Below are 115,343 nucleotides of genomic sequence, written 5' to 3'. Positions count from 1 at the left end.
GAAGTCCTGCCGGACGGTGGTCAGCGGCGGCCGGTAGTCGCCCGCGTCGGCCACATCGTCGAAGCCGACGACGCTGATGCGTCCGGGCACGTCCACCCCGCGCTCCCCCAGCCCGCGCAGAATCCCCAGCGCCATCTGGTCGTTCGCACAGAACACCGCCGTCGCTTCGTCGTCGATCTCGGCGGCCGCGCGGTATCCGGTGGTCGAGGTCCAGGCCCCACGAACCGGCTCGACGGCCTCCAAACCCGCAGCCACCAGGGCCGCCCGCCAACCGCGTTCCCGCTCGGCAGCGGCGAACGAGCCCGCCGGCCCCGCCAGATGCCGGATGCGCGAGTGGCCGAGGGAGATCAAATGCTCCGTCGCGATCCTGGCGCCCGCGGCATGATCGGTCTGGACGGTGCTGACCATGTCGATCGAGTCGATCATCGGCACGGTGTCGATCGTCTGCACGGTGTCGATCCCGCGCGTTTCACCCGACCCGGGCGCGGCGCCCGCGCGCGAGCCGTCCGCGGATGCGCCGCGGTGCCGCGCCGGAGCGTCGACGACCACGAGCCGGAGCCCCGCCGGCGGGGTGACCGCTCGGGCGAGCGGTGTCGCCTCGTTCAACACGATCGCCCCGTCCACGCCCTGGTCTTCGAGTCGCTCGAAGGCGCCCGCCACACCGTCCTCGACACCGGCACCCACGGTGACCACGACGAGCGCGAGCCCTCGGGCCGCGGCCGCGTCCGACACCGCCTGCAGCATCCGGGAGTTGCCGACCGTGGCGAGGGTCGACACGACGAGACCGATGGTCTGGCTCCGACCGGTGCGGAGCGTGCGCGCAGCGCGGTGGGGGCGGTAGCCGAGTTCCGACATCGCCGCTTCCACGCGCGAGCGTGTGGCGGGATCGACGCGAGGGCTGCCGTTGACGACACGCGAAACGGTCTGCCCGGACACCCCGGCGCGCGCCGCGACATCGGCCATGGAGACGCGGCGCCCCGCACCCGGCCACGCTGTCCGACCCACCACGTATCCCCTTCCGCCGCACGTCCTGCCACCACGCCACCGGGTCGATGCCCGGCCGGCGGCGGCACTATCTCAGGTGTGTTGACGCTAACACACCTTTGCAGGTACCGTGTTGACGTGAACACACCTGAGTTCTTCACCGCCGAGCTCTCCGGAGGCGTCGTCAAACGCGCCACGCGCCTCGCCGACGGACGCGACCTGATCTACTTCGACGACCCCGACACCACCCTCCCGACCGAACGCGCGATCGACGCCCGCACGCTGGATGCACGCCCCGCGACGGCCACGATGCGGCGCGACGTCCTCACCGGCGACTGGGTCTCGATCGCCGCGGCCCGTCAGAACCGCGCCTTCCTGCCGCCGGCCCACCTCGACCCGCTCGCGCCGCAGACGCCGACCAACCCGTCCGAGGTGCCCTCGCTCTACGACGTCGTGGTGTTCGAGAACAAGTCCCCCTCGTTCGGACCGGCCCTGGCCCGGGCCACCGACGACGCCCCCGCCGCCGACGATGCACCGCGGGATCTCGACGACCTCGACTCCCCCGGCCTCGGCCGTACCCGCACGTCGGTCGGCCGGTGCGAGGTCGTGTGTTTCAGCCCCGCGCACGAAGGGTCGTTCGGCACGCAGAGCCGCACCCGCGCCCGCACCGTCATCGAGGCGTGGGCCGATCGCACGGCGGCGTTGTCGGCGCTACCCGGCATCGCGCAGGTGTTCCCGTTCGAGAACCGCGGCGAAGAGATCGGGGTGACGCTGCGCCACCCGCACGGTCAGATCTACTCCTACCCCTACATCACGCCGCGCACGCAATCACTGCTGCGTTCGATCGCGCGCGAGGGCGATGACCTGTTCGCCCGCATCCTGGACTTCGAGGCCGCCGGCCCGCGCGTCGTGCTCGACGCCGAGCACTGGCTGGCGTATGTGCCCTTCGCCGCCCGGTGGCCGATCGAGCTGCACCTCGCTCCACGCCGGCACGTCGCCGACTTCACCGAGTTGACGGGTGCCGAGCGCGACGAACTCGCGACGGTCTACCTCCGCCTGCTGCGCGGTGTCGACGCACTCTACGACACCCCCACCCCGTACATCGCGGCGTGGCACCAAGCCCCTGTCGCCGTCGGCCGCGACAGCGTACGCCTGCACCTGCAGCTCACCTCGCCTCGTCGTGCCGCCGACAAGCTGAAGTACCTCGCGGGGTCCGAGGCCGCCATGGGCGCCTGGATCGGCGACATCCCGCCCGAGACCGCCGCCGACCGCCTCCGCGCGGCCGTCGCATCCATTCCGGAGGTGTCCCTGTGACCTCACCCACCCCCGCACCCGCCGCCCGCGGGGCGCGCGACCTGTTCGTGGAACTGACCGGCACGGAGCCTGCGGGCATGTGGTCGGCTCCGGGTCGGGTGAACCTGATCGGCGAGCACACCGACTACAACGACGGCTTCGTGTTGCCTTTCGCGATCCCGTTCCGCACGCACGTCGCCCTCGCCCCGCGCCGCGACGGCGTGCTGCGCGTGGTCTCGACCTTCGATCCGGTTCCGGTGGAGGTTCCCCTCGCCGAACTGGACGCTCTGTTCCCCGACCGCCGCGACGAGGTTCCGGAGTGGGCCCGGTACCCGCTGGGGGTCGCCTGGGCTCTGCTGGGCGCATCCGGAACCGCCGTGGCCGACGTCTCCGGGGCCGACCTGGCGTTCTCGTCGGATGTGCCGGTCGGCGCGGGGCTGTCGTCATCGGCCGCGATCGAGGGGGCGACCGCGAGCGCCCTCGCCGACACGTGGGGCCTCGGCCTGGATCGGGTCGCCCTCGCCCGGGCGGGCCGCACCGCCGAGAACGAGGCCGTCGGTGCGCCGACCGGGATCATGGACCAGATGGCCTCGATGCTCGGCGAGACCGACGCGGCCATCTTCCTGGACTGCCGCACCCTCGACACCGAGGTCGTGGATCTCGGCTTCGACGCCGCCGATCTCGCGCTGGTGGTCATGGACACCGGCGTGAAGCACTCGCATGCGACCGGTGGATACGGCGAGCGCCGCGCCGCCTGTGAGCGCGGCGCGGCGGCCATGGGTGTCGGCGCGCTGCGCGACGTGTCGGTCGATGATCTGCCGCGGCTTGCCGACCTGGTCGACGAGGTGACCTTCCGTCGCGTGCGACACATCGTGACCGAGAACCAGCGCGTGCTCGACACCGTCGCGGTGCTACGGGGCACCGGCCCCACGGCCATCGGCGACCTGCTCGTCGCCTCCCATGCCTCGATGCGCGACGACTTCGAGATCTCCGTCCCCGAGCTGGACACCGCAGTGGAGGCGGCTCTCGCCGCCGGGGCGATCGGGGCGCGCATGACCGGCGGTGGATTCGGCGGCGCGGCGATCGCCCTCGTCTCGCGCGATCAGGTCACGGCGGTCGCCGACGGGGTGCGTCGCGCGTTCGCGGGGCGCGGATTCGCCGAGCCGCACGTGTTCCCCGTCACCGCGGCCTCCGGCGCCGGCCGCGACGCCTGAGTCGGACGGCGAACCCGAGGCCCGGCGACGTTCGGGAGGACGGCACCGACCCGGACCGTCGACGCACACGGGGCGAAGGGTCAAGCCCTGGCGGTCGGGGCCGCAAATCCGTAGCGTCGCCACCGGGTCGGATCTGCCGACCCTCCCGGCCCACCGGGAGCGAACCGCGAAGGACGACCACGTGGCGCACATCACCGTCGGTACCGAAAACTCCGGCGACATCGAGCTCTTCTACACCGACCATGGGCCGCGCGACGGAACACCCGTCGTGCTCATCCACGGCTATCCGCTGAACGGCGAGTCGTGGGCACGCCAGCAGTACCCCCTGTTGGATGCCGGATACCGCGTCATCGCCTACGATCGGCGTGGTTTCGGCGCATCCACCAAGACCGCCTCCGGCGCCGACTACGACACCTACGCCGCCGACCTCCACGTCTTGATGGAGGAGCTGGACCTGCGGGATGCGATCCTGCTGGGGTTCTCGATGGGCACCGGCGAGATCGCCCGCTACGTGGGCCGGTACGGCTCCGGGCGCGTGGCGAAGGCGGGCTTCCTCGGCGGCATCCTGCCCTTCCTCCTGAAGACCGACGACAATCCCGACGGCGCCGGACCGCAGGGGTTCTTCGACGACCTCCACGCTCAGGTGCGTGATGACCGCTACGCGTTCATCCGCGGGTTCTTCGACGGCTTCTACAACCTCGAGGAGAACCTCGACCGACGCATCTCGCAGGATGCCGTCGACGCGAACGTGCAGGTCGCCGCGCTCGCGGGCAACGCCGCGATCGCCGACGCGACCCTCACCTGGCCGACCGACTTCCGCGACGACATCGCGCAGGTCTCCGCCAGCGGCATGCCCTGCCTCATCGTGCACGGGACCGCCGACGGCGTCGTGCCGATCGACGCCTCGGCCCGGCGCCTTCGCGCCCTGCTGCCGGCGGCGACCTACGTCGAACTCGACGGTGCGCCGCACGGCCTGCTGTGGACCCACGCCGAGCAGGTGAACGAGGCCCTCTCGGCGTTCCTCGCCGAGTGAGCGACCGGTCCGACCCCGCCGACCGACGGGGGTAGCCTGGGGTCGTCACCGACGCGGACGAGGAGAGCGGCGTGAGCGAGACCCCCCGACGTTTCCCGGCCTCGGTGTACCGCCTGGGCGATGAGCCGGACCCGCGCTTCAGCCTCGCCAACGAACGCACCTTCCTGGCGTGGGTGCGCACGGCGCTCGCCCTCATGGCGGCCGGTGTCGCCCTCGAAGCGTTGGAGCTTCCCGAGAACACCGGCTTCCGTCTGGCAGCCGCCCTGATCTTCGTGCTGCTCGGCCTGCTCGCCGCCGTGCATGCGTGGCTCAGTTGGGTGCGCACCGAGCGGGCCCTACGACGCAGCAGCGCGCTTCCGGCGCCGGCGACCGCGCTGGTCATCGTCGTCGGGGTCGTCGTCGCGGTCGGTCTCGTCCTGGTCGGGTTCGTGCTGGAGCTGCGGTGACCGACCGCCCGTTCGATCCGGGCCTCCAACCCGAACGCACCCTGCTGTCGTGGCGCCGAACGTGCCTGGCGTTGGCGGTGGCCAGCCTCGTTTCCGTCCGATTCGCCGCGGAGGTGCTCGGGCTGGCCGCGGTGGTCTTCGGTGTCGTCGGGATGGCCATGGCCACGGGCGCGTACGTCGCCGCCGGGCACCGGTATCGCCGTGCGCATCGTGCGTTGAGCACCGACGGCGAGCTGCCCACCGACGCGGCGGCGCTCCTGCTGCTGCTCGGCGCTCTGGTGACGGTGGGCGCGGCATGCGCGATCTATGTCGTGGGCATCGCCGCGTCCCGCCTGTGACGCTGATCTCGACATAGCTCGACGGAGTAAGGTACCCGGCCATGTCCCCCTTCTCCTCTGTTTCGCCCCGAGTCCGCGCACGCGGCGCGGTCCTCGCCGCCACCACGGTCGTGGTGGCCGGGATGCTCGCCGCCTGCACGGCGGAAGAACCCACCTCCGCATCGTCTTCCGTCACACCGGAGGCCGAGGTCTCCGCGACCCCCGGCACGACCACGACGACCGGCAGCGCGGCGCTCGGCCCGACCACCGGCGACTGTGACGCGACCGCATCGACCTTCCGCTCCGTCGTGTCCGCCAACCCCGACCTGCCGGACCCCTCGCTCGAGGCCACGTGCGAGGGGGAGTCGATCGTGGTGGTGACCAACTCGATCCCGGACTACGTGTACGTCGCCACGACACCCGGTGAGCCGAACGAGGTCGTCCAGACCTTCACCCTCCCCGCCTCCCCCGTCGAGGCGGCCGACCCCGATCCGGGCGACGTTCCGCGACTGGGGGCGATCGCGGTCGCCGTCGACGGCGTGCCGATCTACGGTCCGACCGAGGGCACCGGCGGCGACGTCCTGTCGCTCGAGGGCGCCCTCTCGGAGTGCGGAAGCCACAACGGACCGGTCGATTTCCACATGCACCTGTTCGGATGGGCTGAGGGGGTCGACTGCCTGTACTCGGCCGACGTCGTGACATCGGGCGAGGCCGTACTCGTGGGCTGGGCCGCGGACGGCTACCCGATCATGTCGGGCCTGGTGTGCGCCGACGACGCGTGCGAGGAGATGACACAGCTGACCAGCAGTTGGGAACTGACCGACGAGAGCGCCTTCGCGACCGACACGTGGGCCGCGCACAGCTACGTGGAAGGTTCCGGAGACCTCGACGAGTGCAATGGCCGCGTCGATGCGGACGGCCAGTACCGCTACTACACGACGGCGACGTTCCCGTACATGATCGGCTGCTATCACGGGGAGGTCGCGGAGGGCGCACTGCCCGGCGGAGGCGCTCCGTGACACGGGCGGGGAACGACAGCCGACGCCGGTTCCTGGCCACCTCCGCCCTCGGCGTGATCGGGCTGGGACTGGCCGCCTGTACCGGCGGGGCCGAGACCGACGACCCGGCCGTCGACGCGCCGACGGAGGCCGACATCGGCTTCTGCACGGACATGTCACTCCATCACGAGCAGGCGCTCGCGATGTGCCAGCGGGTGCTGGGCAGTGACACGGGCGGGTCGGTCCAGAACGCGGCGGCGGAGCTGCTGCAGAACCAGTCCTACGAACGGGGCACGATGCACGCGTGGCTCGCGGCCTGGGGGCGGAGCACGGCGCCGCCGACGGAGGTCATGGGGTGGATGGGCATGGCCATGCCCGCAGCGGACATGCCGGGGCTGGCGAGTGACGCGCAGATGCAGGAGCTGGCCGTCGCGGAGGGGACCGAGAAAGGGCGCCTGTTCCTCACGCTCATGCGCGCACATCACGTGGGTGGTGTGCACATGGCGGACGCGGCCGTCGAGATGGCGGGTCTGGAGGAGGTCCGTCGACTCGCCGCACGCATGTCAGCACAGCAGACGTATGAGATCTCCCTCTACGACACCCTGCTGTCTTCCACATACGCCTGAGACATCGGGTGCGACGCGTGCCCCCCGCCCGCCTCGCACCCGATGCCGGTCAGCCGGCGGAGCCGATGAGCTCCTCGACCTGCTCGTAGGTCACCGGAAGGCCGGGGAATCCGGCGAGACGACCGATCGGGAACGAGGCCATCATCTTCTGCATGCCCTCGTCGCTGGCCATGATCCCGGCACCGTCCCCCAGGAGGCCGGCGAGCGCCTGCTGCACGATGGGTCCGGCCACCGGGTGTGCCATGACCTCACCGACCGACGAGTTCATCGACAACGGGAGCACCAGCGGGTCGCCGGCGACGTCGACCGTCACGGTGGAGCGGATGTCACGGCTGGATGCGGCGACCTCGACCGTGTACGCACCCGACTCGACGATCCACTCGTCGACACGGACGTCCCAGTAGGCGAGGTCCTCGCGACGCACGGTCAGTTCGGCGGTGACGGTCTCTCCGGCCGCCACGGCGATCGAGGCGAACGCCTTCAACTCGCGAGGTGCGCGCTGGACGGCGGAGCCGGGCAGGGAGGTGTAGACCTGCACGACCTCCCGGCCGTCCCGGTCGCCGGTGTTGGTGATCGGGACGCCGACACGGATGTCACCGGACTCGGTGACGGATGCGGTCGCGGTGCCGTAGGAGAACGTCGTGTAGGACAGTCCGTGCCCGAACGGGTAGGCGACCTCGAGCTTCTTCGCGTCGTACCAGCGGTACCCGACGAGGACGCCTTCCCCGTAGCGCACGTGACCGAATTCGCCCGGGAACGTGCCGTAGGCGGAGTTGTCCTCGAGACGCACCGGGATCGTTTCGGTGAGCTTTCCCGAGGGGTTCACCGCGCCGTAGAGCACGTCCGCGGTCGCCGATCCGCCGGCCTGACCGAGCAGCCATCCTTCGACGATGGCGGGCACCTTCTCGGCGAACGGCAGCGCGACGACGCTTCCGTTGGAGAGCACGACGACGGTGTCGGGGTTGGCGGCGACGACCTCATCGAGCAGCGCCAGCTGTGCGGCGGGCAGGTCGATGTGCTCGCGGTCATACCCTTCCGATTCGTCGGCGGCGGGGAGGCCCAGGAAGACCACGGCCACCTCGGCGCTCCGGGCGGCCTCGACGGCCTCGGCCCGTAGCGCATCCACATCGCCCGAGCCGTCGAGGGTGAACCCGGCGGCGTAGGCGACGTCGCCGTCGGCGTACTCGCGGATCCCGTCCAACGCGCTGTCCAGGCGAGTGGGGTTGATGTTGCTCGACCCGGCGCCCTGGTAGCGGGGCGTCTCGGCGAAGGCGCCGATGACCGCGATCCGCGCGGAGGGTGCGAGCGGCAGGACACCGCCGTCGTTCTTCAGCAGCACGATCGCCCGCCCCGCAGCCTCACGGGCGAGGGCGTGGTGCGCCTCGACATCCAACGGGCCCTCTATCGCGGGACGCTGCTGCGCCTTGCGGACCAGATCCACCACCCGACCGGCGGCGATGTCGACGGCCGACTCGTCGAGGTCGCCCGCGCGCACCGCGTCGACGATCTGACGATCGGTGCGGCCGCCGCTGGAGGGCATCTCCAGGTCGAGGCCTGCCGGCAGTCCTTTCACGCGGTCGTTGACCGCGCCCCAATCCGAGACGACGACCCCGTCGTAGCCCCACTCCCCACGCAGCACATCCGTCAGCAACCACGGGTCCTCGCTGGCGTAGACGCCGTTGATGCGGTTGTAGGAGCACATCACCGTCCACGGCTGCGCGTCCTGCACGACCCGCTGGAATCCACGCAGATAGATCTCCCGCAGCGGACGCGGGTCGACGTCGGAGCTGGAGCGCATGCGATCCCACTCCTGGTTGTTGGCCGCGAAGTGCTTCAGCGACGAACCGACGCCCTTCGACTGGATGCCGCGCACGAGTCCGGCGCCGATCTCTCCCGAGACGATCGGGTCTTCGGAGACGTACTCGAAGTTGCGGCCGCACAGCGGCGAGCGCTTGATGTTGATGCCGGGTCCGAGGATGACGGCGACGTCTTCGATCGCCGACTCGACACCGAGTGCCTCGCCGACGCGTTCGGCCAGTTCGACATCCCACGACGAGCCGAGGCCGACCGCGGGAGGGAAGCACGTGGCGGGCACGCTGTCGGCGATGCCCAGGTGGTCGCTGGCGCCGGCCTGCTTGCGGAGGCCGTGCGGGCCGTCGGTCATCATGATCGACGGGATGCCGGCGTGGTCGACGGCCTTCGTGGTCCAGAAGTCTGCACCGCTGGTGAGTGCGGCCTTCTCTTCGAGGGAGAGGTCCGCGACGTTCTGCGGGTTCGGGTCGGTCATGGGAGGCCTTTCTCGGAAGCTCGACGGTGAGAGTGAGAAAACCATATGCCATTTGGTTTTGGGAAATCAAGCATTGTTCGGTTTACTTTCCTCATGGCACGAAGAGGTTCCTACGCCAAGGGCGTGGCCAAACGGGAAGAGATCCTCGAGCGTGCGCTCGACGTGATCGCCCGGGAGGGGTTCCGCCGCACCTCGGTCAAAGACCTCGCCGAGGCGGTGGGGCTGAGCCAAGCCGGCCTCCTCCACTACTTCGGCACCAAGGAACGCCTCTTCACCGAGATCCTCCGCAAGCGGGACGAACTCGACAACGCCGCGATCGTCCCCACACCCGACGCCGGGATGGATGCGGACGACCTGCGGGAACGCTGGGTCGGCGTCATCCGCCACAATCAACAAGTACCCGGGCTCGTCCACCTGTTCGCGGCGATGTCCGTCGACGCCGCCGACGCCGAACACCCCGCACACGAGTACTTCACCGAGCGGAACGCCCGCCTACGTGAGGCGCTCACCGACGTGATGCGCGACCGCCTCGACCCCCGCATCGACCCCGAGACCGCGAGCCGCCTGCTGCAGGCGGTCTCCGACGGACTGCAACTCCAGTGGATGCTCGAGCCCGACCTCGACATGGCGGCCACGACCACCGCCCTCCTCGACCTGATCGTCCCCCCGACGGAGGAGCCGACGTGAGCACCGATCCGACCGCAGACACGAAGACCGGTCGCGTACGCGGCCTGTGGCGCCACGTCGACGGCACACGCTCGGCGGCCTTCCTCGGCGTCCCCTACGCCGAGCCACCCGTCGGTGACCTCCGGTTCGCGGCTCCCGCGCCCCGTGAACCCTGGCCCGGCGAGCGCGACGCGACCGCGTTCGGTCCCACCCCGCAGCGCGTCGACGGCGGCGACACGCTCATCCCGGAACCTGCCGTCTCAGGCGAGGACACCCTCTCGGTGAACGTCTTCACCCCCGCACCGGACGACGCCCGACGTCCGGTCATCGTCTACATCCACGGCGGTGGGTACGTGTCGGGATCCCCCGCCAGCTCCTGGTACGACGGAGCGGCGTTCGCGCGCGACGGGGTCGTGACCGTGACGATGTCGTACCGACTCGGCTTCGACGGCTTCGGGCACGTTCCGGGCGCCCCGGCGAACCGCGGCGTGAGGGACTGGATCGCCGCCCTCGAGTGGGTCCGCGCGAACATCGCCGCGTTCGGCGGCGACCCCGACCGCGTGACGCTCGCGGGCCAGTCGGCCGGCGGCGGAGCTGTCCTGACCCTGTTGACCGTGCCGGCCGCGCGCGGCCTCTTCCACGCGGCGTGGGCGATGTCCCCGGCCGTGGCGGACGTCCCCGGCGAAACCTCCCGCACGCTCTCGGCGAAGATCGCCCAGCTCGCCGGGGTCCCCGCCACCCTCGACGGGTTCCACACCATCCCGCGCGAGGACCTCCCCGACCTCGAGCGTCGAGCCGCACTGCCGGAGACCGACTCCAAGCTCGAGATCGCGCGAGCGCTGATCGAGGACGCCCTGTCGTGGGGTCCGACCGTCGACGGCGAGCTGGTCACCCGGCCGGCCGTCGAGGCGATCGAGGACGGTGCCGGCGGGGATGTCCCGCTCGTGATCGGCTCCCTGGACGACGAGATGACCTTCATCACGGCGGACGCCCGTCGTGCGCTGCGCCTCGTGCCGCCCGGTCTGGCGCTGCGGCTGCTCGGCGTCGATCGCGACCGGCGTCGCCACTATCTCGCCGTCAACACCGAACAGCGCCGCAAGGGGACCGCCGCGGTCCTCGGCCGCTACCTCGGCGACGTCGTGTTCCGATCCCTCGTGGCGCGAGTGGCGCGGGCCCGCGAGGGCGCCGAGGCCCCGACATGGGTGTACCGGTTCGCGTGGGCGTCGCCGACCAAGGGGTGGGCGCTGCACTGCCTCGACGTACCGTTCTGGTTCGACGTCCTCGACGCGGAGCGCGTCGAGGTGGTCGCCGGCGCGACACCGCCCCGGTCGCTGGCCGCCGCGGTGCACGGCGGCGCCGCCGCGTTCGCGCGCACGGCCGACCCGGGTTGGCGACCGTGGTCGGAAGCGCCCGGGGCGACCCGTGTGTTCGGTGGGCCGCCCGCGAACCCCGAGGTGATCCCCGACGGCTACCGCTCCGTCGCCCCGCTCGTCTGACCCCGCGCCCGTCGACGACACAGGAGATCTTCGACACGCAGGGCGCCTCAGAACCACTCCGGCCCTGAGGCGCCGCGAATCTCCTGTGCCGTTCACACAGCGCACTGGGCCCGACCGCCCCCGCCCGGACCCGAGACGAGTCCGCGGATCGCCGCGACCACATCCTCCGAGCGCCACATGATGTCTTCCGCGATGGGTCGATACACCGCGAAACCGCGTGCCGCGGCGGCCTGATCGCGCCGACGGTCGCGGCGTTGGGCATCCCAATCCGAATGGAACTCCTCGCTGTCGCACTCGATGATCAGCCATCCTTCGACGAGGAAGTCCACCCGCCCCACGCCCACGATCTGCACCTGCACCTCGTATCGCAGCCCGAGCGAGCGCAGGATCAGCCGCACCAGGGTCTCCGGTCCCGACTCGGCCCGCGGGTCGATCAGAGGCAGCAGGACGGCGTATCGCCCGGCCAGCCCATGGAACAGGTCCGGCAGGTCATCGCGGCGCAGGTAGCCACGATGCAGCGCCGAGTCGATCGACGCGACCGCCGCCCGCGCGCCCTGACACCTCACCGCACACGCCACGGCATCGAGGGGCTCGACCGAGGTGGCGCCGGGGTGCGGGCTGCGGATCAGCCGTCCCCAGTGCCGCCGAACGGGTCGGGCGATCTCCGGCACGCGGGAGGCATGGTGCGGCAGATGCACGTCGAGGGTGGCCTGGTCCATCACGAACACGCCTGCTCGACGTAGCTCGGCGGTGCAGGTCAGAAGCCCCCCGAGGCTCACCGCATCGACGGTGTCGACCGGGGCTCCCTCTGGGAGGTACGCGTTTCGTCGCGGGCGGAGGAGTGTCCCCGCCGACACCGCACGCGCGAGGTCGCGGTCGGTGAAGCCTTCCGCTCGAAGCTCGCGGCGGCGGGCGAGAAGCGGTGCGGGTGCGGCACGTCTGGGCATGCCCCCACGGTGCCCAGCCGCCGGGGAGGACCGACCGAGAGTCAGCCACCCTGTGGACCGGCACGGCGATCTCGCCGCCGGGGAGGATGAGTCGCCACCCCTCCGCGTCCGCGTCCGCCTCGGTGAACACCACAGGAGAGTCGAGCGCACGACGCCCCGCTCGGCTCGGAACACGCCCGACCGACGCGGATCTCCTGTGTTGTTCACCGGTCGCGCGCACGCGACTGCTCGCGGCCGCCACCGCCAACGTGCGGTGAACACGACACGAGGAATCGGCCGAATCGCCGGCCGGGCTCGGCTCTCACGTCCCGACCACGCGGATCTCCTGTGTTGTTCACCGACCGCCGGCGCCATCGCGGGACGGGCCGGCGACGACGGACCGAGGGCGGGGTGCGCCCAAACGCGGGCGGGCCGGTGCCGTCAGGCGAGGGCGGGGATGACGTGGCGCTCGAAGAGATCCATGCCGGAGGTGTCGTACGCCGCCTCCGGGAAGTAGTGGATGGCGTAGCCGAGTCCGTGATCGGCGCGCTCGGCCAGCCGCTCGGTCACTTGCTCGACCGTCCCGAAGCCGGGCGACGAGCGGAAGTCCGCGTCCATCGCCGCCGCGCGTTCGTGGCCGATGTGGGGCGCGACCCGGTCGATCACCGCGGCCAACCGTTCGGCGGCCTCGGCCTCGGTCTCCCCGATGATCGTGTTGAAATTCGAGCTGCGGACGATCGTCGCGGCGTCACGGCCGATGTCGTCACAATGACCGCGGAGGACGGCGCTCTTGTGGTCGAACTCCTCGACGGTTCCGGTGAAGTTCGTGTAGGCGGCGTACTCCGCGGCGATGCGCAGCGTCACCTTCTCCCCACCTCCGGCGATCCACATCGGGATCCCGCCGTCCTGGATCGGGAGGGGGCGCACGATTGCCCCATCGACCTGGTAGTGCTTCCCGTCGAGAGTGGCCGAGCCGGTGGTCCAGGCCTGCCGCATGATGTCGACGCCCTCGCGGAGCATACCGAGACGGTCGCCGATACGGGGGAATCCGTAGCCGTACGCCTTCCACTCGTGCTCGTACCAGCCGCCGCCGATGCCCATCTCGGTCCGCCCTCCCGACACGTGGTCGACCGTCGCGGCCACCTTCGCGAGGTAGGCGGGGTTGCGGTACCCCATGCAGGTGCACATCTGGCCGAGGCGGATGCGGTCGGTCGCGGCGGCGAACGCCGACATGAGCGTCCACGCCTCATGCGTGGCTTCCTCGGTGGGTACCGGGACGGTGTGGAAGTGGTCGTAGACCCACAACGACTCCCACGGTCCACTGTCGGCCCGTTGGGCGAGGGCGCACATCACGCGCCACTGGTCGGCGGGTTCGATGTCGACGAGGTCGTGACGCCAACCCTGGGGGATGAAGGTTCCGAATCGCACCCGCTCAGCCTAGGGGGCGACCTCCGTCGGTGTCTCCCCCGGTGTGGGACCGCTCCCCCGGTTCACTTCGGCGTGCGGGATGCGTGCGGTCATGACGCTGACGGCGTCGGGGTTGGCATCGACGAGCACGGCGTCTCGGCCGAGCATCGAGGCGACGGCGCCCGTCGTGCCGCTGCCGGCGAACAGGTCGAGCACGCGGTCCCCGGGGCGACTGGAGGCCTGGACGATGCGGCGCAGGATCCCCTCGGGCTTCTGCGTCGGATAGCCGGTTTTCTCCCGCCCCGTCGTCGGGACGATCGTGTGCCACCACACGTCGGTGGGCAGCTTCCCCCGCGCCGCTTTCTCGGCCGTCACGAGGCCCGGTGCCATGTAGGGCTCGCGGTCGACGGCGGTCGAGTCGAACCAGTAGGTCGCGGGGTTCTTGACGTAGACGAGGATGGTGTCGTGCTTGGTGGGCCATCGCCGACGCGACTTGGCGCCGTAGTCGTAGGCCCAGATGAGTTCGTTGAGGAACCGGTCGCGGCCGAACAGTGCATCCATCAGCACCTTCGCGTAGTGGGCTTCGCGGTAGTCCAGGTGGAGGTAGAGGGTTCCGTCGTCGGCCAGGAGGCGCCAGGCCTCAAGCAGGCGCGGTTCGAGCCAGCCCCAGTAGTCGTCGAAGCGGTCGTCGTAGGCCCGCAGGTCGCCACGCAGCCGCTCGTACTCCCGCCCGTGGAAACCGCGCCGGATCACGGCGTCGGCCGGTCGCGTCCTCCGCCCGATCGGCACGTCGGAGGCGTGGTCGGGCCCGTTCCCACCGTCTCCGGCGCGGGGACGATAAGTCGCCGACGTCGGTGCCGCATCCGGGTCGGCCACGTGCCACACGGCCGTCTCGACGGCGCGGCGCTGGGCTCTACCGGTGTTGAACGGCGGGTCGAGGTAGATGAGGGTGAACGCGCCGGAGGCGAGCCCTCGCGCCACCTCGAGGTTGTCACCGTGATGGATGACGACCTCGCCCGGGGCGACGGATCCGTCGGTCACGGAACCCGATGCAGCCACGCGTCGGTGGCGAACTTCGACGCGACCAGGGCTTCGGCCTCGGTGTACTCCTCCTCGGTGATGGCGCCGGGTTCGGCGCCGTAGAGCGAGGTGAAGGTGGAGGTGAGACGCTCGAGGACCTCTGTGCGGGAGAGCCCGGTCTGCCTCCGCAACGGGTCGACGCGCTTGGCGGCCGAGACGGTGCCCTTGTCGCTGAGCTTCTCACGGCCGATGCGGAGCACGTCGGTGAGTACCTCGCCGTCCATGTCGTACGACAGCGTCGCGTGGTGCAGCACACCACCGTTGGCGAGACGCTTCTGCGCGGCACCACCGATCTTCCCCTGCGGCGAGGCGATGTCGTTCAGCGGCTGATAGGTGGCCTCGACCCCCATGCCGCGCAGCGCCTGCAACACCCAGTCGTCGAGGAACGCGTACGAGTCGGCGAAGGTCATCCCGGCCACGAGCGTCGCGGGGACGTAGAGGGAGTACGTGACGATCGCGTCGGCGCCCATGAGCATCGCGCCGCCGCCGGAGATCCGCCGGACGACGTCGTACCCGTGACGCGCCGCACCTTCGGGGTCGACCTCGTTGCGGTACGACTGGAAGGAGCCGATGATGACCGCTGACTGGTCCCACTCCCACAGGCGCAGGGTCGGCCGCCGGCGACCGTCACCGACGCGGGTGGTCAGCACCTCGTCGAGCGCCAGGTTCATATGGGGCGAGACCGGATGCTCGTGCACGATCTCCCAATCGAAGTCGCCCCACCCGGGGGCGGTGACCAGGGCGCGTCGCACCGCGGTGCCGACCGCTTCGGGGGTGAACCCGAGCAGTTGGGCACCGTCGGGGAGAGCGCCGCGGACCGCCGCGGCGATGCCGGTGACGTCGGTTTCGACGGGGAGACCGGTGACGGCGGCGTCGATGTCGTCGAGGGCCGTGTCGGGTTCGAGGAAAAAATCGCCCGCGAGGTGGAATCCGCTGATGTGGCCGTCGATGACGTCGAGGTCGACCACGACGAGCTTTCCGCCGGGCACTTTGTATTCACCGTGCACGGATGCCAGCCTACGCGTGCGGGGCGCCCGCCCAGCTTCTCGGGCCGTGGCCGTGCTACGGTCGATGTGCGGCTCCTGCCGCTGCGTCGACGATACGCTTTCCGGCCTCCCGTGCCGCGACTTCTTCTCGATCGGCGAACCGATGCGCGATCCCGCGCCGTCGCCCACCCCCGTGCCCCGCGTGTTCACGCGCGTGCCGCGCTGTCAGAAAGCACTCCCCCATGTCTTCCTTCCTCTCTCTCGGCGTCCCCGAGACCCTCGCCTCCTCTCTCGCCGAGCGCGGCGTGACCGAGCCGTTCCCGATCCAACGCGACACTCTTCCCGACGCTCTGGCCGGCCGTGATGTGCTCGGCCGTGGCCGTACCGGCAGTGGCAAGACGATCGCGTTCTCGCTGCCGATGGTCGCCCGCCTCTCGGGCGCCAACGCGGCCCGCCGCACCGGCGGCCACCCGCGCGGCCTGGTGCTGGCCCCCACCCGCGAGCTCGCCTCGCAGATCGCCGCGACGATCAAGCCCCTCGCCGATGCGACCGGCCTGAAGGTCACCACCGTGTTCGGCGGGGTCAGCCAGCGCCCGCAGGCCGATGCGATCCGCACCGGTGTCGACATCGTCGTGGCGTGCCCCGGCCGCCTCGAGGACCTCATGAAGCAGGGCATCGTCAAGCTCGACCGCATCGAGGTGACCGTTCTCGATGAGGCCGACCACATGGCCGACCTCGGGTTCCTGCCCGGTGTGACCCGGATCCTGAAGGCCACCCCTCAGGGCGGTCAGCGGATGCTCTTCTCGGCGACCCTCGACCGGGGCGTGGACACCCTGGTGTCCAAGTTCCTTCAGGACGAGGTGCGCCACTCGGTCGATGAGTCCTCGGTTCCCGAGGGCACGATGATCCACCGCGTGTTCGTGACGCCCGATGCCGAGGCCAAGACGGCGCTGGTGCGTCGCATCGCATCCGGTCACGGCCGCCGCATCCTGTTCACGCGCACCAAGCATCAGGCCAAGAAGCTGGCCAAGCAGCTGACGGCGGCCGGGATCCCCGCGGTCGACCTGCACGGCAACCTCTCCCAGAACGCCCGCGAGCGCAACCTCGCCGCATTCGGCGCGGCTCCGGAGGCCGGTGGCGTGCGCGTGCTGGTCGCCACCGATGTGGCCGCACGCGGTGTGCACGTCGACAACGTCGAGCTCGTCGTGCACGTGGACCCGCCCGTCGAGCACAAGTCATACCTGCACCGTTCGGGCCGCACCGCCCGTGCAGGCGCCGACGGCGTGGTCGTGACCATCGCCCTGGACGCGCAGCGCCGTGAGGTGAAGGACCTTCTTCGCAAGGCGCACATCGCGGCCGACCTGGAGTCGGTCGACGCCGCGCATCCCGCCGTGGCGGAGCTGGTCGGCGAGGCCGCACCGACGGTGAAGCCGGCACCCCCGGTCGCCTCGACCCGCCAGGGCGGGCAGAAGCGCCCGAGTGGCGGTCAGAAGACTCAGGGCGGTACGGCGCACGGCGGCACCGTGCACGGCCAGCGCCAGCGGGCCGGCGCCCAGGGCGCGGCAGCGGCGCACAACCCGTCGGAGGCCCCGGCGAACCGTCGTCGTCGCTCACGTCGCGGCGGTCGCGGTCGCTCCGGCGCCGCCCGTGGCGGCAGCGTCGCGAACTGACCGTCGGCGCGGCGCGCGTCAGACCCGGACGGGGAAGCGCGCGTCGAGCCAGGCCGACAGGTCGGCCCGCACGTCGGCCTGGGTGAGGTCGTTGAACACCTCGTGGCGGATGCCCGGGTAGACCTGTGTGGTGACGTCGCTGAACCCGGACCGGTGACGGTAGGCGTCGGCGAGTCGGTGCACACTGCGCGGGCCGCCGACGGTGTCTTCGCTCCCGACCAGCAGCAGCGTCGGCACGTCGCGTGCGAGCCCCCGCCGCGGACGCGACAGCACCTGCAGCGTGTTCCACGGTCCGAACAGCCGCAGCATCGGTGTCGAAGTCGTCAGGGGGTCGTCGAGGAAGTCGGCGCCGACCCGAGGGTCGGATGAGAGCCACTCCACGCCGGTCGCATCGGGGCCGTCCCACGGCTTGTTGAGGGGTCCGGAGTTGAGCGATCCCGGCCACGGCAGAGCGGACCCCGACAACACGAGTGCGTCGTAGGCGGTCGGATGCGCGTTGACGAGCTTCTGTGCGAGGAAGGACCCCCAGGAGTGGCCGAGGAGCACGAGCGGCAGACCGGGGTTCTCGTCGCGGATGATCTGGGTGAACCGCCACAGGGCGTCGACGGTGGCGCGGTGGCCGCCCGCGCCGAGGCGGCCGAGCTTCTCGGGGCCGCCGTGCTGGCGGATGCCGGTGCGTCCGTGTCCGCGGTGGTCGTCGGCGTAGACGGTGAAACCGTCGGCGGTCAGGGCGTCGATGAGGGCGGAGTATCGGCCGGCGTGTTCGCCGACGCCGTGCAGCAACTGCACCACTCCGCGGGCCTCGGTGCGGGAGGGGTGCACGTCGTAGACGATCGCGACCCCGTGTGCATCGATGAACTCGGGCATGTCCCGAGTCTACGGTCTGGGCCGGAGCCTGCAGATGCCGGTGTGGACGGTCGCTCCGACACCGGTCGTCCGTCCACGCAGACATTTACTTAGCAGAACTAATGAGCTACGCTAAGGGATCGCATGAGCTCCTCAGATTCCCCCACCGACGTCCCCGCGGAAGAGCTCGAACGCGACATCTCCGCCGCCGACTTCCGCATGGCCACCTTCCGACTCGCCCGACGCCTGCGCGCCGAGCGTGCGATCGACAGCATGAGCGACGGCCAATTCGCCGTCCTGGCGGCCCTGAAGGTCTTCGGCCCCCACACGCTCGGCGAGCTCGCCGAGCGTGAGCGGGTCACGGCCCCGTCGATGAACCGCACCGTCAACTGCCTCGAGGAACTCGGCTTCCTCAGCCGCACCGCGGACGAATCGGACCGCCGGAAGGTCAACATCGCCCTGACCGACGAGGGTCTCGCCGTCGTCGAGGAGACCGTCCGACGCCGCGACGCGTGGCTCGACGAAGGCCTCGCCGCGCTGACGGCCGACCAGCGCCGCACCCTCGCGGCCGCATCCGAGATCATGAAGGAGTTGGCCACCCGATGAGCATGTTCCGTTCCTTCTCGGTCTACAACTACCGCGTGTGGTTCATCGGCGCCCTGGTGTCGAACATCGGTCAGTGGATGCAGGCGACCGCCCTCAGCTGGGTCGTGCTGACCGTACTCACCGACAACGACGCCGGGGCGATGGGGATCACCATGGCGCTGCAGTTCGGGCCGCCACTGCTGCTGGTCGGGGTGACCGGATGGGTCGCCGACCGCTTCGACCGCCGCCACCTTCTGATGCTGACGCAGTCCGCCCTGATGCTGCTCGGCGCCACGATCGGCCTGTTGATCCTGCTCGGCGCGATGTCCCTGCCGCTCATGTACGGATTCGCCGTGGCGCTGGGCGTCATCGCCGCGTTCGACAACCCGGCCCGGCAGGCGTTCGTGTCCGACCTGGTCGCCAGGGAGAACGCGTCCAACGCGATCGCGCTGAACGCCGCTTCCTTCAACTCCGCCCGCATGATCGGCCCCGCCGTCGCCGGCGTGGTGATCGTCGCGGTCGGCACCGGCTGGGTCTTCGTGTTCAACGCGCTCACCTTCGTCGGGATGATCGCCGCGCTCGCGATCATCCGCCCCGCCGAGCTCGTGCCCCGCGCGAAGGCACAGGGAGCCGCACGCCTGGCCGACGGCTTCCGTTATGTGGCCCGACGCAGCGACCTCATCGTCACGTTCGTGATCGTCTTCCTCATCGGGGCGTTCGGGATGAACTTCCCCATCTACGCCTCGACCATGGCGATCGAATTCGGACGGGAGGCCGACGGATTCGGTTTCCTCAGCTCGATCCTCGCCGTCGGCTCGCTGACCGGCGCGTTGCTCGCCGCCCGGCGCGACCGCGCCCGGTTCCGGGTGATCCTCTTCGGGGTCGGACTGTTCGCGGTCTCCGCGGCGGCCGGCGCCTACATGCCCGCGTATTGGGCGTATGCGATCACCCTCATGTTCCTGGGGTTCGCGATGGTGACCATGCTCACCACCGCCAACGGCTACGTGCAGACCACCACCGAGCCCGCCCTCCGAGGACGCGTCCTCGCGCTGTACATGGCGGTCCTGATGGGTGGGATGCCCTTTGGAGCCCCGATCGTCGGGGCCGTGGTCGACACGTTCGGCCCCCGTGTCGGCATCCTGGTCGGTGCCGGAGCGGGCGTCGTGGCGTTCGCGATCGGCGCGACGTGGCTGTTGTCGTCGGGGCGCGTGCACCGGCACGAGCGGCGCCGCTTCCGGCTGACCATCGATGAGACCCTCCCGGTCACCGTCGTGCGCGCCACACCGGAGGAGTTCAGCGATCAGATCGCGCAGACCACGCCGATCCCGGTCGCCCCGGACTCCCGCCGAACCGGCCGCTCCGGCGCCGCCGAGCAGGACGCCGCCGATCGGGCGGCGCGTCGCGCCACGACGCCGCTGCGGGAACCGAGACGCGCCACCCCGCCGTCGCGGGATCCGCGGAGCGGTCGTCCGGTCAAGCGACCGGAACAGCCGCCGCGTCGTCCCGCGCGTCCGGGCTCGCCCCGGCCGGAGTGACCAATCGCCGCAGGAGGATCGTCACCACGCCGGCGACGGCGCATCCGGCGGCGATGATCGACAGCGTGCCGAACAGCCCGATCTCGGCCTGCAGTTGAGGGAAGAAGAAGGTCCCCACCGCCGCGCCGGCTTTTCCTGCGGCCGCCGCGAACCCGGCGCCCGCCCCGCGCACCTCGGCCGGGAAGACCGCCGTGGGCATCGCGAAGGTCGTCGAGTTCGGCCCGGCGTTCATGAACAGGTTGAAGGCGGCGAACGCGAGGAAGATGATCGCGAGTTGGATGGGCGACTGCTGCATCAGCTCGGTCGCGCCGAGCACGACCAGGGCGCCCGCCATCACGAAGAAGCCCACCGACTGCATGACCACCAGGCCGAGCTTGCGCACCAGGATGATCGCCGCGGCGAACCCGATGATGAGGAAGATGTCCAACACCGCGGCACCCTCGGTGGCGACGATGTCATCCGCGATGTACTGCGTGTTCGCGGTGGAACTGAGCGCCAGGGCGGCGAGGATGGTCGGTGTGAAGACGCCGACGCCGTAGGTGGCGATGTCCATGAGGAACCAGGGCACACCGGTGAGCACGGTCGCCCGCCGGTAGCGCTTCGAGAACAGCGTGGCCCGATTCGCGGTGGGCAGCTTGCCCGTCGAGGGGACCAGCACCGCGTGACCCTCGGACGGGGAGGTGTCGTGGATCTCGGACACCTTGACCGCGCGACCGGCGAACTTCGACAGCGCATCGGCGGCCTCGAGGTACTTGGCCTGCGACGCGAGCCAGATGGGACTCTCGGGCACTCCCCGCCGCATGATCACGATGATGAGGGCCGGAACCACACCGACCGCGAGCATCCACCGCCATGCCTCGGGATGCGGATCGAGCATCAGAACGGCCAACCCGACGAGGGCGCCGAGCAACTGACCGATCGCCTGAAAGCTGAACGCCCCGATGAGCAGGCGCGGGCGGAGCCGGTTCGGGGAGATCTCGGCGACGTAGCTCGCGGCGATCGGGTAGTCGGCGCCGATGCCGATCCCGAGCAGGAACCGGAAGGCGATGAGCCACCAGATGTCGGGAGCGAACGCCGACGCGAGCGCGAACACGACGAACATGCCGAGGTCGATCCGGAAGGCGAGCTTGCGGCCGATCCGGTCGGACAGCGGACCCATCACGGCGGCGCCGACGATCGCTCCGAGCACGGCCGCACTCGTGAGCAGCCCCGTCTCGAACGGCGTGATCCCCCAGTGCACCGCGATCAACGGCACCGCCACACCGATGATGAAGAAGTCGAAGCCGTCGAGCATGATGCCCATCGCCGACAGCCACCACACCCGCCGGTGCATCGGTCCGAACTTCAGTCCGTCCAGGAATCGGAGGGCGGTTTGATCACGCATGCCCCGCATCCTGCCGATGCGGGATGTCCGCACAGGGATACGGCACCTGAATGCCGCGTGAACGCTGAACGCGATCCGGTCGGATCAGGCCTCGACAGGACCCGCAGACGCCGTGGTCATGTGCACCGCGGAGCTGGCCCGCACCACGAGTTCGGGGCGGAACCGCACGGTGCGCTCCTCCGCAGCGCCGTCGATCTCGCGTAGCAGCAGATCCACGGCGCTGCGGCCGATGGCGGATGCGGGCTGGCGCACGGAACTGAGCGGCACGACCGTGGCCGAGGCGAAGTCGATGTCGTCGTACCCGACGAGCGCGATGTCTTCGGGCACGCGGATGTCGGACATCAGCGCGAAGGCCTGCAGAAGCCCGACGGCGAGGAGGTCGTTGGCGGCGAAGACGGCGTCGGGGCGCTTCTCCGCAGGCATCGCGACGATACGCTCGCCCGCCGCGCGACCTTGGAGAACGGTGAGGGTCGCGACCTCCATCGTCTGCAACACGGCACCCTCGACCTCGTCGACGGCCCGGCGCGCCCCGGCAAGGCGATCACTGACCTGCCGGATCGATGGCGACCCCCCGACGAAGGCCACTCGCCGACGGCCGTTCGCCAGCAGGTGGGCGACCGCGAGATGACCCCCCTCGACGTCGTCGACGGCGACCGAGGCCAGTCCCGAGTCGGGTGCTTCGCGGTCGACGAGGACCACCGGGATCCCCGCTGCGCGGAGACGCTCGAGCTTGGCGGTGTCGTCGCCGGTGGGCGTGATCAACACGCCGTTCACGCGCTGCTCGCGGAACAGCTCCAGGTAGGCGTCCTCACGGGCCGAAGCCTCGTCGGTGTTGCCGAGCAAGACCACCATGCCCGCTTCGGCGGCGCGATCCTCGACCCCGCGGGCGACCTCGGCGAAGAACGGGTTTGCCGCGTCGAGAACGACCAGACCGATGCTGCGGCTGCGGCCGGCGCGCAGCTGGCGGGCGGCGTCATTCCGCACGAAGCCGAGCGATTCGATCGCCGCAGTCACCCGTTGCGCGGTCGCCTCGCTCACCTTGTCGGGTCGGTTGAGCACGTTCGAGACGGTCCCCACGGAGACCCCCGCCGCCGCGGCGACCTCTTTGATGCTGACGCTCATCGCCCCTCGTATCCGCACAGACCGACCACAACCCCCACCGCCGGCGTGAGCACGCCCACTCGTCCCGCTCACGATACCTGCGGCGCACAGCGCCCCGCACGTGCGGCCGCCCCCTGCCCTCCCCGCCACCGCAGCGTGTCCCACTTTCTGTCCGAAAGCGCCCCGAACCCGACCGAATGTGGGACATGATCGCCGGCACTTGCGCGATGCGGCATCCTCGCCTATCGTTGAATCGATTCATAGACCACTCCTGAGGAGTCCACTCGATGACGAGCCACACCCCCGCGCGGTTCTGCTTCGAACTGCAGATCAAGCCGGAGCTGCTCGACGAGTACATCGCACGCCACACCCCCGTGTGGCCCGAGATGCTCGCCGAGATCGCCGCGGCCGGACGGCGCAACTACTCCCTCTTCCTCGCCGAGGGCGGACGCCTCGTCGGCTACTACGAGACCGACGACGACGTCGCCGCCCAGGCCTACCTCGCGCAAAGCGAGGTCGCGGCGCGTTGGGAGGCGGAGATGGGGAAGTTCTTCGTCGATCTCGCCGGCCGGCCGGATCAGGCCGCCACACCCCTGACCGAGATCTTCAACCTGCACGACCAGCTCGCCGCTGCCGGCGACGCTCCGACCGAAGAAGGCACCGCATCATGACGACGCTGACCGACGACATCCTCACCCAGCTCGAAGGCCAGGGGATCGAACTGCCCAGCTGGGCGTTCGGCAACTCCGGCACCCGGTTCCGCGTGTTCGGCACGCCGGGCACCCCGCGCGACCCGTACGAGAAGATCGCCGACGCGGCACAGGTCAACCGCTACACCGCGCTGGCCCCGTCGGTCGCCCTCCACATCCCGTGGGACAAGGTCGACTCCTACGACGACCTGCGCGCACACGCAGAGAACCTCGGCGTGAAGCTCGGCACCGTCAACTCCAACACGTTCCAGGACGAGGACTACAAGTTCGGCGCCCTCACCCACCACGACGACAGCATCCGGCAGAAGGCGATCGACCACCACTTCGAGTGCATCGACATCATGCACGCGACCGGATCGCGTGACCTGAAGATCTGGCTCGCCGAAGGATCGAACTACCCCGGCCAGAACGACATGCGCGCCCGTCAGGACCGCCTGAACGACTCGTTGCAGCAGATCTACGCGCGGCTCGGCGACGAGCAGCGCCTGGTACTGGAGTACAAGTTCTTCGAGCCGTCGTTCTACCACACCGATGTTCCGGACTGGGGGACCTCCTACGCGCAGGTGGCCTCGCTCGGCGAGAAGGCGATGGTCTGCCTCGACACGGGCCACCACGCACCGGGCACGAACATCGAGTTCATCGTGATGCAGCTGCTGCGCCTGGGCAAGCTCGGCTCGTTCGACTTCAACTCGCGCTTCTACGCCGACGACGACCTCATCGTGGGCGCCGCAGACCCCTTCCAGCTGTTCCGCATCCTGTTCGAAGTCATCCGCGGCGGTGGCCTGAACAACCCCGATGTGGCCTTCATGCTCGACCAGTGCCACAACATCGAGGACAAGATCCCCGGCCAGATGCGCTCGGTGCTCAACGTGCAGGAGATGACCGCACGTGCGCTGCTGGTCGACCGCGACGCCCTCGACGCGGCGCAGGCGGCGAACGATGTGCTCGCCGCCAACGCGGTGTTCATGGATGCCTTCTACACCGACGTCCGCCCTGCCCTCGCCGCCTGGCGCGAGTCGCGCGGACTGCCTGCCGACCCGATGGCCGCCTACGCCGCATCGGGGTACCAGCAGAAGATCGCCGGCGAGCGCGTCGGCGGAACCCAGGCCGGCTGGGGCGCCTGACCCGATCCCGGGACACCCCACCCCACTCCGCAGTCACGTTCTGCGGATCCGACAACCCCTTGACCCGCCATTGGTGACTGCGGAAGCGCAGTCAAACGATCCCTACGAAGGAAACGTCATGACGAACCCCGCCGCGGCCGACCTGATCGCCCGTTCCAACAGCCTGGGCTCCGACCCGAAGAACACGAACTACGCCGGGGGGAACACCTCGGCCAAGGGCACCGACATCGACCCGGTGACCGGAGAACCCGTCGAGTTGATGTGGGTGAAGGGCTCCGGCGGCGACCTGGGCACCCTGACGGAGAAGGGCCTCGCCGTACTGCGCCTGGATCGCATGCGATCGCTGGTGAACGTGTACCCCGGCATCGACCGCGAGGACGAGATGGTCGCCGCCTTCGACTACTGCCTGCACGGCAAGGGCGGGGCGGCCCCGTCCATCGACACGGCGATGCACGGCCTCGTCGACGCGGCGCACGTCGACCACCTCCACCCCGACTCCGGCATTGCGATCGCCACCGCCGCAGACGGCGAGAAGCTCACCACCGAGATCTTCGGCGACAAGGTCGTGTGGGTGCCGTGGCGTCGTCCCGGCTTCCAGCTGGGGCTCGACATCGCCGAGATCAAGGCGAAGAACCCCCAGGCCATCGGCTGCATCCTCGGCGGTCACGGCATCACCGCATGGGGAGACACCTCGGAGGAGTCCGAAAAGAACTCCCTGTGGATCATCGACACCGCCGCCGCGTACATCGCCGAGCACGGCTCGGACGCGCCGTTCGGGGCCGAGCGCGCAGGTTTCGGCGCGCTGCCCGAGGCCGAGCGCCGCGCGAAGGCCGCCGCCCTCGCGCCCACCATCCGCGGGATCGCCTCGCACGACAAGCCGATGGTCGGACACTTCACCGACGCCGAGGTCGTGTTGGAGTTCCTCGCATCCGAGAAGGCACCGGCGCTGGCCGAGCTCGGGACGAGCTGCCCCGACCACTTCCTGCGCACCAAGGTCAAGCCGATGATCCTCGACCTGCCCGCGGATGCGTCGGTCGACGACGCGATCGCCCGCCTGCGCGAGCTGCACGAGGCCTACCGGGCCGACTACACCGCGTACTACGACGCTCACGCCGACGAGAACAGCCCCGCGATCCGGGGCGCCGACCCGCTGATCGTGCTCGTCCCCGGTGTCGGGATGTTCTCTTTCGGGGCGAACAAGCAGACCGCACGCGTGGCGGGCGAGTTCTACATCAACGCCATCAACGTCATGCGCGGCGCCGAGGCCCTCTCGACCTACCGTCCGATCTCGGATGCGGAGAAGTTCCGCATCGAGTACTGGGCGCTCGAGGAGGCCAAGCTCCAGCGCATGCCCAAGCCCAAGTCCCACCAGGGGCGGGTCGCCTTCGTCACCGGCGCCGCGTCGGGCATCGGCAAGGCCATCGCCACACGCCTGGCCGCGGAGGGCGCGTGCGTGATCGTCGCCGACCTCGACCTCGAGAAGGCCCAGGCCGCCGCGGCGGAGCTCGGCGGCACCGACGTCGCGATCGGTGTGGCCGCAAACGTCGCCGACGGCGACGCCATCCAGGCGGCCTTCGATGAGGCCGTGCTCGCCTTCGGCGGCGTCGACCTCGTCGTCAACAACGCGGGTCTGTCGCTGTCGAAGCCGCTGCTGGAGACCTCCGAGAAGGACTGGGACCTGCAGCACGATGTCATGGCGAAGGGCTCTTTCCTCGTCTCCAAGGCCGCTGCCCAGATCCTCATCGACCAGAAGCTCGGTGGCGACATCATCTACATCTCGTCGAAGAACTCCGTCTTCGCCGGTCCGAACAACATCGCGTACTCGGCGACAAAGGCCGACCAGGCCCACCAGGTGCGCCTGCTCGCGGTCGAACTCGGCGAGCACGGCATCCGGGTGAACGGCATCAACCCCGACGGTGTCGTGCGCGGTTCGGGCATCTTCGCCTCCGGTTGGGGTGCGAACCGCGCCGCGACCTACGGCGTGGCGGAAGAGGACCTGGGCCAGTTCTACGCGAACCGCACCATCCTCAAGCGCGAGGTCGTGCCGGAGAACGTCGCGGACGCGGTGTTCGTGCTCACCGGCCCCGAGCTCTCCCGTACCACCGGGCTGCACATCCCGGTCGACTCCGGCGTCGCGGCCGCGTTCCTGCGATGACGACCCACCGCATCGCCGAGCCACCCCGTTGCCGCCGAACCGCTCCTGTTCCGGCGGCCGACACGGGGCCGGCTCGGCGGCAACCGGCGGGCTCGGTGGCACGGGGAGGGACGGCGTGACCGGCGGAGCGGTCGCCGCGGTCGACCTCGGCGCCACGAGCGGACGCGTCATGATCGGGCGGGTGGATGCTGCCGCGGGCACCCTCGCTCTCGAGCAGGTCGCGCGCTTCCCCAACGGCGGCGTGCGGCTGGCGTCGGGGCTGCATTGGGACCTCACCGCCTTGCACGCGCACGCGTTGCGCGGCCTCGCCGACGCGGTCCGCACCGAGCCCGACATCGCCAGCGTCGGGATCGATTCGTGGGCCGTCGACTACACGCTGCTGCGCGGCGATCGGATGCTGGGCGAGCCGTTCCACTACCGTGACGAACGCACCGAGCGCGGCGTCGAGGCAGTGCACGCAACGGTTCCCTTCATCGAGCTGTACCGGCGCAACGGCCTGCAGTTCCTGCCCTTCAACACGCTCTACCAGCTGGCGGCCGAAGGGGATGCGTTGGACCTGGCGGATGCGCTCCTGCTCGTCCCGGATGCCCTCGCGTTCCAGCTCACCGGCGCACGGGTCGCCGAGCGGACCAACGCCTCGACCACCGGCCTGGTGAGCGTCGCCGATGGCACGTGGGACACCGGGCTCATGGACACCCTCGGGTATGACCGCACCCTGTTCGGTGAACTCGTCGATCCCGGGGCGCCGCTCGGTGCGCTGCGACCCGCGATGGCACGTGAGGTCGGAGCGGCGCTCGAGGTCGTCGCGGTCGGTTCGCACGACACCGCGTCGGCGGTCGTGGCGGTGCCGATGACCGATCCGTCCACCGCGGCGTACATCTCGTGCGGGACGTGGGGACTGGTCGGGCTCGAGCTCGAGCACGCCGTCACCTCGGATGCCGCACGAGAGGCGAATTTCACGAACGAGGGCGGCGTCGACGGACGCGTGCGCTTCCTCCACAACGTCATGGGCCTGTGGTTGCTGAGCGAGTCCGTGCGCCAGTGGGAGCGCGAGACCGGTCAAGCCATCGATCTGCCGACGCTGCTGGCCGACGCGGGCGAGGTGCCCGCGTCGTCGGTTGCCGTCTTCGATGCGAACGACCCGCGGTTCATGGCGCCAGGCGACCTTCCCGCGCGGATCGCGGAGTGGTACCGCGAGCACGACCTGCCGGTGCCCTCGACCCGCGCGGCGTTCGCGCGCGCGATCGTGGAGAGCCTCGCCGAGGCCTTCGCCGACGCGGTCCGCGACGCTGCGCGCCTGGCCGGACGAGACCTCGAGACCATCCACATCGTGGGCGGCGGATCCCTCAACCGGCTGCTGTGCCAGCGCACCGCCGACCGCGCGGGGCTCCCCGTGCTCGCCGGGCCCGTCGAGGCGACCGCGATCGGCAACGTGCTGGTCCAGGCGCGCGCACAGGGCTGGTTCGGCGCGGATGCGTCCCTCGAACAGCTCCGCACCCTCGTGGCATCGGCGTACGCACCACGTCGTTTCACGCCGCAGCGCTGACACCGCATCCCCCAACGACGACCGGCGCGCTCCGACGAGGAGCGCGGCGGTCGGACTTTCGGGCCGAATAAAGGGACGCGGCCTGACCGTGTCCGGCGGCTCGGTCAGACGACGTGCTTGGCGCGCACCGCGCTTTCGAAGTCGACGACCGAGCCGCCGACCGCGTCCAGCTCTGCGGCGTCCATCAGCAGGGTCAGCCCGGCGGCGGATCGGCTGAACACCGCGGGGGCTCCGTGCGCAGCGACCGCTGCGGCGACGTCGGCGTCCAGCTCGTTGAGGTGGCGCAATTCGAACGGCGCACCGAGTCGCTCGACCATCGCATCCCATTCAGGCTTGCGACGCCACGTGTGGGTGATGTCGCACAGCGAACACTGGGCAGTCCCGAGCATGTGGCCGATGACATATCGCAACTCACCGATCGGCCCGCCGTCGGCCTTGTAGACGCCGACGAATCCGTGCACTGACTGGTTCATATCCCGATCATCACGCGGATTTCGACCGGTCGGGCGGGCCCCGGACCCACCGTCACCACCTCGTCACATGTGCCGGATGTCGGACGATCACGCGATTGTCGGACGATGCGGAGGAGATCCTCCGACATCGAGCGGATTCTCCGACGACCGGCGCGCCGCTCGGGAGCGCCGGAGGCGGTCAGGACTCACGGGTGATGGTCACCTTCACGTGCAGCTGGCTCTTGAACGGGCCGGCGTAGACGCCGCGCAGCGGAGGAACGTCGTTGTAGTCACGGCCGCGGCCGACGAGCACGTGACGGTCGCCGATCTCGATGTTGTTGGTGGGGTCGAAGCCCACCCAATCGTCGGCGTACCACTCCACCCATGCGTGCGACTCCCCCGTGACGGGCTCGCCGACGTCGGCATTCGGACGGGGATGCAGGTATCCCGACACGTACCGCGCCGGGATCCCCACCGACCGCAACGCCCCCAGGGTGATGTGGGCGATGTCCTGGCACACCCCCTTGCGGGCCTCCCAGGCCTCCCCGGCCGTCGACAGCACACTGGTGATGCCGCTCATGTACTCGACCGCGTCGCCGATGGCGACCGCGATCGCGTGGGCCGCCTCGCTCGGGTTCTCGTGCTGTTCGGCGATGCCCTTCGCGAGGGATGCGACCTCCGGATGCGGGGCGGTGCGCCGGGTCTGCGTGAGCTGCTCGACGGTCTCGATCGATCGGCTGGTCGCCCGCTCGAGGTCGCTCCACGTCATCTCGGGGTGCTCGATCGGGCGCTCGCGCACCTCGACCAATGAACGCGCGGTGATCGTCAGCGAGGCGTGCGCGGACAGCACGTCGAACGCCGCGACGCGTGTCCCGAAGTAGTCCACGTATTGGCTCACGGATGTCGACGGGTCGATGTCGAGGGAGGAACTGAGCACGAACTGGCTGTCGGTCGAGCCCGGCAGCATCCGCGCCTCGTTGTACGACGCCGAGACATCACCCGGGTAGGAGAACCCGGTCTCGTGTTCGATGCGGAGTCGCTTCATGACCGCCCCCGTCCGTGTCGCGGTGATCGTTGAGCAAGTCGGATCGTCATGACGTCTCTCCGATCCAGCTGGGCTCGGCGTGGGTCGGGAAGAAGCGTCCGCGGATCGCCTCCGACGCCTCGCGGGTGACCCGTTGCACGCGGTCCATGTGCAACGGGAGCTCGCTGATGATCTCGCCGATCGGGCTGTACTCGAGATCGTTGCGGATGCGCCCCAGTGCGCGGAGCACGGGGTTGGAGTGTCCGACGCGGTCGGCGCGCGGATCAATCGCGCTCATGCACTCCTCCGCCTGCTGGATCGAGAAGATGATCGAGCGGGGGAACAGCCGGTCCAGCAGGAGGAACTCCGCCGCGTTGCTCGCACTCGGCATGCCGCGGTACGTGCGCAGGTACGCCTCGTAGGCGCCACAGGAGCGCAGGATGGTGGTCCACGACGGTCCGGATGCCTCGGTCAGCGACCGCGTCGCGAGCATGCGGGCGGTCATGTCGGTGCGTTCGATGCTGCGCCCGAGAGTGAAGAACTGCCAGGCCTCGTCGCGGCTGGTCGACGAGTCGACGCTTCCCACGGCGAGTGAGGCGCGTTCGCGCACCCACTGGAAGAAGTCATGGGCCTTGTCGGTCTGCAGTCGGCGCGGCATGCGCGAGTTGGTCATGTTGAGGGTCTCCCACAGCTCACTGGAGACGATCTCGCGGGCGCGACGGGCGTTCTCCCGCGCCGCGCTGAGGGAGTAGGCCACCGACGCCGGGTTCATGCGGTCGATCGCGAGACGTTGGAGCACGTCGTCACGGCTGACCGGCGTCTTCGTGTCGGAGGGGAGCGAGCCCATCACGTTCAGAAGCGACCGGCAGGCGGTGTCCTCGTCGATCCACGGGTCTTCGAGCAACAGCTGCAGGTGGACCTCGAGGATGCGGGCCGTGCCGTCGCTGCGCTCGATGTACCGCCCGATCCAGAACAATGATTCGGCAATGCGACTCAGCATGAGTCGTCACCTCCGGTTCCTGAGTAGACGACACCGTCGTCGTATCGAAGGGCGGCAATGCGACTCAGCATGAGGCGTCCCCCTCGTCGTGCGTCTGCTGTTGCTGCTCCGCCTGCTCGGCGCGCGAGCGCGGGCGATCCTGCGGTGCCGTGTCGGGCTCCTCCTGGTCTTCGTAGACGATCGGGATGGACTGGGTGACCGCGGCCTGGTCGGCGACCAGGCCCGCCATCCCGCTCCCCTGCCCGTACTCCACGTGCGCGGGGGCGGATCCGCCGACCACCCACGTGTCTTTCGAGCCACCCCCCTGGCTGGAGTTGACGACGAGCTGACCTTCCGGGAGTGCGACGCGGGTGAGTCCGCCGGGGAGCACCCAGATGTCCTCCCCGTCGTTGACCGCGAAGGGCCGAAGGTCGGCGTGCCGGGGGCGCAGACCGTCTTCGACGAGTGTCGGGATGGTCGAGAGCATGACGACCGGCTGGGCGATCCAGCCGCGCGGGTCGGCCTGCAGGCGCTTGCGCAGTGCGTCGAGCTCGGACGGCGACGCATCGGGTCCGACCACCAGGCCCTTGCCACCGGACCCGTCGACGGGCTTGACCACGAGTTCGTCGAGGCGGTCGAGGACCTCCTCGAGGGCGTCGGGCTCTTCGAGTCGCCAGGTGTCGACGTTCTTGAGGATGGGCTCTTCGGCGAGGTAGTAGCGCACCAGGTCGGGGACGTAGGTGTAGAGCAGCTTGTCGTCGGCCACACCGTTGCCGACGGCGTTGGCGATGGTGACGTTGCCCAGACGCGCGGCGAGCATGACTCCGGGGGCGCCGAGCATCGAATCGGCGCGGAACTGCAGCGGGTCGAGGAAGTCGTCGTCGACGCGCCGGTAGATGACGTCGACGCGCTTGGGCCCGCGGGTGGTCCGCATGAAGACCTTGCCGCCCATGCACAGCAGGTCGCGCCCCTCGACCAACTCGACGCCCATGAGGCGGGCGAGCAGGGTGTGCTCGAAGTAAGCCGAGTTGTACACGCCGGGGGTGAGCACCACGACGTTGGGTTCCTCGACGCCGGGCGGGGCGGAGGCGCGCAGTGCCGCCAGCAGCTTGTTCGGATAGTCACCGACCGGGCGCACCCGCATCGACACGAACAGTTCGGGCAGGGTCTGGGCCATGACGCGACGGTTGGAGATGACGTAGCTGACCCCGGACGGGACCCGCACGTTGTCTTCCAGCACCCGCATCTCGCCGTGTTCGTCGCGGATGAGGTCGATCCCCGACACCTGGATGCGCACGCCGTTGGCCGAGTGGATCCCCGCGGCCTGTCGGTAGAAGTACTGCGAGGAGGCGATCAGCCCGGCCGGCAGCACCCCGTCGCGGACGCAGTGCTGGTGTCCGTAGGCGTCGTCGAGGAACGCTTCGAGAGCGCGAACGCGCTGCTTGATACCCGCCTCGGTCTTGGACCATTCGTCGTAGTCGATGACCCGGGGCACCGCATCCAACGGGAACGGTCGTTCCTCGCCGGCGAAGTCGAAGGTGACCCCCTGAGCGAGGTAGGAGGTGGCGAGCGACTCGGTGCGTCCGCGCAGTTCCTCCTGCGTCATCTGCGCGAGGGCGTTCTGCAGCTCGCGGTAGGCCTCACGCGACTGGGAGGGTGCCCCCGAGGCGGTGACATCACCGAACATCTCGTCGAACGCCGGTGCGCCGGAAGGCGTCCGCCGGGGTGTCTGGGTGGACCCGTACCCGTCGAAGAGATCTCCCATGGGTTCACACTAGCCCGCGCCGTGTTGCCGTGTTGTTTCCCGGACGGGGTTGACGCCGCGCCACCGAAGTCCATATCCGCGCACGCGCGCGCACGGCGGACGCCACCCGATTGTCACGGGTTCGTCACCCGTGACGGCCCGGGTGGGAACCGCGTCCGGACGTACTCTGAAGAGATGAACGACGCCGGCACGCCCCCTCGCATCGGATGGGCGGCCGCAGGCGCCGGTGTAGCCGCCGCGACAGCCGGCGCCGGGGCCGGTGAACTGACGGCGGCCCTCGCGGCGCCCTCGTCGAGCCCGTTCGCTGTGATCGGCGGCGCCCTGATCGACGCTGCCCCCACGTGGGCCAAAGACCTCATGATCGAGTGGTTCGACACCGCCGACAAGATCGCCCTCACGGTGCTCATCGCTCTCGTGCTGGCCGTCGTGGCGGCATGGGCGGGGTGGGCGGAACTGCGGCGACCACCCGCGGGCGCGGTGATCGCGGTGGCGTTCGGTGCGGTCGCCGCCATCACGGCACTCCTGCGCGAGACCGGTGATCCGCTGCCGTTCCTGCCGGGCATCGTCGCCGGCGCCGTCGCCGGCGGAGCCGTGCACTTCTTGGTCGGGATGCTGCGTCCGCGCCCGCCCCGCGCCGACGCCCAGGCCCCTGACCTGCCGAACCGCCGAGCCTTCTTCGCATGGACGGCCGTCGCAGCCGTCGGCGGTGCGCTGGCGGTCGCCGCGGGCAACGCCGCGCGCGCCGGTTCACGCGCGATCACCACGGTGCGCGACGCGTTGGTGCTCCCCTCCCCGACGACGACGGCACCTCCCGTGCCCGCTGGCGCCGAACTCGGCGTCGAGGGCCTCGCGCCGGTGATCACCCCCAACGCCGACTTCTACCGCATCGACACGGCCCTCATCGTCCCGACGATCGACCCGGTGGACTGGTCGTTGCGGATCCACGGCATGGTCGAAGAGGAGATCGTCCTCACGTGGGACGAGCTCTTGGCGCTGCCTCTCACGGAGACGACCGTGACGCTGTCGTGCGTGTCGAACGAGGTGGGTGGATCGCTGATCGGCAACGCACGCTGGCTGGGGTATCCGATCCGCGAGCTGCTGGCCCGGGCCCGCCCGACGTCGGACGCCGACATGGTGCTCTCCCGCTCCTCCGACGGCTTCACGGCGAGCTCACCGTTGGAGGCGCTCACCGACGACCGCGACGCGATCCTGGCGATCGGCATGAACGGCGAGCCATTGCCGCCCGAGCACGGCTTCCCGGTGCGGATGGTGGTGCCCGGCCTGTACGGCTACGTCTCGGCGACGAAGTGGGTCGTCGACCTGGAGGTCACCCGGTTCGACCAGGCGCGTGCCTACTGGACCGACCGCGGCTGGTCGGAGCGCGGACCGATCAAGCTGCAGTCACGCATCGACGTGCCGCGGCGCGGCCGGCAGCTGGCTGCCGGCGACACGATGATCGCCGGCATGGCATGGCAGCCGCACACCGGCGTCGAGGCCGTGGAGGTCCAGATCGACGACGGCGACTGGCAGGCGGCGAGCCTCGCCACCGCCATCTCCGATGACACGTGGGTGCAGTGGAGCCTGCCGTGGACCGCCGAGCCGGGAGATCACACGGTGCGCTGCCGTGCGATCAGCAACGACGGGCAGACCCAGACCTCCGACACGGCACCGCCGGCACCGGACGGGGCCACCGGCTGGCACGAGGTCCAGGTGTCGGTGGCCTAGTCCCACCGCACCGGGGGGTCAGCCGGCGAGGACGACCTTCAGCTGCTCGATCGCCCAGTCCAGCTCGGTCGCGCGGATCGTCAGCGGCGGGGCGATGCGGATGGTCGCGCCGTGGGTGTCCTTGACGAGCACGCCGCGGGCCAGCAGGCGCTCGGCGACCTCCCGGCCGGTCCCGACGCCCGGGTCGATGTCGACCCCGGCCCACAGACCGGCGACGCGCACCGCGGTCACACCGTTGCCGACGAGCTCCTGCAGCTTCTTCTCGAGGTGCTCACCGAGGGCCTTCCCCCGGGTCTGGAACTCTCCGGAGGCGAGCATCTCCACCACGCGCGCACCGACCGCGGCCGCCAGCGGGTTGCCGCCGAAGGTCGAACCGTGCTCGCCGGGCTTGATCACACCGAGCACATCACGGTCGGCGACGACCGCGGAGACCGGCAGGATGCCGCCGCCCAGCGCTTTGCCGAGCAAATAGACATCGGGCACGACGCCTTCCCGATCGCAGGCGAAGGTCTCCCCCACGCGTCCGAGGCCCGACTGGATCTCGTCCGCGATGAACAGCACGTTGTTCTCCGTGCAGATCTCCCGCACCCGACGGAGGAACCCCTCGGGCGGGATCACGACGCCGGCCTCGCCCTGGATCGGTTCGATCAGCACCGCGGCGGTGTTCTCATCGATCGCCTCGGCGATGGCCTCCGCGTCGCCGAACGGCACCTGGACGAAACCGGGCCCGTACGGCCCGAATGCGTCGTGTGCGTCGGGGTCGTCGCTGAAGCCGACGATGGTGGTGGTGCGGCCGTGGAAGTTGCCTCCCGCCACGATGATGCGCGCGGCCCCCGCGGGCACCCCTTTCACGCGATACGCCCAGGCGCGGGCGACCTTGATGCCGGTCTCCACGGCCTCGGCACCGGTGTTCATCGGGAGCACGAGGTCCTTGCCGCACAGCTTCGCCAGGCCCGCCGAGAACTCCACCAACTGGTCGTTGTGATACGCGCGACTGGTGAGGGTGAGGCGTTGCAGCTGCTCCTGCGCGACGGCCACGAGCGCGGGATGCAGGTGCCCGAAGTTCAACGCGGAGTATGCCGAGAGCAGGTCGAGGTACCGCTTGCCCTCGACGTCGGTGACCCACGCGCCTTCGCCGCGGGAGATGACCACCGGCAGCGGGTTGTAGTTGTGCGCGAGGTGCTCACCTTCGGCGCCGATGACGCGGATGGTGGCGGTGTCGAGGCTGGGCGAGGTGGCGGGGGTCATACCGACGTTTCCTTGGATCGCAGTTCGAGGGTGCAGCACTTGATGCCGCCGCCGCCGAGCAGCAGCTCGGACAGGTCGACGAGGATGGGGTTGTAGCCACGCTCGCGGAGCTGGGCCTCGAAGCCCTTCGCGCGCGGCGAGATGATGACGTTCCGGCCGTCGGAGGCCGAGTTCAGACCGAACACCGAGCCGTCCTCGTCGGAGACGCGGATCGCATCGGGGTACCGCTCGGCCAGGATCGCCCGGCTCGCCTCGTCGAACGCGCCCGGAAGGTAGGCGATGTTCGCGTGGTCCACACCACCGGGACCCTGCACCGGATCGAGCACGGCGATCGCCGTGTCGAGGTGGTAGAAGCGCGGGTCGATGAGAGTGAGTGAGATAACCTCACGGCCGAAGACCTCACCGACCTCGCGGTGGCTGTCCCCGGTCGAACGGAACCCGGTCCCGGCGAGGATCGTGTCCCCCACCAGCAGGAAGTCTCCCTCGCCCTCGTTGACTTCGCGCGGGTCGACGACGTCGAACCCTCGGTTCCCGAACCAGTCCATGAAGGCGGGACCTTCCGGCACGCGCTCCTGGAAGCGGAACTTCGCGCCGTAGGCGACGCCGTCGATGACGAACCCGCCGTTGGCGGTGTAGACCATGTCGGGAAGGCCCTCGATCGGGTCGATCAGCTCGACCTCGTGGCCCAGCTCGACATAGGTGTCGTACAGGGTCTGCCACTGGCGCACCGCCTTGGCGGTGTCGGTCGGTTTGGCCGGCTCCATCCACGGGTTGATGGTGTAGCTGACGGTGAAGTGCTCCGGGCGGCACATGAGGTACCGGCGGTGCTGTGCGATGCGCTCGGCCCCGGAGGTGTTCGACGGGCCTGTCGCGGTGTTGTGCATGGACATTCGCTCCTCAGTGAAGGGGGGCGGCGGACGCTGTCCAGAGGCCCGGCGGTCCTGTCCCCGCCGTGGATCGCACGAGGAGAAGCGGCGGCCCGGGCACGCCGGATTCCATTGTGGCACGACCTTCGAGCGCGCACCGGGGAAACCCGGGCGGAGCCCTTCGGCGCAGGCTGCGCCGCGGCCCGTGTCGGCGCCGCATGTCGGAGAATCGCGCCGATGTCGGCGGAACCGCGCGAATTCCTCCGACGTCGCGCCGATTCTCCGACGTCGGGGCGCTGCTTTCCCTGCCCGGGGCAGGTGAGCGTGCGCGTCAGGGGGAGGCGACGACCACCGTCTTGCCGACCGCATGCCCGGAGGCGAGGTGGGCCAGTGCCCGGTCGGCGTCGTCGATGGACACCGTCCGCTCGATGTGCGGCCGCAGGGTTCCCTCGGCGACGAGGGCGAGCATCCGCTCGATGACCTCCGGATGCGCTCCGGCGGCCAGCGGACGGAGCGGACGTCGCGCGCCGATCGAGCGGACGGCGGCTGCGAGGATGCGCGGGATCGGCCCGAGGAGCCGGCCACCTTCCCCGGAGACGAGAACCACGACCCCGCCGTCGCGGACGAGCGCGCGGAGCGCACTCAGCGATGCCGTCCCGGCGATGTCGAGCACGGCGTCGAAATCGCCGCCGACCTCGGCGGAGCCGGGCTGCACGCGTCGGTAGTCGAACGTGCGCGACGCGCCCCATCCTTCGACGACCGCCTGATTGCGCTCCCCGCACAGTGCCCACACCTCGGCACCGCGAGCGGCGGCGAGCATGACGGCGAACGATCCGACCCCGCCCGACGCGCCGATCACGAGGACCCGCCCGGGGCCGTCCGCGCCTGCCGCGTCCAGCGCGAGTGACGCCGTCACCGCGGCCACCGGCAGCGATGCCGCGTCGATCACCGACACCGCCTCGGGCCGCCGCACGAGACGCTCCGCCTTCGCCACGACGTAGTCGGCGAGGCCGCCCCCGTCGAGTTCACCGACCACCTCGTCGCCGACGGCGAGCGCGGCCACCCCGGGCCCGGTCGCGGCGACGGTGCCGGCCACGGCGATCCCCCGCACCGGCTGTTTCGGGCGCCGGATCCCGAACGCGAGCCGTACCAGCCACGGCTCGCCGCGCATGATGCGCACGTCACCGTTGTTGAGCGCCGTTGCTCTCACGCGCAACAGCACCTCCCCGGCGCCCGGTCGTGGTGTCCGAATCTGCTGTCGGGTGACCGCATCCACCTCGCCGTAGCCGCTCTGCGTCCACGCGGACATGGTCTCGGGTTCGTTCATGATTCCTCCGGGTAGTGGAAGGCGTCGTCGAGGCTGACCCCGAACACGCGGCAGATCTGGAAGGCGAGCTCGAGGCTCGGCGAGTACTTGCCCTGCTCGATGGCGAGCAGGGTCTGCCGGGTCACGCCCACACGGCGGGCCAGTTCGGCCTGGGTGAGGCCGGCCCTCTCTCGGAGGGGGCGGATGCTGTTGGTGACCTTCGTGGGCTTCACCATGCGGGCAGCCCCCTCCGGTAGGCGATCAGCCGCGCGACTCCACCGATGAAGGCCGAGAGGAAGAATCCGAAGAAGAGGGCATTGCCGATCCAGAAGGAGTCGGCCTCGAACATCGCCAGCACGAGCGCGACCAGCGCCCCGATCACCAGGAACGCGACGCCGACCCGATCTCCGAACGACTCGATCTCGCGGTCGCGCTGATCGGATCTGTGGGGCTCTTCGGGGTCGCGCCGGCCGGCCAGGATCCCCCACCCGACCGAGAGGGCGATGCTGACCGCGATCGCCCCGACGATGGTCCACGCCATCGGCCAGGCCCAGGCGATCTCCGCGACCGGCACTCTCCCCAGCTGCGGGGCGACGAGGATCACGTAGACCACCACGCCGACGAGACTCGCGATGAGCTGCGCCCAGGTGATGCGTTCGGCGTACGCCATGGGGGACCCCCGGATGATGTCTAGAATGTTTGACATCTCGAGCGTGCCCCACCTCGCGACCAATGTCAAGAATTCTTTACACTCGAGGCTCGACGGCACGCGGTGGATCCACCCCGGGCAGGCGTCTTCGAGACGCGTCGTGGTCGGAGATCCGTGCGCATGTCGGACGCTCCGCACCGATTCCTCCGACATCGGGCGGATCGTCCGACGTCGGGATGCCCGGAGCCGAGTGACCGGGTGGGCGGAGATTGACGGCGGAGGGGCGTGGCGGGAGCTCAGAGACCGAGGGCGATGAGGTAGTCGTTGGTGAAGCGCCGGTCGGGATCGAGTCGGTCGCGCAGCGCCGTGAAGTCGTCCCAACGCGGGTAGCGCCGCGCCAGAGTCGCGGAGTCCATCGCGAACAGCTTGCCCCAGTGCGGGCGCGCCGACTCCGGTAGCGCTTGTTCGATGCGCGGCAGAAGGGCGCCGACGGCATCCGTGTCGAGTATCCACGTGAAGTGCAGCGCCACGGTGTCGCGTCCGTACGCGGGACTCATCCACAGGTCGTCCGCGGCCATGGTGCGCACTTCGCACACCTGCAGCGCCGGCGCGAGCTGCGGCGCCAGCCCCCGCAACGCCTCGATGGCCTCACGCGCATCCGCCCGGGCGACGAGGTACTCGCTCTGCAGCTCGTCGCCTGCCGACGGGGTGAACTCCAACCGGAAGTGGGGCAGCCGCGCGTACCACGGACCCTGTTCGCCGCCCTGCACCGTGCACGGGGTCGGATCGATCCCCGGCAGCGGATGCCGCGGCCCATCGGCGGGAACCGCCCCCAGCGCGCGCAGGACGTCGTGGTCGGCCCGCCCGGGTCGCGCCTTGACCCATACCTGCCCGATCGTGTCGGCATCCTGCCACGTCGTGAACATGCTCACACTGTCTCCGGCGCCGGTCACCGCGTCGAAGCGGGCGAGCACGTCGTCCCACCGTGCGCCCTCGTACACGGTCTGCGCGACCTGGTAGGTCGGCTCGACCTCGAGCGTGAGGTGGGTCACGACACCCAGCGCGCCCAGTCCCACCACGGCACCGGCGAAGTCGTCGTCACCCCGTCGCAGCACGAGCGCCTCCCCGGAGGCGGTGACGAGCTCGACGGCCGCGACCTGCGTCCCCAGGGCGCCGATGCGATCACCCGATCCGTGCGTACCGGTCTGGACGGCACCGGCGACCGAGATGTGCGGCAGGGAGGCGAGGTTCGCGAGGGCGAGTCCGGCCGCATCCAGCGCCGGAACCAGCTCGCCGTGGCGCCACCCGGCAGGCACCCGGACCAGGCCCGCCGCCGCATCCACCTCGACCTCGCCCGGCATGGCGGCGAGCGAGACGAGGACTCCGTCGGTGTCGGCGATGCCGGTGAACGAGTGGCGGCTGCCGAGCACCCGCACGCGCGGTTCGCGGGCGAGGATCGCGGCGAGCTCCTCGACCGACGCGGGCCGCAGGATCTCCCGGGCCCGATAGGTGACGTTGCCGGCCCAGTTGCGCTCGCTCATGCCCTCATTCCAGCACGCCCCGCCGTCTGGCCGCGCGGGTTTCGAAACCGCCCACCGTCGGAGAATGAGGCCGATGTCGGAAGATGCAGGGCTGATCCTCCGACATCGCGGCGATTCTCCGACATCGACGTTCGGATGCGGTGTGCGCCGAGGCGGCCCCGACGACTCAGATGACCGCTTCCGACCACGGATCGGGGTTGCCGAACCGATGGGCGGTGATGGTGATGGACTGCTCGTGCAGGAACGGCAGCAGCTCAATCCGACCGGCGGTGGTGACCTCGGAGTCGTAGACGGCCAGATCAGGGTCGCCGCCGACGCCCTCGGCGAGCGCGCGATGCAACGGCGGCAGCGAGTCACGTGTCCCGACCAGACGGGCACGGGACGGCCGATCCGCCAGCGTCATCCGCTGCACCCACTCCGGGTCGGACTCGACGAACACCGTGACGCCGTGCTCGTCGAGCGTCCGCCGCACCGCCGCCGGCAGCCCCACCGGGGCGCTGACGGTGATCCTCGCCCCCGAGCGGATGCCCGCGACGATCACGCGCAACAACGCCTGCCATGTGGCATCGCCCGCCGCGCGCACGGCCACGTCGACCGGTCGGTACCGGAACAGGTTCCGCTCGACGCCCAGGCCCGACACGTCGCGCACCTGACCGAACTCGCGACTCCATGCGACCGCGTCGGACAACGCCCCCCGGCGCAACCAATCGAACGCGTCGTACGACAGCGACGGCTGCGCCGACTCGATGACAGCCGTGATGCGGGAGTCGAGGCCCTTCAGGTGCAGGGTCTGCGACCCGGCACCACCCGGGGTCGGCCGCCACGAACCGAGACCGACCAGGTAGTTCGGGCCGCCCGCCTTCGTGCCCGGCCCGACCGATGACCGCTTCCACCCCCCGAACGGCTGCCGTTGCACAATGGCGCCGGTGATGCCGCGATTGACGTAGAGGTTTCCGGCCTGCACGCTCTCCAGCCACACCGCCAGGTCGTCGGGACTCTGCGTGTACAGGCCCGCGGTGAGACCGTAGGCGACGGCGTTCTGCAGCTCGATGGCCTCCCCGAGAGAGGAGGCGTGCATGATGCCGAGCATCGGCCCGAAGAACTCCTCGAGGTGCACGCGCGAGCCCGGCTGCACGCCCACCCGCACGCCGGGCGTCCACAGGCGACCGGCGTACGCCGGCCCGGCGTCCAGGAGGGTGGGTTCGACCAGCCACTGCTCGCCGTCGTCGAGCGTGGTCAACGCCCATTCGAGCTTGCCCGAGGGTGGTTCCACGAGCGGCCCCACCTCTGCCAGCGGATCGGTCGGGGGCGCGACCCGCAACGAACGCACCGCGTCGACCAGCTGACGGGCGAATCGCTGCGAACGCCCCACCGGGCCGACGAGGATCGCCAGCGACGCCGCGGAGCACTTCTGCCCGGCGTGTCCGAAGGCGCTCTTGACGAGGTCGGATGCGGCCAGGTCGAGATCGGCGGAGGGCATGACGACCATGGCGTTCTTGCCACTCGTCTCCGCCAGCAGGGGAAGGTCGGCCCGCCAGGACCGGAACAGCGCCGCGGTGTCCCACGAACCGGTGAGGATGACGCGATCCACATCGGGATGCGCGATGAGCCGACGGCCGAGCGCGCCCTCATCGATGTCGACGTATGCGAGCACGTCGCGGGGGACGCCGGCCGACCACAGCGCCTCGGCGACCACGGCCGCGCAGCGACGGGCCTGCGGCGCCGGCTTGAACACGACCCCCGATCCGGCCGCCAGCGACGCCAACACCCCGCCGGCGGGGATGGCGACGGGGAAATTCCACGGCGGTGCGACGACGGTGAGGCTGGAGGGAAGGAACAGGGCCCCGCTGACCCGGTCGAGTTCGCGGGCGTTCGCGGCGTAGTACGCGGCGAAATCGACCGCCTCGCTCACCTCGACGTCGGCTTCGGCGAACACCTTGCCCGTCTCGGATGCGGCCACCTCGATGAGCTCGCCCCGTCGCGCCTCGAGCGCGCGGGCGGCCGCCTGCAGCACGGCCGCCCGTTCGGCCGCCGGGCGCGCACCCCACGCACGTGCCGCATCCCGCACCCGCCGCACGATGCCCTCGAGCTCGTCGGCGTCGTCCACGCGGGATGCCGTGACCGTCTCGCTCCCCGCCGACGACCCGGCCACACGGGCGAGGATCTGCGCCGACCAGGACCGGTTCGCCGCCAGCGCGGGGTCAGAGTCGGCCGCGTTGGAGAAGCCGGGCGCCCCGACCGCGGGGGCCAGGGTGCGGCGCTCCCGGTCGGAGAACACGGCGGTGTCGACGAAGGACTCGCCACCGAATCGCACCGCGTCGCCGAACGACGCGAACGGCGCGGCCCCCTGGTCACCCTCCTCGCCCGAGGACCGGGCGATGCCCAGTACGGCCTGCGTGAGGCCGGATTCGGCATCCGCGGGTGGGTCGTCCGGTTCCGGCTCACGCAGCACGGCGGGCGTTTCGACGCGCGTCCCCGACGCGGGCTCCGCGGTGCCGGGTTCGACGGTACGGTCCTGGCGGCGGTTCGGCCCGAGCGGCAGCGTCGGGTCGGCGGATCGCTCGACCGAAGCGAGGAAGCGGTCGCGCTCCCGGGCGAACAGCTCGGGGTCGTCCGCGATCTCGAAGGCGGCGGACAGGAAGTTCTCGCTCGACGCGTTCTCCTCCAGCCGGCGTACGAGATAGCTGATCGCGACGTCGAACTCGTCCGGCCGCACCACCGGCACGTACAACAGCACATGTCCGACGTCCCGCGCGACCGCCGCGACCTGGCCCTGCGCCATCCCCAGGAGCATCTCCATCTCCAGGTCGTCGGCGACGCCGCGCTCGCCGGCGAGCAGCCACGCGTACGCGATGTGGAAGAGGTTGTGGCCGGCGACGCCCAGGCGCACCGCGGCGGTGTTCTCGGGGCGCAACGCGTGGTCGAGGCAGCGCACGTAGTTCGCATCGGAGTCGACCTTGACGTCGTAGGTCGCCGTCTCCCACCCGTGGATGACCGCATCGACACGTTCCATCGCCAGGTTCGCGCCCTTGACCAGCCGGACCTTGATGCGCGCCCCGCCCTCGGCGACGCGGCGCCGTGCCCATGCCGTGAGTTGCTGCAGCGCCGGCAGCGCATCGGGCAAGTAGGCCTGCAGCACGATGCCCGCTTCGAGGTCCTTCAGTCGAGGATCTTCGAGGATGCGGGTGAAGACCGCGATCGTCAGGTCGAGATCCCGGTACTCCTCCATATCGAGGTTGATGAAGGTGTCCGGCTGCGCGGACGCACCCTCCGACGACCGGGCCGATGCGGCATCCAGGTACAGCGGAAGGAGACGGTCGACGACCGTGTCGACGACCTCGTCGAAAGCCCACATGGAGATGTGGCTGGCGATCGCGGACACCTTCACCGAGACGTAGTCCACGTCGGGACGCCGGATAAGGTCGTGGATGCCGTCGAGGCGCCGCTTGGCCTCCCCCTCCCCGAGCACCGCTTCCCCCAGCAGGTTCAGGTTCAACCGCGCACCGGACTCCCGCAGACGCGCGATCGCCGGCCCGAGCTTGTCGGGGCGCGCATCGACCACGAGGTGCCCCACCATCTCGCGCAGCACACGGCGCGCGATCGGCACGACGGGGGTGGGAAGCACCGGGGCGACCGCACCGCCCACCCGAACGGCGCCGCGCAAGTACCAGGGCAGGAACTCGGGCACCAGTGGCGCGATGCGATGTAAGCGCGACGCCGCCGCGCCGAGGCTCTCGGGACGCATCACCCCATCGACGAACCCCATCGTGAAGGGCAGCCCGTTGGCGTCTTTGAGGACACCCGCGAGACGCTCCGCGGCGGGGTCGACGTCGGCCTGCGCGGATTCCCGGGTCCAGCGCTCGGCCAGCGCGACGGCACGGTCAGCGAGACGGTCTGACGACGCTCGTGACGTCGCGTGTGAAGGCTGGGACATACGCGAAGCCTACGTCCGCGCGCGCCCGCAGCCGAGGACCGATTCGGGCGGTTCAGGCCCAGATGCTCGGGGCTTCGCGACGGGTGGAGGGAAGCGCGGAGGCCGAGGCCCAGTCGTGCACCCACTCCTCCACATCCGGGATGCCCTCGGGCCGACCGACGGCGCCGAACAGTTCCTCGTGCGGAAGGGTGCCGCCGCTGCGTTTGAGCATGCGGGCCCGGATGATCGCCCGGGCGTAGATCTCCCCGTCGACCACCGCCCGATGCTCCAGGTAGACGGCGCGGTCGTCGTGACCGATGAGGCGCGACTCGACCTCGAAGCGCTGCCACAGGTTCAGCGACTTGCGGAAGGTCACCGTCTCGGAGGAGACCACCGCGTACCACCCGTGTCGCCGCATCGCGCCGAGGAGGCCGGTGCGGGTCAACAGGTCCCACCGCCCGAGGTCGAACAGCGACAGATACCGACCGTTGTTCATGTGCTGGAGGATGTCGATGTCCGTCGGCAGCGTCGTCAGCCGGATCCGCCCGACCTCGGTGGGCGGCATCGTCCCCTCACGTCTCAGCCGGCGTCGCGCGAGCAGGATCGTCAGCAGGGTGCGCCACCACACATTCACGAGCGCGATCGTAGCGATTCACGACAGAAGGCGCGATTCGGTTGTGCGGGACTCACAATCGAATCGCGTCTCCCGCCCCCGTTCTCCGCCCCGTCGCTCCGCGTTCACCCGCGGATTTCCGGCCCGAACCGGCCGCGCGTAGAGTCCTGACATGGAACCCGAACTGCAGACCGACATCGTCGTCCGTCCAGTCCGCGACGTGGACGCCGTCGACCTCGGCCGTGTGCACGCAACCTGTTGGCACGAGACGTACGACCACCTCATCAGCAAGGCCGCGCTCGAGAAGGTGTCGCCGCGTCGCCTCGCCGAACTGTGGACCCACTGGGCCGTACAGGGTGAGGACTTCAGGATGTTCGCGGCGCTCGTCGACGGTCAGATCGTCGGCTTCGCCGGTTCCGGGCCCGCCCGCGACAAGGATCCGGTGCGCAACCGCGAGCTGTACTTCATCTACCTGCTCGACGCGTGGCACGGCACCGGCATCGGGCAGAAGCTCTTCGACGCCGTCGTGCCCGCCGACGAGCCGCTGTACCTGTGGGTCGCCGAAGACAACCCGCGCGCCCACCGCTTCTACACCCGAAACGGTTTCTCGCTCGATGGCGCCACCCACACCGAGCCCTTCCTGGGCGAGACGCTGACCGAAGTGCGCTTCGTCCGCTGACCCGTGCTGCAGGTCTGGGCCCTCGAGGGCATCCCGGAGGTCTCACCCGGTGACGACCTCGTCGCTCTGATCGGGGACGCCGTCGACCGCGGTGAGCCCCTCGTCGACGGCGACATCGTGGTGGTGACCTCGAAGATCGTCTCGAAAGCCGAAGGACGCCTCCTCCGCTCCGACGACCGGGAAGAGGCCATCACCGCGCAGACGGTCCGTCTGGTCGCGTCGCGCACGAGCCCGGCGGGGCACGTCACCCGCATCGTGGAGAACCCGCTCGGAATCGTCGCCGCCGCCGCCGGCGTGGACGCCTCCAACACCCCCGACGGCACGGTGCTCCTCCTTCCGGAGGACCCGGATGCCTCCGCACGTTCGATCGCGGCCGGACTGCGCGAGCGCACCGGCGCACACGTCGGTGTGCTGATCACCGACACGCTCGGCCGCGCGTGGCGGGAAGGCCAGATCGACCAGGCGATCGGGGCGGCCGGGGTCCACGTGTTCGAAGACCTGCGCGGTCAGACCGACGCCGAGGGTCGCCCCCTCGTGGTGACGCAGCCGTGCGTGGCCGACGAGATCGCCGCCGCCGCCGACCTCGTCAAGGGCAAGTCGTCCCGGATGCCGGTGGCCGTCGCACGCGGGCGGGCAGACCTCGTCGGTGCGCTCGACCTTCCCGGCGCGCGCTCGATCGTGCGCCCTGCCGAGCGGGACATGTTCCGGCGGGGCGCCGACGAGGCCTACGCCGACGGCTACGCCGCCGGCCGCATCGCGCCGCACTGACCCGCCCGCCCCTCCGCGACCGGGGTCTGCCGCCGCGGGATCAGGCGCCGGGGGTCAGGCGGAGGTCGCCCGCGGAGACGTCGCCGGTGATGCGGTGGGGTGAGTCGGGGGATGTCTGCAGGCGATTGGTCACATCGCCGGCCGACACGTCGATGTCGACGGCGTACACCTCGTCCGGCACGACCAGGCGCAGGGCTCCGGCGCTGACCGAGACCTCGACGTCGTCGGGCGCCTCACCACCGAGCCGGGCGACGATTTCGCCGGCGCTGACGTCGAAGTGGGCGTCCGCCACGTCGGTCACGTCCGCGTCGACCGTACCGGCGCTCACGTCGACCACGAGGCTGTCGGCGCTGCCACCGAGATCGATCTCGCCCGCGCTGACCGACAGGTCGACCGCCCCCCAGGCCGCGTCGGCCAGGATGCGCCCGGCGGACAGGTCGAGGTTCACATCCATCCCGACCCGCTCGAGCCGTTCGGGAAGGAGCAGGACGGCGGTGCCGTTGCCGCCGAACATCCACGAGATGCCGAAGAACTCCACGGGGGTGGCGACGGTGAGCCGGTCTCCGTCGCGGACGAGTCGCCATTGGTCCGCTGCCGCGCCCTGCGAGACCTCCAGGCGCGCTTCGTCGACGTCGGTGAACTCGACCCGCAGTTCGGCGGCCGTGATGTCGACGTCGAGGGTACGCACCCCCACGGCGCCGGCGGTGTGCGTGGCGTCGTCGAGCATCGCGGTTCCGACGGCGCGGAAGGACGTGGCCGCCAGTGCGCCGAGGAGGACCACCGCGCCGAACGCGATCGTGAGGATCGCGATGACGGTCGATGATCCGCGCGTGCGCGACCCGGGCGGCGGTCCCGTCGGTGGGGCGGGCGGCTGCGGCGGTGTGAGCGTGTCGGTCATGACGGATCTCCTGTCTGGGTGGCGCCGGTGGCGGGGCCGCCGTGCTCGAGGTGGGCGAGCACGGCCAGGACACGGCGGTTGCCCGACTCGTCCTGTTCGAGGTCGAGCTTCTGGAACACGGCGGTGATGTGCTTTTCGACGCTGCCCTCGCTCACGAACAGCGTCTTGGCGATCGCGTGGTTCGACTTCCCCTCCGCGATCAACGCGAGCACGCTGGCCTCACGGTCGGTCAGCCGGCTCATCCGCGCGTCGAGTGCGCGACGGGACAACAACTGTGCGACGACCTCGGGGTCGAGGATGGTGTCGCCGGCACCGATCCGCTCGACGCTCTCGACGAACTCGCCCACGTCGGCGACGCGGTCCTTGAGGAGGTAGCCGAGCGCGCCCCCCTTCCCCGCGATGAGGTCGCTGGCGTACCGCTCCTCGACGTACTGCGAGAGCACGAGCACGGGCAGGCGGGGGTCGGCGGCGCGGAGGCGGAGCGCGGCGCGGATGCCCTCGTCGGTGCGGGTCGGAGGAAGCCGGACATCCAGGATGCACAGATCCGGCGAGGTCGTCGCGACCGTGTCGTCGATGCCGGTCGCGTCGGGGAGCGCGGCGACCACCTCGTGGCCGGCGTCGGCCAGCAGCCGCACCAGCCCTTCGCGCAGGAGGGCGGAGTCCTCACAGATCAGGATGCGCATGGCACCGTCACCTCCACGGTCGTCGGTCCCCCGACGGGGCTGTCGAGGCGGAAGGTGCCTCCGACCCCCAGCACGCGGTTGGCGATGCCGTCGAGGCCGCCGCCGGCGATCGTGCGTGCCCCACCCACACCGTTGTCTTCGACGCGGGCCCACAGGGTGCCCTCTTCGCGCATCCGCACCAGCACCCGCGCCTCGGTGCCGCGGGAGTGCTTGGCGGCGTTGGTGAGCGACTCGGCGATCACGAAGTAGACCGCGGCTTCCGCGTCGGGACCGCAGCGGCCGGGTGTGCGGACGTCGAGGGTCACGGGCACGGGCGAGCGCGCCGCGAGCGCGGACAGTGCGGCGTCGAGTCCGCGATCGTCGAGTACGGAGGTGTGGATGCCGCGGGCGAGCTGGCGCAGTTCCGTGATCGCCGCCTTCGTCGAGGTGTGCGCTTCGGCGATGAGCGCCTTCGCGGCCTGCGGGTCGTCCTCGACCTTCTGCTGGGCAAGGCCCAGCGTCATCCCGACCGAGACCAGACGCGGCTGGACACCGTCGTGGAGGTCGCGTTCGATGCGCGTGCGCTCCACCTCGGCCGACCGGACCGCGCCCGCACGCTGCTCTTGCGACAGGCGGGCTTCGTGGGCGAGCTGCGCATCCCGTGACGGCACGAGGATGGCGCGGCCGAGCACACCGTGCAGGATCGCGATCCCGACGAGCGCGGCCGACGCGGCGAGCGCCCCGACGATGCCGACCGGCACCGCCACGGCGGCCCCGACCTCGAGGCCGATCCCGAACAGACGCACCGAGCCTGCGGAGTAGAGCGGGGCGAAGGCCCCGGCGATTCCGGTGATGACGGCGGTCAGCAACGGGATGACGAGGAGGCCGAGCACGGTCGATACGGCGATGCTGGCGATGCCGCGCCACACGATGGGGTCGGTGAACTGGGCCCACACCATCCGCAGGAACCCGCCGAAGCCAGGCCGGGCCGAACGTCGCACCCGCACCGGGGGGAGCTCGAGGCCGTAGAGTCCGTCGACGCGGGCGTACTCGAGCCACGCGGTGGCGTACATGGCGTAGACGAGCACGTACAGGACCAGTAGCCCGATACCGATGATGGGCACCAGAGCGAGTCCGACGCCGAGCAGGGTGAACAGCACGGTGAACACGGCAGGGCCGATCACGCCGAGGGCGGCCAGTTGCGCCAGCGACCCGGCGATCATCGCCGGGGAGGCCGGTCGGCGTCCGGGTGGGGAGTCGGGAGTGGTCATGTCGACAACGGTACGACCGGGCGGCGTGCCACCGCGCCGGTGAGATCCGGAGAACCGGACGGGGGTTATCCCCCGGTCAGCGGCCCGACACCGAGCCGAACAACCGTGCGATCGGGGCGAGCACGAGCGGGCGCGCCGCGACCCAGGCGCCGGCGATCACCACGAGCGATACGACGAAGATCCAGAACCCCGCCCAGTTGTCCGCGTACGCGTTCGGGTCGACCGACCCCTGCGCGGCGTACATGTGGTTGAGGTTGCGCAGGGCCCCCGTGGAGAACACCAACACGACGTGGACGAAGATGAACAGCACGAAGTAGAGCATGACCGGGAAGTGCACGGCACGCGCCCACTCGACCGGATAGGCCTTGTTGAGGGCCTTGTTGTTCTTCGGCCACACCCCCGACATCCGCACGCCCGTGAGGATCGCGAGAGGTGCGGCGAGGAAGACCGTGGCGAAGTAGGCCAGCTGCTGCAAGCTGTTGTAGTTGACCCAACCGTTCTCGGTGGGCCAGTCCAGCGTGAGGTACTGGATGCCCGCCGACAGGGCGTTCGGGAAGACCTCCCACGAGGTCGGAACGATCCGCATCCACTGTCCGGTGACCCATAGCAGGACCACGAACACGAGTCCGTTGACGATCCACAGGATGTCGAGGGACTGGTGGAACCACAGGTTCAGACTGATCTTGCGCTTGCGGTCGGTGCGTGGCGCCCAGAACGCCGTCGGGCGCTTTTCGGTGCGCACCCGAAACCCGGTACGGATGATCAACACCATGAGGAAGACGTTGAAGAAGTGCTGCCATCCGAGCCACGCGGGAAGCCCGACCGGTGCCCCCTCGGGCAGGTGGTACTCGCCGGGGAAGGCGGTGAGGAACGCCTGCATCGGTTCGGTGCTGGCGAACCAGCGCATCGCCAGCACGAGCATGGCGGCGCCGTAGAGGATGCCGATACCCCCGACGACGACCGCGCCGGCCCATTGCGCGCGGGTGAAGGGACCGATCCTGCGCGGTTCGACGGCGGCGGCGGGGGTGGTGCGGGGCGCGCGCCCCGGCCACACGGTGCGTGTGAACGGGAGCGGCCGGCTCAGATCGACACGCGCCGCCACGGCGTCCGCCGGGGCCGGGGCCGGCGCAGCGGGTGGGTCTCCGGGTGTCGGTGTGGCACCGGCCGCGGCGGGGGCTGTCTGTGCGGTCGGCGACGCGGACGCGGGGAGGTCGGGGGCGGTGAGCGATACCGGGGGCTCGGTCGTGACCGCACGTGCCGGCACGACGTCGGCCGGAGGCCACGGGTCGCCGCCCCTGGTGCGGGGCAGTCCGCGCCGCACCGTGATCTCGGCGGCACGCGAGCCGGGTGAGGGCGCCGCGGGGGCGGATCCCGTCGAGGGTGTTCGCGTCGCGGCGGGAGCCGACGCGGAGGTGCCCGAGGGGGTACCGCTCGTGACGGGAATCGCGGGCGGGGCCGTCGGCGCGACCGGTTCCGCCGCCGTGATCAGGGGCGCGGAGGCTGTCGCGCCCGTCGATCCCGCAACCGAGGCGGAGGCGGGCGGCCACGGCTCGCCGCCGTGGACCCGCGGCAGCCCGCGGCGCATCGTCGCCGAGCCGCTGGGCGGAGGGACCGACGTCGCGGCGGGGGCCGTGGTGGCAGCGGTGTCGATCGGAGGTGTCGCGCCGACGGCGGCCGGCACATCGGCGGAGGACGCCGATGTGGGCGGGGCAGGTGTCGTCACCGCATCCGCCGATCCATCCGCTCCGGCGGCAGACGGCCCGACGGACGCGACCGATCCCGCGGATGCGACCGGTGCGGCGGACGCGACCGATCCTGCCGAACCCGCGGATGCAACCGGTGCAGCGGACGCGGGAGGCCACGCGTCGCCGCCCTTCACGCGCGGCAGGCCGCGGCGCAGTGCCGGCACCACACCGGACCCCCCACTCCGCTCCGCAGTCACCTTCGACGCATCCACCCCCGAAACACCCACAACACCCGACTGCGGAGCCGAGGTGGCGGGGTCGGCGGGACCGGATTCGGGCTCCACCATCGAAGGCAGCGCGGTGCCGACGGGGGGCCAGGCCTCACCCCGCGGGTGGCGCGGGAGGCCCCGTCGCAGGGTGCGCGGGAAGGTCGCCATCGCGCTACTTCTTCTTGGCCTCGAGCGCCGCGATCAGCTGTGGCACGACGGTGAACAGGTCACCCACCACACCGAAGTCGGCGATGTCGAAGATCGGCGCGTCGCCGTCCTTGTTGATCGCGATGATCGTCTTGGCGGTCTGCATGCCGGCCTTGTGCTGGATCGCACCCGAGATACCCAATGCGACATACAGCTGCGGCGACACCGAGACGCCGGTCTGGCCGACCTGGAACGAAGCGGGCACGTAGCCGGCATCGACGGCCGCGCGGGATGCCCCCACCGCGGCGCCGAGGGCATCGGCGAGGTGCTCGACGAGCTCGAACTTCTCCTCCGATCCCAGCCCGCGGCCTCCCGAGACGACCTTCGCCGCGCCGCGCAGCTCGGGCCGTGACGACGACACCTCGGCCTCCGCGACCGCGCCGACGTGTGCCGCCTTGCGTCCCGACGGGGTCACCTCGAGCGTCTCGACCACGGGGTCGGAGATCGCCTCGGCGCGGGCGTCGATGGATCCCTGGCGCACCGTGATGATCGGCGCACCCCACGTCACCGATGCCTCGACGTTGTACGCACCGCCGTACACGGAGTGCTGCGCGACCACGCCCAGCTCGTCGCGCGAGACACCGACCGCGTCGACGCACAGACCCGACCGGCGCCGGGCCGCCAGACGCCCGGCGGCTTCACGCCCCTCGATCGAGTGCGCGAGAAGCACCGCATCGGGCTCGACGCGGTCGATGGCAGCGGACAGCGCGTCGACCACCGGCACCGTGAGCCCGTCACCGGCGGGGGCGACCAGCACGGTTCCCGCGCCGAGCGCCGCCGCGTCGTGCGCCAGCTTCTCCTCGCCGACGACCAGCGCGACCGGGGTACCCACCTGTGACGCCGCACCGATCAGCCCGGCGGCGGACTTCGTCAACTCGCCCGAGGGTGTCACCTCGAGGAGCACCAGCACCGCATCCTCCGCGTACTCAGCCATGTCGCTCCTATGCCAGTCGGTTCTCGATGAGGAAGTCGGCGAGCTTCTCGCCGGCATCCCCCTCGTCGACGATCTTCACGCCCGCCTCGCGCGGCGGCTTCTCGCTGACGCCGATCATGATCGACCGCGACCACTCGGGGTCGAGTGGGTCGATGCCGAGGTCATCGAGCGACAGTTTCTCGAACGGCTTCTTCTTGGCCGCCATGATGCCCTTGAAGTTGGCCATGCGGGCGTCGGGGAGCGCCTCGGTGACCGAGATGACCGCGGGGAGGGGAGCGGACAGCTCCATGGTGCCGGCGTCACTGGCGCGCGCACCGGACACGTCCCCGTCACCGATCTTCACGCTCGTGAGCGCCGTGGCGGCGGGCACGTCGAGCAATTCGGCGATCATCGCCGGAAGCACGCCGCCGGTACCGTCGGTCGAGAGGTTCCCGGTGATGGCGAGGTCGAACCCGATGCGCTGGAGGGCCGCGGCGAGCACCTGTGCGGTGAGGCCGAGGTCGGCACCGACGAGGCCTTCATCGACGATCTGCACGGCCGACGCGGCGCCCATCGCCAACCCTCGCCGCAGCGACGTCGTCGCCGCTTCGGGTGCCATCGACAGCAGCACGACCTCGACGTCGCCCGCCGCGTCGGCGTGCGACAGCGCCGCCTCGAGCGCCCGCTCCCCGATCTCGTCGAGGACGCGGTCGCCGACGTCGCGCTGCGCCAGGCCGGTCTCGAGATCGAGTGTGCGGTCTCCGTAGGTATCCGGGACTTCCTTGACCAGGACGACGATCTTCATCAGGGTGCGCTCCTTCGACGTGTCGATTCTAAGCGTGTGCGGGGGTGGGGTAGGCCCGCTGGGCTACCGTGGTGGAGACGACCCGGAGGTGGAGGATGGCCCGACAGCGCCCCCTGCCGATCGACCCGCTCGCGGAGGCCAAACGCCAGTGGGTGACCCACGGCTGGACGGATGCCGCAGCCGGCATGTCCGTGGTCACCTCGGTGATCCGTGCGCAGCAGATCCTCATGGCGCGCATCGATGCGGCACTCAAACCGTTCGGGCTGTCGTTCGCGCGCTACGAGATGCTGCGCCTGCTCGCGTTCACGCGCGAGGGACGGATGCCGATGGCCAGCGCCATCGCGCGTCTGCAGGTGCACCCGACCAGCGTCACCAACACCGTGGACCGTCTGGTCCGCGCGGGCCTCGCCGCGCGCGAACCGCATCCGGCCGATCGGCGGGCGGCGATGCTGGTGATCACCGACGCGGGCAGAGACCTGGTGGAGCGGGCCACCGGCGCGTTGAACTCGGAGGTCTTCGAGGACGTCGGGCTCGACGACGGCGACGCCGAGGCGCTGGCGAGCATCATCGCGCGGATGCGCAAGGACGCCGGTGACTTCACCGACCCGCGCCCGGTTCCCGACCCGCTCTGACGCGACGCGCATCCATACCCTGCACTGCGTCCGAGACCGGGGCGCACGCGCGCAGGTCTCGGACGCGCGCCCGGGTTTCGCAGGCACCGGGCAGGAGTGCGCGGATGCGGGGGACGCCATCAGCGGTGGGTGAAGTGCGGCGGGCGCTTCTCGCGGAAGGCGGCCATGCCCTCCTTCTGATCTTCGGTGTCGAACAGCGCCGCGAAGGCCTGCTTCTCATACCGCAGCCCCTCTGCCAACGACGACTCCTGGGCGGCGGCGAGGGCGGCTTTGGCCGCGTACAGCGACGGCAGCGACTTCCCGGCGATCGTGGACGCCGTCTTGTCCGCCTCGTCGAGCAGGTCCGCGGCCGGGACCACGCGCGAGACCAGACCGGCGCGTTCGGCCTCGGCGGCGTCCATCATGCGTCCGGTCAGGATCAGCTCGGCGGCCTTGTACGGTCCGACGGCCCGCAACAACCGCTGCGTTCCCCCCATCCCCGGGATCACCCCGAGGTTGATCTCGGGCTGTCCGAACCTCGCCGTGTCGGCGGCGAGGATGACATCGCACATCATCGCGAGCTCGCATCCGCCACCGAGGGCGTACCCCGACACGGCCGCGACGACCGGCGTGCGCACCGCCGCGAATCGGGCCCACGCACCGAAGTGGTCATCCATCGTCATCTCGAGGCCGGACTTGTCGGCCATCTCCTTGATGTCCGCGCCGGCGGCGAACGCCTTCTCCGACCCGGTCAGCACGATCGCACCGATGCGCTCGTCCGCGTCGAACCGCGTGGCCGCATCGACGACCTCGCGCATCACGGTGGTGTTCAGCGCGTTGAGTGCGTCGGGCCGGTGAAGGGTGATCCAGCCGACGCGGCCCCGGGTCTCGGAACGGATGGTCTCGTAGTCGATCATGCGGGGCGGCTCCTGACGTCGTCGGACTGGGCACGGACGCTATCGATGATGCCGGAGAAGTCCCTCCGGGCCCCACCCCCCTCGACGAACTCGCGGTACACCGAACGCGCGAGCATCCCCATCCGCGCATCCACCCCGGTCAACGCGACGGCCTTCTCGGCCAACCCCAGGTCCTTGTCCATGAGGGCGCCGGCGAATCCCGGCGTGAAGTCCCGATTGGCGGGGCTGGTGGGCACCGGCCCGGGCACGGGGCAGTTGGTCGTCAGCGCCCAGCACTGGCCCGACGCATGCGAGGCCACATCGAACAGCGCCTGATGGGACAGCCCCAGCCGCTCTCCCAGCACGAACGCCTCCGCGACGACGATCTGCGACGCGGCGAGGATCATGTTGTTGCACACCTTCGCGGCCTGCCCGAGACCGGCACCGCCGCAGTGGACCACCCGCGCGCCCATCACCTCCAACAGGGGCCGGGCCGCCTCGACGTCGCCGTCCGCCCCGCCGACCATGAACGCCAGCGAGGCGTTCTCAGCGCCGACCACTCCTCCCGAGACGGGCGCGTCCACACTGCGATGCCCCGCCGCCTCGGCGAGCGCATGCGCCGCGCGGGCCTCGTCGACGGCGATGGTCGAGCTGTCGATGAACAGGGCGCCCTCCGGCGCGGCGGCCAGAAGACCGGGGCGGTCGGATGTGCCGCGGTAGGCGTCGATGACCTGGTGGCCCGCGGCGAACATCGTGATGACGGCCTCGACGTCGGCGACCGCGGCCGTCGCCGCCTCGGCGATCGTGAGTCCCGCCGCTCGGGCACCCTCCCGCGCGGCCTCGAACACGTCGAAGCCGACCACATCGTGCCCGGCTTCGGCGAGGTTGCGGGCCATGGGCAGCCCCATGTGGCCGAGGCCGAGGAACGCGACCTTCATCGCGCCGTCCCCAACAGCTCGCGTCCGATGATGACCCGCATGATCTCGTTCGTCCCCTCGAGGATCTGGTGCACCCTGAGATCGCGCACGATCTTCTCGATGCCGTAGTCGTGCAGATACCCGTAGCCCCCGTGCAACTGCAACGCGTCGTTGGCGACGCGGAAGCCCGCGTCGGTGGCGAAACGTTTGGCCATCGCGCACTGCATCGCCGCATCATCGGATCCCTCGTCGAGGGCCGCCGCGGCGTCACGCACCATCGCACGCGCAGCACGCAGATCGGTGGCCATGTCGGCGAGCGCGAACACCACCGCCTGCTTCTCGGCGAGCGGCTCTCCGAACGTGAATCGCTCGTGGACGTAGCGGGTCGCGCGCTCCAGCGCAGAGCGGGCCCCGCCCAGGGAACACGCGGCGATGTTGATGCGGCCGCCGTTGAGCGCCGACATGGCGATCCGGAATCCGTTCCCCTCGCCGCCGAGCACGGCCGAGGTGGGCACGCGCACTTCGTCGAGGATGACCTGGGCGGTCGGCTGCGCGTTCCACCCCATCTTCTTCTCGGGGCTGCCGTACGACATCCCGGCCGCGTCTGCGGGAACCAGGAAGGCGGTGATCCCTCGGGCGCCCGGCTCGCCCGTGCGCGCCATCACGACGTAGACGGATGCGACTCCACCGCCGGAGATGAACTGCTTCACACCGGTGAGCACGTACCCGTCGTCCGTGCGGATCGCGCTGGTGGTGATCGCGGCGGCGTCCGACCCGGCGCCGGGTTCGGTGAGGCAGTATCCGCCGAGCTGCGCCATGGTCGTCAGGCCCGGGAGCCACTGCGCACGCTGCGGCGACGAACCGTACGCGTCGATCATCCACGCGACCATGTTGTGGATCGTGATGTACGCCGCGACGGCCGGGTCGGCCGCGGCGAGCTCCTCGAAGATCAGCACGGCGTCCGAGCGCGACAGCGCGGAGCCGCCGACGTCCTCGTGCACGTACACACCACCGAGCCCGAGGTCGCCGGCACGACGGAGCACATCACGCGGGAAGTGGCCCGCCGCATCCCACTCCAGGGCGCGGGGTGCCATTTCCGCGGTGGCGAAGTCCCGGACGGCGTCGACGATGGCCGCGCGTTCCTCGACAGTGCTCATCGACATGGGATCTCCTTCGATCGCGTCAGATCCGATCATGCGCACGGTGGTGCGCATGTCATCTTGATCATTTTAGATGGACGTCCATGTAATTTCCAGGTCTTCCGATGTCCGGGCCCGTACCCCCACCGCCCCGTGCGGGGTGTTCGCCTGCCGTTCACGCTGCGGCAACCCCGCCCCAATAGACCGGATGGGTATCCCACCACACCACCGACACCCGTCAGGACGGTCATGCCTTCAGCCACATTCAGACGCGCGGTCGCGGTCGCCACAACGGCAGCTGCGACGTGTGCGCTCGCCTTCGTTCCGATCACGGCGGCCGGCGCCGCGGTGGTCCCCTCCCCCGTGACGTACTCCGCCGAGGACGCCTCGCTCGCGCTCACGCCGCTGGGTAGCTTCGAGACCGGCGTGTTCGACGAGTCCGCCGCAGAGATCGTCGCCACCCACGGTGACCGGCTCTTCGTCGTCAACGCGCAGGCCGGCAGCGTCAGCGTGCTCGACTGGTCGGACCCGACCGCGATGACCGAGCTGTTCGCGATCGCCTCGACCGGCACGGCGAACTCCGTCGCCGTCCGCGAAGACGGCCTCGGCGTCATCGCCTTCGAGGCCGAAGACAAGACCGCGGCGGGATCGCTGGTGTTCTTCGACGCCGACGCCGCGGATGAGGCCTCCGCCGTCCTCGGCTCGGTGGCCGTCGGCGCCCTCCCCGACATGGTGGCGATCTCGGCGGACGGCATGTACGCCGTGGTGGCCAACGAAGGCGAGCCGGCTGACGACTACACGAGCGACCCCGAGGGATCGATCGGCGTCGTGACCCTGCCGTCGACGAAGACCGCGCCCGCGCAGGGCGACGTGCGCACCGCCGACTTCCGCGCCTACGAGGCCGACGGCGGCAAGACCCTCCCCGAGGACGTGCGGGTCTTCGGCCCGACCCCCGAATCCGACCTGCCGGTCTCGCGCAACCTCGAGCCGGAGTACATCGCCATCGACGGGGACGTCGCGTACGCAGCCCTGCAGGAGAACAACGCCATCGCCGTGGTCGACCTCGCCTCGGCGACGGTGCAGGACATCTGGGCGCTCGGTTTCAAGGACCACTCCGTCGCGGGCAACGGCCTCGACGCGAGCGACCGCGACCCCGAGGACGCCTCGACGGTCAACATCGACACCTACGCGGGCCTGTTCGGCATGTACCAGCCCGACGGCATGGACATCTTCGCCGCGAACGGCAGCTCCTACCTCGTGACGGCCAACGAGGGTGACGCGCGCGAGTGGGGTGACTACGTCGAGCCGGAACGCGTGAAGGACCTCGACGTCTGCGCCGATTCCCCCGCCGCGGCGCTCACCGAAGACGAAGACCTCGGCCGCCTCGAGGTGACCACCGAGCTCGGCTTCGACGAGGAGGGCGACTGCTACAGCGCGCTCTACGCCCACGGCGCTCGCTCGTTCTCGATCTGGTCGACCGACGGCACCCAGGTGTTCGACTCGGGTGACGACTTCGAGCAGATCACCGCCGCCGCCGCGCCGGGCTCGTTCAACTTCAGCAACGACGACAACGACGCCGGCGACTTCGACAGCCGCAGCGACGCGAAGGGCCCCGAGCCCGAGGGCGTCGTGATCGGCGAGGTCGGGGACCGCACCTACGCCTTCATCGGCCTCGAGCGGGTCGGTGGCGTGATGGTCTACGACATCACCACTCCGGCCGCCGCCGAGTTCGTGACCTACGTCAACAACCGCGACGTCTCGGCCGACGCCGAGTCGTCCGCCGCGGGCGACCTCGGGCCCGAGGGCCTCGCCTTCGTCGCCGCGGCGGACTCCCCCACCGGTGAGCCGGCGCTGATCGTCGGCAACGAGGTCTCCGGCACCACCACGGTGTTCGGGATCACCGACCTCCTCGCCCCCGAAACCACCGAGATCCAGGTCCTCACGATCAACGACTTCCACGGTCGACTCGAGGGCGACTCCTACGGCGTCGCCGGCGCAGCCGTGATCGGCGGAGCGGTCGCCGACTTCGAGGCGGCGAACCCGAACACGCTGTTCGTCTCGGCCGGTGACAACATCGGCGGGTCGACCTTCACGTCGGCGTCGCAGGACGACCTGCCCTCCATCGACGCACTGGTCGCAGCGGGCCTGGACCTGGGTTCGGTGGGCAACCACGAGTTCGACAAGGGCTTCGACTTCCTGCTCGACACGGCGACCCCGCGCTTCGGCGAGGGCGACGCGGCCGTGGGCGCGAAGTACAGCCTGGGGGCGAACGTGTACGAGAAGGGAACCGAGAATCCGGTGCTCGAGGAGTACTCCATCGAGGAGGTCGACGGCGTACGTGTCGCCTTCATCGGCACGGTCACCCCGGACACCGCGGTGATGGTCTCTCCCGACGGGATCGCCGACATCGAGTTCGGTGACCAGCTGGTCGCGGCCAACCGGGTCGCGGCGGAGCTCACCGCCGGTGACCTCGCGGATGTCATCATCCTTCTCACCCACGACGGTGCGGCCACCGACTCGTGCGAGTCGCTCATCTCCGACGACACCGACTACTCGAAGCTCGTCGCAGGAGCCTCGGACGACATCGACGCGATCGCGTCGGGTCACACCCACCAGGAGTACGCGTGCATGCTCCCCACCCCCGGTGGCGGGGAGCGTCCGGTCATCCAGGCGCTGGAGTACGGCAAGGCACTGGGTCTGCTGGAGATCTCCGTGAATGCCGAGACGCAGGAGCTGGTCTCGATCGAGGGTTCGGTGGTACCGCTGACCGACGGTGGCACGCCGCTCTACCCGGCCGACCCGACCGTCGCGGCGATCGTCGCAGACGCCGTCGAGCAGGCGGAGATCGAAGGGTCGGTGGAGATCGGATCGATCACCGCCGACATCCTCCGCGGCGGCACCCCGCCCGGAGACGACCGTGGCGTCGAGTCGAGCATGGGGAACACCCTCGCCGACATGTACCTGTGGGCCGCCTCCAACGACGACTACACCGGTACCCCGGCGCAGATCGGCATGATCAACCCCGGAGGCCTGCGCGCCGACCTGCTCTACGGCACCGACGGCACCGTCACCTACCGTGACATCGCCAACGTGCAGCCCTTCGCCAACACCATCGTGACCATCGAACTCACCGGTGCGCAGCTGAAGGCGATCCTCGAAGAGCAGTGGCAGCCCGAGGGCTCCTCGCGTCCGAAGCTCCACATGGGTATCTCGGAGGGCTTCACCTACGAGTACGACCCGGACGCCGCGGCCGGCTCCCACATCGTGTCGATGACCCTCAACGGCAGTGCCGTCGAAGACACCGACACCGTCGTGGTCGCCACCAACTCGTTCCTCGCCGCCGGTGGCGACAACTTCACCACCTTCACCGAGGGCGCCGACCGCACCGACACCGGCTGGGTCGACCTCGCCGCCTCCGTGGCGTACTTCGAAGAGGCCAGCCCGATCGAACCCGCACCCCTGGGTCGCGCGGTCATCGTCGACGACACCGTCGAGCCGACGCCGACTCCCACCCCGACCGACGGTGCGGACGAGGGCACCGACTGGGTCGAGTGGAACATCGGATCGGGCACGGTCGAGCAGGGCGGCACCCTCACGGTGGAGCTGAGCGGGCTGACCGCCGGCCAGATGGTCGACGCGACGCTCTACAGCGATCCGATCGTGATCGAGGGCATCCCCGCGGCGAACACCGCCGGGGAGATCACCTTCACCGTCGCCATCCCCGCCGACCTCGAGACCGGGGCCCACACCTTGGTCCTCGCCTCCGACGGATACGACGACGTGGAGATCCCCGTCACCGTGGTCGCCGAGGGCTCCCTCGCGGCAACCGGCGCCGAGACCCCGTGGGGTCTGGCTTTGACCGCGGCGTTCCTCATCGTGATCGGCGGCACCCTCGCCATCACGCGCCGCCGCACCACCACCGCATAACCGACCGACGCGTCCGCGTCACGGCCCCGGCCCCCCTGTGGGGACCGGGGCCGTCCCCGTCCCGGCGCTCCCCCACCACCTCTCCCCTGCGAGCCACCTCAACCCGGCCCCGGGGCCCGGCCCGTTCAGCACGTCCCACAAAATGTCGGCAAGGGCCTCTGTCGCCGCAGAAATGGGGACACGGCACCGGTGCGGGGCGGGACGGCCGCCTGTGGGGCGGGATGGGTCAGAGGCGTTCGAGGATCGTGGCGTTGGCCAATCCGCCGCCCTCGCACATGGTCTGAAGTCCGTACCGGCCGCCACGTTGCTCGAGCGCGTCGACGAGGGTCGCCATCAGGCGGGTTCCCGATGCCCCGACCGCGTGCCCGAGGGCGATGGCCCCTCCCCACGGGTTGAGGGCCTCCGGGTCGACATCGAACTCCCGCTGCCACGCCAACGGCACCGAGGCGAACGCCTCGTTCACCTCGAACACGTCGATGTCGCTGATCGAGAGTCCACTGCGGTCGAGGATGCGCCGTGTCGCCGGTATGGGACCGGTCAGCATGAGCAGGGGGTCGTCGCCGACGACGGCGAAGGAGTGGAAGCGCGCCCGCGGCGTGAGCCCCAGTGCGGACGCGGTCTCCTCGGCCATGATGAGCGTCGCCGAGGCCGCATCCGTCAGCGGCGAGGAGGACCCGGCGGTGATGCGCCACTCCAGCTGCGGGAAGCGCGCCGCGAGCGCATCGGTGCGGAACACCGGCGACAGCCCCGCGAGCGCGTCCACCGTGGTGCCTTCACGCACGGTCTCGTCAAACGCGACCGCGTCGGAACCGCCCGCGTAGATCGGCGTCACCTGACGGTCGAACCATCCGTGCCGCCACGCAGCTGCGGCCCGACGGTGCGACTCGGCCGCGTAGGCGTCGAGCTCCCCGCGCGCGAGGCCCCACCGATCGGCGATCAGCTCGGCCGAGACCCCCTGGTTGACCAGGCCGTCCGGGTACCGATGCCGGATCCCCTCCGGCACGCTCCCGCCCGCGCCGCTCGACCCGAGTGGCACACGACTCATCGACTCGACACCGCCGGCGATCACGATGTCGTAGGCCCCCGCGATCACGCCCTGCGCGGCGAAGTGCGCGGCCTGCTGGCTCGACCCGCACTGCCGGTCCACCGTCGTGGCGGGGACCTTCTCGTCGAACCCGGCGGCGAGGACGGCGTGGCGCGCGATGTTCATCGCCTGGTCGCCGACCTGGCTGACACATCCGAGGATGACGTCGTCGACCTGGGCGGAGTCCAGCCCGTTGCGTTCGAGCAACGTGGTGAGCACGGCGGCGGCGAGGTCGGCGGGATGGAGTCCGCTCAGCGCCCCACCGGGCTTGCCCCGGCCCGAGGGGGTGCGGACGGCGTCGACGATGACGGCGGATCGCATGCCGCGATCCTCTCACGCACCGACACCGTCCGACAGGTGACCTTCACCAGCGACCGCGGGATGCGGCGGCACCGGCGGCCGCCGGCCGGTCAGCCCGCCGCTTCCTCCGGTCGTTCCGACACATCGATCGCCGCAGTGTCGGGGACGTACCCCTCGACGTGCCGCTCGTCGGGCCCGCTGTAGGCGGACAGCGGACGGATGAGGGCGTTGGCCGCCTGCTGCTCCATGATGTGCGCGGTCCACCCGGTCACGCGCGAGGCGACGAACAGCGGCGTGAAGGTGACGGTGTCGAATCCCAGCAGGTCGTATGCCGGACCCGACGGGTAGTCGAGATTCGGGTAGATGCCCTTCCGGCTGACGAATTCGGCCTCGAGCGCATCGTAGAGCGCCGCCACGTCCGGGCGGTCGTAGTGCGCGACGAGCGTGTCGAGGGCGGCCTTCATCGTCGGCACACGCGAGTCGCCGCGCTTGTAGACCCGGTGGCCGAAGCCCATGATCTTGCGCTTGCGGGCCAAGGCGTCGTCGAGCCACGACGAGACGTTCTCGGCGTCGCCGATCTCGTGGAACACGTGCAGCACGGCCTCGTTGGCGCCGCCGTGCAGCGGCCCCTTCAACGCACCGATCGCACCGGTGACCGCGGAGTACAGGTCGCTCAGGGTCGACGCGATCACGCGGGACGTGAAGGTGGATGCGTTGAACGAGTGCTCGGCGTAGAGGATCATCGAGCGGTTGAACGCGTCGACGACGACCTCGTCCGGCACCTCGCCGAAGGTCATCCACAGGAAGTTCGCCGCATAGTCGAGGTCGTCGCGCGGGGCGATCAGCCCTTCGCCGCGGCGGCGTCGCTGTCCGTAGGCGACGATGGCCGGCAGCACGGCGAACAGCCGGATGCTCCGGGCGAGGTTCTCTTCGGCACTGCCGGAGGCATCCATCACCGACCCGGACCCGGCGAGGTCCTGGGCGCCGATGACGCTGACCGCGGTGCGGACCTCGTCCATCGGGTGCGCGTCGAGCGGGACGAGGTCGATCGCGGCGCGCACCTCGTCGGTCAGGGCCCGGTGGGCGCGTTCGGTGGCTCGCAGTGCGGCGAGCTGCTCGGGGGTCGGGAGTTCCCCGTTCCACAGCAGGTACGCGACGGCCTCGAACGGCTGGGTGGCGGCCAGCTCCTGCACCGGGTAGCCGCGGTACAGGAGGCTGTTGGTCTCGGGGTTCACCTTGGAGACGGCGGTCTCGTCGGCGATGACCCCGACGAGTCCCTTGCGGATGTCGGTCACGGTCACTCCTTCGTGTCGTTGCGGCGGGACGTGTCCCGATTCATGTCGCCAAGCCCGCCCGGCGCGACCGGAATCGGGACATCGTGCGGGTCAGCGGGAGATGTGGAAATTGAACACGTCCTGGTCGAAGTGGTTGTACCCCTCATAGTCGATCAGGTCGTACAGGTCGGCGCGGTGTTGCATGCGCTCCAGGTGCGAGGTCAGGTGCCCCTCGTCGACCAGCGTATCGAGGGCGTCGGATGCCGCGCCCATGGCCATCCGCAACAGAGACACCGGCCAGATGACCATGTTCACCCCGACGGATGCGAGCTGGTCGACCGAGAACAGGTCGGACTTTCCGAACTCGGTCATGTTGGCCAGGATCGGCACGTCGACGGCCTCGCGCATCGCCGCGAACTCCTCGAGGGAGCGCATGGCCTCGGGGAAGATGGCGTCGGCACCGGCGTCGACGAGCGCGCGGGCGCGGTCGGTCGCCGCATCCATGCCCTCGACGGCGCGGATGTCGGTGCGCGCCATGATGAGGAAGTTCTCGTCGCGGCGGGCGTCGACGGCGGCGCGGATGCGCTTGACCGCCGTATCGGCGTCGACGACGCCCTTGCCGTCGAGATGGCCACACCGCTTGGGATTGATCTGGTCTTCGATATGCGTGCCGGAAAGGCCCGCGTCTTCGAGGGTCTGGATGGTGCGGGCGACGTTCATCGGCTCCCCGAACCCGGTGTCGGCGTCGATGATCGCGGGCAGCTCGGTCATCCGGGCGATCTGGGCGCCGCGGGCGGCGACCTCGGTGAGGGTCGTCAATCCGATGTCGGGGAGCCCCAGATCGGCGGAGAGGACGGCGCCGGAGATGTAGACGCCGTCGAAACCCTTCCGTTCGATCAGTCGCGCACTCAGCGGGTTGAAGGCCCCCGGGAAGCGGAGCAGTCCGCCCGAGGCGAGTCGTTCCCGGAACAGGCGACGCTTCTCGTGCGCCGGCGTCCGTGCGTACAGCATCAGAAGATGCCCTTGGGGGCGGGGGCCGACGCGAGCACGCCGAGCTTGGCGACGATCGAGAGTTGCCGCACCTCGTCGGCGGTGAGCTCGGGCAGACGCTGCACCAGCTCGAGGAACCGCTCGATCTCGGCCGCCGCCAGCACCGGCTCAGCGAGGAGCCGGAACTTGGCGATGTAGTCCTCACGGGCGAAGGGGCGCGCACCCAGCGGGTGGGCGTCGGCGACGGCGATCTCGTCTTCGACGGTCGACCCGTCGGCGAGGGTGATGACCACGCGACCGCCGAAGGCCTTCTCGGCGGGGTCGATCGAGTGGTAGCGGCGCGTCCACTCGTCGTCCTCGGCGGTGGTGATCTTGTGCCACAGGGCGACGGTGTCGGCGCGCCCGGCACGCTCCGGCGTGTAGGAGTCGACGTGGTGCCATCCGCCGTCTTGGAGGGCGACGGCGAAGATGTACGGGATCGAGTGGTCCAGTGTCTCGCGGGATGCGGTGGGGTCGTACTTCTGCGGGTCGTTCGCCCCCGACCCGATCACGTAGTGCGTGTGGTGCGAGGTGTGCAGGACGATCGACTCGATGTTCGCCGGGTCGGTCAGTGCGGGGTTCTCGCCGTGGAGTTTCCGGGCGAGGTCGATCCACGCCTGCGCCTGATACTCGGCCGAGTGCTCCTTCGTGTACGACTCGAGGATGGCGCGCTTGGGTTCACCCTGCTCGGGCAAGGGCACGTCGTACGACGCGTCGGGACCGTCCAGCATCCACGCGATCACCCCGTCCTCGCCCTCGTAGATGGGCGAGGGCGAGGTCTCCCCGCGCATGGCCCGATCGACGGCCTCGACGGCCATCTTCCCGGCGAAGGCCGGGGCGTGTGCCTTCCACGTCGAGATCTCGCCCTTGCGCGACTGCCGCGTCGCGGTGGTGGTGTGCAACGCCTGCCCGACGGCCTGGTAAATGGTCTCCGGGTCGAGGTCGAGGAGGGTGCCGATGCCGGCCGCGGCGGACGGGCCGAGGTGGGCGACGTGGTCGATCTTGTGCTTGTGCAGGCAGATCGCCTTAACCAGGTCGATCTGGATCTCGTATCCGGTCGCAAGGCCCCGCACGAGCGCGGCACCGTCGGCACCGACGTGCTGGGCGACGGCGAGGATCGGGGGGATGTTGTCACCGGGGTGCGAGTAGTCCGCCGCGAGGAAGGTGTCGTGGTAATCCAGCTCCCGCACGGCGACGCCGTTGGCCCACGCCGCCCACTCCGGGCTCGTGCGCCGCTCGAGGGCGCATCCGAACACGGTCGCCCCCGCACCGCTGATCGATACGGCGTGGTCGAGCGCCTGCTGCCGTGCCGCCGAAACGGGGCGGCGGGTCAGCGATGCGGCCGCCACGGCGGCGTTGTCGATGAGGCGGTTGACGATCATGTCGCGGGTCTCGTCGTCGACCTCGACGGGGTCTGCGGCGACCTGGGCGATGTGCCACGCGAGCTGCCCTTCGCGCGCGAGGTTCTCTTCGCTGCGGTGGACACGGGTGTGGTGGAAGACGCTCATGGAACGAGCCTTTCAGATACGTCGGTGGGAAGGGAGCCGAGGATGCCCTCGAGAGCATTGTGCAGGTGCACGTGCGTCGCGTGGGCGGCGAGGTCGGGATCGTGCCGCGCGATCGCGTCGGCGATGAGGCGATGTTCGTGGACGGACTCTTCGAGCCGATGTGGTCGCTCGCGGGCCATGCGCCGCACGCGCACGAGATGCGTACGCACGGTGCTCAGCGCCGATACGAGGTAGTCGTTGTCGACGGCGTCGTCGATCGCGGCGTCGAAGTCGGCGATGAGCCTCGCGTAGGTCTCGCGCCCGGCCGGGGCGTCGAGGTGGACGTCGCCGAGCGCCGAGGCGATCGCGGAGAACGTGGCTTCGGACCCGCGGACCGCGGCGAGGCGCGCGGCGGTCTCCTCCAGGGCGCGGCGCAGTTCGAACAGTTCACGGATGTCGCCGGCGTCGATCTCACTGACGACCGTCAACCGCGGGGATTGCTGCACGACCAGTCCGGCCGCGGCGAGGCGCCCGAGGGCTTCTCGCAGCGGGGTGCGGCTCACGCCCAGGCGCGCGGCCTGCTCGGCTTCGGCGAGCACCGCCCCCGGAGGGAGGTGTCCGCGCTGGATCTCGTCGAGAAGGGTCGCGTACGCGCGGTCGCTGGCCCGCATCCGATCACCTCCCCGAAACCCCTGTCATGTATACACTCATCGGATATTCGGGGTCAATCGTCACCCCGAGAGGCCTGAAGGTATACCGATTCACAAATTCATGAAAAGGGCGTAGCTTCAAGCCATGGACACCGTCGTTCGCACCCGCGACCTGCACAAGCACTACGGTGCGGTGCACGCCCTCGACGGCCTCGACCTCACCGTCGACGCCGGCCAGATCCATGGCTTCCTCGGCCCGAACGGGGCCGGGAAATCCACCGCCATCCGCATCCTCCTCGGCCTGGCGCGCAGCACCCGCGGGGAGGCGAGCGTGCTCGGTATGGACCCCTGGAACGACGCGGTGGCGGCCCATCGGCGCATCGCCTCGGTCCCCGGCGACGTCAGCGTGTGGCCGAACCTCTCCGGCGGCGAGGCCATCGACTTCCTCGCCCGCCTCCGCGGTGCCGACACCGCATCCGCCGCCTACCGAGACGAACGTGCCCGGCTGCTGGACGTCTTCGGCTTCGACCCTCGCAAGAAGGGCCGCGCCTACTCGAAGGGTAACCGACAGAAAGTGGCCCTGATCGCCGCTTTCGCCGTGCCGGCCGACCTCTACGTGCTCGACGAACCGACCAGTGGACTCGATCCGCTCATGGAGGTCGTGTTCCAACACGAGCTCCGCCGCGTCCGCGACGCCGGCGCGACCGTTCTGCTCTCCAGCCACATCCTCTCCGAAGTCGAGCAGGTGTGCGATCGGGTGAGCATCATCCGCGCCGGACGCATCGTGGAGTCCGGGACACTGACAAACCTGCGCCACCTGACGCGCACCGAGGTGTCCTTCGCGGTGAACGACCACGACGCACCGCCGACCCTCCCCGGGGTGCACGACCTGGAGGTCACCGACGGCCGCGCGCATTTCACCGTGGACAGCGATCAGGTCGCCGGGATCCTTCCCGCCCTGGCCGCACACGATGTCGAAGGCCTGCGCGTCGCTCCCCCCTCGCTCGAAGAGCTCTTCCTCCGCCACTACGGCGAGGACCTCTCGGCAGACGCAGTCACCCGCGACGGGACCGACGCACCCCCCACGCGTCGCGCGGCGCGGAGGGTCGGGAGGCGGTCGTGATCACCCTGCTCATCCAGCGGATGCGGCGCGATACGCGCCAGCTCGTCCTGTGGATCGGCGGAACCGCCCTGCTGGCGGCGATGGGCAACATCGCGGTGGCCGACACCTTCGGCACCGAGGAGGCGCGGGCCGGACTCCTGGTCGCCGCGATCGGGAACCCCGTCATCCTGCTGTTCCGCGGGCTGCCGTCGGGCGCGGACCAAGACCAGGTGGTCGTGTTCCTCATCCTTCCGGTCCTCATGTTCCTCGCCGCCCTGATGAGCACCTTCCTCGCCGTGCGGCACACGCGCGCGGAGGAGGAGCAGGGACGGTCCGAACTCGTGTCGGCGACCCCGGCATCGCGCACCGCACCGCTGACGGCGACGATCCTCCACGGCTTGTTGGCCGACCTCGTCCTCGCCCTGCTGGTGTCGCTCGCGTTCCTCGCGTCCGGCCTCGGCACCGACGGATCGTTCCTCGCCGGGTTCGCCGTCGGCGGCGTCGGCGTCGCCTTCCTCGGCGTCGGACTGGTCGCCGGCCAGATCATGCGCACCTCTCGCGGCGCGAACGCGCTGGCGGTGTGGACGGTCACCGCCCTGTTCCTCGTGTGCGGACTCGGCAACGCGCTGGGCACACCGAGCGACGACCTGCAGCGAATGGAGAGCTCGTGGCTGACCTGGTTGTCACCGTTCGGGTGGGCCGAGAACACCCGCGCGTTCGACGAGAACACGTGGTGGCTCCTGTTGCCGCTGTTCGGGCTCGGCCTCGTCCTGGCCGGCACCGCCGTCGCCCTGCAGTCGGTGCGCGATCTGGGTGAGGGCTTCGTCGCCACCCGAGGTGGACGATCCACCGCCGGCCGGCTGCTCTCCTCGCCGACGGGCCTGGTGTGGCGACTCACCCGGGGAGGCGTGCTCGGCTGGAGCATCGGGGGCCTCCTGCTCGGGATCCTCGCGACCTCCCTGAGCGGTGTCATCGACGAATTCACCCAGGACAACGAGGCGATCCGGGACATGATCGCCCAGATGTCGGGCGGGGCCGACACCGCCTCGGCGACCGTGGCGGTGTTCTTCTCGATGCTCGGGATCCTCGCCGCCTGCTGCGCGGTGCAGATCGCGTGTCATGCGCGGCAGGAGGAGGCACACGGCACCGCCGAGCCGGTGCTGTCGACACCGGTCGCGCGCGTGCGCTGGCTGGCCGACTACGTCGTCGTGGCCGCCGTCGGCATCCTTCTGGTCGTCGCGGGCGCCGTCGTCGGCGGGGTGATCGGGATCGTCGCGCAGGGCGATGACACCGACCTGCTCATCGACGTGCTCGTCATGGGCGCCGGTCAAGCCGCCGCAGCCGCCGTCTTCCTCGCCGCCACCGCGGTCGTGTTCGTCCTTGCGCCGCGGTTGACGATCCCGCTGGCCTGGACTCTCGTGATGCTCGGGCTCATCTTCGGACTGTTCGGGCCGCTGTTCGGCTTCCCCGAGTGGGTGGTCGACCTCTCGCCGATCGCGCAGGCGCCGACTGTCTCGGCCGGCGAGGTCGACCTGCGTGGCCTGTGGGGGCTGCTCACGGTGACCGTCGTCGGCATCGGCACCGCACTCACGCTCATGCGTCGACGCGAAGTGGTGGCGACCAGTTGACCGGCGCGGCACCGAGGGACGACAGGGGACCCCACCATCCCGGGGCCGGACCCGCTGAACAGGCCGCGGCGCTGCTGACCGCATCGGGCATGCCGCGCATGCAGTCGCGCGTGCTCATGGCCCTCGTCGGGTCGCCCGACGAGGGCTACACCGCCGCCGACCTCGCCGATCGCCTCGGCGTCTCCGCCGCCGCCGTGTCGGGGGCGGTGCGTGCACTGCAGGCCATGCGACTCATCCAGCGCCTGTCACGCCCGGGCGACAGGCGCGATCGATACGACCTGGCCGACGACATGTGGAGCGGGGTGATCACGGCCAACGTCCCCGTCTACGCCCAGCTCGGCACCCTCATGCACCGCATCGCCGACGAGAACGACCGTGCACCACGATCCGCGGCACGCGCACGCGAGAGCGCGGACTTCCTGACCTTCCTCGCCGACCGGATGCCGCAGCTGGCCGCCGAGTGGGCGGCCAGCCGGCACACCGGCGCGTGAGACCCTAGCCGCCCGCCTCGCGCAGTCGTTCGGAGAGGGCATCCAACGCAGGCCGCTGGCCCTTCACGAGCTTCTCCCGCGCCTCCGCGATCGTCACCCACGCGGCCCGATCGACTTCGGGGAAGCGCGCGGAGCGACCCGACCGGGGCGGCCACTCCATCTCGAACTCACCGAAACCATCCGTGGGCGGGGTGAACACCGCGCCGTCGGCCACGAACACCGTCACCCGTTTGCCGGACGAGTACGGGAAGGTGCCCAGCTCCGCCACCGGCGCCTCCGGCGGCTCGACACCGAGTTCCTCGCGGAACTCACGGAACGCCGCGTCGCACGCGCGTTCGTTCTCCGGGTCGTACTCGCCCTTCGGGATGCTCCACGCCGCGGCGTCCTTCGACGCCCAGAACGGACCGCCCATGTGAGCGATCATCACCTCCACCTCGGGGGCGGCGCCGTCGACGGGTGGATGACGGAGGCGGTACAGGAGGATCCCGGCGCTGTGCACCGTCATCGTCCTGCACCGCCTCCGGTGTCGAATCCGCTCAGACCAGGCGCTGCTTCGGCGAGGTCTCGTACGTGATCTCGGCGTCGTCCTCGACGACGCCGTTGAGCGCCTCATCGATGGCCGACATCACACTCTCGTCGAGGGTGACGCCGGAGGCCTTCACGTTGTCGGCGATCTGCTCCGGGCGCGATGCTCCGACCAGGGCTGCCGCGACATTGTCGTTCTGCAGCACCCAGGCGATCGAGAGCTGCCCCATCGTCAGCCCGAGATCATCGGCGATCGGCTTGAGCTTCTGCACCGCCGTGAGCGTCTCGTCGTTCAAGAAGCGCTTGATGAAGGTCGCACCGCTCTTCTCGTCGGTCGCGCGCGAGCCGGCGGGCACCGGCTGCCCGGGCAGGTACTTGCCGGTGAGCACCCCCTGCGCCATCGGAGACCAAACGATCTGCGAGATACCGAGAGCCCGCGAGGTCGGCACGACCTTGCCCTCGATCACACGCCACAGCGCCGAGTACTGCGGCTGGTTGGAGATCAACTGGATGCCGAGCTCCTTCGCCAGCGCGTGCCCTTCGCGCAGTTGTTCGGCGGTCCACTCGGAGACGCCGATGTACAGCGCCTTGCCCTGGCGGACGACATCGGCGAAAGCCTGGAAGGTCTCTTCGATCGGCGTCTCGTAATCGAAGCGGTGCGCCTGGTAGAGGTCGACGTAGTCGGTGCCGAGACGCTCGAGCGACGCGTCGATCGATTCGAAGATGTGCTTGCGGCTCAGACCGGTGTCGTTGGGTCCCTTCGGGCCGGTCGGGAAATAGACCTTGGTGAAGATCTCGAGCGACGCGCGGCGCTGACCCTTGATCGCCTCCCCGAGCACACTCTCGGCGGCACCGTTGGCGTAGACGTCCGCGGTGTCGAAGGTGGTGATGCCGGCATCGAGCGCGGCGTGGACGGTCTTCACGGCGGCGTCGTTCTCGACCTGCGAACCGTGCGTGACCCAGTTGCCGTAGGTGATCTCGGAGACCTTGAGGCCGCTGTTGCCCAGGTAGCGATAGTTGACCATGGCCTCCACGCTACCGGCGGGAGGCGACACCACGCCGGGGCTCTTCGCCACCGGCGTAAACGTCAGTCCCGCCGACGCAGGGCGCGACGCAGGCTCCGCACGATCAGCAGCAGTCCGCCGAGTCCGACGGCGCTGCCGAGGAAGGGGAAGGCCCCGACGTTGCCGGTGAGCATCGGTCCGTCCCCGGACACGGTCAGGCTGATCCCGGTCGCCAGCAGCGCCACCCCGACGACGGTGACGAGGAAGCGGTTCAGCTGCTCCTCCAGCCACCCCCGTTCCCCCGCGCCCTCGAAGGAGCGCAGCCGCACGGAGAACGTCCCGTCTTCGAGGGACCGGGTGACGTTCTCGAAGCGACGCGGCAACCTTCGCAGCTCCTCCCCCGCGAGCATGAGGTGCGCCTGCGCGCCGAGCGCCGCGTTCCTGGGGTCGAAGGTCGCCCGCGCGAAATGGGGTGCCCGCTCGAGGGCGTGCCCGACCATGTCGTAGTCCGGCACAAGGCGTCGCAATGTCCCCTCCAGGGACGACAGCGTGCGCAGCACGAGCAGCAGCGACGGCGGGATCGACAGGCGGTACCGACGCAGCACATCCACCAGGGCTCGGAAGATGTTCTCGTCGACCTGCGCGTTCTGCATGCGGGTGAGGATCACCCCGATGTCGTGCTGCAAGGCGACCTGATCGACCGTGCCGGTCTCGGGCGCGCACATGAGCAGCACGACGTTCGTCGCGGCCACGTCGTCGTCGGCAGACAGGGCGAGCAGCAGCGGGATGAGCATGCGCCGCAGACTCCGCTCGCTGACCCCGACCGCGCCGAAATCGATGAGCGCGACCGTGCCGTCATCCTGCAGGATCAGGTTCCCCGGGTGCAGGTCGGCATGGAAGACGCCGCGCACCGCGATCTGCTCGAACACCGACTCGAGCACGCCGTCGGCCAGGCGTCGCGCGTCGGCCGGGTCGAGCGCATCCGTGGCGATCCGGCTGAACGGGGTGCCGGTGATCCGCTGCTGCACAATCATGCGGCTCGTGCACCACCGGTCGTACAGCACCGGCACGGCGAGCGTCATCGAGGACGAGCGCGCGATCGCCCCGCGCAGCATCTCGGTGTTGGCCGCCTCGACCCGGTAGTCGAGCTCGTCGCTGAGCGCCCGCGAGAACTCCGCCGCGAGCGCGACGGCCCCGTAATCGCGCGCCCAGTCGGTGCGCGCCTCAGCCGTGCGCGCCAGCCGCTCGAGGATGTCGAGATCGGTCGTGACCTGCGCGCGAGCACGGGGGCGCTGAATCTTCACGACCACCTCGTCACCCGGAACGTCGCCGTCCCCGCGCAGCCGCGCCGTGTGCACCTGTGCGACCGAGGCCGCCGCCAACGGCTGCGGATCGATCGAGGCGAACACCTCGTCGATCGGACGGCCAAGCTCCGCGGTGATCGCCGCCTCGGCTTCCGCCCACGGGATCGGGGTGGAATCCATCTGCAGCGTCGACAGCGCATCCACGAGGTCGCGCGGCAGCACGTCCTCGCGGGAGGAGAGCACCTGGCCGAGCTTGACGAACGTGACTCCGGCCTCGTTCAATGCGGCGACGAGGGCCGACGCGAGTTCGTCGTCGCCGCCGTGGCGGTTCTGGAACGCGCCCAACCCGTGGCGCGACGCGATCGCGAGGATCTGGGCGTATCGCCTGGCCCGGTCGCGGCGTCGGAACGCGTCCCGGATCGCCGTCACCGGATTCGTCACCCGGTGGGACGGCCACAGGAACTCCAGCGTCACGATCACCACCACGACGATCGCGAACATCCACCCGAGGACCAGCCCGAGGAACGCCAGTGCGATCGGACCGCTCACGGTGACGTGGTCGTCGAGGTCGAGCACGTCCGTCTCGCGCATCGCCCACGTCGCCAAGGGGATGCACGCCAGGAAGACCACCAGCGCGGTGATGGATGCGCGGATCCAGCCGACCTGTCCGTCGAGCAGGCGACGGCTCACCCACGCGGCCGCGACCGTGAAGATCAGAGTGATCAGGATGAACGCGACCCAGGCCCACATAGGGCCAGTGTGTCAGCCGGCGGCGGCGGCCGCTTGGTCCTCTTCTGTCGCGACCAGCTGCCCACACGCCCCGTCGATCTCCTTGCCGCGCGTATCCCGCAGAGTCGTCGGGATGCCGGCGGCGTTGAGCCGTCGCACGAATTCCGCCTGGACGGGCTTCTCCGACGAGGTCCACACCGACCCTGGTGTCGGGTTCAGAGGGATGGGGTTCACGTGCACCCAGCCCCGCCCCCGGGCGTTGAGCTTCTCCGCGAGAAGGTCAGCGCGCCACGCGTGGTCGTTCATGTCTTTGATGAGGGCGTACTCGATCGAGACGCGGCGCCCGGTCGCGTCGAAGTACGCGCGGGCCGCATCGAGAGCCTCGTCGACCTTCCAGCGGGAGTTCACCGGGATCAGCTCGTCGCGCAGCTGGTCGTCCGGCGCGTGCAGCGACAGGGCGAAGGTCACCGGGATCTCCTCCGCGGCGAGCTTCTTGATCGCCGGCACCAGACCCACTGTCGACACCGTGATGCCGCGCGCGCTCATGCCCAGACCGTGCTTCTGATCGGTCATCACCCGGACCGACTGCATGAGTCGGGCGTAGTTGGCCAAGGGCTCACCCATCCCCATGAAGACGATGTTGGTGACACGTTCGTCGGGGTGCTCCGGCTCACCGAGCTCGCCGGCGCGGATCAGGGCGTTCGCCCGCACGACCTGGTCGATGATCTCGGCCGCCGACATGTTGCGGGTCAGGCCCGCCTGGCCGGTCGCGCAGAAGGGGCAGTTCATGCCGCATCCGGCCTGGCTCGACACACACAGGGTGATGCGTCCTGGATAGCGCATCAGCACCGACTCGACCAGGGCGCCGTCGTGCAGCTTCCACAGGAACTTGATCGTGTCGCCGCGGTCGGTCTTCAGACGCCGCACCTCGGTCAGCAGCGGCGGGAGCATGCCGGCGACGAACTCCGCCCGGGTCGCCGCCGGAAGGTCGGTCATCCGCTCCGGATCGGCGGTGTAGTGCGTGAAGTAGTGCTTCTCGAGCTGTGCGGCACGGAAGGCCGGCATCCCCAGCTCCTTCACCTTCTCGACGCGCTGTTCAGCGGTCATGTCGGCCAGGTGCACCGGCGGTTTGCCACGCTTCGGGCTGGCGAACTGCAGCATCGGACGCCCTTCGGAGTCCTTTTTCTGCGACCACCCCTCGGTCCTGGGGCGCACCTGGCGCACGGCGGAGGCGTCGGGCGGCGTCGTGGATCGCACGGGGGGCTGTTCGGGCATGTTTCGAGGGTAGGGGACGCACCTGCACGCCGTCTGTCCGCCCCACTCCCGCGTCCCCCGGCGCGCGCCGCGCGGCTCCCGGCTCCCGGCTCCCGGCTCAGCCGGCTCCCGGCTCCCGGCTCCCGGCTGCCGGCTCCCGGCTCCCGGCTCAGCCGTCAAGAACACAGGAGAATCGACGCCCGAAGCCGTGCTCGGCACCGATACCTGGCCACACACACCCGAGTCTCCTGTGTTTTTGACCGCGAACCGCACCGGGGGATCCGCGGACCGCGCCCCGGAGAGGGGATGGTGGATCGACCTTCCCCCTCGCCGCAACCACGACCCCTGCGTGAACAACACAGGAGATCCCGCGGCCGGGACCGTGTCGGCGGGCCGTATCGACCCCGGTCGGTGCCAGACCTCCTGTGTTGTTCACGGCGACCGCCCTCGGCGGGCCGGATAGGGTCGAAGGCGGCCCCGACATGGGCCGGACGGGAGCACCATGACCACGCGGCGGATCGCGTTCCTCGACGTCGACGGCACCATCCTCCTCCACGGGAGCATCGTGGCCGAGTCGACCATCGACGCGGTGAGGACGGCGCGCCAGGCGGGACACCTGGTGTTCCTGGCGACCGGACGTTCGGCGGCAGATATCCACCCGACCGTTCGCGGAATCGGCTTCGACGGGGCGATCACCAATGGCGGCGCCTACGCCGTGGTCGGCGAGACGACGGTCGTCGCCGACCCGATGCCCCGCGCCGCGGTCGACGAACTGACGGCCCTGTTCGACAGTCACCGTATGCATTACGTCCTGCAGGCCGACGCCGGGTTGTTCGCTCCCGAGCCGGTGCGGGTGCGGCTGGCCGAGGTCACGCGCCGGGTGCGTGCGATGAACCCGCAGGCTGCGGCCGCGGCGGACGACGACACCGCCGACCGCATCCGCGACATCGCCCTGGCCGACCGGGATGCGATCGCCAAGGCCGTCTTCCTCAGCGAGGCGCACGACAGCGTCGAGCGCCTGCGCCGCGACCTCGGCGACCGCTACCACGTGATCCCCGGCAGCATCCCGATGCCGGGCTCGAACGGCGAGATCGGGATGCCCGGTGTCACCAAGGGCGCGGCGATCCGGTCCGTCCTCGACCACGTCGGGATGCACACCGACACGGCGCTCGGCGTGGGCGACAGCTGGAACGACGTGGAGATGTTCGAGGTGTGCGGCACGGGCGTCGCGATGGGCAATGCGCCCGACGCGTTGAAGGCCCTCGCCGACGACGTCACCACGAGCGTCTCCGCCGACGGAGTCGCCAACGCCTTCCGCCGCCACGGCCTCATCTGAGCCGGCCGTGCGCCATCGCGTGGGCACCTCTCGTCGCGCTCCACGGGTACGCGTCGATAAACGCGATACACCTCGAGAAACCACGCACTGCGGTGTTTCTCGGGCGATTCGGCGTGTGTCACCCCTGCTCAGCCGCGAACGCAACCCCCAGGCGTGCCGCGGGGCGAACCCGTAGCGTCGGGGCCGTGATCGACGTGCGAGAGATCCGGCGTTCGGATGCCGGCGAAGTCCTGACGCTGCAGCGCGCGGCCTTCGTGCAGGAGGCCCTGATCTACGGCGACCCCGACATGCCTCCGCTCACCCAGACCCTCGACGAGCTCGAGCACGAGCTCGTCGAGAATCTGGGATGCGTCGCCGTCGACGGGTTGCGGATCGTCGGGGCTGCCCGTGCGCGACTCGACGGCGAACTGCTGCTCATCGGGCGCATCTCGATCGCCCCCGACCAGCAGGGCAACGGCGTAGGGACGGCCCTGTTGTCCGCGGTCGAGCGACGCGGCCGTGACGCCGGCGCCGCCGAAGCGGAATTGTTCACCGGGTCGCTCAGCGAGGCGAACCTCCGGCTGTACGAACGCGAGGGATACCGCGAGACGCAGCGCGTCGACGACGGCGGGGGCATCGCGCAGGTCTTCCTCCGCAAGCCGCTGGTCTGACCACCCTGCCCGCCCGCGGCGCCAACGCGGACAAGACAGCGGGCCGAGGCACGGGTCAGAGGAAGATGTCGGGGAAGAGCCGGTCGTCGGGGGTGCCGGGCGTCGCGGCGTAGCCGGAGAGGTCGGTGACCCCCGCTTCGGTCAGCACGTCCTCGACGATGAGCGTGTTCCCCGTGTACTCCCGCGCTGGTTTGCACAGCACCTCGTAGGCGGCGTCGGCGTAGATCTCGGGGGTGCGGCTGACCTTCATCATGCGATCGCCGCCGAGGGCGAACTGCACCGCCGCGGTCGCGATCGTCGTCGCGGGCCACAGCGTGTTGGCGGCCACACCATCGTCGGCGAACTCCGCGGCCATCCCGAGGGTGGCCATCGTCATCCCGAATTTCGCCATCGAGTACCCCGTGTGGGCGCCGAGCCACCGCGGGGTGGTGTTCAGCGGCGGCGACAGCGACAGGATGTGCGGGTTGACGGCCTCCTTCAGCATGGGAAGCGCGGCACGCGAGAGCATGAAGGTGCCGCGCACGTTGACGTCCTGCATGAGGTCGTACTTCTTCGCCGACAGGTCGAGCGATCCGGACAGGTCGATGACACTGGCGTTGTTGACGACGATGTCGATGCCGCCGAATTCGCCCTGCGTCTTCAACACCGCTTCGGTGATGTCGTCGTCGTTGCGCACGTCGCCGACCAGCGGCAGTGCCTTTCCGCCGGCGGCTTCGATCTGCTCGGCAGCGGTGTGGACGGTGCCTTCGAGCTTGGGATGCGGGGTGTCGGTCTTGGCGAGCAGGGCGACGTTGGCCCCGTCGCGCGCGGCGCGGATCGCGATGGCGAGCCCGATGCCGCGGCTGCCGCCGGACATCAGGATGGTCTTTCCGGAAAGCGGCGCGTCGGTCATCGTGCGGTCCCTTCGTTGGTGGGGCGGGCGGACGAGCGGGCGGATGCCGCGAACGCGGCCACCCGGGTCTTCGATTCGTCGGTGGCGAAGGCCGCCCCGATCGTGCGGGCTTCGTCGTCGAGGTTGGCGGCGAGGTCGCGTTCGGCGCCGACCCGGACGAGACGCGCGGCCTGCCCGAAGGCGGCGGTCGCGCCCGCCATCCAGAACCGGGCGATCTCGGCGGCACGATCGGCGAGCGCGTCGGGGGCGACGACCTCGGCGACGAGGCCCCACTCGAGAGCGGTCGCGGCGTCGATCGCGCGATCCTGCAGGAGGAGCTGCAGCGCGCGGCGCTGGCCGATCGCCGCCGGGAGCAGGGTGGAGACGCCGAGGTCGGGGGTGAGCCCGATGTTGGCGTACTTGCTGACGAAGCTCGCCTTCTCGCTCGCGACGACGTAGTCGGCGGTGAGCATGAGGCCGATGCCGCCGCCGGCGACCGCGCCCTGCACGGCCGCCACGATCGGCTTGGCGCTGTGCGCGAGGGTGCGGATGCCGTCGTGGATGACGTGGGCGGTCTCGGTGACCTGATCGCCGGTGGCGCCGGAGGTGGCCATCATGATGACGTCGCCGCCGGCGCAGAAGGCCGGGCCGGCGGCATCGAGGATGATCGCTTCGACGGCCGGATCGTCGGTCACCTGGTGGGCGAGATCGCGCCAGCGGGTGCCCATGTCGAAGTCCATCGCATTCAGTCGCGTCGGACGGTTGAAGGTCAGCCGGGCCACGCCCTGCTCGACCGTGGCGAGGATCGATTCGCTCATCGTTCTCCTTCTGTGGATGTTGCGGACCGGCCGGACAGGTCAGCGGGGAGCCATGCGGATCGCCCCGTCGAGACGGATGGTCTCGCCGTTGAGGTAGCCGTTGTCGATGATCGACATCACCATCGCGGCGTACTCGTCGGGTCGGCCGAGACGCTGCGGGTACGGCACCTGCTGGCCGAGGGAGTCCTGCGCGGCCTGCGGGAGTCCGGCGAGCATGGGCGTCTCCATGATGCCGGGAGCGATGGTGCACACACGGATGCCGTATCGCGCGAGCTCGCGGGCGATGGGAAGGGTCATGGCGTGCACACCGCCCTTGCTCGCGGCGTAGGCGGGCTGGCCGATCTGCCCGTCGAAGGCGGCGACGCTCGCGGTGTTCACGATGACGCCGCGGTCACCCGTGGCGGTGGCCTCGGTGCGGGCGATGGCCGCCGACGCCTGGGCGATGACGTTGTACGTGCCGATGAGGTTGATGCGGATTATGCGCTCGAACGCCTCCAGCGGCGTCGGAGCGCCGTCGCGGTCGAGGACCTTCGCGGGCGGGGCGATGCCGGCGCAGTTGACCACCACGCGAAGCGGCGCGGTGGCGGAGGCGGTGGTGACGGCGGCGGCGACCTGCTCGGGGTCGGTGACGTCGGCGGGGGCGAATGCCGCGCCGAGGTCTGCGGCGACGTCGGCGCCGGGGGACGAGGGCAGGTCGACGATCGTGACGGAGGCCCCCGCGGCGGCGAGACGCTTCGCCGTGGCCAGGCCCAGTCCGCTCGCACCGCCGGTGACGAGGGCGGAGGCGTGCGTGAGCTCCATCGGTTCTCCTTCGAACGGATACCGGCGGCGGGTGCCGACGGCGACATCGAGTCCCAGCCTAGGTGAGACGCAGTCTCACCGACGTGCGGACACCCCCAGGCTAGCCCTCACGCCCCGCCCCCGCATCCATCCCACCCGACCCCGCCCCCCCCCGTCCCGCCGCGCGCCAGGCAGCGCCCGGCGGCGCTCAATCCCGAGAAACCCCTTTCGCCGCGAGACTCCGCGCAATGCGGGGTTTCTCGCGCGGAAAGTGGTTTCTCGGCGAGCGAGGCCGCGGATGGGCGCGACCGGGTCAGGCGGGTCAGGCGGGGCCGAGGATGGGGTTGAACGCGCCGACGGCGATCGACACCGCGAGGGCCGTCGCGCTGATCGCGACGCCGGCCACGACCAACAGCACGTCTTCGATTCCGAAGCGGGACTCGCGGGCCCACGTGCGCGGGCCGGGCGCGCCGAACGCACGCGCCTCCATGGCGGTCGCGAGCGACGAGCCGCGGCGGATCGACAGCACGAAGAGCGCGAACGCCATTCCGGACGCCCGACGGATGCGCCCGGTATCGGCGACCCCGCGGGCGCGACGCGCAAGTGCGAGGGCACGCCAATCGTCGGCGAGGAGACCGAGCATCCGCATTCCCGCGAGTGCCCCGAGCACGAAACGGGCGGGAAGGTGCACGATCTGCGCGAGGCCGTCGGCGAGGTCGGTGGGGTCGACGGTGACGAAGAGGACCACGGCGGGCAGGCCGATCGCGAGGACGCGAAGGAAGGTCGCGAGCGCGAGCATGAGCGACCCCTCGCTCACGCGGACGAACAACCACTCGACGTAGATCTCCCCCGACGTCGCCCCGTACAGCGCGATGGTCACGGCGGATGCGGGCGCGGCGATCCACAGCGGCAGGGTGCGCAGCCAGAACTGGCGAGGCGAGAGCCCTGCCGCCAGCAGCAGCGGCAACTCCAGCAGCAGGGCGACCAGCGCGGAGACGGGGTCGATGGTGACCACGAGGGGCAGGGCGATGGCAAGGGCCGCGCCGAGCTTGGCTACGGGGTTCAGGCGCGCGACCACGCCGCGACCGGCTTCGGGGCTCACGCCGGCACCTGCCCCACGGCGAAGCGGCGAGCGTGAAGGGCTTCGAGGACGGCGGCGTCGTGGGTGACGGCGACGACGGCAAGGGGCGGGTCGTCGCCGTCACCGTCGCGCAGGCGCGCGATGATCGCGACGAGCTCGGCCCACGTGCGCGCATCCTGCCCGAACGTCGGTTCGTCGAGCACGAGTACGCGCGGCCTCGTCGCCAGGGCTGCGGCGACGGTCAACCGCCGTTTCTCGCCGCCCGAGAGCGTGTACGGGTTCGCGGCCGCGAGCGGCGCGAGACGGAGCCGCTCGAGCAGCTCGTCGACGCGGGCGGCGATGCGGTCGGCGGGCAGGCCGAGCGCGCGCGGCCCGACCTCGAGTTCATCGCGGACCGTGCGCGCGAGGAGCTGGTGCTCGGGATCCTGCAGCACGGCACCGATGCGGGTGAGCAGCGCACGGGAGGACCACGTCACCGGATGCGGCGTGGGCCCATCGCGCCGACGTCGGGGCGACGCGCCGACGGCGAGCGCCGGTGCCGCCTCGACCACCCCGGACTCGGCGGACAGGAGCCCCGCGAGAGTGAGCCCGAGAGTGGACTTCCCCGCACCGTTGGGGCCGACGACCCCGAGCACCTCGCCGGCGCGCACGTCGAGGTCCACCGGACCGGCGACGGGGGTTCCCGGCACGCGCGCGACGACCAGCTCACGCGCCCGGAGGAGCACGTCACCCGGGGGCGCCGTCGGCGGCGGCGGGTACGCCGGCGGCAGTCCCGGAACCCACACGCCGGCGGCGGCGAGCTCTCGCGCACGCCGCGCCACGGCATCCTCGCCCCTCACCGCCGCCTCACGCACCGCGCCGCCCGCCGACACATCGAGTGCGCGACCTTCCGTCGGGCGCACGTCCTCCCGCGCACCGGGACCGGTGCGATCGACGAACTCCTGTGCACTCGACGAACCGGCGGCGCCGACACCGAGGATGTCTCGGGGCGTGCCGTCGGCGACCACTCCCCCGCCCGGGGCGAGCACGATCACGCGGTCGACCAGGGGCAGCCACACGTCGATGCGGTGTTCGATGACCACGAGGGTCGCTCCGGTGGCGTCGAGGGCGCGCCCCACCGCGTCACGCACCTCGGCGACACCGGCCGGGTCGAGGTTCGCGGTGGGTTCGTCCAGGAGCAGCACCTCGGGCCGCATCGCGACCGCTCCGGCGAGGGCAAGACGCTGCTTCTGCCCGCCCGACAGCGCCCCGGTGGCGCGGTCGAGCGGCACGTCGAGCCCGACCGCGTCGAGTGCGTGCCGCACCCGGGGCCAGATCTCCTCGCGTGGCACCCCGAGGTTCTCGCACCCGAAGGCGACGTCGTCTCCGACGCGGGCGAGCACCGTCTGACTGTCGGGATCCTGGAGGACCAGGCCGGATGCGCCGCGCGCCGCCGCAGCGAGGTCACCCGCCACACGCAGCTCGCCCTCCTGCTCCCCTTCGTCGGCGCCGCCGAGGACCCCGGCGATGCCCTGCAGCAGCGTGGACTTCCCCGATCCGGAGGCGCCGAGCAGCAGCACCCGCTCACCGGGGTCGATGCGGAACGTCGTCTCGCGCACGGCCCACGCGTGGCGGGTGGCGTAGCGCCATCCCCACCCGCGCGCCTCGACGGCGGGTGTCGCGGATGCCGCCGCCACTACACGCGTCGGGTGACGTCGCGTCCCGCGGCGAAACGGTTGAGCGCACCCGTCGCGGCAAGACCGCGCATGATCAGCCAGCCCCCGAGGCCGGCGATCACGACACCCGAGACGGTGGTGGAGGTGATGTAGACGGTGGTGAACAGCACGTCGGCGCCGGGGTACCACAGGATGCGGTCGTTGATGCCGCACGCCAGCCCCGCGCCGGCGCCCGCGAGCATCGCGACCGGAAGGCGCCACACGGCGTAGGCGAAGATGAGGAAAACCACTTCGGCGCCGAGGCCCTGCACGAGGCCCGACACGATCGTGAGCGGTCCCCATGCGTTGCCGACGAGCGCGGAGATGACGGCGGCGACGGTCTCGGTGTAGAGCGCGGCGCCGGGTTTGCGGATGATGAGTCCGCCCAGCACACCGGCGATCAGCCAGGGTCCGGCCAGCAGCCCCTGCACCCCGGGCAGCAGCGGGGTGAGGATCGACGACGGGCCTTCGTAGGCGACGTTCCAGACGAGGAAGATCCCGGCGCAGGCGACGGCGATGACGCTGGCGACGACGATGTCGACGATGCGCCAGCGGAACCGGCTCGAGGCCGGGCCCGTCGCGGTGGAATCGGATGTGGACGTACGCGTGGATGCGTGCATTGGTACTCCCTCCCTGCGCCGGCATGATCCGGATCAGGTTCGGCGGTCGAAGCGCGTTTCGCTCCCTCTCAGCCCGACTCGTCGGACTCCCGCGGTGTGTGCCGATGAGTATATCGCGGCGGCGACGCGATAGTTTGGCCTGGTGACAGTGGAGGATGCGCCGCCCACGACCCGCCGAGCGTTGCGGGCGCGCCCCCACTCGTCCGTCCCGACCGGTGGCGACACCGCGTCCGCGGAGACCGCGGATTTCCATCTCCCGGCACGCGACGACGATGCGGCGCTGACGCCCATTTCGGTCGCCGCGCAGGCGCTCGACGCGTCGGGGGCACCGATGCCGGGCGACGCGCCAGACTCGTCGGAGCCCGCGCCCGATGCCGAACCTGCGCGTGAGCCCGCACACGCGCCCGCATCAGAACCGCCGCCGGAGCCCGCATCGGAGGCGGAACCTGCGGACATCGCCCCCGCATCCCCGACCACTGCAGCCCTCGCCTGGGTCGACACGGCCGCGCTCGCGCGGACGTCGGCGCCGACCGACCTGTCCACCGCGACCACCTCGTACACCTCGGTGGGTGCCGATCTGCTCACCGAGCGTCCGCGTCGGAGCCTGTGGCGCCCGAGCGTCGTGTGGCCGTCGCTGGTCGCCGCGGTCGTTGCCGGCGCGTACGCCGCGACGACGCTGCTGTGGCCTCTGCACGCGGTCGCGCCCACCGTGACCCCCGTCACGGTCGATCCCATCCCGTCGGCGACCGTCGAGATGGCCTGGCCTGAGCCGGGGTCGTCGGCCGTTTCGGTCGCGGGGATCCCGACGACCCTCGCTTCGGCGGATGCGGTGGTGCCGATGGCGAGCATCACGAAGGTCGTCACCGCGCTCGTCGTGTTGGACCGGATGCCACTTGCGGCCGGAGAGCAGGGGCCCGAGTACTACTTCACCGCCGCCGACAGCGCGGAGTACTGGGAGTACCGCTACCGCGACGAGTCGGCGCTGGACGTGCCGGTGGGAGGGTCGCTGACCGAGTACCAGATGCTCGAGGGCATGCTGATCGGCTCGGCCAACAACTACGCCGACCGCCTGGCCAGCCGCATCTGGCCCTCCGACGCCCTGTTCGCCGACGCGGCCGACACGTGGCTGTCGCAGCACGGGCTCACCGGGATCACGGTCGTCGAGCCGACCGGTATCGATCCGGGCAACACCGCCGACGCGGCCTCCCTGCTCGCGCTGGCCTCGCGCGCGCTGGCCGATCCGATCATCGCCGAGATCGTGGCGAAGACATCCGTCGAGCTCCCCGGAGCGGGGCTTGTCGAGAACACGAATTCGCTGCTGGCCGACGACGGGGTCGTCGGGGTCAAGACCGGCACGCTCGACGGCAGCTGGAACCTGCTTTCGGCGAAAGACGTCATGATCGGCGACACCACGGTGCGCCTGTACGGCTCGGTACTCGGCGAGTCCGACGCCGACGGACGCGACGACGCCTCTCGGTCGCTGTACGAACAGGCCACCGCGGCGCTGCAGCCGGAGCCCTCGGTGACGGCCGGGACCGTCGCCGGGACGGTCTCGACGCTGTGGGGGTCGGATGTCGACATCGTCGTGTCCGACGATGCGTCGGTGATCCTGTGGGACGGCGGCACGGCGACCGTCGACGCCTCGTACGACCTCGACGACGCACGCGACGCGGGAGAGGTCGTCGGCGACATGTCGGTCTCCGGCCCGCTCGACGCCGCGACGGTGACGCTTGAGCTCGCCGACGACATCGAAGATCCGAGCGCGTGGTGGCGGCTCACTCATCCGCTCGACCTCTTCGGGCTCAACGGCTGAGTCCGGCGCGGGGCGCGGAACCGATCAGGCGAAGCGGACGGCGGCCTGGAGGCGGGTGCGGACCTCGAACACCTCGGTGCCGCCGAGCGGCCGTGTGCCGGTGACCCCGCGCCGCAGCACGGTCGACAGGGCCGAGCGTGCGACGACGGCGGTCGGGATCCCGCGCACCTTGCCGATCTCCTGGATGGCGTGTTCGACGTCGTCGTCGGGGAGGACGACGATCGCCCCACCGAACTTCACGCGCGCGGCGCGTCCGACCGCACGAAGCGCGGCGACGTGGGTTGCGATCGGACCGCCGTCGACGTCGGCGACCTCACCGCGCTTGATGCGCACCGGCCTGCCGAAGTCTTCGGACAGGATGCCGTAGAGCCCGCTCGGGCCGAGCACGATGTGGTCGAGCTTCGCGCGGCCGGCATCGATGTCGTGCCAGGCCGTGTAGCCCATCCCGAGCTCGGAGACGATCACGGCGGTGGCCTCTTCGGCGAGGGCGTCGGCGAGCAGCCGGCGCACCTCGTGCGGCGCCGAGCGCACCAGGTGCGGTGCGTACGGGTCGGGGATCTCCACGCCGCGGCCGACCCATTCGCGGATGAGCTCGAGGTACTTCTCCCGTCGCCAACCGCCGGGTTGACCGTGGCTGCGGGCGCGGGGGCGGGTGTCTGGGCGCGCCGACGGGCGCGGCGGGGCGGGTGTGCTCCAGGCCGGCTTCTCCGGCTCGGGCTCGGGGGCCGATGCGCCCTTTGCGGAGCTGGAGGCCGCAGCCTCTCCGAATCCGTGGCGCCGGTCGTAGGAGGCACGGGCTTCGACGGTGCCGACCGACTCCCACGCCCGCTGCACCTGCACGAACACGGCGGCGTCACCACCGACATCCGGGTGCGATTGCCGCAGCTTCAGGCGGTAGGCCTTGCGCAGCGTCTCGGTGTCGGCGGTGGGATCGACGCCGAGCAGATCGTAGGCGGACGCGGACAGCGGACTGTCGAACACGGCGCCTCCCGGACCTCCCGTCGCGGGCGCGGCGGTGAGGAAACCAGGCTACTGAGAATTCTTTTGCCCGATTCTCAGGTTCGCTCGCGGCTCACCCGATGCGCACCGGGGTCAGCCGTGTCGATGGATGAGAACCGGGCACGGTGCGTGGTGCGCGCAGTAGCTGGCGACCGAGCCGAGGTGCATCCCGCCCATGACCCCGTACCGGTGGCTGCCCACCACCAGCATCTCGGCATGTTCGGCGGCTTGCACGAGCGCCGGCCCGGGATACCACTCGACGATCCGCACGACGGTGTGGACGTCATCGGCGCCGGTCAGTGCCTCGGCCATCGCCGGTTCAAGTCGCTCGCGCACCTGCCGGAAGTAGTCTTCGTCGACCTTCGTCGGCGACACGAGTTCGCTCCACGGCACCTCCCACGCACCGATGACCTCCACGCGCGCTCCGATCCGTCGCGCATGATCGATCGCCCACGTCACGGCCGCGACGCTCGCCCGCGATCCGTCGACGCCGACGACGATGAACGGCTCCCGATCGCCGCTCGACGACTCCGACTTCTCACTCATGCCCGCAGGCTACGCATCCCTCCGCCGTCGCACCAGGGGCTCGGTCGTTCGTCGCTCACTCGTCGGCGAGGACCTCGAAGCGCCGTGCATAGGCGGCGGCATCGCGCGAAGACAGCGCGAGCAAAATGAGCACGTCGGTGGCGACGGCGAGGAGACTCGTATCGAAGGTGACCTCCTGGCCACCGGACCACCAGCTCGCGAAAGAGGCACAGATCGTCAGCGACGAAAAGGTCATGACCGTCACGCGCGGCCAGTTGCGTCCGCGGATGACGAGGAACGCGAGAAGGAACTCGGCGAGCACGAGGATGCCGCCACCGATCGCGAACACCAGGAGCGCGTCGAGGCGGTCGTCGTGCAGCTCGTCGCCGACCATCCAGATCACGTCGTCGGCGGTGTCGGTGAACCAGACCAGCGAGACCTCGACGATGAAGAGCGCGCCGGCGAGTGCGCTGAGTATGACCAGCAAGCCCCCGGCGAGCGTGCTCAAGGGTCGTTTCATGTTCGGGTCGAAGCCCGGCCGGCGCAGGAGGCTGGCGGGCGGCTCGTACGCGTGGCGCTTCGGCACGCCCCGCGGCTCCCGTGGGGTGGTCATGCGGTGACCTCACCGTCTCGCGCGGATGAGCGGTCGGGTGGCATCGCGCGCACGTCGACGATCGGGAGATCCCCGTCGGTGCGGATGCTGTCACCGCCGCCGTTGCGCGCGTGGTATCCGGTGGAGAAGTCCTCTATGACCTCGACCTGCACGCGCGGGTCGGCCTCGACGGTGGCGACGATGTGATCGCGTTCGATGTCGGTGTCGGCGTCGATCTTGTGGGTGACCTGGAGGGTGAACAGCGACAGTCCCACCGAGGTGTCGAAAGTTCCCGCGGCGAGCCAGTCCACACGTCGCCCGCCCGGGAGCAGCCATCCGTCGGGGCACTTCCAGAACCGCACGTGGTGACGTTGGCCGGGGTTGCCGTCGACCTCCTGCTGATAGGCGAAGTCCTGCTGGCGGCCGAACAGGAACAGGGGGCTGACCGGGGCATGCTCGTAGCTGCGACGCGTGATGGTGGAGGTGATGATGCGCCATGACGACGCGAGCGTGACGTCGTCGGCGCGTGTCCATCCCCCGGCTTGCAGCGCCGCCTCGATCTGGTCGCCCTCACCCATGAAGGCGAGGTTCACGGGGTCGCCGAGCAACCCGTCGCTCGTGCGGGCGCGTCCGATGAAGTACTCGGGCACGTAGACGGTGGTGAGGATGCGATGCAACCGCGGCAGCACGAGGTAGGCCAGCAGCACCCAGAACGTCAGCACACCGAGGATGCCCCACCATCCGAGGGTGAACGATTCGGTGAAGCTCAGGTAGGCGAGCCAGATCGCCGCGAGTCCGGCGAAGGTGAAGAAGAACCAGTCGACGGCGATGCCCAGCGACCACCGTCGACGGTGCCGGATGATGGGTCGACGTGCCACAGCGTCATCCCCAGAGCGGCACGGCGGGGGCGAAGGAGAACGCCTGATCGACAAGGTCGGGGGCGAGGCCCTCGAGGGTGTCCGGCTGCCAGCGCGGGGAGCGATCTTTGTCGACGAGCTGGGCACGGATGCCCTCGGCGAGGTCGGGCTGGGTGGTCGCGAACCACTGCGCGAGTCGATACTCCTGCTCAAGGGCGTCGCGCAGGCTGAGGCCGCGGGCGCGGCGGACCGCGTCGAGCGTGACGGTCAACGCCGTCGGGGAGAGCTCGTCGAGCGTGTCCGCGGTGGCGTGCGCCTCCGGGACGTCGCCGGCACGCAGGCGATCGACGATCTCGGAGACGGTGGGGGCGGCGAACGCGTCGTCGATCCAGCCGCGGGCGCGTTCCAACGGGGAGTCATCGGGAGTGTCGTCGAACAGCAAGACGATCTCCGACGGAGAGCCGGGGTCGGCGCGGGTCTCGAGCGCCTCGGCGAGCGCGGGGAGGTGCGCGGTGGGCACGAGGTGGTCGGCGAATCCGGCGTAGAGCGCGTCGGCGGCGGTCATCGATGCCCCGGTGAGCGCGAGGTACTCTCCGAGGCGGCCGGGTGCTCGGGCGAGCAGCAGGCTTCCGCCGACGTCGGGGGTGAATCCGATGCGCGTCTCGGGCATCGCCAGGCGTGAACGCTCGGTGACGATGCGGATGCGGGCGTGACCGGCCAGTCCGATTCCGCCTCCCATGGTGATCCCGTCGGCGAGCGCGACGATCGGCACCGGATACTCCGCGATGGCGGCGTTGAGGGCGTACTCGGCGCGGAAGAATTCGCCGGTGGCTTCGGGGTGACCGGCGATGATCTGCTCGCGGAGCCCTCGCACGTCGCCGCCCGCGCACATGCCGCGGTCACCGGCACCGTCGAGCAGCACCGTGTCGACGTGGGGTGATCCGCGCCAGGCGTCCAGCGCGGCGGTGAGGTGGTGCACCATATCGAGGGTCAGCGCGTTGATCGCGCGCGGACGGTTCAGAGTGAGATGCCCGAGCGCACCGCGCAGGCGCACGAGGACGTCGGCGTCGTCGACCGAGGCGGTGTTTTCGCTCACGCCCTCACGCTATCGCGCGCATCCGCGGGCCACACCGGTCAGCCGATGCGGACGCCTCTCCGGCTACGCCGTGGCGTCGTCGGCGCCGGTGGCGGTCGGTATCGCGCCGGTGGCGGCGAGGGTGACCACATCCTCCGGCTCGTCATCGGCGTCGAGGCGGAGCGCCTGGACGAGTTCGATGCCGTGCCGTGTGGTGAGCACGAGGCGCTGGAAGTCGGGGTGCCCGTCGAGGTCGATGACGACGCCCGCACGGCGCCGTCGCACGATCGCGAAGTCTTTCGCCCCGGCCGATTCCCATGTGCCCATCGCGACGATGCCGCGCACGTACGTGCCGGGGTGCGCGACGCCGCGCAGCCAGTGCCACGGGTCTTCCGTGAGCTGCACCTTGGCGATCGTCGAACGCTCGACGCGGATGTTCTCCTTGCGGAAGGCCAGCGCTCGCTCGGCACCCGACAGCGCGACCTCGAGGTGCGCCGAATCGAGCAGGAGCGTGACCATGCCTCTAGTCTGCCAGCGGCCCGCGACCCTTCCCGACCGTTTTGCTTACGGACAGGCAACGATCATCGAGCAGAACGCGACGCGCGCCCGTCCGCGAGCACCAGGTCGGGCCGGACGCACCTGCCGAGGGCCGAGCGCCGCGAGCCCGACAAAGCTCGCGGGTGGCGCGACCTGTGTACAGAGGGCTCGCCGCGGGATAGGTTGCCGACATGTCGCGCACCTCGAACTCCTCGCGCGCAGTCCGCGTCGTCGCAGCGTCCGGGTTCCTGGCGGTCATCCTGTACGCCATCTTCGCCGCGTTGCAGATCTTCTTCGTCAACCCGCGCGCCGCTGTGCCCGGCGCGAGCCTCGACGACATCTACGCGACCATGGCACGGGCCGGAGAGTCGTTCGTCGCCGGCTTCCCCCTGGCGATTCTTGCCACCGGCGTCGCGCTAGCTCTCTTGCTGCTCGTTCTCATCAGGAGAAATCCCGGCACTCCTCCCTGGATCGCGGCGGCGGGCTACCTGGTGATGATCGCGTTCGGCGCACCGGCTCTGTTCATCGCATCCTTTGTGCCGAGTATGTCTCTCGCCGACACGTACGGCATCTCCGGGGGCGACCACTCCGGGTGGTCGGGCGCCCTGTACCTCGTCAGCGCGTGCTCCTTCATCACCTGCGCCATCCTGACCCTCCTCGCGGTGCGCCGGCCGGCCCCGCAGCCCGCCTGATCCGCGGTCGCCCCTTCACGGCCGCCCGGACGGGGACGTGCGTAGGGTGCTGGCTATGGAGCAGATCCCACCCGCCCGCCGCGTGATCCGGCTGTTCCCCGACTACTCCCGCACCTACCCTCTGTGGGAGACGTCCACCCCGACGTGGGACGTCGGATACACGACCACGCCCGAGACGTACGGACTGTCGCGAGAACTCGGCGAAGACCTCGCGGGTTGGCAAGCGTTCTTCGAAACTCACTGCAACCCTTTCGAAGGCTGGGAGACCGGAGAGAATTGGCAACGGTGGCTTCGCAACGGGGAAGGGCTCACTCAGCGACTTCGCGCCGAAGTCGATCATTTCGCGGACGTCGAACCTGAATTCGGCCCGCATCGCCGATAGGGACGCACGTTCCCTCAGCGCCGAACGGAGATCTACGCCTTGACCCGAATGCCCGAGCCGTCGTCGTGTCGCTCGCCCGGGCTGACGAGTGACGATGACCCCGTTGACTACTCCGCCGCGAAGAGCTGCGGCGGTCCTCCTTCTCGCTGGCACGCTCGCCGTCAGCGCGGGGTGCGCACCGGCAGCGGTCGACTCCGAGCTGTGGCGGCAACTCGACGCGCAGGAGAACGTCGTGTATGGCGCTCTCGCCGAACCGCACCCGCCGGGGACATTCGACGCCGAATCGCTCCTCGACGCGCTCCGCGGTTCAACGCACTACTGGGACGAGTCCTCCGACCCGACCTTCATCGACCCGGCGACTCCCGTGACCGTGATCTACAACGAGTCCGAGCACCAGGACAGGTTCGGCGATCCGGTACTTGATATCGATGTCTTCGTCACATCGGGTCACAACCCGGATGGCGCAGCGAACTCGGGCGCCTGGTTGGACTCGACACCCTCCTCCATTCACACCTGCTACCGACTGTCGATCAGCCTCGTCGCCGGCCAGGTGTGGAACATCAACCGCACCAGCGACTTCTTCGACGAACAGCTCAGCTGTCCGAGAGAGCTCGTCGATGCCGCTGGCGAGCACACCGAGTACCGAGAGCCACGGGAATTCGACGGGTAGGTTCCCCTTACCGTTGCGTGACAGCAAGCGGCGGTGCGCCGCCTGCTGCCGAACCTCTCTCATATATCGAATATTTATCCTATTGTCATCTCGTATGTCTGCACTATGCCTTCCTGTCTGTCGTATATCTGTTCTATACTGGATGCAGCGGCAACCCGGGGGTGGGCATGGCAATCGAAGAGCAGGGCGAGGCGGAGATGCTCCGCACGCGCGAGCTGATCGCAGAGATCGCGGCGTTCGATGCGGCCGAAGCGCGCATCCAAGCCGAACGCGCCCGCTTGTATGCCGAGGCATACGACCTCACCCAGCGACAGACCGATCGGCTGCGCGATGCCTCTACTCGGGAACGTGAGATGCCACTGCGGGCAATGGCGGCCGAAATCGCCGTCGCGAAGCGCGTCAGCGACCGCACCATGCAGACCCATTTGTTCGAGGCGCACCGCACCGTCACGGAATTCGCGGCGACGTGGGAGGCATGGCATGCGGGCCGAGTGTCCCGTGCACACGTGAAGGTCATCGTCGACACCGGCACGGAACTCACCGGGCGAGAGGCCCGCGAGAGCTACGAGCACGACGTCCTCGCCTACGCAGAGACGACGTCCCCGTCACGCGTGAGGTCGTACGCGGAACAGGTCGCCGAGAAGCTCAACCCGAAGAGCGTGCAGGAACGTCACGACGACGCACTGCTCGACCGGAGAGTATGGGTGGAAGACCTGCGTGACGGGATGTCAATGCTCGGCGCGATCGGACCGAGCGTCGAAGTCCACGGAGTTTACGACCGACTCACCCGACAGGGGAAGGCGATCAGGGCCGCCGACCGTACCGCGCGACGCGAAGCCGCCGAGCAAGAGTCACGCTCTGATGCGCCGACAGCGGAGGGCACCTCACCGACCGATGCAGTCGGAGGTGGTGCCGATACAGATGCGCCGGGGTGGTTCGACGATCGATCGATGGATCACATCCGAACCGACCTCCTCCTGGACATGATGCTCACCGCCTCACCGTCCGTCGACCCGACAGGGATAGCGGGCGGACTCGGAGCGATTCGCGCGCACGTGCAGGTGACGGTCCCCGCCACCACACTCGCCGGCACGACGTTCGGTGGCGCACAGCTGAACGGTAAGTGCGCCGTGGATCCGGATACGGCGAAGATCCTCGCCGGGAACGCCCCCGGGTTCGACCGGGTCTTCCTCGACCCGATCAGCAGCGCGGTCCTCGCAGTCGACCGACGCTTCCCCTCGGCGGCGCAACGACGCTACCTGGTCGCCCGAGACATCCGATGCCGATTCCCGGGATGCCGCAGACCCGCGCTGGACTGCGACGCAGACCACCGCGAAGACTGGGCCGACGGCGGCGCGACCGATATCGACAACATCGGCGCGTTCTGCAAGAGACACCACACTCTCAAACACGCCGCCGGCTGGACCGTGATCCAACTACCGGGCGGACGACTGCACTTCACCGCGCCCTCCGGGCTGGAGTACACCGACGATCCACCACCACGAGTCATGTTCACACCCGATCCAGACGACGGATCGCGCGAAGCCGACCTTTCCGAAGCGGGTGTCACCGCGGCACCCTTCTGAGCAACCGCCGTTCATGGTCGCCACAACAACGACGCTCGATATCGCGCGGTCGACGACAGTCCATCAACCCGGCACCCATGCGCGGTGCGAGACTGGGGAGGTGACCCTGCTCGAACCCGCCCGTGCCGCCGGCCCGGCGAAGGCGCCCGCGGTACGGGACGCCATCGCCCGCGCCGAAGCCGGGGCCGACCTCTCCGTCGACGAGGTCGTGGCGCTGCTCACCGCCGGCGACGACCTCGACACCGTACTGGCGACGGCAGGGCAGATTCGGGACGAAGGTCTCGCCTCGGCCGGCCGAGGCGGGGTCATCACCTACTCACGCAAAGTGTTCGTGCCGCTCACCACCCTGTGCCGCGACCGTTGCCACTACTGCATCTTCGTCGATACCCCGGGTCAGCTCCTCAAGAAGCGCAAGCCGGTGTTCATGAGCGACGAGCAGGTGCTCGCCATCGTCCGGCAGGGCGCCGCGCTCGGCTGCAAAGAAGCCCTCCTCACCCTCGGCGACCGCCCCGAAGAGCGCTGGCCCGAAGCGCGCGCGTGGCTCGACGAACGCGGGTTCGCATCCACCCTCGACTACGTCGCCCACATCGCGCGTCTCATCACCGCCGAGACCGGCATGCTCGCTCACCTGAACCCCGGCGTGATGAGCGCGGAAGAACTCCACGCGCTGCGCCCGACCGCGCCATCCATGGGCATGATGCTCGAAACGACCTCGCGCCGACTGTACGAGGAGCCGGGGCAGGTGCACTACGGCTCTCCCGACAAAGACCCCGACGTGCGCCTGAAGGTGATCGAGGATGCCGGGCGCGCCCGGATCCCGTTCACCACCGGCATCCTCGTCGGCATCGGCGAGACCGTGCAGGACCGCGCCGAATCGCTCGTCGCGCTCCGAGACGCGCATGCCCGACACGGGCACGTGCAGGAAGTGATCGTGCAGAACTTCCGCGCCAAACCGCGCACGGCCATGCAGGGCGCACCCGACGCCGACCTGCTCGAGTACGTCGCCGCCGTCGCGACCGCACGTCTCGTGTTGGGGCCGCGGATGCGGGTGCAGGTCCCGCCGAACCTCTCCGATCCGGCCGAGTTCGCCCTGCTGGTGCGGGCCGGCGCCGACGACTGGGGCGGCGTGTCTCCGCTGACGGCCGACCACGTCAACCCGGAACGCCCGTGGCCGCACCTCGACGACCTCGCGGCCGCGACCGCGGATCTCGGTTTCGAGCTGCGCGAGCGGCTCACGGCGCATCCGGAGTTCATCGCCGACCCCGCCCGGTGGCTCGACCCCGCGATGCACGCCCCCGTGACCGCGGTCGCCGACCCGGCCACCGGCCTCGCCTCACCCGGATCCCCCCGACCCCACTCGAGACGGGGTGGACCCGGCACACCACGCGGCCGCGACATCGACCGACGGATCGCGCGCGCGACAGGGGACGCGGAGTCGCTTGACGACGGCGAATGGGAGGAGCTCCTCCGGGCGACCGGCCGCGACCTCGACGCGCTCGCCGCCGCCGCAGACGACATCCGGCGATACACCGTCGGTGAAGCCGTCAGCCTGGTCGTCAACCGCAACCTGACCTCGAGCGGGTTCCGGACGACCCCCGACGCCTCCGACCCGACGCAGTTCGGCATCGACGATGTCGCCGCGATCGCCGATGACGCCTGGCAGCTCGGCGCGACCGAGCTGTGCGTGCAGGGGATGCTCCCGCCCGGGGTCTCCCCCGAGGCATACCTCGACATCGCCCGGGCGGTGAAGAGCGCGCAGCCCGACCTGCACCTGCACGCCTTCCGGCCGCAAGACGTCTGGGACCTCGCCGACCGTGGTGGACTCGGCCTTGACGGCGCTCTCGCCGCGATGAAGGAGGCCGGCGTCGACACCGTGCCCGGCACCGGAGTGAAGGTGCTGAGCGAACGGGTCCGCGACGAGATCGCCCCGACCGACCTCGAGATCGACCGCTGGGTGGAGGGCATCACCGCCGCCCACCGTGCCGGGTTCTCCTCAACCTCGGTGCTCTTCTACGGCCACGTCGAGACCGCCGGCGAACGCGTCACGCACCTGCGGCGACTGCGGGAGATCCAGGCCGTCACCGGTGGGTTCCGCGAGTTCGTCCCCATCCCTCTCCCCGGTCCACGCGGCGGCGTGCCGCTCGTGCCGGGCCGCTCCCCTCTCGACGAGCACCGCGCGATGGTCGCCGTGTCGCGCCTGATGCTGTCGGGGGCGATCTCGCACGTCCAGATCCCCTGGACGCGCGTCGGACGGGACATGGCGGCGGCCCTCCTGCAATCCGGCGGCGACGACCTCGGCGGGACTCTGCTCGACGGACGGGTCAAGCCCGAAGCCGGCATCGAGCAGGGGCTCGAACTGCCGGTACCGGAGGCCGCAGCCCTCGTCGGACGCCTCTTCCGGCCGTTCCGGCAGCGCACCACCGACTACCGCGAACCGCCTGCGAACCGGAAGACCCCGATTCGATGACCACGCGGGTCGAGGTCGCGATCATCGGCGCCGGGTTCGCCGGGATCGGAATGGCCCTCGCCCTCCAGCGGGACGGCCGGGACTCGTTCGTGCTGCTCGAGCGCGGCGGCAGCGTCGGCGGCACATGGCGCGACAACACCTACCCCGGAGTCGCCTGCGACGTACCCTCGCACCTGTACGGGTTCGCCGAGCATCCGCACCCCGACTGGTCTGGCGTGTACGCACCCGGAGCGGAGATTCACCGCTACCTCGTCGACGTCGCCGACCGCACCGGTGTCAGCGCCCGGACACGTCTGCACACCGCGATGACCGGCGCCGTGTGGCAGCCCGAGACCGCGACCTGGCGGGTGGCCACCGGAGACGGTGACACCGTCATCGCCGACGCGCTGGCCCTCGCGTGCGGACGACTCACCGAACCACTCATCCCAGAGATCACCGGCCTCGAAACCTTCCCCGGCCCCCTGTTCCACTCCGCGCGATGGGATCACACGGTCGACGTCGCCGGGCGCCGCATCGGCGTCGTCGGAACCGGCGCGAGCGCGGTACAGCTCGTGCCGGAGTTGGTGCGCCGCGGCGCCCACGTGACACTCTTCCAACGCACCCCGGCCTGGATCGTCCCCCGCGGTGAACGCGAATACAGCGCAGCGGAGCGGCGACGGTTCGCCCGGCATCCGGAGGCCCTCGCCGACCTGCGCGCGGACCTCTACACCGAGGGGGAGGAGCGGTTCGCGTCTCGGTCGGGCGACGCGGTGGCCGCCGACACAGCGCGACAGGCAGCCCTCGACCACCTCCACTCCCAGGTCACCGACCCCGCACTGCAGGCAGCGCTCACCCCCGACTACGCGTTCGGGTGCAAGCGCGTCCTGCTGTCGGACGCGTTCTATCCGGCCGTCGCATCCGACGCGGTCACCCTCGTCACCGCCGCCCTCCAAGCCGTCGACGGCGGAACCCTCACCGCCGCCGACGGCTCACGACACCATGCGGACGCGCTCGTGCTCGCGACCGGATTCGCCTCCGCCCGGCAGCCCTACGCCGACCTCGTGGTCGGCGAGGACCGCACGCTCGCCGACCACTGGAGCGCCGGGATGACCTCCTACGCCTCGACCGTCGTCGCCGGGTTCCCGAACCTCTTCGTCCTCAACGGACCGAACGCCTCCCTCGGACACAACTCGTCGGTGCTCATGCTCGAGGCGCAGGCCGCGTACGCGGTGCGCACCCTCGCCCGACGCGATCGATACGCCGGCGTGCTGCGGGTCGACCCCGCCGCCGAAGCCGCATACACCGCCGAGATCGACCGCGCCGCCGCATCCACCCCGTGGATCGCCGGCGGCTGCCGCAACTGGTACGTCGACCCCCGATCCGGGCGCCTGACCCTGCTGTGGCCCGGAACCGTCGACGCCTTCCGCGAACGTCTCGCCCGCGCCGACGGTTCGGAGTTCCTCAACCCCGCATCGGCCTCGGCGACAACCGCATCGACCCCGCACTCACGCCCGTCCCCAGGAGGAGCCTCATGACCTTTCCGCTGCGCTTCGGCTACAAGGCCTCGTCCGAGCAGTTCGGGCCGACCGAACTCGTCGAATTCGGCGTGCTCGCCGAGGAGATGGGGTTCGACTCCGTCTTCCTCTCCGACCACTTCCAGCCGTGGATGCATGACGGCGGCCACGCGCCCGCCGCCCTCCCCTGGCTCGGCGCGCTCGGGGCCCGCACCCAGCGGGTTCTGATCGGAACCTCCGTCCTCACCCCGACCTTCCGCTACCACCCGGCCGTCATCGCCCAGGCCTTCGCCACTCTCGGCGTGATGTTCCCCGACCGCGTCGTGCTCGGCGTCGGCACCGGTGAAGCCCTCAACGAGGTCACCCTCGGCCTCGAATGGCCCGACGCTCCCGAGCGATTCCAGCGCCTCAAAGAGGCCATCCTCATGATCCAGGAGCTCTGGGCCGACGAGCGGGTCACCTACGAGGGCACCTACTACTCCGTCAGAGACGCCACCATCTACGACCGTCCCTCCGCAGAGCACCCCGTGCCGATCTACATCGGCGCAGCCGGCCCCGCCGCCACCCGACTGGCCGGACGCATCGCCGACGGCTTCATCACCACCAGCGGCAAGAACCGCGAGCTGTACACCGACACCCTCATGCCGGCTCTGGCGGACGGGCTCGGCAAAGCCGGGCGCGCCTCCGACGCGATCGACACCCTCATGGAGGTGAAGGTGTCGTACCACCCCGACCACGACACCGCCCTCGAGAAAACCCGGTTCTGGGCGCCGCTTGCCCTCACGCCGGAGGAGAAGCGCGACATCCACGACCCGATCGAGATGCAACGCCGCGCGGCCGAGCTGCCGATCGAGCGCGCGGCCTCCCGCTTCATCGTCTCGACCGACCCCGACGAGCACGTCGAGCGGATTTCGGAGTACATCGAACTGGGCTTCCGCCACCTCGTCTTCCACGACCCCGGTCACGACCAGGCCGAGTTCCTGCGCATGTACGGGGCGGAGATCCTCCCGCGGCTGCGCGCGAAGTACGGCTCGTGACCGGTCTCGTGACAGTTCCGTCGCACGGACGTGCGCGAACTCGGGCTGCCTGCACCCCGTCGACGGGCAAGAGGCCACATGACTCCCGCACAACCTGAGTTGGTGCACGGCCTCGGGGATGACCCGGCGCCGCGGCAGCGGTGGCGCGTCGTCATTCCGGTCAAACCCGCGCGCCGGGGAAAGTCGCGGCTCGCGTCCGGGGCGTCCCGCGAGACGCTCGCACGCGCGATCGCGCTGGACACCATCGCGGCGACGGTGGCATGCCCGGCGGTCGCGCAGGTGTTCGTGGTCACCGACGACCCCGGACTGCCGCTCGCGGCGGCCGACATCCCGGGACTGCGTTTCGTGGCCGAAGAGGAGCCGCGCGGACTCGACGCGGCGATCGGCCTCGGAACGGCGGCCGCTGGGACGAACGCGCCGCGCGCCGCACTCCTCGGCGACCTCCCCGCCCTGCGCCCCGACGACCTCGCCGCCGCCCTCGATGCCGCCGCCGCGCATCCACGCGCCGTCGTCGCCGACGCCGAGGGCACCGGGTCGACGCTCGTGACCGCGGCCGCCGGCCATGACTGGAGCTGCGCCTTCGGCGACGGATCATTCGCACGTCATCTCGCACTCGGGTGCGTCGCCCTCGAGATCCCCCGCACCTCGACGGTGCGCCGCGACGTCGACACCCCCGAGCAACTCGCCGAAGCGGTCCATCTCGGTCTCGGGATCCGCACCTCCGAAGCGCTATCCGCCGATTCGCAAACGGGGTCGCGCACGACGCCACACCGCACCGACTCAGGCTGATCCGGCCATCGGCCGCGGAGCCCTAGAAGAGCAGATAGACGGCGCCGATGATCGTGAAGACGATCACCAGACGCTCGAAGAGGCGCTGGTCGAGGCGATTCGCCCACCAGCGGCCGAGCAGCGCGCCGATCACCACGAGCGGCACCAGGATCGCATCGATCAAAAGACCGGCCGGGGTGATGATGCCCAGTCCGATCGAGAACGGCAGCTTCGTGATGTTCACGAGGAAGAAGAACCAGGCCGCGGTTCCGAGGAACTCCTTCACCGCGAACCGTGAGGCCAGGAAATACATCGACATCACCGGTCCCGCGGCGTTGGCCACCATCGTCGTGAAGCCCCCGAGCGTGCCGTAACCGGCCGCGGCCACACGATGAGAACCGGCCCCGGCGACGGCAGGCGCGAACCGGCGTCGGAGCAGGGTGAACGCCACCACAGCGAGGAGGATGACGCCGATGACACGGCTGACCCACTCGTCGTCGGCGAACGCGAGGAACACCGCGCCGAGCAGGAGTCCGACCAGCACCGCCGGCGCGAGCCGCAGGAGCGCCTTCCAGTTCGCGTCACGCCGATAGGCGACGATCGCGAACAGATCGGCCACGATCAGGAGAAGCAGCAGCGTCCCGGTGGACTCGCGGGCGGGGAGCACCGCGGCGAAGATCGCGACCGACAGGGTGTTCACCCCGGGGATCGCGGTCTTGGAGACACCGACGACGAAGGCCGAGAACGCGAGGAGGAGCCACGCCCAGACGGCGAGGTCGGGGACCGTCACACGCGTGCCTGTGCGAGTGCGGCCTCGACGATGTCCGCCGACCGGGTCGGGTCGGTCATCCAGAGCGGCCGCGCGTGCGCGGTCAGTCCGATGGCTTCGACCGTCTCGATCGCGTCGACGTCCTCCTCGGCGACCAGCCAGGCGTCCAACACCCCCTCGTCCCGACGGCTGCCGTAGAGCCCGGCGACGCCGACGGCCGAGGTCTCGACCCCGATCGCGCCGAGACACACGTCGGCCATGCCGCGCACGACCCGCCCGCCGATGATGGGAGACACGCCCACGACGGGGGCCGACGTCTGCCGCAGGGCCGAGCGGATGCCCGGAACAGCCAGGATCGGGCCGATCGACACGACGGGGTTCGACGGGGCGATCAGCACCGCGTCGGCCTCGGCGATCGCCTCGGCGACACCGGGAGCGGGCGCGGCAGCCTCGATCCCGGGGTTGTCGAAGGCCAGCGGCGGCAACGTCGCACGGTGGCGCGTCCACCACTCCTGGAAGTGCATCGACCGCGGTCCCCGGTCGGGGTCATCGACGGTCACGACCGTGTCGACCTCGGCGTCGGTCATCGGCAGGAGTCGTGCGCCGAGATCCCACCGGGTCGCCATCCTTTCCAGCACACCGGTGGGGGTCGCCCCTTCCCGGAGCCAGCCGGTTCGAGCCAGGTGGGTACCCAGGTCGAGGTCGCCGAGGGTGAACCAGGGCCACCCGACGCCCCAGGCCTGCAGTTCGGCGTTGACCCGCTCGGAGTCGTCCTGTCGGCCCCACCCCCGCGCGGTGTCGTTGACGCCGGCGAGCGCGTAGGTGATCGAATCGACGTCCGGCTGGAGGCGCACCCCCGACAGCCACAGGTCGTCGCCGGTGTTGACGACGACGGTGAGGTGGTCGGTGGATGCGGCGATGCCACGTCGACGTAGCGCTTCACGCGCTCCGAGGACGAACTTCGAACCGCCGACACCCCCGGCGAGCACCACGATGCGCGGCGTCACGCCGCTTCCGGAACCGCCCACGCTCAGGGCGCGTACTCGTCGGCCGGGTTCGGGATCGGGAACCGCGAGACGGCGTCGAGCAACGCCTCCACCGATTGCACCTCGGCGATCACGTCGACCAGCAGGCCGGCGCGCTTGGCGTCTTTCGCCGTGCGGGGTCCGATCGCCGCGATGATCGTCGTGTCGGGGATGACCTCGAACTGCTCCCGGACCTGATCGGCGACCGATCCGCTCGTGATCAGGATCGCGTTGATGCGGCCGGAGCGGACGTCTTCGACGACCTTCTCGGACGCCGGAACACCCACGGTGCGGTAGGCGACGACGCTGCGCACGTGGTGGCCGGCTTCGACGAGCATGCGGGTGAGCACCGGCTTGGCGATCTCGCTTCGCAGCGTGAGCACCTGCCGCGGTTCGGGCTCGGCGGCGATCATCTGCTCGGCCATACCCGCGGCGGAGTTGTCGCGTTCGGGTACGAGATCGACTTTGTAGCCGACCGCGTTCAGCGCCGCCGCGGTGGTCTCGCCGACGGCGGCGATCTTCGTGGTCGCGGGGATCTTCGCACGGTACGCGTAGAGCACGTCGACCGTTGTCGCGCTGGTGACCGTCAGCCAGTCGAAAGCCCCGTCGGCGAGGTCGGCGAGGGACTGCTCAAGGGTGGCCTGGTCTGTCGAGGGGGCGAAGTTGATCAGCGGCGCGATGACCGGTGTACCGCCGCTGCGGCGGATGGTGGCGGCGACGCCGTCACCCCACGGTCCTCCGCGGGGCACGAGCAGCCGCCATCCTGTGAGGGGCTTGGGCTGCGGTGAAGTGTGGTTCATTCGGGGGCTCTCGTCGATGCACGAGTCGGCCGCCCGGGCGTTCGAGCAGCCGACGGGCGGAACGAATCCGGGTTTCGGGCTCGCGCCGTCGGCAGCAATCGCACCATTGCACTGCCTGTCCAGAGCATACCCCGCTGAATGAATGCCGGGAACGGGGTCGCCGACTGATGCCACACCGTGACCTTCGCCGTTCCGGTGAGGGAACGGTTCACTCGGGCGGTGTCGCCGTCAGCGCGTGTACAGCCGGACCAGGCCCCACACGCCGATACCGATCGCGACCGCGCCGGCGACGACGAGCGTCGCCGCTGCGGCGGGGTTGCGCTGGCTGAAGGCGCGTGCGTCGGTGATCGTGCGGTCGGTGGCCACCGCGACTCGGCGCGGCACGTTCGCCTTCTCTTCGATCGCCAGGAGCGCGGCTTTCAATTCGGCGCGGGCACTCTCGACGGGGTCGTCGATGCCGAGCGGGACGGCGGTGCGGGGCAGCGGAGCGTTAGAGCTCATCGCGGACTTCCTTCACATCCTGGGCGATGGACTGGACGGGGTTCTGGCGCTTGACCAGGCGGCGGAAGCGGAGCACGCCGAGGAGGGCGAGGATAATCGCGATCAGCAGCATCGCGAAGAACACCACGAGCGCCGACAGCCACACCGGCCACCACGACGACAGTCCGGCGATGGCCCACGCGCCGAGGGCGGGGACCGACCAGAACAGCACGAACAGGGCCGCGACCATCCACAGCGCACCCCAGCCGCCGTCCTTCGCGGTGCGGGCGAGCCAGGTCTTGGCGGCGTCGACCTCGGCGATCACGAGCGCGCGGACGAGCTCGGGGATCTCACCTACCAGGGTCAGGAGGCTGTCGTCCGCACGGTCGCGGAATCCACGGGGTGTCGACATCTCAGGCACCGCTGCCGGAATCGACCGTCACCTCGCCGTCGTCGACGGCGTCCTTCACGGCCTTGGCGGAGGTCTTGGCGGCCTTCTGCAGGTCGCCCTCGGACTCCTCACCCGTCTTCAGCGCGGCGTCGAGTCGCTCGCCGGGGGTGCCCTTGGTGGTGGCGGCCTTGGTGACCTTCACCGCGGTGTCCCACACCGTGCTGGGAAGGGCCGCGGCGCTGGACTTCGCGAAGTCCTTCACCTTGTCGACCTGCTTCTGCACCGGGGCGGTGTTCCAGAGGTTGTCGGCCTGGGTCTTGATCTGCTCGTAGCGCTCACGGCCGGCGCGCGTGCCGAGGACGTAGCCCACGCTCAGTCCGATGACGAGTCCTACCTTGCCCCTCATGGGGTCTCCTCACGATCGTTGGAGATGCTGGTCGCTTCCAGGGTAGCGATGTATGCCCGCGTCGGCATCCCGGGCTTGACATCCGCGGACTCACCCCCTTCAGGCGGGTGTGTCTCCGTCCACCACATCCGCGATGGTCTCGAACAGCGCGGACCGCCGCACGCGGTCGGTTTCACGTCGCGCGTCCGGCACGACCTGGGCGAGCCCCGTGCCGGCTAGCCACGCCCCGACGACCGCGAGCCCGGGAACGGCGGAGACGGCGCGACGCACGGACGCGACCTCGGCCGCACGCCCGAGGGCCGAACCCGGCTGTGCCTGGGCGTAGCGCTCCCGCACCGCACCACGCAGGCTGTCGGCGGGCAACGGCGTGCCGAGCATCGCCGAAGCCTCCTTCAGCGCGAGCGCGGCGGCCCCCGTCTCGTCGAGACCCTCGGTGGCGGGGGGCTCGCCCTGCGCACCGAACGACACCCGCACGACGTGGCGACCTTCGGCGGCTCGGGCCACCCACGGCCACTTCGCCGTCGAGTGGGTGAGCGCCTTGGCGGTGTACGAACCGGGCACGGTCAACGTGCCACTGCCCCGCGGGGCCGAATCCAGCTCCCGCGCGTCGAGGACCATGGTGACCACCTCGACGACCGGGGCGGGCCCCGGCTCGCGCGCGAGATCGGGCACCGTGTCGGCGAGCAGTGCCCGGGTGGTGTCCTCCGGTGTCGCCATGATCAGCAGGTCGGCCTCGAACACCGCGTCCCGCGGCTCCGCTTCCGGGTCGGCCAGCGTCGCCGTCACGTTCCAGGCCTCGGCGTCGCGGGCGACGGCGGTGACGTGCGCACCGGCGGCCACCGTCGCATCCAGGTCGACGAGGCGTGCCACAAGCGCGTCGACCAGGGTCGACATCCCTCCTACCAGGCCCTCGACCGCCGCGCCCGGTTTGACCTGCGGCCCGCCACGCAGTTGCGTCACCGCACCGGTGAGCGAACCGGTGCGGGTGAGCGCGGCGTTCAGCCCCGGGGCCGCGACATCCGCGTCGATCTCGTCGGGCCGGGCCGAGTACACACCCGTCGTGACCGGGGAGACGAGCCTGTCGAGCACCTTCTGCCCCAGTCGCGTGCGCACGAGGCGGCCGAGGCTGTGCTCATGGCCGATGGTCAGCGGCGGACGCAGCCTGTCGAGGTAGGCACGCCACGCCCCGCCCCACCCGATGATGCGTCGCACATCCGGCGCCCACGGGTTCGCAGGGATTCCGAGCACTCCCCCGGCGGGAAGCGGCGCGGCGCCCACCCCCGGGATGCCCACGAGCCATGCGCCCCCCGCGTTCGGTGACGTCACCCGATCCTGCAGACCGAGCTCGTCGATGAGTGCGCGCACCGCGCCTCCGCGGGTGGCGTAACTCTCCGCCCCCGTGTCGAGTCGGATGCCGGCGACCTCCGCGGTGCGGATGGCGCCGCCGGGACGCTCCGCCCCCTCGAGCACCGTCACCTGCATCCCGACCTTCGCGCACTCCAGCGCGGCCACGAGGCCGGCGACACCGCCACCGACCACCACCACGCGGGTCTCGTGCGCGTGGGAAACCAGCTCGTCGAACTCCTGGGTCACCCCTCCATCCTCCCCGACCCGGGCGGCCGTGCGCATCGCGAGAGGCCACCGATGGCGAACTCTGACGCCGCACACCCGCGTCCGCGCACCCACGACGAGAGGATCAGGCAAATATCGGACACGATTCGGCACGTTCTCGAGGATCGGGCGAGTCGGAAGAGATCCTCGGCACCGCCGTGGGGGCGCGGCGCGATCAGGTGCTGCTCGCGACCAAGCTCTACAACACGACGACCACCGGCCCGAACGATCTCGGCACCAGCCGCCTCGCGATCATGCGGGAGGCGGAGGCCAGCCTGCGGCGTCTCGGCACCGACTGGATCGACCTCTACCAAGTCCACAACTTCGAAGGTCCGCTACATCGGGCTGTCGAACTTCGCCGCCTGGCAGATCGCGAAGGCAGACGGCCTCGCTCGATTCCTGGGCACCGAACGGTTCTGCTCCGCCCAGTCCTCCTACTCTCTCGTCGGGCGCGAGCTGGAGCGCGAGATCATCCCGGCCGTGCGCGACCTGGGTCTCGGCACCCTCATCTACAGCCCACTCGCGGGCGGATTCCTGAGCGGCAAGCACACCCGCGAGGAAGACGGCACCGGTCGTCGGACGACTTTCAACTACCCGCCGGTCGACGAAGAGCAGGGTTTCGAGGTGCTCGATGTCTCGGCACGCCTCGCCGAGGAGAAGGACGCATCCATCGCGCAGATCGCGCTGGTGTGGCTGCTCCACAAGCCTGGAGCGACCAGCGTCATCCTCGGCGCACGCAAGGACGAACAGCTCGTCGACAACCTCCGTGCGGCCGACATCACCCTCACCGACGATGACGTGGCGCAGCTGGATGCGGTCAGCGCCGTGAAGCCGGAGTACCCCGGATACCTGCGGACATCGGCCCGCGGGGAGACCATGTTCGGTCGCCGCAACCGCTGAACGGCGCCCGACCGACAGCCGCGCGAGGGCCGACACTGTCAGACTGAGTCCATGGACCTTCGCATCACGGGCGACGAGGCAGCCGATCGGCTGCTCTCGGACGACCCCCTGGCTCTTCTCATCGGGATGCTGCTCGACCAGCAGGTGGCGATGGAGGTCGCGTTCGCCGGTCCAGCGAAGATCCGCGACCGCGTCGGGACGATCGATGCGCGCGCCCTCGCCGCCTACGATCCCGACGCGTTCGCCGCTGCGTTCTCGCAAGCCCCGGCCGTGCACCGCTTCCCCGGCTCGATGGCCGGTCGTGTGCAGGCGCTGTGTCAGACGGTGACGGACATGTGGGGTGGAGATGCCGCCGCCATCTGGACCCAGGGGGATCCCGACGGTGCCACCGTCCTCAATCGCCTCACGTCGCTGCCGGGATTCGGCGAGCAGAAGTCGAAGATCTTCCTCGCCCTGCTCGGCAAGCAGTACGGATACGACGGCGCCGGCTGGCGGGAGGCCGCGGGTGCCTACGGCGACGAAGGCGCGTACCGCAGCGTCGCCGACATCACCTCGCCGGAGTCGCTGACGAAGGTGCGCGAGTACAAGCGCGCCATGAAGGCGGAGGCGAAGAAGTGAAGAGGACCGACGGAAGCGTCGCGTCGTTCATCGCGGAGGTCATCCCCGCGAAGCGGCAGCGCGACGCGCACGCCCTGGTGGACATGATGCGTGAGATCAGCGGTCGCGAACCCGCCCTGTGGGGCACGATCGTCGGGTTCGGCAGGTGCCACTACCGCTACCCCACCGGCAACGAAGGCGATATGCCCGTGTTGGCGTTCGCGCCACGCAAGACCGCGTCGACGATCTACCTCGACTCGATCGAGGCGCACGGGCAGGCGTTGGCAGAGCTCGGTCCCCACTCGAGTGGTGTCGGATGCCTGTACATCAAAGACCTCGAGCAGGTCGACGAGGCGGTGCTCCGCGGCATTCTGGAGCGCACTCTCGCCTACGTCGAAGGTGGCGGCGGCGAGTACGCCCGCATCACCGTCATCGACTGAGCCCCGCTCCCACCAGTGGGGGCGGATGCGGGGCCGGAGGCGGTGGTCAGGCCCCGCGGAGACGCTCGCCGAGGTAGGCGTCGAGCTGGTCGAGCGCGACCCGCTCCTGCGCCATCGTGTCGCGGTCACGCACGGTCACGGCACGGTCGTCGAGCGAGTCGAAGTCGACCGTGACGCACAACGGTGTGCCGATCTCGTCCTGACGGCGGTAGCGGCGACCGATCGCACCGGCGTCGTCGAAGTCGGTGTTCCACCCGTGGGCGCGCACCCGATCGGCGACCTCGCGCGCCAACGGCGACAGCTTCTCGTTGCGCGACAACGGCAACACGGCCACCTTCACGGGGGCCAGACGCGGATCCAGACCGAGGACCGTGCGCGTGTCGGTGCCACCCTTCGCATTCGGTGCCTCCTCCTCGCGATACGCGTCGACGAGGAACGCCATCATGGCGCGCGTGAGGCCGAACGACGGTTCGATGACGTACGGGATGTACTTCTCCCCCGAGGCCTGGTCGAAGAAGGTCAGGCTCTGCCCGGATGCCTCGGTGTGGCTCTTCAGGTCGTAGTCGGTGCGGTTGGCGATACCCATCAGCTCGCCCCACTCCTTGCCCGGGAAGCCGAATCGGTACTCGACGTCGATCGTGCCGGCCGAGTAGTGCGCACGGTCGTCTTCGGGGACGTCGAAGCGCCGCATGTTGTCGGCGTCCACGCCGAGATCGATGAACCAGTTCCAGCACGCCTCGACCCAGTGGTCGAACCACTCCCCGGCCTTGTCCGGGGCGGTGAAGAACTCGATCTCCATCTGCTCGAACTCGCGCGTGCGGAAGATGAAGTTCCCCGGGGTGATCTCATTGCGGAACGCCTTGCCCACCTGGCCGATCCCGAACGGCGGCTTCTTCCGGCTCGCGGTGAGCACGTTGGAGAAGTTCACGAAGATGCCCTGCGCCGTCTCGGGACGCAGGAAGTGCAAGCCCGATTCGTCGTCGACGACGCCGAGATACGACTTGACCAGTCCCGAGAACGCCTTCGGCTCCGTGTAGCGCCCCTTCGTCCCGCAGTTGGGGCAGGGCACGTCGGCCAGACCGTTCTCGGCGGCACGCCCCTTCCGTGCCTCGAAGTCCTCGATGAGGTTGTCGGCGCGGAACCGCTTGTGGCACTGCAAGCACTCCACCAGCGGGTCGGTGAAGGTCGCGACGTGCCCGGAGGCTTCCCACACCCGCTTGGGGAGGATGATCGAGGAGTCCAGCCCCACCATGTCGCCGCGACCACGGACGAAGGTCTGCCACCACTGGCGGCGGATGTTCTCCTTCAGCTCGGTGCCGAGAGGACCGTAGTCCCACGCCGACCGCGACCCGCCGTAGATCTCGCCCGCTTGGAAGACGAACCCGCGATGACGGGCGAGGGCGATGACTTTGTCGAGACGGGACTGCTCGGCCACGGTGGCTCCAATGGTCGTTCTGAGGCGGGGGTGCGCAGATCGCGCGAGACCGGCGACGCCGGCATCCCCCGATTCTAATGAGCGGATGGCCGGCGCATCGCCGGATCAGCCTTCGCCGGGCGCGTAGCGACCGAGCACCACGTCGACAAGCCGCTCGGCCTCCCCCTCCTGGTCGGCGTCCGAGCGCACCACGATCCGGAGCACGATCGCACCGATCAGCAGCTCGACGATCGACCCCACCGGCGCCGTGGCGGGCAGCTCCCCGTCGATCACGCCGCGTTCCAGTCGGCGCACCAGGTCGGCATCCGCCCCCAGGTTCTCGCGCACACGCTCCCCGATGGCGGGATTGACCGTGCCGGCGGCGACGAGGGACTTGAGCATCTCGTCATGACGCGGGTCATCGACGAACGCCATCACCGTCCGCATCCAGTGCACGAGGTCCTCGCGCAACGCGCCGTCGAACCGGGGAACCACATGCTCGGGCATCAGCATGCCCTCCAGGAGCGCCTCGGCGACCAGATCGCTCTTGGTCGGCCACCAGCGGTAGATCGTCTGCTTGCCCACCCCGGCTTCGGCGGCGATCCCCTCGATGCTCAGATGCGCGAACCCCCGCTGGAGGAAAAGTCGCGCGGTCGCTCGAAGGATCGCCAGGCGCGCCGCTTCACTGCGGGGCGCGCCACCTCTGCGATCGGTCACGATCCATCCTCGATTCAGGTTACGAGACGCTACGTATCGTATGCTGACCGTCGCTCCCACGCGTCCTCGAAAGGTGATCATGGCGGAACTGCTGTACCGGCTCGGCAAGGCGTCGGCGAAACGTGCCTGGATCGTCATCGTCGCGTGGCTGGCCGTTCTGGGACTCGCCGGCGGCGCATTCGCGGTCGGCTTCGGCGCGCTCGCCACGAGCTTCGACGTGCCCGGCACGGCATCCGGAGAGGTCATCGACGAGCTGGCCGAAGAGCTGCCGGACTACGCCGGCGCCTCCGGCCAGGTGGTCTTCCACTCCGAGGACGGCGAGGCGCTGACCGCCGAGCAACAGTCCGAGATCGCCCAGGTCGCGGAGGGCATCGCCGACCTGCCCGACGTCGCCCAGGTGGTCGACCCGTTCCAGACCGAGCAGGAACGCGCCGACCGCGAGCAGGAGATCGCCGACGGCCGCACCGAGATCGAAGACGGCCAGGCCCAGCTCGACGCCGGCCAGGCGCAACTCGATGCCGCCGTCGCCGACCTCGACGCAGGCCAGGAGCAGCTCGGCGCCGGGCAGGAACAGCTCGATGCCGCCCGCCAACAGGCCGAAGCGGCCGGCGCACCCGCCGCGCAGATCGCCGCGCTCGACGCGCAGCAGGCGGAACTCGACGCCCAGCAAGCGCAGATCGACGCGGGACGCGAGGAAATCGCCGCACAACAGGCCGACCTCGACGACGGCCGTGCAGACCTTGCGGAGGCGGCCGAGCAGCTCGAACTCGGCGCCGAGCTCCTGGCGCTCTCCGACGGCATCCGTGTCGTATCCGAAGACGGCGCGACCGCGCTGGTGAACGTCTCGTTCGACGTGCCGCTCCTCGAACTCGACGCCACGTCGAAGGACGCCGTCATCTCGTATGTCGAGGCGAACCCGATCGACGGCGTCGAGTACGCCTTCTCGTCGACGCTCGCCCAGTCGGTCCCGAACCTCGTGGGCATCGGCGAGATCGTGGGACTCGCGATCGCCGCGATCGTGCTGCTGGTCATGCTGGGAACCGCCGTCGCCGCGGCCCTCCCCATCGCCACAGCCCTCGTGGGGGTCGGAATCGCCGTACTCGCGGCCCTCTCCTTGTCCGGCGTGCTCGACATGTCGAGCGTCACCCCCGTGCTGGGGATCATGCTCGGGCTCGCGGTCGGCATCGACTACTCGTTGTTCATCATCAACCGCCATCGCACGCAGCTCCTCGAAGGCGCCGAGATGCGCGAGTCGATCGGCCTCGCCAACGGGACCGCCGGAAACGCCGTCACCTTCGCCGGGTCGACGGTCATCATCGCCTTGCTCGCGCTGAACATCACCGGGATCCCCTTCCTCGGCCTCATGGGGACCGTCGGCGCCTTCGCCGTGCTGATCGCGGTCCTCATCGCCGTCACGTTGACACCGGCTCTCCTCGGCCTCATCGGCCCTCGTGTCCTCAACCGGCGGGCCCGCGCGAAGATCGGCACGGTCCACCACGAGGACATCGGAGCAAAGCCCATGGGCACATGGCGAGCCGTCCTCACCGCGGCGGGGGCGATCATCGCGCTGCTCGTGATCGCCATCCCGGCCCTGTCGATGCGTGTGGGCCTCCCTGACGGGTCCAGCGAACCCGAGGAGTCCTACGCCTACCAGGCCTACTCCCTCACCGAGGAGGCCTTCGGCGCCGGGGCCAACGGCACCCTGCTCATCTCGGCGACGCTGCCCGGCGACCTCGACGAGACCTCCCAGCTGCAGGCACAGCTGGACATCGCCACGGCGCTGTCCGACCTCGACGGGGTCGTCGCCGTCGCCCCGATCGCCGTGTCCGATTCCGGCACCCTGGCCGCCTTCCAGGTCGTTCCCGAAGACGGCCCCAGCTCGGTCTCGACCGAGGAACTCGTGCGGGATCTCCGTGCCCTGCCGCCCGTCGACGGCCAGTACGAGCTCGGCGTGGCCGGTCAGGCTGCGATCAACATCGACATCTCCGAGAACCTCGCCGACGTGCTGCCGCTGTACATCGCCGTCGTCGTCGGACTTTCGCTGGTGATCATGATCGTCGTCTTCCGCTCACTGCTCGTGCCCATCATCGCCACCGGCGGGTTCATCCTGTCGCTGTTCGCCACCTACGGGGCGACCGTCGCGGTGTTCCAGTGGGGCTGGGGCGCCGAGATCATCGGTCTCCACGCGACCGGGCCCATCCTCAGCTTCCTCCCGGTGCTGCTGGTCGGCATCCTGTTCGGACTGGCCATGGACTATCAGCTCTTCCTGTCCTCGGGCATGCGCGAAGCCTTCGTGCACGGGGCGCCCGCGCGCCTCGCCGTGATGCGGGGGCTGCGCGCCGGCCGCGCGGTGGTGACCGCCGCGGGGTTGATCATGGTCTCGGTGTTCGGCGGGTTCATCTTCGCCGAGTCCACGATGATCCGATCGATCGGGTTCGGACTGGCGTTCGGCGTGCTCTTGGACGCATTCGTCGTGCGCATGCTGCTCATGCCCGCGCTCATGCACCTCCTGGGACGCTCCGCGTGGTGGCTACCCCGCTGGCTGGACCGAATCGTGCCGAACGTCGACGTCGAAGGCGCCCAGCTCGAGCGCGCCCACCACGCCCCGTGGGCCGATCCGGCGGAGGCGCCCGACGAGACCACCGCCGGCACGCCCGGCGGGAACGCGAAGCCCCTCACGCGCCGCGAGGCCCGCGCCCGCGGGGACCTCTGACCCCACCGGTGTGACGCGGGCGCCCGCGTCACACCGCGCGGAGCGCGTCCCGGCCGAGGTCGGCGATCCGCGTGTGGCCCGACAACCCCAGGGTGATGTCGAGCTCGGCCACGATGTTGCGCAACACCTCGCGGACACCGACCTCCCCCGCGACGGCCAACCCGTAGGCGTACGGACGGCCGATCGCCACCGCCGAGGCGCCGAGCGCGAGCGCGACGAACGCATCCGACCCGCTTCGCACCCCGGAGTCGAACACGACGGGGACCACCCCGCCGACGCGGTCGACGATCTCGGGCAGCACGTCCAGTGTCGGCACGGACCGGTCGATCTGACGCCCGCCGTGATTGGAGACCCACACCCCGTCGAGACCGGCATCCACCGCCCGAGCGGCGTCATCGGGGTGCACGATCCCCTTCACGATGATCGGCAGGGTCGTCCATTCACGGGCCTTGGCGAGGTCGTCCCATGTCAGCGACGGGGTGGCGAACACGTCGAGGAACGTCTCGACCGCAGCGCGGGGCAGTGGTGACGCGAGGCTTCCCCGCAGACCCTCCCCGGTGAGAGGCCGCCCCTTGCGTGCGATCGACACCCCGGCCCGCAACGCCGATGGCGTGATCCGCACCGACGGAGACGGACCCGCGGCCTTCGCACGTCGTTCGACGAGGCGTCGGAAGACCGGGTCGCTGGTGTACTGGGCGATTCCGAGCCCCCGCGTGAACGGCAGGTAGGCGAGGTCAAGGTCCCGGGTGCGCCATCCGAGCAGGTGCGTGTCGACAGTGACGACGATCGCCTCGCACCCCGCCTGCTCGGCGCGGGACAGCAGAGACGCGTTCAGCTCGTCAGAGGAGGACCAATACAACTGGAAGAACCGGGAACCGTGCGGAGCGGCGGCCGCCACATCTTCCATCGGCTTCGACGCCTGATTGCTCAGCACATAGGGCACTCCGGCCCCGTCGGCGGCGCGCGCGATCATCGCGTCACCGTCGTCGTGCACCATCTCCATCACGCCGAGCGGTGCGAGGATCAACGGCGACGGGCGCCGCACACCGAACAGCTCGATGGACAGGTCGCGTTCGGCCACATCGCGCAGCGGGCGGGGCCATACCTGCCACCGCTCGAACGCGGCACGGTTGGCGGCCATGCCCCGCTCCGATCCCGCGCCGCCGGCGATGTAGGCGAAGGCCTCGCGGCTCATCCGCCGCCTCGCCGCCTCGGCGAGCGCTCGCGGATCGACCGGCACGGCCGGGGTCGCGCCGGTGACACCGGCACGGTAGATCTCGGACTGGGCACGGCGACCGGCACCGTCGGGAGCGGGAGCGCCTTTGCTTGCTGCCATGGCGCCAGGATAGGCCGCACCCTCCGAACCTCGGGAGACCACGTCGTGAAGAACACCGGAGATCGGCGGGTCCGCGCCCGTCAGCAGGGCCGGATGACACCCGCTGCCGTGGAATCTCCTGTGTTGTTCACCGGGTCGCGGGCCGGGCGGGCCGGGCGGCGGGGGTCACGCGCGGATGACCGCCTTCTCGACCGTGAAAGCGTCGAGCGCGTCGGCGTCGATGTCGACGCCGAGACCGGGACCGGTCGGCACGCGGACATGGCCGTCGTCGAGTACCGCCGGCTCGGTGACGACGTCGCGCGTGTAGAAGCGGTCCGCCGCGGAGACATCACCCGGCAGGGTGAAGCCGGGCAGGGCGGCCAGGGCGGCGTTCGCGGCACGGCCGATGCCCGTCTCGAGCATCCCGCCGCACCACACCGGCACCCCGGCGTCGCGGCACAGATCATGGATCGCGATGGCCTCGAGGTATCCACCCACCCGTCCGGCCTTGATGTTGACGATCGCCGCAGATCCCAAGGCGAGGGCATCGGATGCGGCCTTCCGCGACGTGATCGACTCGTCGAGGCACACGGGGGTCGCCAGTCCCGCGGCGAGGGTGGCGTGGTCGACGAGGTCGTCCTCCTGCAACGGTTGCTCGATCAAGAGCAGGTCGAAGCGGTCGAGGGCGGCGAGGGTGTCGGCGTCGGCGAGCGTGTAGGCCGAGTTCGCATCGACCTGGAGCGGGATGGACCCGAACGCCTCGCGGACCGCGGCGGTGTCGTCGATGTCGCGTCCGGGCTTGATCTTGATCTTGATCCGCACGTACCCCTCGTCGAGGTAGCCCCGCACCGCGTCGACGAGCGCAGCCGGGTTCCGCTGGATGCCCACCGAGACCCCGGAAGGAACCCGGTCGACGACGGCGCCGGCGTAGGAGGCGAACGAGCGGCCCTCGGTGCGCAGGGCGGCGTCGAGCACCGCGAGTTCGAGTCCGGCCTTGGCCATACGGTGCCCGACGAACGGTTCCAGCACGGCGGCGACGCGTTCGGGTGCGAGGGATCGCTCGGCGAGAAGGGCCGGGATGAAAAAGCGCGTCGCGACATCCCACGCGCCCTGCGTGTACTCGCTCGAGTAGAGCGGCGCCTGCTGGGTGACGATCTCGCCCCATCCCTCGGCGCCGTCGGCGAGGGCACGCGCGACGATCACCTCGCGGACGGTCTCGGTTCCGAACGACGTGGTGAACGGCGAGACGAGTGGGAGGTGCAAGACGCGCAGCTCGAATCCGTCGAGGGTGACGGATGCCGCGGGGTGGGCGATCGGCATGCCCCCACGTTAGCGGGGTGCGGGCGCGCGCCGGAGACGTCCTCAGACGAGGACGACGCGGCTTCCGCGTGCGGCCGCGGGCCCGGGCACGAAGGTCGCGCGGCGCCGTGCCGCGCGGGTGAAGGGCCACAGCCGGATGCGCTGCTTCCCGTCGGTGCGGGTGATGTCCGAGGCTGCGGGCGTGATGGTGGTGCGCATGTCGGTTCCTTCCGTGCGGTGTGCCGGGCCGTGCAGTGCTCACCGAACGAGAGGGCATGCATGCCGTGGCGATACACCAGCGCGCAGATCCGTTCGGGGACGCGCGGCGCCTAACGCGCCGAACCTGTCGTGTAAAGCCCCTCTCGAGCGCGCGATCACGGCCGTAACGTCGCGGGCATGCAGACCGGATTCCACCCTCGCCGCGCCATCGTCACCGGGTCGGACTCGGGGATCGGGGCGGCCACCGCTCTCGCCCTCGCCGATGCCGGACTCGATGTCGTCGTCACGTGGCACAGCGACCAAGACGGCGCCGAACAAACGGCGCGCGGCGTACGCGACCGCGGGCGCCGCGCCTTCGTGCGGCAGTTCGACGCAACCGACCTCGACCAGGTCGGCGCGAGCATCGACAGCATGGTCGACGAGATCGGCGGTCTCGACGTCTTCGTCAACAACTCCGGCGGCGGCAACGGCGGCCCCGTTCTCGACGTCGATGTGGATACGTGGCGAGGAATCGTCTCCCTCAACCTCGACGGCGCCTTCTTGGCTCTCCAGGCCGCGGCCCGGCGGATGACGACCCAGCGCACCGGCGGGCGCCTCATCGCCGTCACGAGCGTGCACGAGCACCAACCTCGCGTCCAGTCCGCTCCGTACGTCGCCGCCAAGCACGGCCTCGGCGGCCTGATGAAGGTCATGGCGCAGGAACTGGGCGGGCACGGGATCACCGCGAACGCGGTCGCCCCGGGCGAGATCACGACCCCGCTCAACGACATGGAATCCGCCGACGCCGCGAACACCCGTCGCCCCGGGATCCCCCTGGCCCGCCCGGGCACCCCGGAAGAGGTCGCCGAGGTCATCGCCTTCCTCGCCTCGCCCGCCTCGAGCTATGTCACGGGGGCCAGTTGGGTGGTCGACGGCGGCATGTTGCAGATGGGCCCGCAAGCGGGCTCGCACCTCGAGAGCGACGCGTGGAGGCCGTGATGTCGGGCAACGACGAGATGACGCCGGACGAGAAACGGCACGACCAGTTGACGTCGGCACCGGATGCGACCGAGGCGGACGCCGCCCCCCGCATAGATGTGTCCACGCATGACGGCGTGAAGCGCATTGACATCCGTGATGACGCGGACGTTCGGCCCGGCGGCCCCGAGGTGCCTTCCGAGGACTGAACCACCCCACCCGACCCGTTCGTAACTCCTCAAGAATCGGCACCACACGGGCGGAGCACGCCCACTTGGGTTCGACGAGAGCCGATGTTGAGGAGTTGTGGACGCGGAACGCCGAGGGCCGGTCAGGGACGCACGAGGAGATAGCCGCGGTGGTCGTCGAATCCGCCGACCACCCGTCCCGCCGCGATGTGGGCCTGCATCTGCTCCCGCACACGGATGCGCCATCGCCGGGCCGCCGCAGGATCTTCGCGTCGCAGGGTCTCGATGTCGGCCGGCACCTCGACGGTGGCGACCACACGGTCGTCGTGCGGCGTTTCGGCGGGCGCCGAGGCCACGGCCCACGCGACGAGGATGCGGTCGGTCTCGTCGCCACGGTTCACCCCGTCGTCCATGGCGCCGTAGTGGTTGACGAGATACTCCACCGCGCGCACACCGAGCACCCGGAAGTTGAAGTGCGCGTTGCGTCGCACGAGGGGGTCGAAGGTCCACGTGATCGTGCCGACCTCGCGGGCGAGTGCCCACTCGCGCTGATGCTGCTTGAGCAGCCGTCCGACACCGCGACCTTGATGGCCGGGCAGGACACCGGTGATGTGCGAGTGCAAGGTGCGCTCGGTCGGGGGCCCGAAGAAGGCCACCGAAGCCCCGACCATCTCCCCCTCGCGCCACAGCCCCACGGTGTAGGAGCCGGCATGGGCCATGGCCCGCAGCAGTTGCGGCGGCATCGCGCCCCGGTCACCGCCCCAGACACGGGCGAGTACGTCGCCGGCGGTGAAGGCGTCGTCGACGGATGCGAGCGGGCGGATCTCGATCTCCGCCGGCGTCTCGAGGTGCTGCGCGGTCACGCCGCCCACCCTACGCCCGCCCACCCGAGCACGTTCCCGGCCCGCGCATCCCGCGGCCTTCAGCGGTGGTCGATGGTGGTGACGTGCTCGGCGAACAGACCCGGCCACGCCATGATCCCGTAGGGGGTCCTTGCGATCACCAGACGCGCGTCGGGCAGGAGCTTCTTCAGGCGCTTGGCGGTCGAGACCGGGTGCGCGGAGTCCCCCGTCCACGCGAGGATCAGCGTCGGCGTCGTGATGCGCGAGACCGCCTTCTCGCTCGGGAAGTCGGTGCCGGCGGCACCGCGCAGCACGGTGGGCAGCAGGTCTTCGGGCACCGTCGGGGTCGTCGTCGGTGCGTCAGAGAGCGCCGGCGGCACCGGGGCGGTGTGGTTGGCGTGGAAGACGCCGAGCCCTTCCTTCTCGATGAGGGCGGCGTTCGCGCGGTAGAGCTGGGACTGCGCGGCACGGGTCTCCCATGCGGTCGGCGGCACCACGAGGGTCAGGCTCGCGAACCGGCCGGGATGCTTCTTCGCAGCGTGCAGCAGAGTGGCCGACCCCATCGACGGGCCGATGGCGTGCACGGGTTCGCCCGGGGCGATGTGGTCGAGCAGCGCCAACAGGTCTTTGGCGAGCCGATTCCACTGGTACGAACGCGGGTCGCGGTCGCCGGTGGAGCCACCGTGACCACGCGCGTCGTACCGCAGCACGCGGTGACCGCGCAGGGCGCGGGCGAGGTCGAGCCCGAGCTGGGCGTCGCGCTCACGCGACGACGTCAGCCCGTGCAGCTGCACGACGAGGGGACCGTCCTCGCCGGTGATCTCGTAGTCGAGTACTGCTCCGTGCGGAACTTCGAGAGTGGGCACCGTTCCTCCATCTCCGGTGCGCCGTCGCCGGTTGTGACATACCGTCT

General features: G+C 70.3%; 105 protein-coding genes, 1 pseudogene and 1 riboswitch (1 of these 107 only partly in view). Of the genes and pseudogenes, 41 read left to right on the top strand and 65 right to left on the bottom strand.

The genetic code is table 11. The features are described 5' to 3' along the window. A protein-coding gene (locus tag ABD204_RS05850) for a LacI family DNA-binding transcriptional regulator (RefSeq protein WP_194424251.1) crosses the window boundary here: on the bottom strand, positions 1–963 show its 5' portion. Its footprint begins 111 nt before the window's first position; only the first 963 of its 1,074 coding nucleotides appear in the window; the start codon lies at positions 961–963; its stop codon lies beyond the left edge, outside the window. A 159-nt stretch (positions 964–1,122) separates the two neighbouring features. Between ABD204_RS05850 and galT the strand changes: the two genes are divergently transcribed. The 7 genes from galT to ABD204_RS05815 all read left to right on the top strand — a co-directional run bounded on the left by galT (position 1,123) and on the right by ABD204_RS05815 (position 6,911). Further along, positions 1,123–2,298, top strand: a complete 1,176-nt coding sequence (gene galT / locus ABD204_RS05845; RefSeq protein WP_194423719.1) for a galactose-1-phosphate uridylyltransferase — start codon at positions 1,123–1,125, stop codon at positions 2,296–2,298. Beyond that, positions 2,295–3,491: a galactokinase gene (gene galK / locus ABD204_RS05840; protein ID WP_322597521.1), complete on the top strand. Its 1,197-nt coding sequence runs from the start codon at positions 2,295–2,297 to the stop codon at positions 3,489–3,491. The genes galT and galK overlap by 4 nt, the downstream gene beginning before the upstream one ends. A 181-nt stretch (positions 3,492–3,672) precedes the next feature. Beyond that, positions 3,673–4,524, top strand: a complete 852-nt coding sequence (locus ABD204_RS05835; protein ID WP_194423718.1) for an alpha/beta fold hydrolase — start codon at positions 3,673–3,675, stop codon at positions 4,522–4,524. A 71-nt stretch (positions 4,525–4,595) separates the two neighbouring features. Next, a complete protein-coding gene (locus ABD204_RS05830) occupies positions 4,596–4,970 on the top strand; it encodes a YidH family protein (protein WP_194423717.1) in 375 nt (124 codons plus the stop codon). After that, entirely contained in the window at positions 4,967–5,308 is a 342-nt protein-coding gene (locus tag ABD204_RS05825; RefSeq protein ID WP_194423716.1) for a DUF202 domain-containing protein, read from the top strand. The genes ABD204_RS05830 and ABD204_RS05825 overlap by 4 nt, the downstream gene beginning before the upstream one ends. A gap of 41 nt (positions 5,309–5,349) precedes the next feature. Continuing rightward, complete coding sequence (locus tag ABD204_RS05820) at positions 5,350–6,306, top strand: YHYH protein (protein ID WP_194423715.1); 957 nt, start codon at positions 5,350–5,352, stop codon at positions 6,304–6,306. Continuing rightward, on the top strand, positions 6,303–6,911 hold the full coding sequence (locus ABD204_RS05815; RefSeq protein WP_194423714.1) for a DUF305 domain-containing protein: 609 nt from the start codon (positions 6,303–6,305) through the stop codon (positions 6,909–6,911). Before ABD204_RS05820 ends, ABD204_RS05815 begins: the two co-directional genes overlap by 4 nt. Positions 6,912–6,960: 49 nt before the next feature. Here the strand turns inward: ABD204_RS05815 and ABD204_RS05810 are convergent, their stop codons facing one another. Then, positions 6,961–9,198 carry a beta-glucosidase gene (locus tag ABD204_RS05810; protein WP_194423713.1) on the bottom strand — a complete coding sequence of 746 codons (2,238 nt, stop codon included), beginning with the start codon at positions 9,196–9,198 and terminating at the stop codon, positions 6,961–6,963. A gap of 93 nt (positions 9,199–9,291) precedes the next feature. Here ABD204_RS05810 and ABD204_RS05805 point away from each other — a divergent pair, with 93 nt between their 5' ends. Both ABD204_RS05805 and ABD204_RS05800 read left to right on the top strand, forming a co-directional pair. Next, the gene (locus tag ABD204_RS05805; RefSeq protein ID WP_194423712.1) at positions 9,292–9,885 is read left to right on the top strand and encodes a TetR/AcrR family transcriptional regulator; all 594 of its coding nucleotides are present in this window, start codon (positions 9,292–9,294) and stop codon (positions 9,883–9,885) included. Continuing rightward, complete coding sequence (locus tag ABD204_RS05800) at positions 9,882–11,360, top strand: carboxylesterase/lipase family protein (RefSeq protein WP_194423711.1); 1,479 nt, start codon at positions 9,882–9,884, stop codon at positions 11,358–11,360. Before ABD204_RS05805 ends, ABD204_RS05800 begins: the two co-directional genes overlap by 4 nt. 92 nt (positions 11,361–11,452) lie before the next feature. Here ABD204_RS05800 and ABD204_RS05795 read toward each other — a convergent pair whose 3' ends face one another. From ABD204_RS05795 to lplAB, 4 genes are all read right to left on the bottom strand, one after another. Beyond that, on the bottom strand, positions 11,453–12,307 hold the full coding sequence (locus ABD204_RS05795; protein WP_194423710.1) for a DUF559 domain-containing protein: 855 nt from the start codon (positions 12,305–12,307) through the stop codon (positions 11,453–11,455). A gap of 420 nt (positions 12,308–12,727) precedes the next feature. Next, positions 12,728–13,714, bottom strand: coding sequence for an LLM class F420-dependent oxidoreductase (locus ABD204_RS05790; RefSeq protein ID WP_194423709.1), 987 nt, complete (start codon positions 13,712–13,714; stop codon positions 12,728–12,730). 9 nt (positions 13,715–13,723) lie between these two features. Next, complete coding sequence (locus ABD204_RS05785; protein ID WP_194423708.1) at positions 13,724–14,734, bottom strand: DNA-methyltransferase; 1,011 nt, start codon at positions 14,732–14,734, stop codon at positions 13,724–13,726. Then, the gene (gene lplAB / locus ABD204_RS05780) at positions 14,731–15,780 is read right to left on the bottom strand and encodes a lipoate-protein ligase LplAB (RefSeq protein WP_194423707.1); all 1,050 of its coding nucleotides are present in this window, start codon (positions 15,778–15,780) and stop codon (positions 14,731–14,733) included. Before lplAB ends, ABD204_RS05785 begins: the two co-directional genes overlap by 4 nt. Positions 15,781–16,001: 221 nt before the next feature. On the opposite strand from lplAB, the gene ABD204_RS05775 reads away from it, so the two are divergent. After that, positions 16,002–17,429, top strand: coding sequence for a DEAD/DEAH box helicase (locus tag ABD204_RS05775; RefSeq protein WP_194423706.1), 1,428 nt, complete (start codon positions 16,002–16,004; stop codon positions 17,427–17,429). A gap of 18 nt (positions 17,430–17,447) precedes the next feature. Here the strand turns inward: ABD204_RS05775 and ABD204_RS05770 are convergent, their stop codons facing one another. After that, on the bottom strand, positions 17,448–18,296 hold the full coding sequence (locus ABD204_RS05770; RefSeq protein ID WP_194423705.1) for an alpha/beta fold hydrolase: 849 nt from the start codon (positions 18,294–18,296) through the stop codon (positions 17,448–17,450). A gap of 123 nt (positions 18,297–18,419) precedes the next feature. Here ABD204_RS05770 and ABD204_RS05765 point away from each other — a divergent pair, with 123 nt between their 5' ends. Continuing rightward, complete coding sequence (locus ABD204_RS05765; protein WP_194423704.1) at positions 18,420–18,881, top strand: MarR family winged helix-turn-helix transcriptional regulator; 462 nt, start codon at positions 18,420–18,422, stop codon at positions 18,879–18,881. Between the two features lie 2 nt (positions 18,882–18,883). Then, positions 18,884–20,395, top strand: a complete 1,512-nt coding sequence (locus ABD204_RS05760; RefSeq protein WP_194424249.1) for an MFS transporter — start codon at positions 18,884–18,886, stop codon at positions 20,393–20,395. On the opposite strand, the gene ABD204_RS05755 is transcribed toward ABD204_RS05760, so the two are convergent. Further along, the gene (locus ABD204_RS05755; protein ID WP_194423703.1) at positions 20,334–21,779 is read right to left on the bottom strand and encodes an MFS transporter; all 1,446 of its coding nucleotides are present in this window, start codon (positions 21,777–21,779) and stop codon (positions 20,334–20,336) included. The two genes, ABD204_RS05760 and ABD204_RS05755, sit on opposite strands and share 62 nt — an antisense overlap. An 84-nt stretch (positions 21,780–21,863) precedes the next feature. Beyond that, the gene (locus tag ABD204_RS05750) at positions 21,864–22,901 is read right to left on the bottom strand and encodes a LacI family DNA-binding transcriptional regulator (RefSeq protein ID WP_194423702.1); all 1,038 of its coding nucleotides are present in this window, start codon (positions 22,899–22,901) and stop codon (positions 21,864–21,866) included. Between the two features lie 266 nt (positions 22,902–23,167). Between ABD204_RS05750 and ABD204_RS05745 the strand changes: the two genes are divergently transcribed. The 4 genes from ABD204_RS05745 (at position 23,168) to ABD204_RS05730 (ending at position 28,415) form a co-directional block, all read left to right on the top strand. Further along, positions 23,168–23,551 (top strand): L-rhamnose mutarotase, encoded by a 384-nt coding sequence (locus tag ABD204_RS05745; RefSeq protein ID WP_194423701.1) that lies wholly within the window; start codon positions 23,168–23,170, stop codon positions 23,549–23,551. Next, entirely contained in the window at positions 23,548–24,714 is a 1,167-nt protein-coding gene (rhaI, locus tag ABD204_RS05740; RefSeq protein ID WP_194423700.1) for an L-rhamnose isomerase, read from the top strand. The genes ABD204_RS05745 and rhaI overlap by 4 nt, the downstream gene beginning before the upstream one ends. Positions 24,715–24,832: 118 nt before the next feature. Then, positions 24,833–26,869, top strand: a complete 2,037-nt coding sequence (locus tag ABD204_RS05735; RefSeq protein WP_194423699.1) for a bifunctional aldolase/short-chain dehydrogenase — start codon at positions 24,833–24,835, stop codon at positions 26,867–26,869. Positions 26,870–27,038: 169 nt separating this feature from the next. After that, positions 27,039–28,415, top strand: coding sequence for a rhamnulokinase (locus ABD204_RS05730; RefSeq protein WP_206697305.1), 1,377 nt, complete (start codon positions 27,039–27,041; stop codon positions 28,413–28,415). Positions 28,416–28,519: 104 nt separating this feature from the next. On the opposite strand, the gene ABD204_RS05725 is transcribed toward ABD204_RS05730, so the two are convergent. The 4 genes from ABD204_RS05725 to ABD204_RS05710 all read right to left on the bottom strand — a co-directional run bounded on the left by ABD204_RS05725 (position 28,520) and on the right by ABD204_RS05710 (position 32,635). Beyond that, entirely contained in the window at positions 28,520–28,888 is a 369-nt protein-coding gene (locus ABD204_RS05725) for a hypothetical protein (RefSeq protein ID WP_194423697.1), read from the bottom strand. A 178-nt stretch (positions 28,889–29,066) separates the two neighbouring features. Further along, a complete protein-coding gene (locus ABD204_RS05720) occupies positions 29,067–29,912 on the bottom strand; it encodes a transglutaminase family protein (RefSeq protein WP_194423696.1) in 846 nt (281 codons plus the stop codon). A 46-nt stretch (positions 29,913–29,958) separates the two neighbouring features. Continuing rightward, complete coding sequence (locus ABD204_RS05715) at positions 29,959–30,891, bottom strand: alpha-E domain-containing protein (protein ID WP_194423695.1); 933 nt, start codon at positions 30,889–30,891, stop codon at positions 29,959–29,961. A gap of 64 nt (positions 30,892–30,955) precedes the next feature. Continuing rightward, positions 30,956–32,635, bottom strand: a complete 1,680-nt coding sequence (locus ABD204_RS05710; protein ID WP_194423694.1) for a circularly permuted type 2 ATP-grasp protein — start codon at positions 32,633–32,635, stop codon at positions 30,956–30,958. Positions 32,636–32,809: 174 nt separating this feature from the next. Between ABD204_RS05710 and ABD204_RS05705 the strand changes: the two genes are divergently transcribed. Further along, on the top strand, positions 32,810–34,360 hold the full coding sequence (locus ABD204_RS05705; RefSeq protein WP_194423693.1) for a molybdopterin-dependent oxidoreductase: 1,551 nt from the start codon (positions 32,810–32,812) through the stop codon (positions 34,358–34,360). A gap of 18 nt (positions 34,361–34,378) precedes the next feature. Here ABD204_RS05705 and rocD read toward each other — a convergent pair whose 3' ends face one another. The 8 genes from rocD to ABD204_RS05665 all read right to left on the bottom strand — a co-directional run bounded on the left by rocD (position 34,379) and on the right by ABD204_RS05665 (position 44,517). Next, complete coding sequence (gene rocD / locus ABD204_RS05700; protein ID WP_194423692.1) at positions 34,379–35,608, bottom strand: ornithine--oxo-acid transaminase; 1,230 nt, start codon at positions 35,606–35,608, stop codon at positions 34,379–34,381. Beyond that, entirely contained in the window at positions 35,605–36,492 is an 888-nt protein-coding gene (ddaH, locus tag ABD204_RS05695; RefSeq protein ID WP_194423691.1) for a dimethylargininase, read from the bottom strand. The genes rocD and ddaH overlap by 4 nt, the downstream gene beginning before the upstream one ends. Positions 36,493–36,805: 313 nt before the next feature. After that, on the bottom strand, positions 36,806–37,801 hold the full coding sequence (locus ABD204_RS05690) for an NAD(P)-dependent alcohol dehydrogenase (protein ID WP_194423690.1): 996 nt from the start codon (positions 37,799–37,801) through the stop codon (positions 36,806–36,808). Next, positions 37,798–38,016, bottom strand: coding sequence for a helix-turn-helix transcriptional regulator (locus ABD204_RS05685; RefSeq protein WP_194423689.1), 219 nt, complete (start codon positions 38,014–38,016; stop codon positions 37,798–37,800). Before ABD204_RS05685 ends, ABD204_RS05690 begins: the two co-directional genes overlap by 4 nt. Then, positions 38,010–38,450, bottom strand: coding sequence for a hypothetical protein (locus ABD204_RS05680; RefSeq protein ID WP_194423688.1), 441 nt, complete (start codon positions 38,448–38,450; stop codon positions 38,010–38,012). Before ABD204_RS05680 ends, ABD204_RS05685 begins: the two co-directional genes overlap by 7 nt. Before the next feature lie 275 nt (positions 38,451–38,725). Beyond that, positions 38,726–39,970, bottom strand: coding sequence for an FAD-binding protein (locus ABD204_RS05675; protein ID WP_194423687.1), 1,245 nt, complete (start codon positions 39,968–39,970; stop codon positions 38,726–38,728). 166 nt (positions 39,971–40,136) lie between these two features. Beyond that, complete coding sequence (locus tag ABD204_RS05670) at positions 40,137–43,904, bottom strand: bifunctional proline dehydrogenase/L-glutamate gamma-semialdehyde dehydrogenase (RefSeq protein WP_194423686.1); 3,768 nt, start codon at positions 43,902–43,904, stop codon at positions 40,137–40,139. 52 nt (positions 43,905–43,956) lie between these two features. Continuing rightward, positions 43,957–44,517, bottom strand: a complete 561-nt coding sequence (locus ABD204_RS05665; protein WP_194423685.1) for a thioesterase family protein — start codon at positions 44,515–44,517, stop codon at positions 43,957–43,959. A gap of 151 nt (positions 44,518–44,668) precedes the next feature. On the opposite strand from ABD204_RS05665, the gene ABD204_RS05660 reads away from it, so the two are divergent. After that, positions 44,669–45,175 carry a GNAT family N-acetyltransferase gene (locus ABD204_RS05660; RefSeq protein ID WP_194423684.1) on the top strand — a complete coding sequence of 169 codons (507 nt, stop codon included), beginning with the start codon at positions 44,669–44,671 and terminating at the stop codon, positions 45,173–45,175. 3 nt (positions 45,176–45,178) lie between these two features. Then, on the top strand, positions 45,179–45,943 hold the full coding sequence (gene cofE, locus ABD204_RS05655; RefSeq protein WP_194423683.1) for a coenzyme F420-0:L-glutamate ligase: 765 nt from the start codon (positions 45,179–45,181) through the stop codon (positions 45,941–45,943). A 40-nt stretch (positions 45,944–45,983) separates the two neighbouring features. On the opposite strand, the gene ABD204_RS05650 is transcribed toward cofE, so the two are convergent. From ABD204_RS05650 to ABD204_RS05625, 6 genes are all read right to left on the bottom strand, one after another. Continuing rightward, positions 45,984–46,841, bottom strand: coding sequence for a DUF4097 family beta strand repeat-containing protein (locus ABD204_RS05650; RefSeq protein WP_194423682.1), 858 nt, complete (start codon positions 46,839–46,841; stop codon positions 45,984–45,986). Then, complete coding sequence (locus ABD204_RS05645; protein WP_194423681.1) at positions 46,838–47,524, bottom strand: response regulator; 687 nt, start codon at positions 47,522–47,524, stop codon at positions 46,838–46,840. Before ABD204_RS05645 ends, ABD204_RS05650 begins: the two co-directional genes overlap by 4 nt. Then, positions 47,512–48,774, bottom strand: coding sequence for a sensor histidine kinase (locus ABD204_RS05640; protein ID WP_194423680.1), 1,263 nt, complete (start codon positions 48,772–48,774; stop codon positions 47,512–47,514). The genes ABD204_RS05645 and ABD204_RS05640 overlap by 13 nt, the downstream gene beginning before the upstream one ends. A 76-nt stretch (positions 48,775–48,850) precedes the next feature. Next, positions 48,851–50,497, bottom strand: coding sequence for a cytochrome b/b6 domain-containing protein (locus ABD204_RS05635; RefSeq protein ID WP_322597520.1), 1,647 nt, complete (start codon positions 50,495–50,497; stop codon positions 48,851–48,853). Positions 50,498–50,900: 403 nt separating this feature from the next. Further along, a complete protein-coding gene (locus ABD204_RS05630) occupies positions 50,901–51,869 on the bottom strand; it encodes an electron transfer flavoprotein subunit alpha/FixB family protein (protein WP_194423678.1) in 969 nt (322 codons plus the stop codon). 7 nt (positions 51,870–51,876) lie between these two features. After that, the gene (locus tag ABD204_RS05625; protein ID WP_194423677.1) at positions 51,877–52,653 is read right to left on the bottom strand and encodes an electron transfer flavoprotein subunit beta/FixA family protein; all 777 of its coding nucleotides are present in this window, start codon (positions 52,651–52,653) and stop codon (positions 51,877–51,879) included. Between the two features lie 95 nt (positions 52,654–52,748). Between ABD204_RS05625 and ABD204_RS05620 the strand changes: the two genes are divergently transcribed. Beyond that, entirely contained in the window at positions 52,749–53,285 is a 537-nt protein-coding gene (locus tag ABD204_RS05620) for a MarR family winged helix-turn-helix transcriptional regulator (protein ID WP_194423676.1), read from the top strand. Positions 53,286–53,404: 119 nt separating this feature from the next. On the opposite strand, the gene ABD204_RS05615 is transcribed toward ABD204_RS05620, so the two are convergent. From ABD204_RS05615 to ABD204_RS05605, 3 genes are read right to left on the bottom strand one after another with little or no spacing between them, the layout of a single operon-like run. Continuing rightward, on the bottom strand, positions 53,405–54,181 hold the full coding sequence (locus ABD204_RS05615; protein ID WP_194423675.1) for an enoyl-CoA hydratase: 777 nt from the start codon (positions 54,179–54,181) through the stop codon (positions 53,405–53,407). Continuing rightward, positions 54,178–55,098: a 3-hydroxyisobutyrate dehydrogenase gene (gene mmsB / locus ABD204_RS05610; RefSeq protein WP_194423674.1), complete on the bottom strand. Its 921-nt coding sequence runs from the start codon at positions 55,096–55,098 to the stop codon at positions 54,178–54,180. The genes ABD204_RS05615 and mmsB overlap by 4 nt, the downstream gene beginning before the upstream one ends. Then, positions 55,095–56,240, bottom strand: coding sequence for an acyl-CoA dehydrogenase family protein (locus ABD204_RS05605; RefSeq protein WP_194423673.1), 1,146 nt, complete (start codon positions 56,238–56,240; stop codon positions 55,095–55,097). Before ABD204_RS05605 ends, mmsB begins: the two co-directional genes overlap by 4 nt. Positions 56,241–56,465: 225 nt before the next feature. Between ABD204_RS05605 and ABD204_RS05600 the strand changes: the two genes are divergently transcribed. Further along, positions 56,466–60,143: a choice-of-anchor I family protein gene (locus ABD204_RS05600; protein WP_194423672.1), complete on the top strand. Its 3,678-nt coding sequence runs from the start codon at positions 56,466–56,468 to the stop codon at positions 60,141–60,143. A 226-nt stretch (positions 60,144–60,369) separates the two neighbouring features. Here ABD204_RS05600 and ABD204_RS05595 read toward each other — a convergent pair whose 3' ends face one another. The 5 genes from ABD204_RS05595 to ABD204_RS05575 form a co-directional block, all read right to left on the bottom strand. Beyond that, entirely contained in the window at positions 60,370–61,548 is a 1,179-nt protein-coding gene (locus ABD204_RS05595) for a thiolase family protein (protein WP_194423671.1), read from the bottom strand. A gap of 89 nt (positions 61,549–61,637) precedes the next feature. Further along, a complete protein-coding gene (locus ABD204_RS05590) occupies positions 61,638–62,828 on the bottom strand; it encodes a bifunctional 2-methylcitrate synthase/citrate synthase (RefSeq protein ID WP_322597519.1) in 1,191 nt (396 codons plus the stop codon). Between the two features lie 84 nt (positions 62,829–62,912). Continuing rightward, complete coding sequence (gene prpB / locus ABD204_RS05585; RefSeq protein ID WP_194423669.1) at positions 62,913–63,812, bottom strand: methylisocitrate lyase; 900 nt, start codon at positions 63,810–63,812, stop codon at positions 62,913–62,915. Further along, positions 63,812–65,338 carry an MmgE/PrpD family protein gene (locus tag ABD204_RS05580; RefSeq protein ID WP_194423668.1) on the bottom strand — a complete coding sequence of 509 codons (1,527 nt, stop codon included), beginning with the start codon at positions 65,336–65,338 and terminating at the stop codon, positions 63,812–63,814. Before ABD204_RS05580 ends, prpB begins: the two co-directional genes overlap by 1 nt. Next, positions 65,335–65,988 (bottom strand): GntR family transcriptional regulator, encoded by a 654-nt coding sequence (locus ABD204_RS05575; RefSeq protein WP_194423667.1) that lies wholly within the window; start codon positions 65,986–65,988, stop codon positions 65,335–65,337. The genes ABD204_RS05580 and ABD204_RS05575 overlap by 4 nt, the downstream gene beginning before the upstream one ends. A gap of 124 nt (positions 65,989–66,112) precedes the next feature. On the opposite strand from ABD204_RS05575, the gene ABD204_RS05570 reads away from it, so the two are divergent. From ABD204_RS05570 to ABD204_RS05560, 3 genes are all read left to right on the top strand, one after another. Further along, positions 66,113–67,090, top strand: coding sequence for an ABC transporter ATP-binding protein (locus tag ABD204_RS05570; protein WP_194423666.1), 978 nt, complete (start codon positions 66,113–66,115; stop codon positions 67,088–67,090). Next, a complete protein-coding gene (locus ABD204_RS05565) occupies positions 67,087–68,697 on the top strand; it encodes an ABC transporter permease (protein ID WP_322597518.1) in 1,611 nt (536 codons plus the stop codon). The genes ABD204_RS05570 and ABD204_RS05565 overlap by 4 nt, the downstream gene beginning before the upstream one ends. An 89-nt stretch (positions 68,698–68,786) precedes the next feature. After that, positions 68,787–69,188 (top strand): GbsR/MarR family transcriptional regulator, encoded by a 402-nt coding sequence (locus tag ABD204_RS05560; RefSeq protein ID WP_194423665.1) that lies wholly within the window; start codon positions 68,787–68,789, stop codon positions 69,186–69,188. 4 nt (positions 69,189–69,192) lie between these two features. On the opposite strand, the gene ABD204_RS05555 is transcribed toward ABD204_RS05560, so the two are convergent. The 4 genes from ABD204_RS05555 to rlmN all read right to left on the bottom strand — a co-directional run bounded on the left by ABD204_RS05555 (position 69,193) and on the right by rlmN (position 74,025). Next, positions 69,193–69,693, bottom strand: coding sequence for an NUDIX hydrolase (locus ABD204_RS05555; protein ID WP_194423664.1), 501 nt, complete (start codon positions 69,691–69,693; stop codon positions 69,193–69,195). Between the two features lie 31 nt (positions 69,694–69,724). Next, a complete protein-coding gene (locus ABD204_RS05550; RefSeq protein ID WP_194424247.1) occupies positions 69,725–70,738 on the bottom strand; it encodes an aldo/keto reductase family protein in 1,014 nt (337 codons plus the stop codon). A gap of 62 nt (positions 70,739–70,800) precedes the next feature. Continuing rightward, positions 70,801–72,771: an ABC1 kinase family protein gene (locus ABD204_RS05545; protein WP_194423663.1), complete on the bottom strand. Its 1,971-nt coding sequence runs from the start codon at positions 72,769–72,771 to the stop codon at positions 70,801–70,803. Between the two features lie 12 nt (positions 72,772–72,783). Beyond that, entirely contained in the window at positions 72,784–74,025 is a 1,242-nt protein-coding gene (rlmN, locus tag ABD204_RS05540) for a dual-specificity RNA methyltransferase RlmN (protein WP_194423662.1), read from the bottom strand. Between the two features lie 481 nt (positions 74,026–74,506). On the opposite strand from rlmN, the gene ABD204_RS05535 reads away from it, so the two are divergent. Then, on the top strand, positions 74,507–75,340 hold the full coding sequence (locus tag ABD204_RS05535; protein ID WP_194423661.1) for a Cof-type HAD-IIB family hydrolase: 834 nt from the start codon (positions 74,507–74,509) through the stop codon (positions 75,338–75,340). A gap of 185 nt (positions 75,341–75,525) precedes the next feature. Beyond that, entirely contained in the window at positions 75,526–75,990 is a 465-nt protein-coding gene (locus ABD204_RS05530) for a GNAT family N-acetyltransferase (protein WP_322597517.1), read from the top strand. Positions 75,991–76,045: 55 nt separating this feature from the next. Here the strand turns inward: ABD204_RS05530 and ABD204_RS05525 are convergent, their stop codons facing one another. The 6 genes from ABD204_RS05525 to ABD204_RS05500 all read right to left on the bottom strand — a co-directional run bounded on the left by ABD204_RS05525 (position 76,046) and on the right by ABD204_RS05500 (position 81,854). Continuing rightward, the gene (locus ABD204_RS05525) at positions 76,046–76,882 is read right to left on the bottom strand and encodes an SDR family oxidoreductase (protein ID WP_194423660.1); all 837 of its coding nucleotides are present in this window, start codon (positions 76,880–76,882) and stop codon (positions 76,046–76,048) included. Then, positions 76,879–77,679, bottom strand: a complete 801-nt coding sequence (locus ABD204_RS05520) for an enoyl-CoA hydratase/isomerase family protein (protein ID WP_194423659.1) — start codon at positions 77,677–77,679, stop codon at positions 76,879–76,881. The genes ABD204_RS05525 and ABD204_RS05520 overlap by 4 nt, the downstream gene beginning before the upstream one ends. Before the next feature lie 39 nt (positions 77,680–77,718). Then, positions 77,719–78,480: an SDR family NAD(P)-dependent oxidoreductase gene (locus tag ABD204_RS05515; protein ID WP_194423658.1), complete on the bottom strand. Its 762-nt coding sequence runs from the start codon at positions 78,478–78,480 to the stop codon at positions 77,719–77,721. Between the two features lie 301 nt (positions 78,481–78,781). Further along, positions 78,782–79,561, bottom strand: a complete 780-nt coding sequence (locus ABD204_RS05510) for an energy-coupling factor transporter transmembrane component T family protein (protein WP_194423657.1) — start codon at positions 79,559–79,561, stop codon at positions 78,782–78,784. Further along, complete coding sequence (locus tag ABD204_RS05505) at positions 79,558–81,216, bottom strand: ABC transporter ATP-binding protein (RefSeq protein WP_322597516.1); 1,659 nt, start codon at positions 81,214–81,216, stop codon at positions 79,558–79,560. Before ABD204_RS05505 ends, ABD204_RS05510 begins: the two co-directional genes overlap by 4 nt. After that, on the bottom strand, positions 81,216–81,854 hold the full coding sequence (locus tag ABD204_RS05500; protein WP_241747782.1) for an ECF transporter S component: 639 nt from the start codon (positions 81,852–81,854) through the stop codon (positions 81,216–81,218). The genes ABD204_RS05505 and ABD204_RS05500 overlap by 1 nt, the downstream gene beginning before the upstream one ends. Further along, positions 81,847–81,957, bottom strand: a riboswitch (TPP riboswitch). (Overlaps the previous gene by 8 nt.) A 39-nt stretch (positions 81,958–81,996) precedes the next feature. On the opposite strand from ABD204_RS05500, the gene ABD204_RS05495 reads away from it, so the two are divergent. After that, on the top strand, positions 81,997–83,667 hold the full coding sequence (locus tag ABD204_RS05495) for a D-alanyl-D-alanine carboxypeptidase (RefSeq protein WP_194423655.1): 1,671 nt from the start codon (positions 81,997–81,999) through the stop codon (positions 83,665–83,667). Between the two features lie 24 nt (positions 83,668–83,691). On the opposite strand, the gene ABD204_RS05490 is transcribed toward ABD204_RS05495, so the two are convergent. The 6 genes from ABD204_RS05490 to ABD204_RS05465 form a co-directional block, all read right to left on the bottom strand. Further along, on the bottom strand, positions 83,692–84,648 hold the full coding sequence (locus ABD204_RS05490) for a J domain-containing protein (RefSeq protein ID WP_194423654.1): 957 nt from the start codon (positions 84,646–84,648) through the stop codon (positions 83,692–83,694). Between the two features lie 111 nt (positions 84,649–84,759). Then, positions 84,760–85,212 carry a universal stress protein gene (locus tag ABD204_RS05485; protein ID WP_194423653.1) on the bottom strand — a complete coding sequence of 151 codons (453 nt, stop codon included), beginning with the start codon at positions 85,210–85,212 and terminating at the stop codon, positions 84,760–84,762. Between the two features lie 55 nt (positions 85,213–85,267). Next, entirely contained in the window at positions 85,268–85,804 is a 537-nt protein-coding gene (locus ABD204_RS05480) for a hypothetical protein (protein WP_194423652.1), read from the bottom strand. Next, entirely contained in the window at positions 85,801–86,661 is an 861-nt protein-coding gene (locus tag ABD204_RS05475) for an LssY C-terminal domain-containing protein (RefSeq protein ID WP_322597515.1), read from the bottom strand. Before ABD204_RS05475 ends, ABD204_RS05480 begins: the two co-directional genes overlap by 4 nt. Positions 86,662–86,665: 4 nt before the next feature. Then, positions 86,666–87,736 (bottom strand): enoyl-CoA hydratase/isomerase family protein, encoded by a 1,071-nt coding sequence (locus ABD204_RS05470; RefSeq protein ID WP_194423651.1) that lies wholly within the window; start codon positions 87,734–87,736, stop codon positions 86,666–86,668. Positions 87,737–87,799: 63 nt separating this feature from the next. Continuing rightward, on the bottom strand, positions 87,800–88,234 hold the full coding sequence (locus ABD204_RS05465; protein WP_194423650.1) for a hypothetical protein: 435 nt from the start codon (positions 88,232–88,234) through the stop codon (positions 87,800–87,802). A gap of 209 nt (positions 88,235–88,443) precedes the next feature. Between ABD204_RS05465 and ABD204_RS05460 the strand changes: the two genes are divergently transcribed. The 8 genes from ABD204_RS05460 to cofC all read left to right on the top strand — a co-directional run bounded on the left by ABD204_RS05460 (position 88,444) and on the right by cofC (position 97,368). Beyond that, on the top strand, positions 88,444–88,944 hold the full coding sequence (locus tag ABD204_RS05460) for a hypothetical protein (RefSeq protein ID WP_241747781.1): 501 nt from the start codon (positions 88,444–88,446) through the stop codon (positions 88,942–88,944). A 55-nt stretch (positions 88,945–88,999) separates the two neighbouring features. Continuing rightward, the gene (locus ABD204_RS05455; RefSeq protein ID WP_194423649.1) at positions 89,000–89,326 is read left to right on the top strand and encodes a hypothetical protein; all 327 of its coding nucleotides are present in this window, start codon (positions 89,000–89,002) and stop codon (positions 89,324–89,326) included. A gap of 94 nt (positions 89,327–89,420) precedes the next feature. Further along, positions 89,421–89,996 carry a hypothetical protein gene (locus ABD204_RS05450; RefSeq protein WP_194423648.1) on the top strand — a complete coding sequence of 192 codons (576 nt, stop codon included), beginning with the start codon at positions 89,421–89,423 and terminating at the stop codon, positions 89,994–89,996. Between the two features lie 167 nt (positions 89,997–90,163). Then, complete coding sequence (locus ABD204_RS05445; RefSeq protein WP_194423647.1) at positions 90,164–91,582, top strand: HNH endonuclease signature motif containing protein; 1,419 nt, start codon at positions 90,164–90,166, stop codon at positions 91,580–91,582. Between the two features lie 100 nt (positions 91,583–91,682). Next, positions 91,683–94,049: a 7,8-didemethyl-8-hydroxy-5-deazariboflavin synthase CofG gene (gene cofG, locus ABD204_RS05440; protein WP_322597514.1), complete on the top strand. Its 2,367-nt coding sequence runs from the start codon at positions 91,683–91,685 to the stop codon at positions 94,047–94,049. After that, entirely contained in the window at positions 94,046–95,563 is a 1,518-nt protein-coding gene (locus ABD204_RS05435; protein ID WP_194423645.1) for a flavin-containing monooxygenase, read from the top strand. The genes cofG and ABD204_RS05435 overlap by 4 nt, the downstream gene beginning before the upstream one ends. After that, positions 95,560–96,579: a glucose-6-phosphate dehydrogenase (coenzyme-F420) gene (gene fgd, locus ABD204_RS05430; protein WP_194423644.1), complete on the top strand. Its 1,020-nt coding sequence runs from the start codon at positions 95,560–95,562 to the stop codon at positions 96,577–96,579. Before ABD204_RS05435 ends, fgd begins: the two co-directional genes overlap by 4 nt. 78 nt (positions 96,580–96,657) lie before the next feature. Beyond that, complete coding sequence (cofC, locus tag ABD204_RS05425; RefSeq protein ID WP_194423643.1) at positions 96,658–97,368, top strand: 2-phospho-L-lactate guanylyltransferase; 711 nt, start codon at positions 96,658–96,660, stop codon at positions 97,366–97,368. A gap of 22 nt (positions 97,369–97,390) precedes the next feature. On the opposite strand, the gene ABD204_RS05420 is transcribed toward cofC, so the two are convergent. The 7 genes from ABD204_RS05420 to hemG all read right to left on the bottom strand — a co-directional run bounded on the left by ABD204_RS05420 (position 97,391) and on the right by hemG (position 102,811). Continuing rightward, positions 97,391–98,137: a sulfite exporter TauE/SafE family protein gene (locus tag ABD204_RS05420; protein WP_194423642.1), complete on the bottom strand. Its 747-nt coding sequence runs from the start codon at positions 98,135–98,137 to the stop codon at positions 97,391–97,393. After that, on the bottom strand, positions 98,134–99,123 hold the full coding sequence (cofD, locus tag ABD204_RS05415; RefSeq protein WP_322597513.1) for a 2-phospho-L-lactate transferase: 990 nt from the start codon (positions 99,121–99,123) through the stop codon (positions 98,134–98,136). Before cofD ends, ABD204_RS05420 begins: the two co-directional genes overlap by 4 nt. Positions 99,124–99,146: 23 nt before the next feature. Next, positions 99,147–99,941, bottom strand: coding sequence for a uroporphyrinogen-III synthase (locus ABD204_RS05410; RefSeq protein ID WP_194423641.1), 795 nt, complete (start codon positions 99,939–99,941; stop codon positions 99,147–99,149). Positions 99,942–100,169: 228 nt separating this feature from the next. Then, entirely contained in the window at positions 100,170–100,442 is a 273-nt protein-coding gene (locus tag ABD204_RS05405) for a hypothetical protein (RefSeq protein ID WP_194423640.1), read from the bottom strand. Beyond that, the gene (locus ABD204_RS05400; protein ID WP_194423639.1) at positions 100,432–100,833 is read right to left on the bottom strand and encodes a phage holin family protein; all 402 of its coding nucleotides are present in this window, start codon (positions 100,831–100,833) and stop codon (positions 100,432–100,434) included. The genes ABD204_RS05405 and ABD204_RS05400 overlap by 11 nt, the downstream gene beginning before the upstream one ends. A 1-nt stretch (position 100,834) precedes the next feature. Beyond that, entirely contained in the window at positions 100,835–101,218 is a 384-nt protein-coding gene (locus tag ABD204_RS05395) for a hypothetical protein (protein WP_194423638.1), read from the bottom strand. A 99-nt stretch (positions 101,219–101,317) separates the two neighbouring features. Beyond that, on the bottom strand, positions 101,318–102,811 hold the full coding sequence (hemG, locus tag ABD204_RS05390) for a protoporphyrinogen oxidase (RefSeq protein WP_322597512.1): 1,494 nt from the start codon (positions 102,809–102,811) through the stop codon (positions 101,318–101,320). A 176-nt stretch (positions 102,812–102,987) separates the two neighbouring features. Between hemG and ABD204_RS05385 the strand changes: the two are divergent. The 3 genes and pseudogenes from ABD204_RS05385 (at position 102,988) to ABD204_RS05375 (ending at position 104,766) form a co-directional block, all read left to right on the top strand. Continuing rightward, positions 102,988–103,729 (top strand): annotated as a pseudogene (locus ABD204_RS05385) (aldo/keto reductase). 51 nt (positions 103,730–103,780) lie between these two features. Further along, positions 103,781–104,347, top strand: a complete 567-nt coding sequence (locus tag ABD204_RS05380; protein WP_194423635.1) for an HhH-GPD-type base excision DNA repair protein — start codon at positions 103,781–103,783, stop codon at positions 104,345–104,347. Beyond that, positions 104,344–104,766 (top strand): DUF1801 domain-containing protein, encoded by a 423-nt coding sequence (locus tag ABD204_RS05375; protein ID WP_194423634.1) that lies wholly within the window; start codon positions 104,344–104,346, stop codon positions 104,764–104,766. Before ABD204_RS05380 ends, ABD204_RS05375 begins: the two co-directional genes overlap by 4 nt. A 46-nt stretch (positions 104,767–104,812) precedes the next feature. On the opposite strand, the gene ABD204_RS05370 is transcribed toward ABD204_RS05375, so the two are convergent. Both ABD204_RS05370 and ABD204_RS05365 read right to left on the bottom strand, forming a co-directional pair. Next, positions 104,813–106,201 carry a glycine--tRNA ligase gene (locus ABD204_RS05370; protein ID WP_194423633.1) on the bottom strand — a complete coding sequence of 463 codons (1,389 nt, stop codon included), beginning with the start codon at positions 106,199–106,201 and terminating at the stop codon, positions 104,813–104,815. Positions 106,202–106,306: 105 nt separating this feature from the next. Continuing rightward, positions 106,307–106,897: a TetR/AcrR family transcriptional regulator gene (locus ABD204_RS05365; protein ID WP_194423632.1), complete on the bottom strand. Its 591-nt coding sequence runs from the start codon at positions 106,895–106,897 to the stop codon at positions 106,307–106,309. Between the two features lie 79 nt (positions 106,898–106,976). Here ABD204_RS05365 and ABD204_RS05360 point away from each other — a divergent pair, with 79 nt between their 5' ends. Continuing rightward, entirely contained in the window at positions 106,977–109,610 is a 2,634-nt protein-coding gene (locus ABD204_RS05360; RefSeq protein ID WP_194423631.1) for an MMPL family transporter, read from the top strand. 28 nt (positions 109,611–109,638) lie between these two features. Here the strand turns inward: ABD204_RS05360 and ABD204_RS05355 are convergent, their stop codons facing one another. The 3 genes from ABD204_RS05355 to ABD204_RS05345 form a co-directional block, all read right to left on the bottom strand. Continuing rightward, complete coding sequence (locus ABD204_RS05355; RefSeq protein WP_194423630.1) at positions 109,639–110,946, bottom strand: alpha-hydroxy-acid oxidizing protein; 1,308 nt, start codon at positions 110,944–110,946, stop codon at positions 109,639–109,641. A 165-nt stretch (positions 110,947–111,111) separates the two neighbouring features. Then, positions 111,112–112,245, bottom strand: coding sequence for an o-succinylbenzoate synthase (gene menC / locus ABD204_RS05350; protein ID WP_194423629.1), 1,134 nt, complete (start codon positions 112,243–112,245; stop codon positions 111,112–111,114). A gap of 42 nt (positions 112,246–112,287) precedes the next feature. Then, positions 112,288–112,443, bottom strand: coding sequence for a hypothetical protein (locus ABD204_RS05345; RefSeq protein ID WP_194423628.1), 156 nt, complete (start codon positions 112,441–112,443; stop codon positions 112,288–112,290). Between the two features lie 177 nt (positions 112,444–112,620). On the opposite strand from ABD204_RS05345, the gene ABD204_RS05340 reads away from it, so the two are divergent. Both ABD204_RS05340 and ABD204_RS05335 read left to right on the top strand, forming a co-directional pair. Then, positions 112,621–113,421 carry an SDR family oxidoreductase gene (locus tag ABD204_RS05340; protein WP_194423627.1) on the top strand — a complete coding sequence of 267 codons (801 nt, stop codon included), beginning with the start codon at positions 112,621–112,623 and terminating at the stop codon, positions 113,419–113,421. Beyond that, complete coding sequence (locus ABD204_RS05335; RefSeq protein ID WP_194423626.1) at positions 113,421–113,609, top strand: multidrug transporter; 189 nt, start codon at positions 113,421–113,423, stop codon at positions 113,607–113,609. The genes ABD204_RS05340 and ABD204_RS05335 overlap by 1 nt, the downstream gene beginning before the upstream one ends. A gap of 122 nt (positions 113,610–113,731) precedes the next feature. Here ABD204_RS05335 and ABD204_RS05330 read toward each other — a convergent pair whose 3' ends face one another. Together ABD204_RS05330 and ABD204_RS05325 are read right to left on the bottom strand one after the other, a co-directional pair. Next, positions 113,732–114,451 (bottom strand): GNAT family N-acetyltransferase, encoded by a 720-nt coding sequence (locus ABD204_RS05330; RefSeq protein WP_322597511.1) that lies wholly within the window; start codon positions 114,449–114,451, stop codon positions 113,732–113,734. 59 nt (positions 114,452–114,510) lie between these two features. Next, positions 114,511–115,296 (bottom strand): alpha/beta fold hydrolase, encoded by a 786-nt coding sequence (locus ABD204_RS05325; protein ID WP_194423625.1) that lies wholly within the window; start codon positions 115,294–115,296, stop codon positions 114,511–114,513. Between the last annotated feature and the right edge of the window lie 47 nt (positions 115,297–115,343).

The sequence above is a fragment of the Microbacterium aquimaris genome, assembly GCF_039531285.1.
GTDB classification, from domain to species: Bacteria; Actinomycetota; Actinomycetes; order Actinomycetales; family Microbacteriaceae; genus Microbacterium; species Microbacterium aquimaris.
Note: the sequence above shows the minus strand (reverse complement) of the source record. Positions and strands in the feature narration are given on the sequence as shown.

Excerpts from the sequence above, each read along its gene's own strand:
- ABD204_RS05820 (WP_194423715.1), top strand. The coding sequence starts at position 5,350 with ATGTCCCCCTTCTCCTCTGTTTCGCCCCGAGTCCGCGCACGCGGCGCG.
- ABD204_RS05810 (WP_194423713.1), bottom strand. The coding sequence starts at position 9,198 with ATGACCGACCCGAACCCGCAGAACGTCGCGGACCTCTCCCTCGAAGAG.
- ABD204_RS05805 (WP_194423712.1), top strand. The coding sequence starts at position 9,292 with ATGGCACGAAGAGGTTCCTACGCCAAGGGCGTGGCCAAACGGGAAGAG.
- ABD204_RS05795 (WP_194423710.1), bottom strand. The coding sequence starts at position 12,307 with ATGCCCAGACGTGCCGCACCCGCACCGCTTCTCGCCCGCCGCCGCGAG.
- ABD204_RS05775 (WP_194423706.1), top strand. The coding sequence starts at position 16,002 with ATGTCTTCCTTCCTCTCTCTCGGCGTCCCCGAGACCCTCGCCTCCTCT.
- ABD204_RS05770 (WP_194423705.1), bottom strand. The coding sequence starts at position 18,296 with ATGCCCGAGTTCATCGATGCACACGGGGTCGCGATCGTCTACGACGTG.
- ABD204_RS05765 (WP_194423704.1), top strand. The coding sequence starts at position 18,420 with ATGAGCTCCTCAGATTCCCCCACCGACGTCCCCGCGGAAGAGCTCGAA.
- ABD204_RS05760 (WP_194424249.1), top strand. The coding sequence starts at position 18,884 with ATGTTCCGTTCCTTCTCGGTCTACAACTACCGCGTGTGGTTCATCGGC.
- ABD204_RS05755 (WP_194423703.1), bottom strand. The coding sequence starts at position 21,779 with ATGCGTGATCAAACCGCCCTCCGATTCCTGGACGGACTGAAGTTCGGA.
- ABD204_RS05750 (WP_194423702.1), bottom strand. The coding sequence starts at position 22,901 with ATGAGCGTCAGCATCAAAGAGGTCGCCGCGGCGGCGGGGGTCTCCGTG.
- ABD204_RS05745 (WP_194423701.1), top strand. The coding sequence starts at position 23,168 with ATGACGAGCCACACCCCCGCGCGGTTCTGCTTCGAACTGCAGATCAAG.
- rhaI (WP_194423700.1), top strand. The coding sequence starts at position 23,548 with ATGACGACGCTGACCGACGACATCCTCACCCAGCTCGAAGGCCAGGGG.
- ABD204_RS05735 (WP_194423699.1), top strand. The coding sequence starts at position 24,833 with ATGACGAACCCCGCCGCGGCCGACCTGATCGCCCGTTCCAACAGCCTG.
- ABD204_RS05730 (WP_206697305.1), top strand. The coding sequence starts at position 27,039 with ATGATCGGGCGGGTGGATGCTGCCGCGGGCACCCTCGCTCTCGAGCAG.
- ABD204_RS05725 (WP_194423697.1), bottom strand. The coding sequence starts at position 28,888 with ATGAACCAGTCAGTGCACGGATTCGTCGGCGTCTACAAGGCCGACGGC.
- ABD204_RS05720 (WP_194423696.1), bottom strand. The coding sequence starts at position 29,912 with ATGAAGCGACTCCGCATCGAACACGAGACCGGGTTCTCCTACCCGGGT.
- ABD204_RS05715 (WP_194423695.1), bottom strand. The coding sequence starts at position 30,891 with ATGCTGAGTCGCATTGCCGAATCATTGTTCTGGATCGGGCGGTACATC.
- ABD204_RS05710 (WP_194423694.1), bottom strand. The coding sequence starts at position 32,635 with ATGGGAGATCTCTTCGACGGGTACGGGTCCACCCAGACACCCCGGCGG.
- ABD204_RS05705 (WP_194423693.1), top strand. The coding sequence starts at position 32,810 with ATGAACGACGCCGGCACGCCCCCTCGCATCGGATGGGCGGCCGCAGGC.
- rocD (WP_194423692.1), bottom strand. The coding sequence starts at position 35,608 with ATGACCCCCGCCACCTCGCCCAGCCTCGACACCGCCACCATCCGCGTC.
- ddaH (WP_194423691.1), bottom strand. The coding sequence starts at position 36,492 with ATGCACAACACCGCGACAGGCCCGTCGAACACCTCCGGGGCCGAGCGC.
- ABD204_RS05690 (WP_194423690.1), bottom strand. The coding sequence starts at position 37,801 with ATGAACGAACCCGAGACCATGTCCGCGTGGACGCAGAGCGGCTACGGC.
- ABD204_RS05685 (WP_194423689.1), bottom strand. The coding sequence starts at position 38,016 with ATGGTGAAGCCCACGAAGGTCACCAACAGCATCCGCCCCCTCCGAGAG.
- ABD204_RS05680 (WP_194423688.1), bottom strand. The coding sequence starts at position 38,450 with ATGGCGTACGCCGAACGCATCACCTGGGCGCAGCTCATCGCGAGTCTC.
- ABD204_RS05675 (WP_194423687.1), bottom strand. The coding sequence starts at position 39,970 with ATGAGCGAGCGCAACTGGGCCGGCAACGTCACCTATCGGGCCCGGGAG.
- ABD204_RS05670 (WP_194423686.1), bottom strand. The coding sequence starts at position 43,904 with ATGTCCCAGCCTTCACACGCGACGTCACGAGCGTCGTCAGACCGTCTC.
- ABD204_RS05660 (WP_194423684.1), top strand. The coding sequence starts at position 44,669 with ATGGAACCCGAACTGCAGACCGACATCGTCGTCCGTCCAGTCCGCGAC.
- ABD204_RS05650 (WP_194423682.1), bottom strand. The coding sequence starts at position 46,841 with ATGACCGACACGCTCACACCGCCGCAGCCGCCCGCCCCACCGACGGGA.
- ABD204_RS05645 (WP_194423681.1), bottom strand. The coding sequence starts at position 47,524 with ATGCGCATCCTGATCTGTGAGGACTCCGCCCTCCTGCGCGAAGGGCTG.
- ABD204_RS05640 (WP_194423680.1), bottom strand. The coding sequence starts at position 48,774 with ATGACCACTCCCGACTCCCCACCCGGACGCCGACCGGCCTCCCCGGCG.
- ABD204_RS05630 (WP_194423678.1), bottom strand. The coding sequence starts at position 51,869 with ATGGCTGAGTACGCGGAGGATGCGGTGCTGGTGCTCCTCGAGGTGACA.
- ABD204_RS05625 (WP_194423677.1), bottom strand. The coding sequence starts at position 52,653 with ATGAAGATCGTCGTCCTGGTCAAGGAAGTCCCGGATACCTACGGAGAC.
- ABD204_RS05620 (WP_194423676.1), top strand. The coding sequence starts at position 52,749 with ATGGCCCGACAGCGCCCCCTGCCGATCGACCCGCTCGCGGAGGCCAAA.
- ABD204_RS05615 (WP_194423675.1), bottom strand. The coding sequence starts at position 54,181 with ATGATCGACTACGAGACCATCCGTTCCGAGACCCGGGGCCGCGTCGGC.
- mmsB (WP_194423674.1), bottom strand. The coding sequence starts at position 55,098 with ATGAAGGTCGCGTTCCTCGGCCTCGGCCACATGGGGCTGCCCATGGCC.
- ABD204_RS05605 (WP_194423673.1), bottom strand. The coding sequence starts at position 56,240 with ATGTCGATGAGCACTGTCGAGGAACGCGCGGCCATCGTCGACGCCGTC.
- ABD204_RS05600 (WP_194423672.1), top strand. The coding sequence starts at position 56,466 with ATGCCTTCAGCCACATTCAGACGCGCGGTCGCGGTCGCCACAACGGCA.
- ABD204_RS05595 (WP_194423671.1), bottom strand. The coding sequence starts at position 61,548 with ATGCGATCCGCCGTCATCGTCGACGCCGTCCGCACCCCCTCGGGCCGG.
- prpB (WP_194423669.1), bottom strand. The coding sequence starts at position 63,812 with ATGCTGTACGCACGGACGCCGGCGCACGAGAAGCGTCGCCTGTTCCGG.
- ABD204_RS05580 (WP_194423668.1), bottom strand. The coding sequence starts at position 65,338 with ATGAGCGTCTTCCACCACACCCGTGTCCACCGCAGCGAAGAGAACCTC.
- ABD204_RS05575 (WP_194423667.1), bottom strand. The coding sequence starts at position 65,988 with ATGCGGGCCAGCGACCGCGCGTACGCGACCCTTCTCGACGAGATCCAG.
- ABD204_RS05570 (WP_194423666.1), top strand. The coding sequence starts at position 66,113 with ATGGACACCGTCGTTCGCACCCGCGACCTGCACAAGCACTACGGTGCG.
- ABD204_RS05560 (WP_194423665.1), top strand. The coding sequence starts at position 68,787 with ATGCCGCGCATGCAGTCGCGCGTGCTCATGGCCCTCGTCGGGTCGCCC.
- ABD204_RS05555 (WP_194423664.1), bottom strand. The coding sequence starts at position 69,693 with ATGACGGTGCACAGCGCCGGGATCCTCCTGTACCGCCTCCGTCATCCA.
- ABD204_RS05550 (WP_194424247.1), bottom strand. The coding sequence starts at position 70,738 with ATGGTCAACTATCGCTACCTGGGCAACAGCGGCCTCAAGGTCTCCGAG.
- ABD204_RS05545 (WP_194423663.1), bottom strand. The coding sequence starts at position 72,771 with ATGTGGGCCTGGGTCGCGTTCATCCTGATCACTCTGATCTTCACGGTC.
- rlmN (WP_194423662.1), bottom strand. The coding sequence starts at position 74,025 with ATGCCCGAACAGCCCCCCGTGCGATCCACGACGCCGCCCGACGCCTCC.
- ABD204_RS05535 (WP_194423661.1), top strand. The coding sequence starts at position 74,507 with ATGACCACGCGGCGGATCGCGTTCCTCGACGTCGACGGCACCATCCTC.
- ABD204_RS05525 (WP_194423660.1), bottom strand. The coding sequence starts at position 76,882 with ATGACCGACGCGCCGCTTTCCGGAAAGACCATCCTGATGTCCGGCGGC.
- ABD204_RS05520 (WP_194423659.1), bottom strand. The coding sequence starts at position 77,679 with ATGAGCGAATCGATCCTCGCCACGGTCGAGCAGGGCGTGGCCCGGCTG.
- ABD204_RS05515 (WP_194423658.1), bottom strand. The coding sequence starts at position 78,480 with ATGGAGCTCACGCACGCCTCCGCCCTCGTCACCGGCGGTGCGAGCGGA.
- ABD204_RS05500 (WP_241747782.1), bottom strand. The coding sequence starts at position 81,854 with ATGCACGCATCCACGCGTACGTCCACATCCGATTCCACCGCGACGGGC.
- ABD204_RS05485 (WP_194423653.1), bottom strand. The coding sequence starts at position 85,212 with ATGAGTGAGAAGTCGGAGTCGTCGAGCGGCGATCGGGAGCCGTTCATC.
- ABD204_RS05480 (WP_194423652.1), bottom strand. The coding sequence starts at position 85,804 with ATGACCACCCCACGGGAGCCGCGGGGCGTGCCGAAGCGCCACGCGTAC.
- ABD204_RS05465 (WP_194423650.1), bottom strand. The coding sequence starts at position 88,234 with ATGGTCACGCTCCTGCTCGATTCGGCGCACCTCGAGGTCGCGCTGTCG.
- ABD204_RS05460 (WP_241747781.1), top strand. The coding sequence starts at position 88,444 with ATGTCGCGCACCTCGAACTCCTCGCGCGCAGTCCGCGTCGTCGCAGCG.
- ABD204_RS05455 (WP_194423649.1), top strand. The coding sequence starts at position 89,000 with ATGGAGCAGATCCCACCCGCCCGCCGCGTGATCCGGCTGTTCCCCGAC.
- ABD204_RS05450 (WP_194423648.1), top strand. The coding sequence starts at position 89,421 with ATGACCCCGTTGACTACTCCGCCGCGAAGAGCTGCGGCGGTCCTCCTT.
- ABD204_RS05445 (WP_194423647.1), top strand. The coding sequence starts at position 90,164 with ATGGCAATCGAAGAGCAGGGCGAGGCGGAGATGCTCCGCACGCGCGAG.
- ABD204_RS05435 (WP_194423645.1), top strand. The coding sequence starts at position 94,046 with ATGACCACGCGGGTCGAGGTCGCGATCATCGGCGCCGGGTTCGCCGGG.
- fgd (WP_194423644.1), top strand. The coding sequence starts at position 95,560 with ATGACCTTTCCGCTGCGCTTCGGCTACAAGGCCTCGTCCGAGCAGTTC.
- cofC (WP_194423643.1), top strand. The coding sequence starts at position 96,658 with ATGACTCCCGCACAACCTGAGTTGGTGCACGGCCTCGGGGATGACCCG.
- ABD204_RS05410 (WP_194423641.1), bottom strand. The coding sequence starts at position 99,941 with ATGAACCACACTTCACCGCAGCCCAAGCCCCTCACAGGATGGCGGCTG.
- ABD204_RS05405 (WP_194423640.1), bottom strand. The coding sequence starts at position 100,442 with ATGAGCTCTAACGCTCCGCTGCCCCGCACCGCCGTCCCGCTCGGCATC.
- ABD204_RS05400 (WP_194423639.1), bottom strand. The coding sequence starts at position 100,833 with ATGTCGACACCCCGTGGATTCCGCGACCGTGCGGACGACAGCCTCCTG.
- ABD204_RS05395 (WP_194423638.1), bottom strand. The coding sequence starts at position 101,218 with ATGAGGGGCAAGGTAGGACTCGTCATCGGACTGAGCGTGGGCTACGTC.
- ABD204_RS05380 (WP_194423635.1), top strand. The coding sequence starts at position 103,781 with ATGGACCTTCGCATCACGGGCGACGAGGCAGCCGATCGGCTGCTCTCG.
- ABD204_RS05360 (WP_194423631.1), top strand. The coding sequence starts at position 106,977 with ATGGCGGAACTGCTGTACCGGCTCGGCAAGGCGTCGGCGAAACGTGCC.
- ABD204_RS05355 (WP_194423630.1), bottom strand. The coding sequence starts at position 110,946 with ATGGCAGCAAGCAAAGGCGCTCCCGCTCCCGACGGTGCCGGTCGCCGT.
- menC (WP_194423629.1), bottom strand. The coding sequence starts at position 112,245 with ATGCCGATCGCCCACCCCGCGGCATCCGTCACCCTCGACGGATTCGAG.
- ABD204_RS05345 (WP_194423628.1), bottom strand. The coding sequence starts at position 112,443 with ATGCGCACCACCATCACGCCCGCAGCCTCGGACATCACCCGCACCGAC.
- ABD204_RS05340 (WP_194423627.1), top strand. The coding sequence starts at position 112,621 with ATGCAGACCGGATTCCACCCTCGCCGCGCCATCGTCACCGGGTCGGAC.
- ABD204_RS05335 (WP_194423626.1), top strand. The coding sequence starts at position 113,421 with ATGTCGGGCAACGACGAGATGACGCCGGACGAGAAACGGCACGACCAG.